The organism is Pseudomonas sp. GW821-FHT05H12, from assembly GCF_059419385.1.
Genome location: NZ_JBWKRS010000008.1, coordinates 1 through 114818, shown reverse-complemented (window position 1 = coordinate 114818; position 114818 = coordinate 1). Strand labels below are relative to the sequence as shown.

At 61.2% G+C, this 114818-nt stretch carries 112 protein-coding genes and 1 tRNA gene (1 of these 113 running past the window's edge); 58 read left to right on the top strand and 55 right to left on the bottom strand.

Going from position 1 to position 114818, the window contains the following annotated elements:
* Positions 1-1119, bottom strand: partial view of a TonB-dependent receptor family protein gene (locus AC07SU_RS09535; RefSeq protein ID WP_494996893.1) — the 5' portion only. 999 nt of this gene lie to the left of the window's left edge; only the first 1119 of its 2118 coding nucleotides appear in the window; the start codon lies at positions 1117-1119; the stop codon falls past the left edge of the window.
* 223 nt (positions 1120-1342) lie between these two features.
* Here AC07SU_RS09535 and AC07SU_RS09530 point away from each other — a divergent pair, with 223 nt between their 5' ends.
* A complete protein-coding gene (locus AC07SU_RS09530; protein ID WP_176995579.1) occupies positions 1343-1501 on the top strand; it encodes a hypothetical protein in 159 nt (52 codons plus the stop codon).
* A gap of 5 nt (positions 1502-1506) precedes the next feature.
* Positions 1507-2133: a helix-turn-helix domain-containing protein gene (locus AC07SU_RS09525; RefSeq protein ID WP_176995578.1), complete on the top strand. Its 627-nt coding sequence runs from the start codon at positions 1507-1509 to the stop codon at positions 2131-2133.
* Between the two features lie 56 nt (positions 2134-2189).
* On the opposite strand, the gene AC07SU_RS09520 is transcribed toward AC07SU_RS09525, so the two are convergent.
* From AC07SU_RS09520 to AC07SU_RS09505, 4 genes are all read right to left on the bottom strand, one after another.
* A complete protein-coding gene (locus tag AC07SU_RS09520; RefSeq protein ID WP_256349823.1) occupies positions 2190-2717 on the bottom strand; it encodes a hypothetical protein in 528 nt (175 codons plus the stop codon).
* A gap of 291 nt (positions 2718-3008) precedes the next feature.
* A complete protein-coding gene (locus AC07SU_RS09515; RefSeq protein WP_176995577.1) occupies positions 3009-3263 on the bottom strand; it encodes a hypothetical protein in 255 nt (84 codons plus the stop codon).
* 157 nt (positions 3264-3420) lie between these two features.
* The gene (locus tag AC07SU_RS09510) at positions 3421-4170 is read right to left on the bottom strand and encodes a hypothetical protein (protein ID WP_494996892.1); all 750 of its coding nucleotides are present in this window, start codon (positions 4168-4170) and stop codon (positions 3421-3423) included.
* Positions 4171-4341: 171 nt separating this feature from the next.
* A complete protein-coding gene (locus AC07SU_RS09505; RefSeq protein ID WP_176995575.1) occupies positions 4342-4641 on the bottom strand; it encodes a GNAT family N-acetyltransferase in 300 nt (99 codons plus the stop codon).
* A gap of 118 nt (positions 4642-4759) precedes the next feature.
* Between AC07SU_RS09505 and AC07SU_RS09500 the strand changes: the two genes are divergently transcribed.
* The gene (locus AC07SU_RS09500; protein WP_494996891.1) at positions 4760-5734 is read left to right on the top strand and encodes a fimbrial protein; all 975 of its coding nucleotides are present in this window, start codon (positions 4760-4762) and stop codon (positions 5732-5734) included.
* A gap of 176 nt (positions 5735-5910) precedes the next feature.
* Here the strand turns inward: AC07SU_RS09500 and AC07SU_RS09495 are convergent, their stop codons facing one another.
* Positions 5911-6474: a YuaE family lipoprotein gene (locus AC07SU_RS09495; RefSeq protein WP_494996890.1), complete on the bottom strand. Its 564-nt coding sequence runs from the start codon at positions 6472-6474 to the stop codon at positions 5911-5913.
* Positions 6475-6651: 177 nt separating this feature from the next.
* Between AC07SU_RS09495 and AC07SU_RS09490 the strand changes: the two genes are divergently transcribed.
* Entirely contained in the window at positions 6652-7344 is a 693-nt protein-coding gene (locus AC07SU_RS09490) for a YoaK family protein (protein WP_494996889.1), read from the top strand.
* 113 nt (positions 7345-7457) lie between these two features.
* On the opposite strand, the gene AC07SU_RS09485 is transcribed toward AC07SU_RS09490, so the two are convergent.
* Positions 7458-7548 (bottom strand) — tRNA-Ser (locus AC07SU_RS09485).
* A gap of 152 nt (positions 7549-7700) precedes the next feature.
* Between AC07SU_RS09485 and AC07SU_RS09480 the strand changes: the two genes are divergently transcribed.
* Positions 7701-8372: a Bax inhibitor-1/YccA family protein gene (locus tag AC07SU_RS09480; RefSeq protein WP_003192030.1), complete on the top strand. Its 672-nt coding sequence runs from the start codon at positions 7701-7703 to the stop codon at positions 8370-8372.
* 62 nt (positions 8373-8434) lie between these two features.
* Here the strand turns inward: AC07SU_RS09480 and murB are convergent, their stop codons facing one another.
* The 8 genes from murB to AC07SU_RS09440 all read right to left on the bottom strand — a co-directional run bounded on the left by murB (position 8435) and on the right by AC07SU_RS09440 (position 15290).
* Entirely contained in the window at positions 8435-9454 is a 1020-nt protein-coding gene (gene murB, locus AC07SU_RS09475; RefSeq protein WP_494996888.1) for a UDP-N-acetylmuramate dehydrogenase, read from the bottom strand.
* Positions 9451-9915 carry a low molecular weight protein-tyrosine-phosphatase gene (locus AC07SU_RS09470; protein WP_494996887.1) on the bottom strand — a complete coding sequence of 155 codons (465 nt, stop codon included), beginning with the start codon at positions 9913-9915 and terminating at the stop codon, positions 9451-9453. The genes murB and AC07SU_RS09470 overlap by 4 nt, the downstream gene beginning before the upstream one ends.
* Complete coding sequence (gene kdsB / locus AC07SU_RS09465; protein WP_176995517.1) at positions 9915-10679, bottom strand: 3-deoxy-manno-octulosonate cytidylyltransferase; 765 nt, start codon at positions 10677-10679, stop codon at positions 9915-9917. Before kdsB ends, AC07SU_RS09470 begins: the two co-directional genes overlap by 1 nt.
* Positions 10676-10861 carry a Trm112 family protein gene (locus tag AC07SU_RS09460; protein ID WP_003174668.1) on the bottom strand — a complete coding sequence of 62 codons (186 nt, stop codon included), beginning with the start codon at positions 10859-10861 and terminating at the stop codon, positions 10676-10678. Before AC07SU_RS09460 ends, kdsB begins: the two co-directional genes overlap by 4 nt.
* A 23-nt stretch (positions 10862-10884) precedes the next feature.
* Positions 10885-11895, bottom strand: coding sequence for a tetraacyldisaccharide 4'-kinase (gene lpxK / locus AC07SU_RS09455; protein WP_494996886.1), 1011 nt, complete (start codon positions 11893-11895; stop codon positions 10885-10887).
* Positions 11895-12323 (bottom strand): ExbD/TolR family protein, encoded by a 429-nt coding sequence (locus AC07SU_RS09450; RefSeq protein WP_176995515.1) that lies wholly within the window; start codon positions 12321-12323, stop codon positions 11895-11897. The genes lpxK and AC07SU_RS09450 overlap by 1 nt, the downstream gene beginning before the upstream one ends.
* Entirely contained in the window at positions 12320-12955 is a 636-nt protein-coding gene (locus AC07SU_RS09445; RefSeq protein WP_176995514.1) for a MotA/TolQ/ExbB proton channel family protein, read from the bottom strand. The genes AC07SU_RS09450 and AC07SU_RS09445 overlap by 4 nt, the downstream gene beginning before the upstream one ends.
* Before the next feature lie 109 nt (positions 12956-13064).
* A complete protein-coding gene (locus AC07SU_RS09440; RefSeq protein WP_494996885.1) occupies positions 13065-15290 on the bottom strand; it encodes a DNA internalization-related competence protein ComEC/Rec2 in 2226 nt (741 codons plus the stop codon).
* A gap of 135 nt (positions 15291-15425) precedes the next feature.
* On the opposite strand from AC07SU_RS09440, the gene AC07SU_RS09435 reads away from it, so the two are divergent.
* Complete coding sequence (locus tag AC07SU_RS09435) at positions 15426-15941, top strand: DUF2062 domain-containing protein (protein ID WP_176995512.1); 516 nt, start codon at positions 15426-15428, stop codon at positions 15939-15941.
* Positions 15942-15945: 4 nt separating this feature from the next.
* Here AC07SU_RS09435 and AC07SU_RS09430 read toward each other — a convergent pair whose 3' ends face one another.
* Both AC07SU_RS09430 and AC07SU_RS09425 read right to left on the bottom strand, forming a co-directional pair.
* Positions 15946-17316: a sensor histidine kinase gene (locus AC07SU_RS09430; RefSeq protein ID WP_494996884.1), complete on the bottom strand. Its 1371-nt coding sequence runs from the start codon at positions 17314-17316 to the stop codon at positions 15946-15948.
* Positions 17303-18031, bottom strand: coding sequence for a response regulator transcription factor (locus AC07SU_RS09425; protein WP_176995510.1), 729 nt, complete (start codon positions 18029-18031; stop codon positions 17303-17305). The genes AC07SU_RS09430 and AC07SU_RS09425 overlap by 14 nt, the downstream gene beginning before the upstream one ends.
* Positions 18032-18236: 205 nt before the next feature.
* Here AC07SU_RS09425 and AC07SU_RS09420 point away from each other — a divergent pair, with 205 nt between their 5' ends.
* The 4 genes from AC07SU_RS09420 to AC07SU_RS09405 all read left to right on the top strand — a co-directional run bounded on the left by AC07SU_RS09420 (position 18237) and on the right by AC07SU_RS09405 (position 23046).
* The gene (locus AC07SU_RS09420) at positions 18237-20990 is read left to right on the top strand and encodes a response regulator (protein ID WP_176995509.1); all 2754 of its coding nucleotides are present in this window, start codon (positions 18237-18239) and stop codon (positions 20988-20990) included.
* A 153-nt stretch (positions 20991-21143) separates the two neighbouring features.
* Entirely contained in the window at positions 21144-22133 is a 990-nt protein-coding gene (locus AC07SU_RS09415) for a 2-hydroxyacid dehydrogenase (RefSeq protein WP_494996883.1), read from the top strand.
* Between the two features lie 71 nt (positions 22134-22204).
* A complete protein-coding gene (locus AC07SU_RS09410) occupies positions 22205-22645 on the top strand; it encodes a hypothetical protein (protein ID WP_176995507.1) in 441 nt (146 codons plus the stop codon).
* Positions 22642-23046 (top strand): META domain-containing protein, encoded by a 405-nt coding sequence (locus tag AC07SU_RS09405; RefSeq protein WP_176995506.1) that lies wholly within the window; start codon positions 22642-22644, stop codon positions 23044-23046. Before AC07SU_RS09410 ends, AC07SU_RS09405 begins: the two co-directional genes overlap by 4 nt.
* Before the next feature lie 133 nt (positions 23047-23179).
* Here the strand turns inward: AC07SU_RS09405 and AC07SU_RS09400 are convergent, their stop codons facing one another.
* Complete coding sequence (locus AC07SU_RS09400) at positions 23180-23641, bottom strand: TlpA disulfide reductase family protein (protein ID WP_176995505.1); 462 nt, start codon at positions 23639-23641, stop codon at positions 23180-23182.
* Between the two features lie 115 nt (positions 23642-23756).
* On the opposite strand from AC07SU_RS09400, the gene arsC reads away from it, so the two are divergent.
* From arsC to AC07SU_RS09385, 3 genes are read left to right on the top strand one after another with little or no spacing between them, the layout of a single operon-like run.
* Positions 23757-24110 carry an arsenate reductase (glutaredoxin) gene (gene arsC, locus AC07SU_RS09395; protein ID WP_176995504.1) on the top strand — a complete coding sequence of 118 codons (354 nt, stop codon included), beginning with the start codon at positions 23757-23759 and terminating at the stop codon, positions 24108-24110.
* On the top strand, positions 24107-24721 hold the full coding sequence (wrbA, locus tag AC07SU_RS09390) for an NAD(P)H:quinone oxidoreductase (protein WP_494996882.1): 615 nt from the start codon (positions 24107-24109) through the stop codon (positions 24719-24721). Before arsC ends, wrbA begins: the two co-directional genes overlap by 4 nt.
* Positions 24705-25121: a DUF2069 domain-containing protein gene (locus AC07SU_RS09385; RefSeq protein WP_494996881.1), complete on the top strand. Its 417-nt coding sequence runs from the start codon at positions 24705-24707 to the stop codon at positions 25119-25121. The genes wrbA and AC07SU_RS09385 overlap by 17 nt, the downstream gene beginning before the upstream one ends.
* 88 nt (positions 25122-25209) lie before the next feature.
* Here AC07SU_RS09385 and AC07SU_RS09380 read toward each other — a convergent pair whose 3' ends face one another.
* On the bottom strand, positions 25210-25881 hold the full coding sequence (locus AC07SU_RS09380) for a DNA-3-methyladenine glycosylase I (protein WP_176995501.1): 672 nt from the start codon (positions 25879-25881) through the stop codon (positions 25210-25212).
* Positions 25882-25948: 67 nt separating this feature from the next.
* On the bottom strand, positions 25949-26773 hold the full coding sequence (ttcA, locus tag AC07SU_RS09375; protein WP_135291985.1) for a tRNA 2-thiocytidine(32) synthetase TtcA: 825 nt from the start codon (positions 26771-26773) through the stop codon (positions 25949-25951).
* 371 nt (positions 26774-27144) lie between these two features.
* Between ttcA and AC07SU_RS09370 the strand changes: the two genes are divergently transcribed.
* A complete protein-coding gene (locus tag AC07SU_RS09370; RefSeq protein WP_494996880.1) occupies positions 27145-27747 on the top strand; it encodes a Yip1 family protein in 603 nt (200 codons plus the stop codon).
* Between the two features lie 129 nt (positions 27748-27876).
* Positions 27877-28371 carry a SprT family zinc-dependent metalloprotease gene (locus AC07SU_RS09365; protein WP_176995498.1) on the top strand — a complete coding sequence of 165 codons (495 nt, stop codon included), beginning with the start codon at positions 27877-27879 and terminating at the stop codon, positions 28369-28371.
* A gap of 92 nt (positions 28372-28463) precedes the next feature.
* On the opposite strand, the gene AC07SU_RS09360 is transcribed toward AC07SU_RS09365, so the two are convergent.
* On the bottom strand, positions 28464-29627 hold the full coding sequence (locus tag AC07SU_RS09360; protein ID WP_494996879.1) for a CaiB/BaiF CoA transferase family protein: 1164 nt from the start codon (positions 29625-29627) through the stop codon (positions 28464-28466).
* Between the two features lie 157 nt (positions 29628-29784).
* Here AC07SU_RS09360 and tusD point away from each other — a divergent pair, with 157 nt between their 5' ends.
* The 6 genes from tusD (at position 29785) to AC07SU_RS09330 (ending at position 33221) form a co-directional block, all read left to right on the top strand.
* A complete protein-coding gene (tusD, locus tag AC07SU_RS09355; RefSeq protein WP_494996878.1) occupies positions 29785-30177 on the top strand; it encodes a sulfurtransferase complex subunit TusD in 393 nt (130 codons plus the stop codon).
* Between the two features lies 1 nt (position 30178).
* Complete coding sequence (tusC, locus tag AC07SU_RS09350) at positions 30179-30529, top strand: sulfurtransferase complex subunit TusC (RefSeq protein WP_178918781.1); 351 nt, start codon at positions 30179-30181, stop codon at positions 30527-30529.
* Positions 30529-30807 (top strand): sulfurtransferase complex subunit TusB, encoded by a 279-nt coding sequence (gene tusB / locus AC07SU_RS09345; protein WP_494996877.1) that lies wholly within the window; start codon positions 30529-30531, stop codon positions 30805-30807. The genes tusC and tusB overlap by 1 nt, the downstream gene beginning before the upstream one ends.
* Positions 30804-31139, top strand: coding sequence for a TusE/DsrC/DsvC family sulfur relay protein (locus tag AC07SU_RS09340; protein WP_494996876.1), 336 nt, complete (start codon positions 30804-30806; stop codon positions 31137-31139). The genes tusB and AC07SU_RS09340 overlap by 4 nt, the downstream gene beginning before the upstream one ends.
* A complete protein-coding gene (locus tag AC07SU_RS09335; protein WP_494996875.1) occupies positions 31136-32137 on the top strand; it encodes a glycosyl transferase family protein in 1002 nt (333 codons plus the stop codon). The genes AC07SU_RS09340 and AC07SU_RS09335 overlap by 4 nt, the downstream gene beginning before the upstream one ends.
* A gap of 88 nt (positions 32138-32225) precedes the next feature.
* Positions 32226-33221, top strand: coding sequence for a glutathione S-transferase family protein (locus AC07SU_RS09330; protein WP_494996874.1), 996 nt, complete (start codon positions 32226-32228; stop codon positions 33219-33221).
* 105 nt (positions 33222-33326) lie between these two features.
* Here AC07SU_RS09330 and cysG read toward each other — a convergent pair whose 3' ends face one another.
* Genes cysG through AC07SU_RS09300 form a run of 6 tightly spaced genes read right to left on the bottom strand, consistent with a single transcriptional unit; the run spans position 33327 to position 40829 of the window.
* Positions 33327-34721 carry a siroheme synthase CysG gene (gene cysG, locus AC07SU_RS09325; RefSeq protein WP_176995490.1) on the bottom strand — a complete coding sequence of 465 codons (1395 nt, stop codon included), beginning with the start codon at positions 34719-34721 and terminating at the stop codon, positions 33327-33329.
* The gene (serS, locus tag AC07SU_RS09320; RefSeq protein ID WP_176995489.1) at positions 34722-36002 is read right to left on the bottom strand and encodes a serine--tRNA ligase; all 1281 of its coding nucleotides are present in this window, start codon (positions 36000-36002) and stop codon (positions 34722-34724) included.
* A 16-nt stretch (positions 36003-36018) separates the two neighbouring features.
* Complete coding sequence (gene crcB, locus AC07SU_RS09315) at positions 36019-36393, bottom strand: fluoride efflux transporter CrcB (protein ID WP_124417846.1); 375 nt, start codon at positions 36391-36393, stop codon at positions 36019-36021.
* The gene (locus tag AC07SU_RS09310; protein ID WP_494996873.1) at positions 36393-37715 is read right to left on the bottom strand and encodes a replication-associated recombination protein A; all 1323 of its coding nucleotides are present in this window, start codon (positions 37713-37715) and stop codon (positions 36393-36395) included. Before AC07SU_RS09310 ends, crcB begins: the two co-directional genes overlap by 1 nt.
* Before the next feature lie 27 nt (positions 37716-37742).
* Entirely contained in the window at positions 37743-38366 is a 624-nt protein-coding gene (lolA, locus tag AC07SU_RS09305) for an outer membrane lipoprotein periplasmic chaperone LolA (RefSeq protein WP_176995486.1), read from the bottom strand.
* A 54-nt stretch (positions 38367-38420) separates the two neighbouring features.
* The gene (locus AC07SU_RS09300) at positions 38421-40829 is read right to left on the bottom strand and encodes a DNA translocase FtsK (RefSeq protein WP_176995485.1); all 2409 of its coding nucleotides are present in this window, start codon (positions 40827-40829) and stop codon (positions 38421-38423) included.
* Positions 40830-41327: 498 nt separating this feature from the next.
* Between AC07SU_RS09300 and aat the strand changes: the two genes are divergently transcribed.
* The 3 genes from aat to infA all read left to right on the top strand — a co-directional run bounded on the left by aat (position 41328) and on the right by infA (position 43091).
* Positions 41328-42008, top strand: a complete 681-nt coding sequence (gene aat, locus AC07SU_RS09295) for a leucyl/phenylalanyl-tRNA--protein transferase (RefSeq protein WP_494996872.1) — start codon at positions 41328-41330, stop codon at positions 42006-42008.
* 56 nt (positions 42009-42064) lie between these two features.
* Complete coding sequence (locus AC07SU_RS09290; RefSeq protein ID WP_176995483.1) at positions 42065-42772, top strand: arginyltransferase; 708 nt, start codon at positions 42065-42067, stop codon at positions 42770-42772.
* 100 nt (positions 42773-42872) lie between these two features.
* Positions 42873-43091, top strand: coding sequence for a translation initiation factor IF-1 (gene infA, locus AC07SU_RS09285; protein ID WP_002553999.1), 219 nt, complete (start codon positions 42873-42875; stop codon positions 43089-43091).
* Between the two features lie 257 nt (positions 43092-43348).
* Here infA and clpA read toward each other — a convergent pair whose 3' ends face one another.
* Together clpA and clpS are read right to left on the bottom strand one after the other, a co-directional pair.
* The gene (clpA, locus tag AC07SU_RS09280; protein ID WP_176995482.1) at positions 43349-45619 is read right to left on the bottom strand and encodes an ATP-dependent Clp protease ATP-binding subunit ClpA; all 2271 of its coding nucleotides are present in this window, start codon (positions 45617-45619) and stop codon (positions 43349-43351) included.
* Between the two features lie 29 nt (positions 45620-45648).
* Positions 45649-46017, bottom strand: a complete 369-nt coding sequence (gene clpS, locus AC07SU_RS09275; protein WP_494996871.1) for an ATP-dependent Clp protease adapter ClpS — start codon at positions 46015-46017, stop codon at positions 45649-45651.
* A 224-nt stretch (positions 46018-46241) separates the two neighbouring features.
* Here clpS and cspD point away from each other — a divergent pair, with 224 nt between their 5' ends.
* On the top strand, positions 46242-46514 hold the full coding sequence (gene cspD, locus AC07SU_RS09270; protein ID WP_494996953.1) for a cold shock domain-containing protein CspD: 273 nt from the start codon (positions 46242-46244) through the stop codon (positions 46512-46514).
* 67 nt (positions 46515-46581) lie between these two features.
* Here the strand turns inward: cspD and icd are convergent, their stop codons facing one another.
* Complete coding sequence (gene icd, locus AC07SU_RS09265) at positions 46582-47838, bottom strand: NADP-dependent isocitrate dehydrogenase (protein ID WP_494996870.1); 1257 nt, start codon at positions 47836-47838, stop codon at positions 46582-46584.
* A gap of 493 nt (positions 47839-48331) precedes the next feature.
* Here icd and AC07SU_RS09260 point away from each other — a divergent pair, with 493 nt between their 5' ends.
* The 23 genes from AC07SU_RS09260 to AC07SU_RS09150 all read left to right on the top strand — a co-directional run bounded on the left by AC07SU_RS09260 (position 48332) and on the right by AC07SU_RS09150 (position 75070).
* Positions 48332-50557 carry an NADP-dependent isocitrate dehydrogenase gene (locus AC07SU_RS09260; protein WP_494996869.1) on the top strand — a complete coding sequence of 742 codons (2226 nt, stop codon included), beginning with the start codon at positions 48332-48334 and terminating at the stop codon, positions 50555-50557.
* Between the two features lie 187 nt (positions 50558-50744).
* Positions 50745-51191: an NUDIX hydrolase gene (locus AC07SU_RS09255; RefSeq protein ID WP_494996868.1), complete on the top strand. Its 447-nt coding sequence runs from the start codon at positions 50745-50747 to the stop codon at positions 51189-51191.
* A gap of 59 nt (positions 51192-51250) precedes the next feature.
* A complete protein-coding gene (gene mnmA, locus AC07SU_RS09250) occupies positions 51251-52375 on the top strand; it encodes a tRNA 2-thiouridine(34) synthase MnmA (protein WP_494996867.1) in 1125 nt (374 codons plus the stop codon).
* Positions 52372-52995, top strand: coding sequence for a high frequency lysogenization protein HflD (hflD, locus tag AC07SU_RS09245; RefSeq protein WP_016969254.1), 624 nt, complete (start codon positions 52372-52374; stop codon positions 52993-52995). The genes mnmA and hflD overlap by 4 nt, the downstream gene beginning before the upstream one ends.
* A 124-nt stretch (positions 52996-53119) precedes the next feature.
* Complete coding sequence (purB, locus tag AC07SU_RS09240; protein WP_016975540.1) at positions 53120-54490, top strand: adenylosuccinate lyase; 1371 nt, start codon at positions 53120-53122, stop codon at positions 54488-54490.
* An 84-nt stretch (positions 54491-54574) separates the two neighbouring features.
* On the top strand, positions 54575-55741 hold the full coding sequence (locus AC07SU_RS09235; RefSeq protein ID WP_176995476.1) for a ribosomal protein uL16 3-hydroxylase: 1167 nt from the start codon (positions 54575-54577) through the stop codon (positions 55739-55741).
* Positions 55734-56156, top strand: a complete 423-nt coding sequence (locus AC07SU_RS09230; protein ID WP_494996866.1) for a GNAT family N-acetyltransferase — start codon at positions 55734-55736, stop codon at positions 56154-56156. Before AC07SU_RS09235 ends, AC07SU_RS09230 begins: the two co-directional genes overlap by 8 nt.
* A gap of 231 nt (positions 56157-56387) precedes the next feature.
* Positions 56388-57125 (top strand): secretin N-terminal domain-containing protein, encoded by a 738-nt coding sequence (locus AC07SU_RS09225; protein ID WP_494996865.1) that lies wholly within the window; start codon positions 56388-56390, stop codon positions 57123-57125.
* Positions 57126-57611: 486 nt separating this feature from the next.
* Complete coding sequence (gene aceA, locus AC07SU_RS09220) at positions 57612-58937, top strand: isocitrate lyase (protein WP_016969250.1); 1326 nt, start codon at positions 57612-57614, stop codon at positions 58935-58937.
* 645 nt (positions 58938-59582) lie between these two features.
* A complete protein-coding gene (locus tag AC07SU_RS09215; RefSeq protein WP_003219575.1) occupies positions 59583-59996 on the top strand; it encodes an NADH-quinone oxidoreductase subunit A in 414 nt (137 codons plus the stop codon).
* Between the two features lie 10 nt (positions 59997-60006).
* Positions 60007-60681 (top strand): NuoB/complex I 20 kDa subunit family protein, encoded by a 675-nt coding sequence (locus AC07SU_RS09210; RefSeq protein WP_016969249.1) that lies wholly within the window; start codon positions 60007-60009, stop codon positions 60679-60681.
* Positions 60682-60753: 72 nt separating this feature from the next.
* A complete protein-coding gene (gene nuoC, locus AC07SU_RS09205) occupies positions 60754-62538 on the top strand; it encodes an NADH-quinone oxidoreductase subunit C/D (protein ID WP_176995473.1) in 1785 nt (594 codons plus the stop codon).
* 2 nt (positions 62539-62540) lie between these two features.
* On the top strand, positions 62541-63038 hold the full coding sequence (gene nuoE / locus AC07SU_RS09200) for an NADH-quinone oxidoreductase subunit NuoE (protein WP_003174721.1): 498 nt from the start codon (positions 62541-62543) through the stop codon (positions 63036-63038).
* Positions 63035-64390 carry an NADH-quinone oxidoreductase subunit NuoF gene (nuoF, locus tag AC07SU_RS09195; protein WP_105698604.1) on the top strand — a complete coding sequence of 452 codons (1356 nt, stop codon included), beginning with the start codon at positions 63035-63037 and terminating at the stop codon, positions 64388-64390. The genes nuoE and nuoF overlap by 4 nt, the downstream gene beginning before the upstream one ends.
* Before the next feature lie 135 nt (positions 64391-64525).
* Complete coding sequence (gene nuoG / locus AC07SU_RS09190; RefSeq protein ID WP_494996864.1) at positions 64526-67240, top strand: NADH-quinone oxidoreductase subunit NuoG; 2715 nt, start codon at positions 64526-64528, stop codon at positions 67238-67240.
* Positions 67237-68244, top strand: a complete 1008-nt coding sequence (nuoH, locus tag AC07SU_RS09185) for an NADH-quinone oxidoreductase subunit NuoH (protein ID WP_060755669.1) — start codon at positions 67237-67239, stop codon at positions 68242-68244. The genes nuoG and nuoH overlap by 4 nt, the downstream gene beginning before the upstream one ends.
* An 11-nt stretch (positions 68245-68255) precedes the next feature.
* On the top strand, positions 68256-68804 hold the full coding sequence (gene nuoI / locus AC07SU_RS09180; RefSeq protein ID WP_003174725.1) for an NADH-quinone oxidoreductase subunit NuoI: 549 nt from the start codon (positions 68256-68258) through the stop codon (positions 68802-68804).
* A 9-nt stretch (positions 68805-68813) separates the two neighbouring features.
* Complete coding sequence (gene nuoJ, locus AC07SU_RS09175) at positions 68814-69317, top strand: NADH-quinone oxidoreductase subunit J (protein WP_016974048.1); 504 nt, start codon at positions 68814-68816, stop codon at positions 69315-69317.
* 2 nt (positions 69318-69319) lie between these two features.
* Positions 69320-69628, top strand: a complete 309-nt coding sequence (gene nuoK / locus AC07SU_RS09170; protein WP_003174727.1) for an NADH-quinone oxidoreductase subunit NuoK — start codon at positions 69320-69322, stop codon at positions 69626-69628.
* A complete protein-coding gene (gene nuoL / locus AC07SU_RS09165) occupies positions 69625-71478 on the top strand; it encodes an NADH-quinone oxidoreductase subunit L (protein WP_017255329.1) in 1854 nt (617 codons plus the stop codon). The genes nuoK and nuoL overlap by 4 nt, the downstream gene beginning before the upstream one ends.
* 49 nt (positions 71479-71527) lie before the next feature.
* Positions 71528-73060 (top strand): NADH-quinone oxidoreductase subunit M, encoded by a 1533-nt coding sequence (nuoM, locus tag AC07SU_RS09160; protein ID WP_016974046.1) that lies wholly within the window; start codon positions 71528-71530, stop codon positions 73058-73060.
* 7 nt (positions 73061-73067) lie between these two features.
* On the top strand, positions 73068-74531 hold the full coding sequence (gene nuoN, locus AC07SU_RS09155) for an NADH-quinone oxidoreductase subunit NuoN (protein WP_012724956.1): 1464 nt from the start codon (positions 73068-73070) through the stop codon (positions 74529-74531).
* A 224-nt stretch (positions 74532-74755) separates the two neighbouring features.
* Positions 74756-75070 carry a helix-turn-helix domain-containing protein gene (locus AC07SU_RS09150; protein ID WP_494996863.1) on the top strand — a complete coding sequence of 105 codons (315 nt, stop codon included), beginning with the start codon at positions 74756-74758 and terminating at the stop codon, positions 75068-75070.
* A gap of 124 nt (positions 75071-75194) precedes the next feature.
* On the opposite strand, the gene tagF is transcribed toward AC07SU_RS09150, so the two are convergent.
* From tagF to AC07SU_RS09070, 16 genes are all read right to left on the bottom strand, one after another.
* Positions 75195-75854: a type VI secretion system-associated protein TagF gene (tagF, locus tag AC07SU_RS09145; protein ID WP_494996862.1), complete on the bottom strand. Its 660-nt coding sequence runs from the start codon at positions 75852-75854 to the stop codon at positions 75195-75197.
* A 9-nt stretch (positions 75855-75863) separates the two neighbouring features.
* Entirely contained in the window at positions 75864-79427 is a 3564-nt protein-coding gene (gene tssM, locus AC07SU_RS09140) for a type VI secretion system membrane subunit TssM (protein WP_494996861.1), read from the bottom strand.
* 2 nt (positions 79428-79429) lie between these two features.
* Positions 79430-80716, bottom strand: coding sequence for a type IVB secretion system protein IcmH/DotU (gene icmH / locus AC07SU_RS09135; protein WP_494996860.1), 1287 nt, complete (start codon positions 80714-80716; stop codon positions 79430-79432).
* Positions 80717-80731: 15 nt separating this feature from the next.
* Complete coding sequence (gene tssK, locus AC07SU_RS09130; protein ID WP_494996859.1) at positions 80732-82063, bottom strand: type VI secretion system baseplate subunit TssK; 1332 nt, start codon at positions 82061-82063, stop codon at positions 80732-80734.
* A gap of 91 nt (positions 82064-82154) precedes the next feature.
* On the bottom strand, positions 82155-83546 hold the full coding sequence (tagH, locus tag AC07SU_RS09125; protein ID WP_494996858.1) for a type VI secretion system-associated FHA domain protein TagH: 1392 nt from the start codon (positions 83544-83546) through the stop codon (positions 82155-82157).
* Between the two features lie 18 nt (positions 83547-83564).
* Entirely contained in the window at positions 83565-85526 is a 1962-nt protein-coding gene (locus AC07SU_RS09120; RefSeq protein WP_494996857.1) for a type VI secretion system Vgr family protein, read from the bottom strand.
* 6 nt (positions 85527-85532) lie between these two features.
* Positions 85533-88169, bottom strand: coding sequence for a type VI secretion system ATPase TssH (tssH, locus tag AC07SU_RS09115; RefSeq protein ID WP_494996856.1), 2637 nt, complete (start codon positions 88167-88169; stop codon positions 85533-85535).
* On the bottom strand, positions 88162-89175 hold the full coding sequence (tssG, locus tag AC07SU_RS09110) for a type VI secretion system baseplate subunit TssG (RefSeq protein ID WP_218172596.1): 1014 nt from the start codon (positions 89173-89175) through the stop codon (positions 88162-88164). The genes tssH and tssG overlap by 8 nt, the downstream gene beginning before the upstream one ends.
* Positions 89160-91037, bottom strand: coding sequence for a type VI secretion system baseplate subunit TssF (tssF, locus tag AC07SU_RS09105; protein WP_494996855.1), 1878 nt, complete (start codon positions 91035-91037; stop codon positions 89160-89162). The genes tssG and tssF overlap by 16 nt, the downstream gene beginning before the upstream one ends.
* Positions 91034-91552 carry a type VI secretion system baseplate subunit TssE gene (gene tssE / locus AC07SU_RS09100; protein ID WP_176995462.1) on the bottom strand — a complete coding sequence of 173 codons (519 nt, stop codon included), beginning with the start codon at positions 91550-91552 and terminating at the stop codon, positions 91034-91036. Before tssE ends, tssF begins: the two co-directional genes overlap by 4 nt.
* Before the next feature lie 169 nt (positions 91553-91721).
* Positions 91722-92204 carry an Hcp family type VI secretion system effector gene (locus AC07SU_RS09095; protein ID WP_176995461.1) on the bottom strand — a complete coding sequence of 161 codons (483 nt, stop codon included), beginning with the start codon at positions 92202-92204 and terminating at the stop codon, positions 91722-91724.
* Positions 92205-92225: 21 nt separating this feature from the next.
* On the bottom strand, positions 92226-93725 hold the full coding sequence (gene tssC, locus AC07SU_RS09090; RefSeq protein ID WP_494996854.1) for a type VI secretion system contractile sheath large subunit: 1500 nt from the start codon (positions 93723-93725) through the stop codon (positions 92226-92228).
* 78 nt (positions 93726-93803) lie between these two features.
* Entirely contained in the window at positions 93804-94304 is a 501-nt protein-coding gene (gene tssB / locus AC07SU_RS09085; protein WP_176995459.1) for a type VI secretion system contractile sheath small subunit, read from the bottom strand.
* A gap of 40 nt (positions 94305-94344) precedes the next feature.
* Positions 94345-95382 carry a type VI secretion system protein TssA gene (gene tssA, locus AC07SU_RS09080; protein ID WP_494996853.1) on the bottom strand — a complete coding sequence of 346 codons (1038 nt, stop codon included), beginning with the start codon at positions 95380-95382 and terminating at the stop codon, positions 94345-94347.
* A gap of 78 nt (positions 95383-95460) precedes the next feature.
* Positions 95461-96495, bottom strand: a complete 1035-nt coding sequence (locus AC07SU_RS09075; RefSeq protein ID WP_494996852.1) for a catalase family peroxidase — start codon at positions 96493-96495, stop codon at positions 95461-95463.
* A gap of 51 nt (positions 96496-96546) precedes the next feature.
* Positions 96547-97482: an anti-sigma factor family protein gene (locus AC07SU_RS09070; protein ID WP_494996851.1), complete on the bottom strand. Its 936-nt coding sequence runs from the start codon at positions 97480-97482 to the stop codon at positions 96547-96549.
* Between the two features lie 487 nt (positions 97483-97969).
* Between AC07SU_RS09070 and AC07SU_RS09065 the strand changes: the two genes are divergently transcribed.
* Positions 97970-98521, top strand: a complete 552-nt coding sequence (locus AC07SU_RS09065; protein ID WP_176995456.1) for an RNA polymerase sigma factor — start codon at positions 97970-97972, stop codon at positions 98519-98521.
* A gap of 42 nt (positions 98522-98563) precedes the next feature.
* Here the strand turns inward: AC07SU_RS09065 and AC07SU_RS09060 are convergent, their stop codons facing one another.
* On the bottom strand, positions 98564-99601 hold the full coding sequence (locus AC07SU_RS09060) for an AraC family transcriptional regulator (RefSeq protein ID WP_176995455.1): 1038 nt from the start codon (positions 99599-99601) through the stop codon (positions 98564-98566).
* 203 nt (positions 99602-99804) lie between these two features.
* Between AC07SU_RS09060 and AC07SU_RS09055 the strand changes: the two genes are divergently transcribed.
* Positions 99805-100746 (top strand): SphA family protein, encoded by a 942-nt coding sequence (locus tag AC07SU_RS09055; RefSeq protein WP_494996850.1) that lies wholly within the window; start codon positions 99805-99807, stop codon positions 100744-100746.
* 104 nt (positions 100747-100850) lie between these two features.
* On the opposite strand, the gene AC07SU_RS09050 is transcribed toward AC07SU_RS09055, so the two are convergent.
* The 4 genes from AC07SU_RS09050 to AC07SU_RS09035 form a co-directional block, all read right to left on the bottom strand.
* Complete coding sequence (locus tag AC07SU_RS09050) at positions 100851-102059, bottom strand: DSD1 family PLP-dependent enzyme (RefSeq protein ID WP_494996952.1); 1209 nt, start codon at positions 102057-102059, stop codon at positions 100851-100853.
* 59 nt (positions 102060-102118) lie between these two features.
* Complete coding sequence (locus AC07SU_RS09045; protein WP_494996951.1) at positions 102119-103447, bottom strand: D-arabinono-1,4-lactone oxidase; 1329 nt, start codon at positions 103445-103447, stop codon at positions 102119-102121.
* 73 nt (positions 103448-103520) lie between these two features.
* Positions 103521-103877, bottom strand: a complete 357-nt coding sequence (locus tag AC07SU_RS09040) for a c-type cytochrome (protein ID WP_494996849.1) — start codon at positions 103875-103877, stop codon at positions 103521-103523.
* Between the two features lie 128 nt (positions 103878-104005).
* Entirely contained in the window at positions 104006-104824 is an 819-nt protein-coding gene (locus AC07SU_RS09035; protein ID WP_494996848.1) for an arylamine N-acetyltransferase family protein, read from the bottom strand.
* Positions 104825-104944: 120 nt separating this feature from the next.
* On the opposite strand from AC07SU_RS09035, the gene AC07SU_RS09030 reads away from it, so the two are divergent.
* The gene (locus AC07SU_RS09030) at positions 104945-105181 is read left to right on the top strand and encodes a DUF6555 family protein (protein ID WP_178918825.1); all 237 of its coding nucleotides are present in this window, start codon (positions 104945-104947) and stop codon (positions 105179-105181) included.
* Positions 105182-105217: 36 nt separating this feature from the next.
* Here AC07SU_RS09030 and AC07SU_RS09025 read toward each other — a convergent pair whose 3' ends face one another.
* Positions 105218-105349 (bottom strand): hypothetical protein, encoded by a 132-nt coding sequence (locus AC07SU_RS09025; RefSeq protein ID WP_494996847.1) that lies wholly within the window; start codon positions 105347-105349, stop codon positions 105218-105220.
* Between the two features lie 319 nt (positions 105350-105668).
* On the opposite strand from AC07SU_RS09025, the gene AC07SU_RS09020 reads away from it, so the two are divergent.
* The 3 genes from AC07SU_RS09020 to AC07SU_RS09010 all read left to right on the top strand — a co-directional run bounded on the left by AC07SU_RS09020 (position 105669) and on the right by AC07SU_RS09010 (position 107669).
* The gene (locus AC07SU_RS09020) at positions 105669-106061 is read left to right on the top strand and encodes a hypothetical protein (RefSeq protein ID WP_494996846.1); all 393 of its coding nucleotides are present in this window, start codon (positions 105669-105671) and stop codon (positions 106059-106061) included.
* A 41-nt stretch (positions 106062-106102) separates the two neighbouring features.
* Positions 106103-107110, top strand: coding sequence for an AraC family transcriptional regulator (locus AC07SU_RS09015; RefSeq protein WP_494996845.1), 1008 nt, complete (start codon positions 106103-106105; stop codon positions 107108-107110).
* A gap of 130 nt (positions 107111-107240) precedes the next feature.
* The gene (locus tag AC07SU_RS09010; RefSeq protein ID WP_494996844.1) at positions 107241-107669 is read left to right on the top strand and encodes a hypothetical protein; all 429 of its coding nucleotides are present in this window, start codon (positions 107241-107243) and stop codon (positions 107667-107669) included.
* Here the strand turns inward: AC07SU_RS09010 and AC07SU_RS09005 are convergent.
* Genes AC07SU_RS09005 through AC07SU_RS08995 form a run of 3 tightly spaced genes read right to left on the bottom strand, consistent with a single transcriptional unit; the run spans position 107612 to position 110605 of the window.
* Positions 107612-109498 (bottom strand): FUSC family protein, encoded by a 1887-nt coding sequence (locus tag AC07SU_RS09005; RefSeq protein WP_494996843.1) that lies wholly within the window; start codon positions 109496-109498, stop codon positions 107612-107614. The genes AC07SU_RS09010 and AC07SU_RS09005 overlap by 58 nt on opposite strands.
* Complete coding sequence (locus AC07SU_RS09000) at positions 109498-110406, bottom strand: efflux RND transporter periplasmic adaptor subunit (protein WP_494996842.1); 909 nt, start codon at positions 110404-110406, stop codon at positions 109498-109500. Before AC07SU_RS09000 ends, AC07SU_RS09005 begins: the two co-directional genes overlap by 1 nt.
* A gap of 10 nt (positions 110407-110416) precedes the next feature.
* Entirely contained in the window at positions 110417-110605 is a 189-nt protein-coding gene (locus tag AC07SU_RS08995; protein WP_176995445.1) for a DUF1656 domain-containing protein, read from the bottom strand.
* Positions 110606-110730: 125 nt separating this feature from the next.
* Between AC07SU_RS08995 and AC07SU_RS08990 the strand changes: the two genes are divergently transcribed.
* From AC07SU_RS08990 to AC07SU_RS08975, 4 genes are all read left to right on the top strand, one after another.
* Positions 110731-111555, top strand: a complete 825-nt coding sequence (locus AC07SU_RS08990; RefSeq protein WP_494996841.1) for an AraC family transcriptional regulator — start codon at positions 110731-110733, stop codon at positions 111553-111555.
* 160 nt (positions 111556-111715) lie between these two features.
* On the top strand, positions 111716-112318 hold the full coding sequence (locus AC07SU_RS08985; protein ID WP_494996840.1) for a hypothetical protein: 603 nt from the start codon (positions 111716-111718) through the stop codon (positions 112316-112318).
* Positions 112319-112448: 130 nt separating this feature from the next.
* Positions 112449-113831, top strand: a complete 1383-nt coding sequence (locus AC07SU_RS08980; protein WP_494996839.1) for a KAP family P-loop NTPase fold protein — start codon at positions 112449-112451, stop codon at positions 113829-113831.
* 234 nt (positions 113832-114065) lie between these two features.
* Positions 114066-114503: a T6SS immunity protein Tdi1 domain-containing protein gene (locus AC07SU_RS08975; RefSeq protein WP_494996838.1), complete on the top strand. Its 438-nt coding sequence runs from the start codon at positions 114066-114068 to the stop codon at positions 114501-114503.
* The last annotated feature ends 315 nt before the right edge of the window (positions 114504-114818 follow it).

The following is a 114818-nucleotide window of genomic DNA, read 5'->3' as shown; positions in this document are numbered from 1 at the left end:
GGGGGCATAAATTGCGGTATTGCCGGCCGGCGTGCGCACGTACTCCGACGCGCCGTTATTCGGCATCGCCTGGGTGGTGCGCAGGCCGATCGTGGTTGTACTGGCGTGGCCAAACAGCGTGTCCTGGCGGATGTAGTTGAGGGTGCTGCTGATGTCGGTGTAGGCGACTTTCAGGCGGTTGGTGCCTTCGCGCAGGTCCATCGGGTAGTCATGGTACGCCAGCCCGACTTCGACGCGGGAGCTGTCGTCCAGCTGCAAGGTGGTCTTGTTGGCGATCCAGGTGGAGCCCGGTTGCAGGCGCTTGGAGTCACGTGCGGCGTTGAGGCTGTTGGCGGCCGTGGGGTCATGGCTGATCTGGTAGCGCATCAGTTTGCCGGGGCTGTCGTTGGTGGTTTCGCGGTAACGGAAATAGAAGCGTGTTTCCAGATCCGGGTTGAAGCGGTAGCCGAAGTTGGCCGCGATACCTTTACCCGTGCCGGCGCTCTGGTGCTGGTAGCCGTCGGACTGCGAGTCGGTAAGGCTGATGTAGTAATCGGCATCGCCCAGCACCTGGCCCGAGCTGATTTCACGTTGGGCAAACCCACGGCTGCCCGCTTCATAGCGCACTTGCAGCTTAGGCGCATCGTAGCCGGTGTGGGTGACGTAGTTGACCGAGCCGCCGAGGGCCAGCGCGCCCTGATCGAACCCGTTGGCGCCGCGCAGCACTTCGACGCGGCTTTGCCACAGCGGGTCCTTGAGTTCGTAAGGGGTGCCGCCCGGGCCGGTCAGCGGCAGGCCATCGAGCATTTCATACAAGCCCGACGCATGAGCACCCGGGCTGCGGTTGAGGCCCGAGCCGCGAATCGACAGCTTCACGCCTTCATTGTTCGCCGCCTTGGCGTACACCCCTGCCTGGTACTTGAATACATCTTCATTGGTGCTCACCCGGCCCTGCTGCACGCCTCCCATGTCGATGTAATTGGTACCGCCGGGCACGCTTCTGAGCTGCGCCTGGGCCACCTCGCCAGCGCTGGCTTCGCTGCTGGTGACTTCGACCGGGGCCAATTGCAGGTCTTCGGCGTGTACCAGCGAGCTGAATGTCAGGGCGGTCAATAGGGGCAAAGGGTGGCGCAACAGCATCAGGCAGGTCCTTGGGAATCGGGGGCAAAGAGGTGGGATGGCAGGCGCGCCCGCCAGGTCACGCTTAATTAACGGACCAGAGCCTTCCCACAACAGCGTCGGACCTGATTTATTTTCTAAGTCCAAAATCGAATTAACACATGCAAACTCAGTATTTAAAGAAATAACACGCACGCATTACTGTGAAGCCATCGAGTCACCCACGCCCCCTGAGAACGCCCCCATGCAAACATCGGCCACCGTCATCGACTTCACGCTCCACCGTAAACGCCGCCAGGCGCGTGCTGCAGCCGAGTTGATGTGGGCGATGTACGCCGCACGTGCCGGGCTTGCGGTGTTCACCGCCCAGGCAGCGCCCTCCAGCGATACTCGCCGGGCGTAAGGCCGATGAATTTCCTGCACGTGCTGCCCGAACCACCCGAACCCCTGCCCAAACCGAATACCGACGACGATGTGATCAGCCTGTGCGTGGCGCACAACCTGCAACGCCTGCGGAGCAAGCGCCATTTGTCACTGGATGGGTTGGCGCGGGCCTGCGGGGTCAGCCGGGCGATGCTGGCGCAGATCGAGTCGGGCCGCAGCGTGCCGTCGATCAAAGTGCTATGCAAGATTGCCAAGGGTTTGAAGGTGTCGGTGGCAGCGTTCCTGGAAGACCGCGCCTTTGAAGGTGTTGAGGTCTTGCCAGCCCAACAGAGCAAGCGCCTGGTGAGTGCCGATGGCGCGTTTATCAGCCGTGCGCTGTTCCCCTACGATACGGCGCGCCAGTCTGAGTTTTACGAGATCCGCTTGCGCGCGCTGGGCGAAGAAGTATCCGAAGGGCATGGCCCAGGCATCCAGGAAAACCTGGTGGTGGCTCAGGGCGTGCTGGAAGTCAGCGTCAACGACGAGCGTTATCTGTTATCAACCGGCGATTCGATCCTGTTCTACGCCGACCAGCCCCACCGCTACCGCAACCCGGCCGACAGTGAAGCCGTGGCGTTCCTGGTGATTACCTATCCAGAGCGATTGGACTGACCCTGAATGCAAAAACGCCCCGAATGATCGGGGCGTTTTTTATTGCGCGGGACCTGTCAGCAGGTGCAGCACATCATCGGCATGCCGTTGCAGCTCATCATCATGGGCATAGCGCAGTCGTTCATCATTTTGTTCATGAGCATGCAGCAGTTTTTCATCATGTCCATGCTCATGCCGGGCATCGGCATCATTTTGCACATCATGCTGTCGGCCATCATGGTGCACTCCATCATGCACGTCATCATCGGCATCGACATGCCCATGGACATCATCGGCATCATCGGCATCATCGGCATCATCGGCATGTTCATGCCGGTCATCATTTTCATGGCGTCGGCCGACATGCCCATCATCGACATATTGGCGCACTGCATCATCATCGGCATGCCGCAGTTCATCATCATCGCCATCATTTCGGCGTTGGTCTTGAACTGAGCCATGTCCATACCGGCTGCTGGCTTCATGGTGCACATCATGGCGTCAGCGGCCATCTCGCACTTCATGGTGGCCATCATCATCGGCATGCCCATCATCGGCATCATGGGCATGGCGGTGTTCATCGGCATCTGCATTGCATTCATCATGTTCGAAACTCCGTAATCGACAGGAAATGGCTAAGTTCTGGCGCCGATTCTAGAGCCGCCAGACAGCGGCGCAAGACGACGGCAGAGCAGCGGCAAAGGCTGTTCGGGGGCAAGCTTAGTTGACCGAAACAGCCGTGCACGACGCGATAACATTTCTATCGACGCAATAACGAACGCAATCGCCGCTGAGTGCGCCTAAACGACGTTTTAGATATTCGAAACAGGTATTGCATCAGACCGGAAGGAAATAAACGATCTAACTGCCGCATAAAAAAACAATCAAACCTTGGATCAGAGCGTCTGCATCAACTCATCGGCCTCTGAACCTTGTGGAAACCTGAAGCCGTACATCTCATCACACGCCAGAATATCGGCCAAGGCTTCGCGAAGCTGCACTTCTGTTTGCGGATCACGCAGCAGCTTAGTGGCCGATAGCAAGACCTCTGCAGGAGCACCCTGGGCGCTCGCGGCCTCGATCACCGCAAACAGGATAAATCGCAGGCGAATTTCGCGATCAGTGGGCCAAACGGTTTTTTGCTTACCCAAGGTAGGCACTCATTTTTAAGGAAAGTCCGAGGCTATGGCCCACCGATGGGTGTTTCAAGCCAGTGGATACAAGATAGGCCGCCTCCTACAAATGAAAGGGAAACGGCGCACTGGATGTCACATCATTAAACGTCCAGACCCGATGTATCACCCGCCACTACTGCACTGGCAGGAAATTCATCAGCAACAGGCTTTGCGCGTAGTTAAGGCCGATGCGTCGGTAGCGCTCATCGAGCATTTGGGTCAGCAGGTCGAGGCGCGCAACGATCTTGCCGAATTCCACCGCAAAACTGAGGTTGCTGCCCTCCTCCGAGATCTCGTTGGAGAACAGCAACAGCGCGCCGTTGGCATCCTGGCGCTGGCTGAGCAACCAGGTGGCTTTCTCGATATTGCGCGCAGCGTTGCTGACAAATTGTGGGTTAATCGAATCGGTCATGTAGAACTCGGTCCGCCCACCGTGGGCGGTCACCAGCATGCTGCCGATCGCGTAGATAAACGCGCCGACCCGGTCGCCATGAAACTCGGGGCTCAGGGAATAGCTCAGTGCCGCCAAGTCGCGACGGTCGCCCAGTGCGGGCAATGGCCGGCGGTTCTCGATGGCCAGGCGAATTTCCCGCGCGGCGCTCACCGCATCCGGGTAACCCGACTGCCGCCACTGGCTGGGGTTGCGCAGGTAGAGCTTGTTCATCAGCAGGTAGAGGCTTTGCAGGTTGTCACGCATGCCCAAGGTGGCCATGCGGTCGACGCTGGTCTGGAAGAATTCATCGGGCTTGCCATTGCTGAACTGCTTGGCGATATCGCGGCTTTGTTGCTGGGTACAGCCGCTGCCACACAGCATGAGCAGGCTCGCCAATAGCAATGGCCAGTGCATACGTCGACGTGTAAAAAGCGTTAATGTTCGATCCATCGGCACCCGATCTGATTCTTCTCGCCACACACGGAATGAGCGTGGCCGGGACAGAGATAGAGCCGAAGAATGTAAAAAAGTGCGATGAGGGAGCCGATTGCTGAAGAATCTCACATGCATCGCAGCCATTGCCCAGCCTTCGCAACGAGTGCGAGGCCTTGGCGCTGGGAATCATGCGTCGACCACCGAACACCGCCCCTCAAAGCGGGCCCGCTCAATTTTGTAGAAGCAGTTCTCCTGCGTGCCATTCGCCAGTTGCTTGATTGAGGTGTGCGAAAACTGCCCGCCGATTGTCTCCATGGCCCGCTGTAAACGGATGTTCTGCCCCGCGACGTGAAACCAGACGGTATCGACCCATTGGAATGCATGCCTGAGCATTAATCGCTTGAGTTCGCCATTGGTGCCACCGCCCCATTCGGCAGACGGTGGAAACAGGTCCGCCTTCGGATTGGACGCTTTTGTCCGACCCAACTTCCTGCAGCCCCCACCCAATGCCAGAAGGCAATCAACGCAGCACCCAATCTAAGAATTGCCTGATTTTTTCAGGTGTACGCGATCAATACGATAGGCGTCCACCCTGATACCCATCATGGCAATAAACCACATGTGCTTTTTTAAAAAACAACGCTGGCTGCGCTCTGTGCTGACTGTCGCAGCCACCCTCATCTTTGCCAATTCAACGAGTGCATACGCTGCGGATTGTTATTTCACGCAAGGGCAGGCGTTCACCGCTAACTACGCCAGCGCCCCGGTTGCCTTGACCGTGCCCCGCGATGCTCCCGTAGGCACCGTGATTTACGAGGAATCAATCACCGCTCCGTCGCAGGGTTTTAATTGCCCTAGGTCGTCCCCCTTTATTTTCGCCCTGGCTCCCAAGTTTGGCAGCGTTACGACAGGCAATGTCTTTCCCCTGGGTAAAACAGGGCTGTCACTCAAAGTAAAAAACTCAGTGAATGGTTACTTAAACGTTGATAGGTTGCTTAATGGCTCTTATTTGGATGTCGCGAGAAGCTACACGATAGAGATTATTAAATCGAGTGAGCTCTCGTCGCAAAATGAGGTTCCCGCAGGAAACCTGGGGGCGCACCGCTATGGAGATCTTGACCTGGTTAAAATCAACCTGGTCAACCCCATTATCCTGAACGCGGCTTCCTGCCAGACCCCTGATGTATCCGTTCAAATGGGGGACGATTATTACCTGCATGAGTTCAGCAATGCCGGTGACGCACCTCACACGGTGAAATTCAACATCGGCCTTAGCCAATGCCAGTCAGGCATTCAAAAAGTCACCTACTCCCTCAAAGCCAATACTCAAGTCATTGATCAGCAGCAGGGCGTCGTGGCGTTGAACGCCAGCTCAACGGCAAAAGGCATCGGCTTGAAACTGATGGACGACGCCGGTCAACCAATTGCACTGGGCACCACCTACCCGTTCAATGGCTTCAATACCACGGGTACAAGCTTCAACATTCCTCTATCAGCGGCTTATTACCGTCTGGCGGGAAGCGAGCTGAGCGCCGGAACGGCGAACACTTCAGTCACTTTTATAATGAGTTACCTGTAAACGGTGGGAACGTAAGAGGCCCCACGCCCCTTACCCGGGGATGATCACGCATAAAAAATCCCGCAGGCCTTGGGCTTGCGGGATTTTTTTTAATGTTTAGCGGGCCCCCAAGGAGTCGAGCCCACTTGCCGAACATCGCGTCATGCGGGCAGAAGACGCACGCTAACGTGGAGTCATTATTTGGCTTGACGAAGCACCAGCTCCGACAGGCGGGTCTTAACCCGGAAGCAGAACTCACGAATCTGAAATTGATAAGCAGGCATAACCATGTAGTTCAAGTCGGCACCGATGGAGTCTTTGATTTCCATGTATTTAGCCGTCTTGGCAGCAATGGCCTGGTATTGCGCCTCGTACTTATCGTAAGACGCCTTGCTGTAAATCTTTAAGACGTCCAGCTCTTTACGGCATTGTTCAGCGCGACTTTGATTCAGGTTTGTGTCTGCTTCTTCCTGAGCGGCTTCCGGAGAGACGGGGGCATGGGAGCTAACAGTAAGAGGCGCAGGTGCGGCTTCATAGCGCACAGTGTAATCGTGGGGTGTCGACGGTGCGGCTTCAGGCGGCGCTGCCTGGACGACGGCAGGTGGTGGAGCCACTTTAGGTTGTTCTGGAGTTTTCGTAGCGCAACCCGAGAGGGCAAGTCCGACCACTACTGCGATGCCACACATTTTATCCATCGGTTCCACCAAAAAGTAATTACGGTTGGCTGAGTCGTTAGGTTCTAGGTAAAAGTAGTCGCTCACTCAATGATCGAGTGTAATTTTTTCTACCAGCCTCAAGGCGCTCAGCCTCTCTTCCTTGAGCGCACAGATGACGGATAATAGTAAAAAAACAAGGAGATGACGAGTAAAAGCTCATCAGAAAAGTCACAAGCCTCGTAGGACATTTACCGTGAGCCCGGCCGATGCAAGGAGTGAAAATTGCTTCCTGAACTGAACCTCTACACGGTGCGCGCCAAACGCATCGCTAAGATACGTGCAAAAGTAGGCCTTTACTTCGTTGCGGCGCTGTCCTTTCTCGCCGGCATGACAGACGCTATTGGCTTCACGGCCACGGGTGATTTTGTTTCTTTCATGAGCGGAAATACCACTCGACTCGCCGTTTCAATCGGGGCGCATGATGACTCCACTGCGCTCGGCATCACGGCTTTGATCCTGACCTTCATCCTCGGCAACGCACTGGGCGCAATCGTCGCCCGCATCGTTGGCCGGCGTTCCTGGCCATTGCTGTTTTGCGTAGGCGCCCTGCTCTGCCTGGCCACGGTCATGCCGACGCCATTTCTCGCGCTTGTGTGCGCGGTGCTGTCCATGGGCATGATCAATGCCGTGGTCGAGGAGATAAATGGACTTCCAATCGGGCTGACCTACGTCACCGGCGCGCTATCACGCTTTGGACGCGGCCTTGGGCGTTGGTTGCTGGGTGAACGCAAGCACGGGTGGAGGGTTCAGCTTATACCGTGGGCCGGCATGCTGATGGGGGCAGTGGCGGGTGCGTTGCTTGAGCGTGAACTGGGCTTGTTTGCGTTCACCGTCGATGGTGCGTTGGCGATTGGCCTGGCGTGTGCTTCGGTCATGATTCCTCCGCGCTGGCAGAGGGCTTATATGCCCGGGTAGTCCTGAAAGGCGTATGAGCGAGAGGGAGTTGTTCGTGAAACCGACCTTCTGACATGGAGGCCAACCCCCAAAAACACAAAAGCCCCGCATTCGCGGGGCTTTCGTTTGAATCTTGGCGGGAAACCAGGGATTCGAACCCTGGAGACGCTATTAACGTCCGCCGGTTTTCAAGACCGGTGCATTCAACCACTCTGCCAATTTCCCTTGTACATCACAGGATTATAGTAGCCTATCCCGTCTCAGCGGGCGCCATAATACCCGAATGAAACACACTGTCAAACTCTCGCCATAGCTTGTTACAGAGCGTCTGTTATGATCTTTGCGACTGAACGTTTCAAAACTGAAGGAGTGTCGCCATGCGCGAACAGAATTACGCAGTGAATGGTAACGCGCAGGCTGAGCAGCTTGAAGTCAGCCGCGTGTTGCGCAATACGTACGGCTTGCTCGCCCTTACCCTCGCATTCAGCGGCGTGATGGCGTATGTGGCGCAGCAGATGCGCGTCGGCTACCCGAATATCTTTGTCGTGCTGATCGGTTTCTACGGCCTGTTCTTCCTCACCAACAAGCTGCGTGACTCGGCCTGGGGCCTGGTGTCGGCGTTTGCCCTGACCGGCTTCATGGGCTTCATCCTCGGCCCGATCCTCAACCGCTACCTCGGCATGGCCGGCGGCGCGGAAGTGGTCAGCTCGGCGTTCGCCATGACCGCTCTGGTGTTTGGCGGTCTGTCGGCCTACGTGCTGATCAGCCGCAAGGACATGAGCTTCCTGGGTGGCTTCATCACTGCGGGCTTCTTCGTGTTGCTGGCGGCCGTGGTGGCCAGCATGTTCTTCCAGATCAGCGGCCTGCAGTTGGCGATCAGCGCCGGTTTCGTGCTGTTCTCCTCCGTGTGCATCCTGTTCCAGACCAGCGCCATCATCCACGGCGGTGAGCGCAACTACATCATGGCGACCATCAGCCTGTATGTATCGATCTACAACCTGTTCATCAGCCTGTTGCAAATCTTCGGCATCATGAGCCGCGATGACTGATTGCTAGCGACATAAAAAAAGCCCCGCATCGAGAGATGCGGGGCTTTTTTATTGCCCAGGGATCAGTACTGGTTAGGCTCCATTTCCAGCTCGACCTTGAAGCGCTCAGCGATATCCCGCTGGATACGCTGCGCCAGGTTGGCAATGTCATGCCCGGTGGCCGCGCCGTAGTTGACCAGCACCAGCGCCTGCATCTTATGCACGCCGGCATCACCCTCGCGAAAGCCCTTCCAGCCGGCCTTGTCGATCAGCCAACCGGCCGCGAGCTTCATCTGCCCATCCGCCTGGGGGTACGCCACCAGGTCGGGGTACAGGGTTTGCAACTCGGCCGCCAGCACCTGGGACACCAGCGGGTTCTTGAAGAAGCTCCCCGCATTGCCCAGCTCGGCAGGATCCGGCAGCTTTTCGCGGCGGATGCTGCAGATGGCACGACTGACATCACTCGGCGTCGCGTCGGTGATCCCCTGCCCCGCCAGGCGCTGCTGAACCGGGCCGTAGTCGAGCTTGAGGTGGCTGGCGCGGCTCAGGGCAAAACGCACCCGCAGGATCAACCAGCGCCCGACCTCATGCTTGAACAGGCTGTCGCGATAGGCAAACTTGCACTCTTGCAGACTGAAGTCGCGCAGCTCACCCGTCTGGCGATCCAGTGCGGTCAGGCCGGCGAATACGTCCTTGATCTCCACACCGTAGGCGCCGATGTTTTGCATCGGTGCAGCGCCGACGGTACCGGGGATCAGGCTGAGGTTTTCCAGGCCGCAAAAACCATGCTCCAGGGTCCACAGCACAAACGGGTGCCAAGCCTCGCCCGCTTCGGCCTCGACGACCACATGGATACCGTCGTCGTGCAGCACGCGGATTCCCTCGCTGGCCATGCGCAGCACCAACGCGGGAATATCCTGGGTGAGCAGCAGGTTACTGCCACCGCCGATCACCAGCAGCGGCAACGCGTGGGCAGCGGCATACGCCAGGGCTTCACGCACATCGGCGTCGCTGCGAGCTTCGGCGAACAACTGCGCACGCACATCGATGCCAAAGCTGTTGAACGGTTTGAGCGACACCTGCGCCCGCACCTGCAAGGTCATAACCGCCCCTTCAATTCGATGACCAATGAATCACAGGCCTGTTCGATCAAGTCCAGGACCCGCTCAAACCCTTGCTCACCTTCGTAGTAAGGGTCTGGCACTTCATCCACTTCGCCTTCATAGCGACGCAGGAACAGATCCAGCTCGGCCTTGCCCTGCCCCGGCTGCAATGCCTTGAGGTTGCGCAAGTTGCTGTTGTCCATCGCCAGGATCAAGTCGTAACGCGCAAAGTCGGCGCGGGAAACCTGCTGTGCACGTTGAGCTGACAAGTCATAACCCCGCATCAGCGCCGCACGCTGGCTGCGCTGGTCCGGTGGGTTGCCGACGTGCCAGTCACCGGTACCAGCCGACGCCACGTCGACCTGCCCTGCCAAACCCGCCTCGCGCAATTTGTGGCGCAACACGCCCTCGGCTGTCGGTGAGCGGCAGATGTTGCCCAGGCAGACAAACAAAACGTCCATCAGGCCCCCAGCAGGCGACGGACGCGCTCTAGGTCTTCCGGGGTGTCGACACCGGCGGGCGGCGCTTCCAGTGCATCGCCCACGTGGATACGCACGCCATGCCACAGGGCACGCAGTTGTTCCAAAGACTCGGTGTTTTCCAGCCAGCACGGGCCCCAGCTGACGAAGTCATGCAGGAAACCAGCGCGATAGGCGTAGATACCGATGTGGCGACGATACGGCACGCCTTCGGGCAGCACGTCGCGGTTCCTGGCGAACGCATCGCGTGCCCACGGCAGCGTCGAGCGGCTGAAGGTCAGCGCCAGGCCGTTGATGTCGCTGACCACTTTCACCACGTTCGGGTTGAACAGGGTGTCGATGTCTTCGATGGGTTCGGCCAGGGTCGCCATGCGTGCTTCGCCATGGGCAGCCAGGTTGGCGGCCACCTGGTCGATCACGCTTGGCGGAATCAACGGCTCATCGCCTTGCACGTTGACCACGATCGCATCCGGCGCGAGGCCCAGTTGCGTGGCCACTTCGGCCAGGCGGTCGGTACCGGAATTGTGGTCTTCGCGGGTCAGCACGGCTTCGGCACCAAAACTTTTGCAGGCCTCGATGATGCGCGGGTCATCGGTAGCCACCACCACGCGTTCAGCGCTGCTTTTGCAGGCCTGTTCCCACACCAACTGGATCATCGGCTTGCTGCCGATCAATTGCAGCGGCTTGCCCGGCAAACGGGTGGAGGCAAAGCGAGACGGAATGACAACGGTAAAGGCGGTGGTCATTTATCCAGACGCTCATCGGTGGTCAGGGTACGGGCTTCGCTCTCCAGCATGACCGGGATGCCATCACGGATCGGGTACGCCAGGCCGGCGCCTTTGCTGATCAGCTCGGTTTTATCGGCGCTGAGCTTGAGCGGGCCTTTGCAGATCGGGCAAGCGAGGATGTCGAGCAGTTTGGTGTCCATGAGTGTTTCCTGGAAAGAAGCGTTTAAGGCAAAAGACGGGCGGGCAGCAGGCGCATCAGCTGCGTGTCGAACCAGGCGACAAACGCCGGCGACGGCAGCGCGTCCACTGCAAGGTACCACCAGTCGGGCCTGGCAAAGGCGCGGCACTTCACCGCGTCCTTTTCGGTCATGACCAGCGGCAATGACGGTGAAAAATTCAAGACCTCGGCGCTATACACCGCGTGGTCGGCGAACGCATGGGGTATCGGCCGCCAGTGTAGCGTTTCAAGGGTATTGAAGAAACGTTGCGGGTTGCCGATGCCCGCCACCGCGTGCACCTGCTGGCCGGCATCAAAATGGTCGACCGGCTGGCGCTCGCCGGTTTTGACGTTGATCAGTGCCGTGGGCACCAGGCGAAAGGCAAAACCATCGTCACGGTCAGCGCCAGCGCCGTTGTAGAGCAGCGCATCGACGCTTTGCAGGCGCTCCACCGGTTCGCGCAGCGGCCCGGCCGGCAGGCAGCGGCGGTTGCCCAGGCCACGGGCGGCGTCGATCAGCACCAGTTCAAGGTCGCGAGCCAAGCGGTAGTGCTGCAGGCCATCGTCGGAGAGAATCAGGTCCAGGGGCTCACTGGCCAGCAGCGCACGGACGGCGCGGCTGCGGTCGGGGTCGATCATCAGCGGCACGCCGCTGCGCTGCACGATCAACAAAGGCTCGTCGCCCGCCACCTCGGCGCTGTGGCTGGCCTCAACCCGCCACGGCAAGTGCGGCGGCTTGGCGCCATAACCCCGGCTGACCACACCCACGCGCAAACCGCTGCGCTGGCAGTGTTCGATCAACCACAGGATCAGCGGCGTCTTGCCGGTGCCGCCCACGGTGATATTGCCCACCACCACCACCGGCACCGGTGACTGGTAGATCTGCCCCTCGCCCGCCAGGAAGCGCGCACGCTTGCGCTGCACTACGTGGCGATAGAGGGATTCCAGCGGCCGCAGCAGCGCGAGCGTCGGATGACCTTCGTACCAGGCCTTGAGCAAACGATCGGACATGGCCATCAGGGTTGGCTCGCCGCCTCGACGGTGGTCATGCGCAAATGGCTGAAGCCGAGCTTGCCGGCCGCGTCCATTGCCGTGATCACTGCTTGATGCTGGGTCTTGCCGTCGGCACTGATCGACAGTGGCATCTTGGTATCGCCGCCGGATTCTTTCTGCAAGGCGTCCATCAGGCTGGCGAGGTCATTCTTCTCCAGCAGGTGGTTATTGACCGAATACACGCCGTCGGCGCTGATGGCGATGTCCAGCTGCTTGACCTCCTGGTCCTCGGCCGGCGAGCCGCTCACCGCTTCCGGCAGGTCGACCCGCAGTTCGGTTTGTCGGGTAAAGGTGGTGGTGACGACAAAGAACAGCAGCAGGATAAACACCACGTCGATCAGCGACGCGAGGTTGATATCAACGTTTTCCCGTTGCTTGCGGCGAAATTTCACGCTTTGCCCTCGACCAGGTCCACATCACGGTCGCCCTGCACCACTTCAACCAGCTTGATGGCTTCTTGCTCCATGCCCACCACCAGTTCATCGATGCGTCGCTGCAGGAAGCGGTGGAAGAACACCGACGGGATACCCACCATCAGGCCCGCAGCCGTCGTGATCAGCGCCTTGGAGATACCACCGGCGAGCACCGCCGCGTTGGTGGTCATGCCCGAGCCCATGAACGAACTGAAGATGTCGATCATGCCCAGCACCGTGCCCAGCAAGCCCAGCAACGGCGCCATGGCCGCAATGGTGCCGAGCGCATTGATGTAGCGCTCCAGCTCATGGATGACCCGGGCAGCGGCCTCTTCGATGCACTCTTTCATGATCTCGCGACCGTGCTTGGAGTTGGCCAGGCCCGCGGCGAGGATTTCCCCCAGGGGCGAATTGGCACGCAGTTCCTTGAGTTTGTCCTTGTCCAGCTGCTTGTTCTTGATCCAGGCCCAGACCTGCCCCAGCAAATGCTCGGGGGTGACGCGACTGGCGCGCAGGGTCCACAGGCGTTCGGCGACGATGCCGAGTGCGGCGATGGAGCTCAAGATGATCGGCAACATCATCCAGCCGCCGGATTTGACCAATTCCCACACAGTGAATGTCCCCTCGAAAAAGTGCGCCACTTTACCATATAGGTTCGCTGGCTGGGTTTGTCGGCCGCAGGCCCGCCCGTCGCGGGGCCTGGCCTTGGGCAATGCACCACTAGGGTAAGGGTTCGCGCCAGAAGCGACGTTGACTGCGCGCAACAACCGGTGGCTGGAAAGCGCCCAATTGCAGGCGCACCGCGCCCTGTTCCGCACTGTCATAGCGCTGGCTGCCCAGCGCCCGGTAACGTTCGATGACTTGGGCGTGAGGATGGCCGAACGCATTGCCACGGCCCCGTGAAATCAACACTGACTTGGGAGCCAGCCGTTGCACGAAAGGCCAGGAGGAAGAGCTGTGGCTACCATGGTGCGGCGCCTGTAACCAATCGACAGGCGCCGCCAAGGGTGAGCCAAGCAAGACCCGCTCAGCAGCGCGATCGATATCCCCCGTGAGCAACAGACGCTCGCCACTGGCCTCGATCAACAATACGCAGGACTTGGCATTGCCAGAAATCGCGTCGGGCCACTGCCATAACTCGAACGACACCCCATCCCATGTCCATTGCTCACCGCTGATACAGGGTTGCGTATGGAGAAACGCCGGCAAACCTGTGGTCTCCCCGCCCACCACTCGCTGGACGGGCAGCCCTCGCGCAACCGCTGCCGCGCCGCCGGCATGATCGGCGTCGGCATGGCTAATCAGCATCAGGTCCAACTGCCCTACCCCAAATTTTTTCAGCGAAGGCAGCACGACACGAGCGCCCAGATCGGAATCTCCCACCCGGGGCCCCGTGTCGTAAATCATGGTGTGATTGCGCGTGCGCAGGATCAACGCCTGCCCCTGGCCGACATCCAGTTGCACCACGTCCACTTGACCGTGGGGCACCAATGTTCTCGGTGGAAATACTGCCAGCATCAGCATCGGCCACCCCAGCAGCCGAAACGGAACACCCTTGGGCAACAGCAGCAACACAGCACCTGCCACACTTACCAGCCAATAGCCCAAAGGCACTTCGGCCGGCACCCAGGCCGGCACGTGCCCGGCGAGCAAGGCCAACCCGCGAAACAGCCCATCCAACGCCCCGCCTGCCAACCAAAGTAGCCCTTCCCCCGCCCACGGCACGGCCAACAAGGCCGTTCCCAGAAGCGCCAACGGCAACACCACCAGGCTGATCCACGGCACGGCTAATAAATTGGCCACGGGGGCACTGAGGCTGATGGGCAGCCCAAGCACCAGCAGCAAGGGAAACAGACCGATGGCAATCAACCATTGCGGGCGGGTCCACAGCTGCCAGGCACTCCAACGCCCCAAACGCCCGCCGAAGCTCAGGGCCAACACCGCAATCGCCGCAAACGACAACCAGAACCCCGGCTGCAAGCTCGCCAACGGTTCAAGCAGCAGCACGCTGTCGAATGCCAGCAACAGCGGCCACCAGATCCCCAGATGCCGGAAGCGCAAACGCCATAGCAAGACCAGGCCCACCATTACGCACGCCCGCTGTACCGGTACGCCAAACCCCGCCAGCAAGCCATAACCCAGCGCTGCGGCAAACGCCAGGCCACAGGCCCAAGGCAGCCACGGCACCGTTCGCGGCCAGGCGCCATAACGCGCCAGACCGGCCACCAGGCCATAGATCAAACCCGCCAACAAGCCGATATGCTGACCGGAAATCACCAGCAGATGCACGGTGCCGGTGTCTTGCAGCACCCGCCAGTCTTCGGCCTTCAGCCCGGAACCGTCCCCCAGCACCAGCGCCGCCAGGCCCGCTTCACGACCTTGGGCGTCCACCGCCATCAGTTGCTGACGCAGCGAATCGCGCCAGGCATTGCGCGCCGACGTGAGGCGCTCGCCATCCTTGACCGAGCCGGTGGCACCGATGCGCTGGGCCAGTAGCCAGGCCTCGTAATCAAAACCGTGAAAATTGAGCAACCCCGCGGGCCGCTTGAGCTTAATTGCCAAGCGCCACCGCTCGCCGCTTTTAACCGGCGGGCCACCATGCCAGGACACCCGGATACGTTTGGGCAAGCGAGCATTGCGCGACCGACTGTCGGCCAGTTCGAAACGCACCCCGGTGGCCGTCTGTTGCGGCAACCCGACCACACGCCCCTCCACCCAACGTGTCTGCCCGTCCAGAGTCGGCTTGAGACGATCATCCAATGCCCACTGCGCGCTGATGCACGCCCAGCTCAACCCCAGCAGGAAGAACGCCAGCGGGTAGGTCCGAAACGGCAGCAGCATCAAGGCCAGCACCGGCATGGCCAGCAAGCCTGCAGTCGGGGGCAGTGCCGGTAGAAATCGCAAGGCCAGCAAGCCAAGCGCGAGGGCGAACATCCCGGTTCTCATGGAGCTTCCTTTTCAAAAGTTCCAATCAGTCTTAGCCGGGCCCTCAGGGCGACCTATGATGTTTTGTCACAAAGTCTGAATTTTCTGTTTATAGAATGCGGGCATACTTGCCCCTCGAACTGACCTGGACCCCTTATGCCCCGGCGCTTATTCAAACGGTACATGCCCGATCCCAGCAGTATCAGGGAACACAAGTCATTACAGTTTCTCGGCACGTTGCTGCATGACCCCAACCTCTGGCACCTGAATCGCCATTCCGTAGCGCGGGCCATGGCCGTGGGCCTGTTCGCGGCGTTCATCCCGATTCCCTTGCAGATGCTGCTGGCGGCCGTGCTGTCGATTGTCGTACGCGCCAACATGCCGATTGCCGTCAGCCTGGTCTGGCTGACCAACCCGATCACCATGCCGTTGGTGTTTATCTGCACCTACCTCACCGGCGCCTGGCTGATGAATGTGCCGCCACGCAGCCTGCCCGACAACCTCACCTGGGAGTGGATCAGCAGCCAACTGAGCACCCTCTGGCAGCCTTTCCTGCTGGGTTCCGTGGTACTGGGGTTGGTGCTGGGAGCGTTGGCCTATTGCCTGACCATGATCTATTGGCGCTGGTGGGTTGCCCACCAGTGGAAAAAGCGCAAACAGCGTCGCGCCTGAAACCTCAACGGGCCAGCAAGCGCAGGTGTACCCGCAGGCCCTTCCCGGTATTTTCCGCCCACAAGCGACCACCCTGACGCTGCACGGCGTTGCGCGCGATGCTCAAGCCCAGGCCGAAGCCACCGTCGCCAGGCCGTGAACCTTCCAGGCGGGTAAAGGGCGCAAAAATTCGCTCAAGGTCCTGCTCTGCGATGCCCCCGCCCTGATCCTCCAGCCACAGGTGCCAGTAGTCACCCTCACGGCACCCGTCCAGCTTCACCAGACCGTGGGCGGGAGAATGGCGGATGGCATTGCGCAACACGTTTTCCAGGGCCTGGGCCAGTGCATTCAGGTTGCCGCGCACCCAGCAATCGGCCGGCAACAGGCAAGGCATGCGCGACGCCGGCCAGTCACTCTCGTAACAGGCGTTTTCGCGCAACATGTCCCACAACGCCTGCAACTGGATATCCTCGTTAGGCAGCGGCGCCCTGTCACTGTCCAGCCACGCCAGTTGCAGGCTGTCTTCCACCAGGCGCTGCATCGCGTCCACTTCACGTGCCAGCCGCTCGCGCAACTGCGCAAGGTCTTGCTCACTGTCACAGGCCACCCTCAGACGGCTCAAGGGGGTGCGCAATTCATGGGACATGTCGCGCAGTAACTGTTGTTGCAGCACCACGGTGCCCTGCAAACGCTCGGACATATGGTCAAACGCCCGACCCAGCTCGCCCAGTTCATCCTGGCGGCTGATGGCCTCGCGGGACATCCGGGTATTGAGTTGATCGGCACGCCAGGCGTTAGCCTGCTCGCGCAACTGATTGAGGGGCATGATCAGCAGCCGATAAAGTCCAATGCACAGCAGCAAGGTAAACAGGCCCGGGATCACGCCATTGGTGACCACTCGCCAGAACAATTGGTAGCGCCCTGGCATAAAACGCTTGGGCAATTCGATGACCAGCGAGCCAGCACCGGGGTCCATCGGGAACGGGATTTTCACCCACGGCAGGCCTTTGACGTGCCGGCTCACCGGCCACTCCAGCCCGCGCAAGAAGGTCAGCCGCTGGCTTTCCTTGTCACTCAAGGGTGCACTGCTGAGGGATTGCAGGTCGTTGCCAATCACGCCGATCCAGGTCGATTCACGCTGGGCCATGACGTGCAGCCAGGCATCCACACCGGCATTGCCTTGGGTGTTCCACGCCAGTTCGGCGCCGGCGGCATAGCCCTTGAGGATCTCGCGCGACTCATCGGCCAGGTAGGCATTCTGCTCTTCCATGTAACGGCCCCAGGACCAACTGAGCCAGATCATCAGCAAGCAGAAGGCAATCAACAGGCAGGCCAGCTTCCAGAATAACGAGTGCTTGCCGGGCAGTTGTTTCAGCGCGCGTTCAAAGCCCTTCATCGTGACCGCTCAGCACATAGCCCTTGCCCCACACCGTGCGCACCTCGCGCTCGCTGTAGCCGATGGCCTTGAGCTTGCGGCGGATCTGGCTGATGTGCATGTCGAGGCTGCGGTCATGGGGGGCATAACCGCGTTGCAACACATGCTGATAAAGGAAGGCTTTGCTGAGCACTTCGTCCGCACTGCGGTGCAGGGTTTCCAGCAGGCGGTATTCGCTGCGGGTCAAACCGGCCCAGTGCTCCTGATAGAAGATGTCGCACAGCTCGTCGTCAAAACGCAGGGAACGCGCGTCATCACGCGGCGCCAAGGGTGTCGGCAACGGGCGACGGTCCAGCGCCACGCGACGCAGGATGGCCTCGATGCGCACGCGCAGCTCGATCATGCTGAACGGCTTGGGCAGATAGTCATCCGCCCCCAGGCGAAAACCGCTGATACGATCCGCCTCGGCGCCCAGGGCCGACATCAGGATCACCGGGATCGCGTGGCTCTGGCGCAGGTGGGTGAGAATCGACAACCCATCGAGACCTGGCAACAGGATATCCATCAACACCACATCAAACGCCTGGTCCCGGGCCATCTGCAGGCCTTGCTGGCCATTCTGGCACCAGGTCACCTGGAAGCCACAGCGGCCCAGGTGCTCGTGGACATAAGCGCCCAGCACAGGGTCATCTTCGATGGTCAGGATACTGGGTAGGCCAACTGCTGCGGGATTCATTAGCGTCTGCAATTCATTCTCAATGGCCGATTATTCAAGATTAAACCGTCACAGGCAATCGCCACCGGGCACCGAATGGCCCGAAGATTGCCACCCGTCAATAATTTGCGAGATTCCAGCCCGCGCAAATGGCTACACTGCGCAGGTGGTGCGGGCCGGATGCCTGCGCGGATAATCGAAAACACTGTGGTAGCAGGAGAGTGGCGTGCTAAGAAGAATGGGGATAAAAGGCCGCGTACTGTTGCTGACCTTATTACCGACCAGCCTGATGGCCCTGTTGTTGGGGGGCTATTTCACCTGGATGCAGCTTTCGGAGTTGCAGACCCAGTTGCTGCAGCGCGGTGAAATGATCGCCGAACAGTTGGCGCCGCTGGTGGCACCGGCCCTGAGTGCCCGCAACACCGACCTGCTGGAGCGCATCGCCACCCAATCCCTGGAACAGCCGGACGTACGCGCCGTATCGTTCCTCAGCCCCGACCGCTCGCCCCTGGCCCACGCGGGCCCGACCATGCTCAACCAGCCGCCCGTCGGCAACAGCTCGCACCTGTTGCAGCGCACCGGCAACGACGCCACGCGCTACCTGCTGCCAGTATTTGGCCGCCATCGAAACCTGGCGGGCGACTTGATTCCCGACGAAGCCGACCGTTTGCTGGGCTGGGTCGAAGTAGAACTGTCCCACAACGGTATGCTGCTGCGCGGCTATCGCAGCCTGTTCGCCAGCCTGCTGTTGATTGCCATCGGCTTGATCTGCACGGCCGCCCTGGCGCTGCGGATCAGCCGCACCATCAATTCGCCCATCGGCCAGATCAAGCAAGCCGTTGCACAGTTAAAGGACGGCAACCTGGAAACTCGCCTGCCACCGCTGGGCAGCCAGGAACTCGACCAACTGGCCTCGGGCATCAACCGCATGGCCGAAACCCTGCAAAATGCCCAGGAAGAACTACAGCACAGCATCGACCAGGCCACCGAAGACGTGCGCCAGAACCTGGAAACCATCGAAATCCAGAACATCGAGCTGGACCTGGCGCGCAAGGAGGCCCTGGAGGCCAGCCGCATCAAGTCAGAGTTCCTGGCCAACATGAGCCATGAGATCCGCACCCCGCTCAATGGCATCCTTGGTTTTACCCACCTGCTGCAAAAAAGCGAACTGTCGCCACGCCAGCTCGATTACCTGGGCACCATCGAAAAGTCCGCCGACAACCTGCTGGGCATCATCAATGAAATCCTCGATTTCTCGAAGATCGAAGCCGGCAAACTGGTGCTCGACAGCGTACCGTTCAACCTGCGCGACCTGCTGCAAGACACCCTGACCATCCTCGCCCCCGCCGCCCATGCCAAGCAGCTCGAACTGGTCAGCCTGGTGTACCGCGACACGCCGCTGGCGCTGGTGGGCGACCCGCTGCGACTCAAGCAGATCCTCACCAACCTGATCAGCAACGCGATCAAGTTCACCCGCGAAGGCACCATCGTTGCCCGGGCGATGATCGAAGACGAACAGGAAGACAGCGTACAGCTGCGCATCAGCGTGCAGGACACCGGCATCGGCCTGTCCAACCAGGACGTGCGCGCACTGTTCCAGGCGTTCAGCCAGGCCGACAACTCGCTGTCGCGTCAACCGGGCGGTACGGGCCTGGGGCTAGTCATTTCCAAGCGATTGATTGAGCAGATGGGCGGCGAAATCGGCGTGGACAGCACCCCGGGCGAAGGCTCGGAATTCTGGATCAGCCTGAGCCTGCCCAAGACCCGCGACGACGTTGACGACCTGCCCTCCCCGCCGCTGCTCGGCCGGCGCGTGGCGGTGTTGGAAAACCACGAACTGGCGCGCCAGGCCTTGCAGCACCAACTGGAAGACTGCGGCCTGGAAGTCACCCCGTTCAACACCCTGGAAAGCCTGACCAATGGCATCACCAGCGCCCATCAAACCGAGCAGGCCATTGACCTGGCCGTGCTGGGCGTGACCGCCAATGACATCCCGCCCGAGCGCCTCAACCAGCATCTGTGGGACCTCGAACACTTGGGCTGCAAGGTGCTGGTGCTGTGCCCGACCACCGAGCAGATGCTGTTCAACCAGTCGGTGCCCAACCCCAACAGCCAATTGCAGGCCAAGCCGGCCTGTACGCGAAAGCTGCGCCGCGCCCTGGCCGACCTGATCAGCCCGCGCCCTGCGCGCAGCGAACCGGGCGAACCGCTGTCGAGCCGCGCACCGCGGGTATTGTGTGTGGACGACAACCCGGCCAACCTGCTGCTGGTGCAAACCTTGCTCGAAGACATGGGGGCCAAGGTCCAGGCGGTGGAAAGCGGTTACGCGGCCATCGACGCGGTCAAACAGGAAACCTTCGACTTGGTGCTGATGGACGTGCAGATGCCCGGCATGGACGGCCGCCAGAGCACCGAGGCGATTCGCCAGTGGGAGAGCGAACGCCATGGCACGCCGCTGCCGGTGGTGGCCCTCACCGCCCATGCCATGGCCAACGAAAAACGTGCCCTGCTGCAAAGCGGCATGGACGACTACCTGACCAAGCCCATCAGTGAGCGGCAATTGGCCCAGGTGGTGCTGAAGTGGACCGGCCTGGCCCTGCGCAACCAAGGGCCGGAGCGTTCGAACGACGGCTTGGGCCCTGGCCTGCAATTGCTGGTGCTCGACCACGAAGAAGGCCTGCGCCTGGCCGCCAACAAGTCCGACTTGGCCGCTGATATGCTCGCCATGCTGTTGGCCTCCCTGGAAGCCGACCGCCTGGCCATCACCGTTGCCCGTGAAGCCAACGACAACAATGCGCTGATCGAACGCGTCCACCGCCTGCACGGCGCCACCCGTTACTGCGGCGTGCCGCAACTGCGCGCCGCCTGCCAGCGTGCCGAAACCCTGCTCAAGCAGGACGACGCCAAGGCCATGGCAGCGCTGGACGAGTTGGACATGGCGATTGCCCGACTGGCCAGTGAGGCGCGGGTCAGCGCCTGACCCGCGCCTAATGGGATCTGCCTTAGGTGGGAGGGGGCTTGCCCCCGATGGCGGTGTATCAGTTAACGATGCTGCAACAGATACATCGCTATCGCGGGCAAGCCCGCTCCCACAGGGTTATGTGTTTATTGTGTGAGTGCAGGGAGCTTTTTAATGCGCGTGATTCTTTTCAGCAGCCAAACCTACGACCGCGACAGCTTTCTCGGCGAGCCATTGTCTGCTGGCGTTGAGCTGCAATTCCAGCCCGCCCGGCTCAACCTCGACACCGTGGCCCTGGCCGAAAAACACGAAGTGGTCTGCGCCTTCATCAACGATGACCTCAGTGCGCCGGTGCTGGAGCAGTTGGCCAAGGGCGGCACGCGCCTGATCGCCTTGCGTTCGGCCGGTTACAACCATGTCGACCTGGCCGTCGCCAAACGCCTGGGCCTGACCGTCGTGCGTGTACCCGCCTACTCGCCCCATGCGGTCGCCGAGCACGCCGTCGCGCTGATCCTGGCCCTCAACCGACGCCTGCACCGCGCCTATAACCGTACCCGCGACGGCGACTTCAGCCTGCACGGCCTGACCGGGTTCGACCTGGTCGGCAAGACCGTCGGCGTGGTCGGCACCGGGCAGATCGGCGCCACGTTTGCCAAAATCATGGCCGGTTTCGGCTGCCAGTTGCTCGCCTACGACCCCTTCCCCAATCCACAGGTCCAGGCCCTGGGCGCCCGCTATGTGAGCCTGCCCGAGCTGCTGGCCGAGGCGCAGATCATCAGCCTGCACTGCCCGCTGACCGCCGAGAGCAAACACTTGATCAATGCCAGCTCCCTGGCGCACATGCAGCCGGGCGCGATGCTGATCAACACCGGTCGTGGCGGCCTGGTGGACACTCCGGCGCTGATCGAAGCGCTGAAAGACGGCCAACTCGGCTACCTGGGGCTGGACGTGTACGAGGAAGAGGCGCAGCTGTTCTTCGAGGACCGCTCCGACCTGCCCCTGCAAGATGACGTACTGGCGCGCCTGCTGACCTTCCCCAACGTGATCATCACCGCCCACCAGGCGTTTCTCACCCGCGAGGCCCTGGCCGCCATCGCCGGCACCACACTGGCCAACATCAGCGCATGGGCCAATGGCCAGCCGCAGAACGTCGTGCACGGATGATCAGCGGTCACATACCAGGCTCATGATGGGCGGGCACCCGTGATAGGATGCCGCGCCTATTTGGAGGATCCATGGCCGAACACGATTTCCGCTTCAGCTTGCTGAGCCCGCAACACACCCTGATCGAATGCCGCGCCCTGGTGCCGGGCCGTTACCAAGTCACCGGCAACGGTGGCGCGATCAAGAACGGCGACGTTCTGATCGTCACCCTGCGCGGCAGTAAAACCCTGTCGATGCGCCTTACCGTCGAAGGTGACGCGCGCTACTCCATCCGCCCGGCGGGTCAATGGGTCGCCATGGCCCAGGGGCCGAAATTCGGCGAACTGGAAATTCACACCTGGAAGGTCAACTGCGACAGCTGCGACAGCGTGCTGGAGTTTGAATTCGCAGTGGAAACCAAGCTGACCAAAGAACCGCTGCAACCGGCGGCCAATGCACGCATCAAGGAATTGGGCTGGGCCAGCGAAGGCGACAAGCACCGCTGCCCGAAATGCCAGCAGGCCGCGCAATGAAAGGCCTGCTTCTGCTCGCCGCCCTCGGTGCAGGCCTTGCCGGCTGTGCCGGGGATGCGGTCAAGCTCAAGCAGGACCACAGCTACGTGGTGGAATGGATCGGTGAGCGGCCGCTGATGGACTACGCGCACCTGACCGTCACCCTGGGCGCCGATGGTCGCGCCTACGGCAACGGCGGCTGCAACCACTGGTTCGCACCCTACACCGTCGATGGCGATAAGCTCAGCTTCGGCAAGATCGGCAGCACCCGCAAGCTCTGCGCCGAGGCCCTGATGGAGCAGGAACACCGCTTCTTCCAGGCCTTGCAAGGTGTGCAGCGCTGGGACATTTCGCCGATCGAGCAGACACGTTTCTGGCCGGCCGATGGCCTGCCGATCCGCCTGTGGCTCGAAGAAGGCTGACCCAACCTCCGATTCGACTGGCTTCTCTGTGGGAGCTGGCTTGCCTGCGATGACATCGCTGCGGCGCACCTGATACACCGCGCCGCCCGTATCGCAGGCAAGCCAGCTCCCACACCAGCCGGCTCCCCGCTGTTTATCCGCGCAGCGCCTTGAGCTTGGCCAGCACCCCTTCCGCCGTCTGCTCACCCATCAATTGCTCGCGCACCTTGCCCTTGTCATCGATGATGTAGGTCACCGGCAACGCCTCGCTGCGCGGGATATCGAAAATCTCTTCCGGGTTCTGCGCCAGCACGGTGAACTTGATCCCCAGCTTCTCGCTGGCGGCCTTGAGTTCTTCACCCTGCACATTGTCGAAGTTGACCCCGAACACCCCCACCTTCTGCGCTTTCAGTTGCTCGGCCAGGGCATTGAGCTCCGGGATTTCCGTGCGGCACGGGCCACACCATTCGGCCCAGTAGTTGACCACCACCCATTGCTTGTCCAGGCGCTCGGCCGCCACTTTCTTGCCATATTGGTCAACGCCGTAATCGTTACCGCAGCCGCTGAGCAGCAGGGTTGTGATGATCGCCAATGCACCGATCAGTCGCCTTGTCATGGGGTAATCCTTCGCAAAAATGAACGTTGGCTGCGACCTATCGCCTCTTACGGTTTAAGGACGGGGCGCAGCCCGGGTAGAATACCCGCCACCTTACGCAAGATGCGACCCGCACATGACCGATCTGACGCTTTATCACAACCCGCGCTGCTCGAAATCCCGCGGTGCGCTGGAACTGCTGGAAGCCCGTGGCCTCACCCCGACCGTGGTGCGCTACCTGGAAACCCCACTGGACGCGGCGCAGTTGAAGGCCCTGCTGGCCAAGCTCGGCCTCAGCGCCCGCCAACTGCTGCGCACCGGCGAAGACGAATACAAAACCCTCAACCTGGCCGACGCCAGCCTCAGCGAGGCGCAACTGATCGCCGCCATCGCCGAGCACCCCAAGTTGATGGAACGCCCGATCCTGGAAACCGCCGATAAAGCCATCATTGGCCGCCCGCCGGAAAACGTGCTGGAGATCCTGCCGTGACGACGCCGTATGTGCTGGTGTTGTATTACAGCCGCAATGGCTCGGTGAGCGAAATGGCCCGCCAGATTGCCCGGGGCATCGAGCAGGCCGGGCTGGAAGCGCGCCTGCGCACCGTGCCAGCGATTTCCGCCGAGTGCGAGGCCGTGGCCCCCAGCATTCCAGACGAAGGCGCGCTGTATGCCAGCCTGGATGACTTGAAAAATTGCTCGGGCCTGGCCCTGGGCAGCCCGACCCGCTTCGGCAATATGGCGGCGCCGCTCAAGTACTTCCTCGACGGCACCAGCAACCTGTGGCTCACCGGCGCCCTTGTCGGCAAGCCGGCCGGGGTGTTCACCTCCACCGCCAGCCTGCACGGCGGCCAGGAAACCACCTTGATGTCGATGCTGCTGCCGCTGCTGCACCACGGCATGTTGATCACCGGCCTGCCCTACAGCGAGCAAGCCTTGCTCGACACCCAGGGCGGCGGCACGCCGTATGGCGCCAGCCACCACTCGGGGCCGGACGGCAAGCGCATGCTCGACCCGCATGAAATCACCCTGTGCCGCGCCCTGGGCCTGCGCCTGGCGAAAACCGCGATCCTGCTGGAGAACGGCCGTGGCCAGGAAGCCTAAGGTCCTGCCGCCCCAGGCGTGGCTGGAGCCACGGGTCAAGGTTGCTCGCGTACTGAGCCTGCTGGCGTTCCTGGGCCTGGTGGGGTTGTTATGCGTGTATTACCTGTTCATCGCCGACCTGCATGGCGCGCGGCCGTGGGTGATCCTGGTGATCGAACTGGTGCCGCTGCTGATCCTCGCACCGGGGATGTTGCTCGGTAGCGCACGCGGGTATTCGTGGATGTGCTTTGTGGTGAATCTGTATTTCATCAAGGGCGCGCTGGCGGCTTATGACCCGAACCGGCAGTGGTTCGGGGTGCTGGAGATGTTGGCGAGCCTGGCGGTGTTTTGTACGGCGTTGTTGTATGTGCGGTGGCGGCATCAGCTCAATCGGCGGCTTGCTGAGCCTGTGGTGGCCTGAAGACCGCTATCGCCGGCAAGCCGGCTCCTACAGGGAAACGCACATTCCGTGTAGGAGCCGGCTTGCCGGCGATAGCCTCACCATGGCCTCAATGATTCACTGTGTAGGCCAGCATCATCGACAACTGGCACATCGGCCGCCCACTCTCGGCATGCCACTGGTTGAACGCCCCCTGCACCGTCGCCAGATCCCGCAAGCTGGTCGGCACCTTGTCGATGATCTTCTGCGCGTTCAACGCCGCCACCACGTCATAACTGGGCACAAAGGTGTCCTTGCCCACCATGCGCAAGAAGCGTGGCGCCGACAACCCGCCCAACTGATGCCCGTGCTTGCTCAGGTACTTCCACAGCCCGACGATATCCGTCACCGGCCAGTCGGCGATAAAGGCACCGAAGCTGCCCTTCTCCTGCTGGATGTCGAGGATCATCTGCGCATTGCGCGGCACGCTCTTGAGCTTGCCCAGGTGGCGGATGATGCTGGTGTCCTGCATCAGTCGCTCCAAATGTTCGGCGCCCATCAACACGACTTTTTCCGGGTCGAAGCCGAAAAACACCTTTTCGAACGCCGGCCACTTGGCATCCACCACGCTGTGCTTGAGCCCCGCGCGAAACACACGCAGCGCCAGTGTGGACAGGTAGCGGTCATCGCTGATCTTGCGCAGTTGCGCCGGGGTGTGGGGTACAGGCAGATGGGCTTCCAGCTCGGCCGCCGAACCAAAACGGTTCAGACAATATTCGTGCAGCCACTTGTAATCGCGCATGCCCTCTCCTGGCAATGGAATTGAAAACGGCGCCCGCGAGCGCCGTGTGTCAGAGCGTTGATTGGGCTCAGAGGTTCACAACATTGACGAAGCGCGAAGCGGCGCTTTCATCAATTTTCAGGCTGGTGAAATCGAACAGGTTGCGGTCAGCCAACTGTGACGGCTGTACGTTCTGCAGGCTGCGGAAAATGCTCTCGGTACGGCCCGGGGTCTTGCGTTCCCAGTCCACCAGCATCTCCTTGACCACCTGGCGCTGCAGGTTCTCCTGGGAGCCGCACAGGTTGCACGGGATGATCGGGAACTGCTTGAGGTCGGAGTAGGCCTGGATGTCCTTCTCGTTGCAATACGCCAGCGGGCGAATCACCACGTTGCGCCCGTCGTCGGCACGCAGCTTGGGCGGCATGGCCTTGAGGGAGCCGTTGAAGAACATATTGAGGAAGAAGGTCTCGACGATGTCGTCGCGGTGATGCCCCAAAGCCATCTTGGTTGCGCCGATTTCGTCGGCGAAGGTGTAGAGCGTGCCACGGCGCAGGCGCGAGCACAGCGAGCAGGTGGTCTTGCCTTCCGGGATCAGTTCCTTGACCACCGAATAGGTGTCTTTCTCGACGATGTGGTACTCCACGCCCAGCTCTTTGAGGTAGGCCGGCAGCACGTGCTCGGGAAAGCCGGGTTGTTTCTGGTCCATGTTGACGGCCACGATCTCGAACTTGATCGGTGCGACCTTCTGCAGGTGCAACAGCACGTCGAGCATGGTGTAGCTGTCTTTGCCGCCGGAGAGGCAGACCATGACCTTGTCGCCGTCCTCGATCATATTGAAATCGGCGACCGCTTCACCGGCCAGGCGACGCAGGCGTTTTTGCAGTTTGTTCTGGTTGACCGTAAGAGTGCCCATGGCGCTTGGATCCGCTAGAGGTGTGTGACGAAAAGCGCAGCATTTTACGCAAAAATACTTCAATGGGCGACGACGATCCAATGTGGGAGCTGGCTTGCCTGCGAAAGCAGTGGGTCAGCCAACTCATCTGTTGCTGACCCGCCGCTTTCGCAGGCAAGCCAGCTCCCACATCGACCGTAGCAATTTAGACAGACCTCACCGCGATTAAGCCCCCTGTTTACAGCGCGATTTGCTCTAAAGCCCTACAGTTTTTCCGGTCATCACTTCCTATACTGCGACTTGAGGTCGCACATATATCCAGACCTTTGTGGCCATTTGGCCCGTGGGCGCTCCGATGGGGGGCGATGGTAATAACGACAGGAGTGACTGGCATGATCCATCACGTCGTGGGGCTTTTTACCCATCCCGACCAGGAATGGCGGGAAATCCGTGGCGATAAAGAAGAAAGCATCAGCCACATGTACCTCACTCACACCCTGATTCTCGCGGCGATCCCCGCCGTATCAGCCTTTATCGGTACCACCCAGGTCGGTTGGGTCATCGGCAGCCGGGCGCCGGTGATGTTGACCCAGGAAAGCGCGTTGTGGATGACCATCATGTCCTACGCGGCCATGCTCGGCGGCGTGGCGGTGATGGGTGCGTTCATCCATTGGATGGCGCGCACCTACGACGCCAACCCCAGCATGGCGCGCTGCGTCGCATTTGCCACCTACACCGCCACGCCCCTGTTCATCGGTGGGCTGGCCGCGCTCTACCCGCATATGTGGCTGGGCATGATCGTGGGCACGGCGGCGATCTGCTACACGGTGTACCTCTTATATGTGGGGCTGCCCACCTTCATGAACATCGACCCGGATGAGGGCTTCCTGTTTTCCAGCTCGGTACTGGCCGTGGGCCTGGTGGTGCTGGTGGCGATCATGGCGTTTACCGTGATCGTGTGGGGCCTGGGCGTGGGGCCGATCTACACCAACTAAGCGCTTTCAAACCGTGAGCAAGGCCACCGTAAGGTGGCTTTGTGCGTTATGCATGACCATTCGGCGCCTGACAGATTCGGAAACACCCAGCTTTGCGGCATACTGGAGGTCTCTGGAGATATGTACAGCATGCCCGAGCAACTCAATACCCGCGTCGAAGATTGTTTCCTGCAAGCCGAATCCTTTTTCAAACGAAGTTTCAAACGCCCCCAGGTCAGCCTCAAGCTGCGGGGCCAGAAGGCCGGTGTCGCGCATTTGCACGAGAACCTGCTGCGTTTCAACCCACAGTTGTACCGTGAAAACACCCAGCACTTCCTCAAGCAGACCGTGGCCCACGAAGTGGCGCACCTGATCGCTCACCAATTGTTTGGCGAGCGCATCCAGCCCCATGGCGAGGAATGGCAATTGATCATGCGCGGGGTCTACGAGCTGCCGCCTGATCGTTGCCACACCTATGAAGTGAAGCGCCGCCAGGTGACCCGCTATATCTACCGCTGCCCGTGTGCGGACAGTGATTTTCCGTTTTCCTCGCAGCGCCATGGTCTGGTGGCCCAGGGGCGGCGGTATTTGTGTCGGCGGTGTCGGCAGACCTTGGTGTTTACCGGGGAAACCCGGGTGGAATAAAGGGCCTCATCGCGGGCAAGCCCGCTCCCACATTTTGACCGCGTCGCCGATCAACTGTGGGAGCTGGCTTGCCTGCGATAGCGCCCGTACAGTCACCCTACAACTTTGGCCTGCCGCAACTCGGCTATCCGCTGAACACTGAACCCTAACTGCGCCAGCACTTCATCGGTGTGCGCTCCCACCACAGCACCGATATGCCGTGGCGGCGGCAAACCCTCGGAAAATTTCAACGGACAGGCCAATTGCGCCTGGGTCGACCCATCCCCCCTCGGCACCTGGCTCACCAGTTGCCGCGCCTTAAGCTGTGGATGCTCCACGGCCTCGCTCAAGCTCAGCACCGGCTCCACGCACGCATCCACCCCGGCGAACAGCTCGCACAGCTCATCAAAGCTGCGCTTCTCAAATTCAACCTGCAGGGTTGCCTTGAGTTTGGGCGACAAGCCCAGCGCCGCCAACTCCGGCCGCCCCAGCGCCTCGCAGAGCTGCTGCATGAACGCCGGTTCCAGGCTGCCCACCGACATCCAGCGCCCATCCCGCGAGCGGTAATAATCGTAAAAACTGCCGCCATTGAGCACATGGCTTTCCCGCGCCGGCTCCACTCCGCACGCCAGGTAGCCCGCGCCGGCCATGGCGTTCAGGCTGAACGAGCAATCAGTCATGCTCACATCCAGGTACTGACCCACCCCGCTCTGTTGCCGGGCGACGACCGCCGCCAGCAACCCCACCACCGCATGCAACGAGCCCCCGCCCACATCCGCCAGCTGCACGCCCAGCGGCACCGGCCCGCTGTCCTCGCGCCCTGTATAGCTGGCCACCCCCGCCAGCGCCAGGTAATTGATATCGTGCCCGGCGCGGTCCTTGTAGGGGCCGGTCTGGCCATAACCGGTGATCGACACATAAATCAGCCCGGGGTTGATCGCCTTCAGCGCCTCATACCCCAGGCCCAGGCGCTCCATCACCCCGGGCCGGAACTGTTCCAAAACAATGTCGTAGTCCTTGACCAGCTCACGCACAATCTCCAACGCCTCGGCCTGCTTGAGGTCCAGCGCCAGGCTGCGTTTGTTGCGATTGAGGTAGGCGTGGCTCGCCGAAGTGCCGAGGTCGTGGGGCGGCAATATCCGCAGCAAGTCCGGGCGTGTCGGCGATTCGATACGCAGCACCTCGGCACCCATGTCCGCCAGCATCAACGACGCAAACGGGCCGGGCAGCAAGGTGGAAAAATCCAGCACTTTGAGGGACGCCAAGGGACCTGACATGGGCACTCCAATTCCGTTTCGGGTGCCCACAGACTAGGCAGCCTTTGGCGCGGCGGCAATCGCCGGAACGGTCAGCGACAGTGACCGTTTTGATCACGACGGGCTTTTTCGTGGCAGCGGCTTTATCATTGGCCCACGTTTGCTGGCAGAGTGTTCCATGAAGTTTGCAATTGCCCTGTTTTCCGCCGCCCATGCGCCCTCCTCGCGCCGCGCCTTGCTGTTTGCCAAGGCCGCGCTGGCGGGCGGGCACGAGATTGTTCGGCTGTTTTTCTATCAGGATGGCGTCTACAGCGCCTCCAATAACATCGTCGCCCCCCAGGATGAGCAAGACATCGCCCGCCAATGGCGCGAATTTGTCAGCGAGCATGGGCTTGATGGTGTGGTGTGCATCGCCGCCGCCCTGCGCCGTGGCGTGCTCAACCAGGAGGAAGCCACGCGTTATCAACGCAGCGCGGTGAACCTGGAAGCGCCCTGGGCGCTCTCCGGCCTGGGGCAGTTGCACGATGCTGCGCAGTCCGCCGACCGCCTGATCTGCTTTGGAGGGCCGTGAGATGTCCAAATCCTTATTGGTGATCAGCCGCCAGGCGCCCTGGTCCGGCCCGAGTGCGCGGGAAGCCCTGGACATCGTGCTGGCCGGTGGCGCCTTCGATCTGCCCATCGGCCTGCTGTTCATGGATGACGGCGTGTTCCAGCTGGCACCGCACCAGAATGCCAAGGCCGTGCAACAGAAGGACCTCAGCGCCAATCTGCAGGCATTGGGGCTGTTCGGCATCGACGATGTATTTGTTTGCCGTCACAGCATGGCCGTGCGGGGCTTGACGCCACCCACCGAGGCGCAACCGTTGAGCAACGAAGCCATTTCCGAATTGATTGACCGTTACGACCAGGTGATTACCCTCTGATGTCGACTCTACACGTGGTGTCTCACTCGCCGTTTTCCGATAGCCGCCTCGACAGCTGCCTGCGTATCTGCGGCGCTGAGGACGCAATCCTGCTGTGCGGCGACGGCGCCTACGGGCTCCATGCCCCCGCCCTGCACACCAAGGGCGTGAAGGTGTTTGTGCTGGCCGAAGATATGCAGGCACGTAACCTGCCCCTGCCGGACTGGGCCGACAGCGTCGACTACCCGGGTTTCGTACAACTGTCGCTCGACTACGACAAGGTCAACACTTGGCTATGAACACCCTGACCGTAGGCGAACGCAGCCTTGAGCTGGACAAGGACGGCTACCTCGTCGACCTCAACCAATGGTCTGCCGACGTGGCCAACGCTCTCGCTGCCATTGAAGCGCTGGAGCTGACCCCGGCCCACTGGGAAATCCTCGAATTGCTGCGCGGTTTCTATGCCGAGTTCCAGCTGTCCCCGGCCACGCGCCCACTGATTAAGTACACCGCCTTGAAGCTCGGTGCGGAAAAGGGCAACAGCCTGCACCTCAACAAACTCTTCAACGGCACTCCCGCCAAACTCGCCGCCAAGCTGGCGGGCCTGCCCAGGCCGACGAATTGCTTATGACCGACTTTGCCCCGCTGACCCTCCAAACTCCTGCCGAACACCCGTTTGCGCAGTTCGTGCGCATCCTGGGCAAAGGCAAGCGCGGCGCGCGCAACCTCACCCGCGAGGAAGCCCGCGAAGCCATGGGCATGCTGCTCGACGAAAAAGTCGAAGACACCCAGCTCGGCGCCTTCCTGATGCTGCTGCGCCACAAGGAAGAAAGCCCGGAAGAACTCGCCGGCTTCACCGAAGCCGTGCGCGAACGGCTCGACGCCCCGGCGTTGAACGTGGATGTCGACTGGCCGACCTACGCTGGCAAGAAGCGCCACCTGCCGTGGTACCTGCTGGCGGCCAAGTGCCTGGCACAGAACGGCGTGCGCATCCTCATGCACGGCGGCGGCGCCCACACGGCCGGTCGGCTGTATACCGAACAATTGCTGGAAGGTTTACAGATCCCGCTGTGCCGCAACTGGCAGCAGGTCGAGGCCGCCTATGCGCAAGGCAACCTGGCGTTTATTCCGCTGGGCGACTGGGCGCCGCAACTGCAACGCATGATTGACCTGCGCAACACCCTGGGCCTGCGCTCGCCGATCCACTCCCTGGCGCGCCTGCTCAACCCGCTGAATGCGCGCCTGGGCCTGCAAAGCATCTTCCACCCGGGCTATCAGGGCGTGCACCGCGATGCCAGCGGCTTGCTGGGCGATAACGTGATTGTGGTGAAAGGTGATGGCGGCGAGATCGAGATCAACCCCGACTCCGCCAGCCACCTGTACGGCACCACCGACGGCGAAAGCTGGGACGAGGAATGGCCTGCCCTCTCCGCCCAGCGCCACGTCAAACCTGCCACGCTGGAACCCGAACACCTCAAGGCCCTGTGGCGTGGCGATGTCGAAGACAGCTACCCGCAACTGGCGCTGATCGCCACCATGGCCCTGGCCTTGCGCGGCCTCGGCCACACGCGGGAACAGGCGTTCGTGCTGGCCCAGCAGTACTGGGACGCGCGGGACAAATCGATTTAATCGATTATTCACGCCCGGTCTTTGCGCTTTTAAATCGAACTTAGCCCTTTAGACTGGCCTCCAACGCTTATTAGCCGAGGAGCCAGTCATGGGCTTGCTGATCGAAGGACACTGGAAAGACCAGTGGTACGAAAGTAGCGCCGATGGCGCATTCCAACGGGAACAGGCACAACGCCGGAGCTGGGTCACTGCCGACGGCGCGCCCGGCCCGAGCGGCGAAGGTGGCTTCAAGGCCGAGGCCGGCCGCTATCACCTGTATGTGTCCCTGGCCTGCCCCTGGGCCCATCGCACCCTGATCCTGCGCAAGCTCAAGGGCCTGGAAGACTTGATCGACGTGTCGGTGGTCAGTTGGTTGATGCTGGAGAATGGCTGGACCTTCGACAAGGCCCACGGCTCCACCGGCGACAGGCTGGATGGTTTCGACTTCATGCACCAACGCTACACCGCCGATACCGCCGACTACACCGGCCGCGTCACCGTGCCCGTGCTGTGGGACAAGAAGCTTAAGCGCATCGTGAGCAATGAGTCAGCGGAGATCATCCGCATGTTCAACAGCGCCTTCAACGGGCTGACCGGCAACACCCTCGACTTCTACCCCGAGGCCCTGCGCCCGACCATCGACGCCCTGAACGAGCGCATCTATCCCGCTGTGAACAACGGCGTGTACCGCGCAGGCTTCGCCACGTCGCAGCAGGCGTACGAAAGTGCGTTTGATGATGTGTTTGCCGAGCTGGATTATCTGGAGCAACACCTGAGCGATCATCGCTACCTGGCCGGTGAATACCTGACCGAAGCCGATGTGCGCCTGTTCACCACGCTGATTCGCTTTGATGCGGTGTACTACGGGCACTTCAAATGCAACCTGCGCAGGATTGCAGATTATCCGAACCTGTCGAACTGGCTAAGGGAAATGTATCAGTGGCCGGGGGTGGCCGAGACGGTGGATTTTGCGCACATCAAGGGGCATTACTACGCGAGCCATCGCACGATCAATCCGACGGGGATTGTGCCCAAGGGCCCGTTGCAATCGTTCGATACCCAGCACAACCGCGAACGATTGATTGCCAAAGGCGTGCGGAGCTGATCCGGAATTTTGGATGGCTTTGACGGCCTCATCGCGGGCAAGCCCGCTCCCACATTGGAATGCGATCCCCTGTGGGAGCGGGCTTGCCCGCGATGCGTTTACGCCTTAGATTTGAGACTGAGCGCCTTCGAACCATTTGAGCTTTTCGCGAAGCACCACCACCTCGCCGACGATCACCAGTGTCGGGGCATGCACTTCATGCTCCGCCACCATGCGCGGCAAGTCGGCCAGGGTGCCGGTGAACACGCGCTGGTTGGACGTGGTGCCCTGCTGGATCAACGCCGCAGGCGTATCCGCCGCGCGACCATGCTTGATCAGCTGTTCACAGATGATCGGCAGACCGATCAGGCCCATGTAGAACACCAGGGTCTGCGAGGGGCCGACAAGGTCATGCCAAGGCAGATCCGACGTACCGTCCTTCAAATGCCCGGTGATGAACCGCACCGACTGCGCATAATCGCGATGGGTCAGCGGGATCCCGGCATACGCCGCGCAACCGCTGGCCGCCGTGATCCCCGGCACCACCTGGAACGGGATGCCATGGGCGGCCAATTCCTCGATTTCTTCGCCACCACGCCCAAAGATGAACGGATCGCCGCCCTTGAGGCGCAGTACGCGCTTGCCTTGCTTGGCCAGGTCGACCAATTGCTGGTTGATCTGGTCTTGCGGCACAGCGTGATCGGCGCGGCGCTTGCCGACGTACACACGTTCAGCGTCGCGGCGGCACAGTTCAAGAATCGCCGGAGCGACCAGGCGGTCGTACAGCACCACGTCAGCCTGCTGCATCAGGCGCAAGGCGCGGAAGGTCAGCAGGTCCGGGTCGCCGGGGCCAGCGCCCACCAAGTAGACCTCACCTGGCGCGTCTGGCGGTGCGCCATTGACCTTCTCGATCAACAGGCGCTCGGCCTCGGCGCCCTGCCCGGCGAGCTGGCGGTCGGCAATCGGGCCCTGGAAGACGTCTTCCCAGAATGCGCGACGTTGCTGCACATCCGGGTACAAACTCTTTACCTGGGCACGAAAACGCGCCGCCAACCCGGCCAGTTGGCCATAGGTGGACGGAATCCAGGTTTCCAGCTTGGCGCGGATCAAGCGTGCCAGCACCGGCGCATCGCCGCCGCTGGACACCGCTATCACCAAGGGTGAACGGTCGACAATTGCCGGGAAGATCACGCTGCACAAGGCTGGCGCGTCCACCACATTGACCGGCACGCAACGACGCTTGGCATCACTGGACACTTGCGCGTTCAGTGGCTCATCGTCGGTGGCGGCGATGATCAGGGTGCACCCGTTGAGGTCGGCCTCCTGATAACCGCGCAAAATCAGTTCCCCGCCACTGCCCAGCACCAGCTCGTTGAGCTGGCTTTCGATCTGGGGAGCAACCACCCGCAGCAACGCACCGGCGTCGGCCAGCAGCCGGGATTTGCGCAAGGCAATCTCCCCGCCACCGACGACCAACACACGACTGCCGCGCAGGTTATGAAACAGCGGCAGAAATTCCATTTAGCGGATGACCTCGACGCCCGCCATGTACGGCTTGAGCACGTCCGGTACGCGGATCGAGCCGTCAGCCTGCTGGTAGTTTTCCAACACGGCTACCAGCGTACGGCCTACGGCCAGGCCGGAACCGTTGAGGGTGTGCACCAGCTCCGGCTTGCCGGTTTCCGGGTTACGGAAACGCGCCTGCATACGACGCGCCTGGAAATCACCGCAGTTGGAGCACGACGAAATCTCGCGGTACTTGTCCTGGCTCGGCACCCACACCTCGAGGTCGTAGGTCTTCACGGCGCTGAAACCCATGTCGCCGGTGCACAGTGCGAGCACGCGGTACGGCAGCTCCAGCAGTTGCAGGACGCGTTCGGCGTTGGCGGTCAGGCCTTCCAGGGCTTCCATCGACTTCGACGGCTCGACCACTTGCACCATCTCGACCTTGTCGAACTGGTGCTGGCGGATCATGCCGCGGGTGTCACGGCCCGAGGCACCGGCTTCGCTGCGGAAGCATGGGCTGTGCGCCACAAATTTCAGAGGCAGTTGCTTGGCGTCGAGAATCTCGCCGGACACGATGTTGGTCAGCGACACTTCGGCCGTCGGGATCAGGTACAGGTCGGCTTCGCCGTCGCGACTGATCTTGAACAGGTCTTCTTCGAATTTCGGCAACTGGCTGGTGCCCACCAGCGCCGGCGCCTGCACCAGGTAAGGGGTGTAGGCCTCTTCGTAACCGTGTTCGGCGGTGTGCAGGTTGATCATGAACTGCGCCAGGGCACGGTGCATGCGGGCGATCGGGCCACGCAGCAAGGCAAAGCGTGCGCCGGACATTTTCGCAGCGGTTTCAAAGTCCAGGCCGCCGGTCAATTCGCCCAGGGCAACGTGGTCCTTGATCTCAAAATCAAAGGCTTTTGGCGTGCCCCAACGGCGCACTTCGACGTTGCCGTCTTCGTCTTCGCCAATCGGCACGGATTCGTGGGGCACGTTGGGAATGCCCAGCAGGATCGAGTCCAGCTCGGTCTGGATCTTGTCCAGCTCGACCTTGCCTTCGGACAGCTCGGTGCCCATGCGCTCGACATCCGCCATCAACGGCGCGATGTCTTCGCCGCGCTGCTTGGCCTGACCGATGGATTTGGAACGCGCATTACGCTCAGCCTGCAGTGCTTCGGTGCGGGTCTGGACGGTCTTGCGCTGTTCTTCCAGCGCTTCGATGCGCGCGACATCCAAGGCAAAGCCACGGGATGCCAGGCGGTCCGCTACGTCCTGAAGGTTGCTACGTAACAGTTTGGAATCGAGCATGTCGGTCTCTCGTTTATCAAAGTTTGGTCAAGGACAGGCCGGCCCAGGTGGCGAGCAGCCCGCCGAACACGCTGATGCCCAGGTAACCGAAGGCTACCAGGGCCTGCCCGCTTTCCAGCAGGCGCAGCGTATCCAGTGAAAAGGATGAAAAGGTCGTCAGACCGCCTACAAAGCCGACAATCAAGCCGGCGCGAATTTCAATCGGTACTTCCGGGCGCAACAGGAACCAGCCGTACAACAGCCCGATGATCAGGCAGCCCACCAGGTTGACCGCCAGGGTCGCCGCATAAAAATGCTTCGGCCAATTGGCGCTGACCCAAGTGCCAGCGGCGAAACGCAATAATGTACCAGCGATGCCGGCTACGGACACGGCAAGAATCGTCTTGAGCACTACTTTCTCCGCTGCCGGGGGCTGAGTCGATCCAGTTGCGCGAGGTGATTGAGCTTTTCGCCGATCTTCAGCTCCAGGCCACGGGGCACCGGCTGATAGAGCGCCAGCGGCTCAAGCTCATCGGGGAAGTAGTCTTCACCGGCCGCATAGGCGTCCGGCTCATCGTGGGCATAGCGGTATTCATCGCCATAACCCAGTTGTTTCATCAGCTTGGTCGGCGCATTGCGCAGGTGCATCGGCACCTCAAGGGAGCCGTATTCAGCGGCAGCGCGCAACGCCGACTTGAAGCCCAAGTACACCGCGTTGCTTTTTGGCGCGCAGGCCAGGTAGGTAATGGCCTGGGCCACCGCCAGCTCGCCTTCCGGACTGCCGAGGCGCTCCTGCACATCCCACGCGGCGAGGCACAGGCTCAGCGCACGCGGGTCGGCATTGCCGATGTCTTCGCTGGCCATGCGCACTACACGGCGCGCCAGGTAGAGCGGGTCGCAGCCACCGTCGATCATGCGCGCAAACCAGTACAGCGCACCGTCGGGGTTGGAGCCACGCACGGATTTGTGCAGCGCCGAAATCTGATCGTAGAAGGCTTCGCCGCCCTTGTCGAAACGACGACGGGTATCACCGAGCAGGCTTTGCAGCAGGTCGACCCCAATCTCACTGCCGTCTTCTGCCAGGTCGGAAGCATTCTCCACCAGGTTGAGAAAGCGGCGGCCGTCACCATCGGCGGCGGTGAGCAATATCTTGAAGCCCTCTTCGCTCACGCTGAGCTGGCGCTTGCCCAGCCCCTTGTCTTCGCTCAATGCGCGATGCAGCAGCTTTCGCATCGCCGCCTCGTCCAGGCTTTTGAGTACGTAGACCCGCGCCCGCGAGAGCAAGGCGTTGTTCAATTCGAACGAAGGGTTTTCGGTGGTCGCGCCGATGAAGATCAGCGTGCCGTCTTCAACGTAAGGCAGGAACGCATCCTGCTGCGACTTGTTGAAGCGATGCACTTCGTCGACGAACAGGATGGTGCGCTTGCCGTACTGCCCGGCCTGTTGCTTGGCCACATCCACCGCCTGGCGGATCTCCTTGACCCCGGCGAGCACCGCCGAGACCGTTTCGAAGTGCGCATCCGAGACCTTTGCCAGCAGCCGCGCCAGGGTGGTTTTACCCACGCCTGGCGGCCCCCAGAAAATCATCGAGTGCAGCGCACCCTGCTCCAGGGCTTCGCGCAATGGCTTGCCACGGGCGAGCAGGTGTTCCTGGCCGACGTACTCATCCAGGTTGGTCGAGCGCAGGCGCGCGGCCAAAGGTTGAGCAATCGGGTCACTTCGAAACAAATCCATGGGCAGCGTTTGAAACCTCTGGGCAGATTATTCCTGGATCACGTCGGCACCCTTGGGGATGTCGAACTTGAACTTGGACGCCGGCACCGGCTCGTTGGCCTTGACCCCGGAGAACAGGATATCGGTGCGCTGGCCGACGCTGTCGATCAGGCGCATGTTGTTGATCACACCGTTACCAAATGACAGGTTCAGGCTGTCGAACAGCGTGTCCTTGGACTTGGGCTTGAGAGTGAACTCGATCACGTTGCTGGTTTGCTTGGAGGTGATCTCGAAGCTGTCGTTGATCTTCGACACATCACCGGACAACAGCAAGGCCGGGGTCTGGTTCAGGCGCGGGTCGAGCTTCTTGATAGTCGCCTGTTCCAGGTCCGGGTCCCACAGGGTGACTTTCTGGCCGTCGGAGACGATGGTCTGCTCGGACTTGCCCTCGGTGTGCCAGTAGAACAGCCCTGGGCGCTGCACGGCCATTTCGCCTTCGGTCTGCTGCAGCTGGGTGCCGCCGGCATCCAGGGTCAGCTGCGAAAAACGCGCGGTCAGGGTCTTGGATTTGTCCAACAGGTTGGTCAGGCTGGCGACGGAAGCCGGGTCGGCATGGGCCGAAACAGCGGTCAGGGCCAGGGCCGGCAACAACAGCATGCGGATAAGACGCATGGGAGTCCTCATTGAATGGTCAGGGCGCGCCGCGTGCTGCCACGCGGCGCGGGATCAGTCGCGCATCTGCCCGGGGGCAATGACTTCGCGCGAGCCGTTGGTGTTCATTGCGGTGACGACGCCGGCCATTTCCATGGCTTCGATCATGCGGGCGGCGCGGTTGTAGCCGATCTTCAGTTTGCGCTGTACCGCAGAGATCGAGGCACGACGGCTTTCCAGCACAAACGCCACGGCTTCGTCATACAGGGCATCGGTTTCGGCATCGTCTTCACCGCCACCGCCGCCGTTTTCAAAGCCGCTGCCGGCCTCTTCGACGCCGTTGAGGATGTCGTCGTTGTATTCCGGCGCGCCACGCAGCTTCCAGGCTTCCACCACGCGGTGTACTTCATCGTCGGACACGAACGCGCCGTGAACCCGAATCGGCAGGCTGGTGCCGGGCGGCATGTAGAGCATGTCACCGTGGCCCAGCAATTGTTCGGCGCCACCCTGGTCGATGATGGTCCGCGAGTCGATCTTGCTCGACACCTGGAACGCCATGCGCGTCGGGATGTTGGCCTTGATCAGGCCGGTGATCACGTCCACCGATGGCCGCTGGGTGGCGAGAATCAGGTGGATACCGGCCGCACGGGCCTTCTGGGCGATACGTGCGATGAGCTCTTCAACCTTCTTGCCGACGATCATCATCATGTCGGCAAATTCGTCGACCACCACCACGATGGTCGGCAGCTTGGTCAGTTTCGGCGCTTCGTCGTGGATGCTTTCACGCTTGTACAACGGGTCATCGATGGTCTCGCCGCGCTCGTGGGCTTCCTTGATCTTGGCGTTGAAGCCCGACAGGTTACGCACGCCCATCTTCGCCATCAGCTTGTAGCGACGCTCCATCTCGGCGACGCTCCAACGCAGGGCGTTGGCGGCGTCCTTCATGTCGGTGACCACCGGGCACAGCAGGTGCGGAATGCCTTCGTAGATCGACAGTTCCAGCATCTTCGGGTCGATCATGATCAGCTTGGCGTCTTCCGGGCCGGACTTGAACAGGATCGACAGGATCATCGCGTTCACACCCACCGACTTACCGGAACCGGTGGTACCGGCCACCAGCAGGTGAGGCATTTTCGCCAGGTCAGTGATCACCGGCTTGCCGCCGATGTCGTGGCCCAGGGCCAGGGTGACCGGCGACTTGAAGTTGTCGTATTCAGGCGTCGAGAGCACTTCGGAGAAGCGCACGATCTGGCGGTCTTCGTTGGGAATCTCGATACCCACGGTGGTCTTGCCGGGAATCACTTCCACCACACGCACGCTGGTCACGGCCAGGGAGCGAGCCAAGTCCTTTGCCAGGTTGGCGATACGGCTGACCTTCACGCCAGCGGCAGGCTGGATTTCGTAGCGGGTAATCACGGGGCCGGGATGGATCGAGTCCACCGACACTTCGACGCCAAACTCCTTGAGCTTGATTTCCAGCAGGTGGCCGACAGCCGCCAGGGATTCCGGGGAATAGTTGAGTTGTTTCTTTTCGGCCGGGTCGAGGATCGAGATCGGCGGCAAGGTGCCTTCGACGGCGCTGTCGACGAACAACGGCGCCTGCTTCTCTTTCTGCACGCGATGGCTCGGCTCGGGGGCCTTGGGCGGCGCAGGGGCGATAACGGGCGGTACCTGTTTCTCGCGGTCCGACATGTGCTTGCTCAGGGCCTGCTCGCGCTCGATAAGGCGCTCCTTGACCTTGGCCTGCTCGCGACGGTCCGGCGTGCTCGGGGCGACGACCTCGTTGACGCGGGTGTCGACCTCACGCAGCTGGGCCACCATGCGCTTGCGGTCTACCCGGGCGGCCCACCAGCGATTGGCGGCGCCCTGGAACAGCTCCAGCAGGTCGAGGGTGATCTTGCCGGTCACGTCCATCACCTTGAACCATGACAGGTCGGTGAACACCGTGAGGCCGAACAGGAACAGCGCGATGAACATCAGGGTGCTGCCCTGGATATTCAGGGTCCTGCGCGCCAGGTCGCCGAGGCTTTCGCCCAGCGCACCGCCAGCGCCCGCCGGCAGGCCGGTGGGTGCATGAAAATGGATATGGGCCAGCGCCGCGCCGGACAGCACCAGGAACACCAGGCCGATCAGGCGCCAGGAGAACAGCCAGCCGCTCCACTGCCACGGCTCATGGCGCTGACGGAAGATCTGCCAGGTCTTGATCGCCAGCAACAAGGGGAAGATGTACGCAAAGTAACCCAGCACCATGAACAGGATATCGGCGCTGTAGGAACCGGCAGGCCCGCCGAAGTTCTGCACGTCTTCGATCTTGCTGTTGTGGCTCCAGCCCGGATCGTCCTTGCCATAGGTGAGCAAGGCCATCATCAGGAACAGGCACAGCGCGCCGATTGCGATCAGCGCACCTTCCTTGAGTCGATAATGCAGGTGCTGGCGCCAGGCCGGCACGACTGCTGCTTTGGGTGTTGCGGCGGATTTCTTCAAAACGGGTCTATTCCTGCGCCATTAGCGCGTCCATCTGTTGAATGACTGCACATGACTGCCCAATCCGAGCAGCTGAAAAATGAACGAATGTCGTTGAATCTACTTTTAACACCGGATAACGGCTAGGTGAAATGGCGATAACGCCACAATGGCCGCATTGTACGGGTTTGTGCCACCGATGCCACGCCCTTGCCCCCTACCCATCAGCATAGACAATTGAGTTGTCATAACGCGGTCAATTTGAGCATGCATTGTCTTTGCTGACAAAGGCTTATGAGCTGTTTTTGCCAATCCGGAGCAGCTTGGCAAATGGCCTGCATGGCCCAGACCCGATTACGACCGCGACAGCGACCCAGAGTTGCAGAAACACCCGCTCACGCTAATCCGTGCCGACACCCGATTCGGGCTGGCCCCACAGCGCTGCGTCGACAATAATCAGCACTCGTGCGGCAGGTGCCCTACCTGCCACTCCCCTCCCCTTCCGTAAGCCTGGATGCCATGCTGACCTGGTTGCAACGCGACTCCCTGACTTTCCCGCCGCTGGCCAAGGCCATGCGCGAACCCAATGGCCTGCTGGCCGCCGGTGGCGACCTGTCGGCCGAGCGACTGATCCAGGCCTACCGGCATGGCTGCTTTCCGTGGTTTTCGGAGGGCCAGCCGATCCTCTGGTGGTCGCCAGACCCGCGCACCGTGATCTTCCCCGACGAGTTGCACGTCTCGCGCAGCCTTGCAAAATTGCTGCGCCAGCAGCGCTATACCGTGACCTTCGACCAGGACTTCGCCGCTGTCATCCAGGCCTGCGCCGCCCCCCGCGCCTACGCTGACAGCACGTGGATCACTGAAGGTATCCAGAGCGCCTACCTGGAGCTGCACCACCGTGGCTACGCGCATTCCGTGGAAGTGTGGGATGCGGGCCAACTGGTGGGCGGCCTGTACGGCCTGGCGATGGGGCAACTGTTCTTTGGCGAATCCATGTTCAGTCGCGCCGACAACGCCTCGAAGTTCGGCTTTGCCACGCTCACCCGGCAACTGCAGGCCTGGGGTTTCGTCCTGATCGACTGCCAGATGCCCAATGATCACCTGCACAGCCTCGGCGCCCGGGCCATACCGCGTGACGTATTTGCCGGCTTCCTGCGCGACCACCTGGACCAAACCAGCTCTGGACCGTGGGTTTCCTAGGCGACTTGCGCGCACCTGGCTTACACTTATTTCAAAGCTTATCCCGAGGGTTGATCATGACCGAGCTGGCGCGGTTGAAGTTCTATGCCACTCAAGCCCACTCTTGCAGCTATCTGCCCGACGAGCAGGCCACGACGCTGTTCCTCGACCCCAGCCAGCCGATGGACGTGCATGTGTATGCCGACCTTTCCGAGATGGGCTTCCGGCGCAGCGGCGACCACCTGTACCGCCCGCACTGCCAGAACTGCAACGCTTGCGTGCCGGCGCGCATTCCGGTGGCGCAGTTCCTGCCGGACCGCAATCAGAAGCGCATCCTCAAGCGCAACGCCGACCTGACGGTGACGGCCACCAAGCCACGGTTCAGCGAAGAATATTTCGACCTTTACCAGCGCTACATCGAACAGCGCCATGCCGACGGCGATATGTTTCCACCGAGCCGCGACCAGTTTTCGACGTTCCTGGTGCGCGACCTGCCGTTTTCGAGATTTTATGAGTTTCGACTCGATGGCCGCCTGCTGGCCGTCGCGGTCACCGATTTGCTGCCCAACGGCCTTTCGGCGGTTTATACCTTCTACGAACCCGCCGAAGAGCGCCGCAGCCTCGGGCGCTTTGCCATCCTGTGGCAAATCGGCGAAGCCCTGCGCCTGGAACTGGAAGCGGTGTACCTCGGCTACTGGATCAAAAACTGCAAAAAGATGAACTACAAGACCCAATATCGGCCTATTGAACTGCTGATTAATCAAAGATGGGTCGTGCTTAACTAGAACCCCTTGGCTTAAACACCCTTTTTCGGGCACAATGCACGCCGCTTTTGCCTGGCGCAGTTGCACCGGGCCATTCACTGGATACCGAGGGCTTTACTGCATGTCGAAAGAAGACAGCTTCGAAATGGAAGGCACTGTCGTCGACACCCTGCCCAACACCATGTTTCGTGTGGAGTTGGAAAATGGGCACGTCGTAACCGCGCATATCTCCGGCAAGATGCGCAAGAACTACATTCGTATTCTTACCGGTGACAAAGTGCGCGTCGAGCTGACGCCCTATGACTTGAGCAAAGGGCGCATCACTTACCGCGCTCGCTAAGCAAGTCAATACAAAACGCCCGGTTATGCCGGGCGTTTTTGTGTGTGCGCTATTTAACCATCACCACAACTCCCCTGTGGGAGCTGGCTTGCCTGCGATGGCGGTGTATCAGCCACACATGGGCAGGCTGAACCACCGCCATCGCAGGCAAGCCAGCTCCCACAGTGGATCTTCAGTGATCATGTGATAGTGGCCAACCTCATTACACACAGCAAAAAGGCGCCTTTCGGCGCCTTTTGCTTTATTGCAGTCAGCTATCAGGCCATTTCGGCCGTGGTTTCGAACTCGAAGGTCAGCTCGCCGTCCTTCAGGTCGATGTGCACCACGCCACCATGGTCGGACAACTCGCCGAACAGGATCTCTTCGGCCAATGGCCGTTTGATCTTGTCCTGGATCAGACGCGCCATTGGGCGAGCGCCCATTGCCGCATCGTAACCGCCTTCGGCCAGCCAACTGCGTGCCGCATCTGTCACTTCCAACTGCACGCGCTTGTCTTCCAACTGCGCCTGGAGCTCGGTAAGGAACTTGTCCACCACACTTTTGATGACCTCATGGCTGAGGCGACCAAACTGGATAATGGTGTCCAGACGGTTGCGGAACTCCGGCGTGAAGCTCTTCTTGATCACTTCCATGGCATCGGACGAGTGATCCTGATGACTGAAGCCGATCGAAGCCCGGGCGGCCGTTTCGGCACCGGCGTTGGTGGTCATGATCACGATCACGTTGCGGAAGTCCGCCTTGCGCCCGTTGTTGTCGGTCAGGGTCCCGTGGTCCATCACCTGCAGCAGCAGGTTGAAGACTTCCGGGTGGGCCTTCTCGATTTCATCGAGCAGCAACACGCAATGCGGCTGCTTGGTGATGGCCTCGGTCAACAGGCCGCCCTGGTCGAAACCGACATAGCCCGGAGGCGCACCGATCAGGCGCGACACGGTGTGACGCTCCATGTATTCGGACATGTCGAAACGCACCAGCTCGATACCCATGGCCTTGGCCAACTGCCGCGCCGCTTCGGTCTTGCCGACGCCGGTCGGGCCTGCGAACAGGAACGAACCCACGGGCTTGTCCGGCGACTTGAGGCCCGCACGGGACAGCTTGATGGCGGTGGACAGCGAATCGATCGCGGCATCCTGGCCGAACACGGTCAGTTTCAGGTCGCGCTCGAGGTTACGCAGCAGCTCCTTGTCGGAACTGGTGACGTGTTTTGGCGGAATCCGCGCAATCTTCGCCACGATGTCCTCGACTTGAGGCACGTCGATACGCTTCACACGTTTCTCGACTGGCTGCAGGCGCTGGTAGGCGCCCGCCTCGTCGATCACGTCGATAGCCTTGTCCGGCATGTGCCGGTCGTTGATGTAGCGCGACGCCAGCTCTGCCGCCGAACGCAGGGCTTCATCGGTGTACTCGATGCCGTGGTGCGCTTCGAAGCGCCCCTTCAGGCCGCGCAGGATGCCAATGGTGTCTTCAACCGAAGGCTCGGACACGTCGACTTTCTGGAAGCGGCGCGCCAGGGCACGGTCTTTTTCGAAGATGCCGCGGAATTCCTGGAACGTGGTCGAGCCGATGCAGCGGATATCACCCGACGACAGCAGCGGCTTGAGCAGGTTGGAGGCGTCCATCACCCCACCGGATGCCGCACCGGCACCAATGATGGTGTGGATCTCATCAATGAACAGAATGGCCTGCGGACGTTTTTTGAGCTCACCGAGCAGCGCCTTGAAGCGCTTCTCGAAATCGCCACGGTACTTGGTCCCGGCGAGCAACGCGCCCAGGTCCAGGGAGTAGACGACACTATTGGCCAGCAGGTCCGGCACCTGGTTGTCGACGATGCGCTTGGCCAGGCCTTCGGCAATCGCGGTTTTACCCACGCCCGCCTCACCCACCAGCAACGGGTTGTTCTTGCGACGACGCGCGAGGATCTGCGCTACACGCTCAACCTCATTCTCACGCCCCACCAGCGGATCGATCCGCCCCTGGCGCGCCAGTTCATTGAGGTTGCTGGCATAGGCATCCAGTGGATTGCCCGAAGAAGAAGACTCACCGCCCTCGTCGTCCTGCATATCCTGCTCACCCTCGGAATGATCGCCGTGCCCAGGCACCTTGGAGATACCGTGGGCGATGTAGTTGACGACATCGATACGGGCAACGCTCTGCTGCTTGAGCAGGAACACTGCCTGGCTTTCCTGTTCGCTGAAGATCGCCACAAGCACGTTGGCGCCTGTGACTTCTCGCTTGCCGGAGCTCTGCACATGGAACACGGCACGCTGAAGCACCCGCTGGAAGCCCAGGGTCGGCTGGGTTTCACGGTCTTCATCGTGAACGGGGATCAGTGGTGTAGTGGAGTCGATAAACTCCTGCAGGTCATGCTTGAGTTTGTCGAGGTTGGCGCCGCACGCACGCAAAACGGTGGCGGCAGCTTCGTTATCCAAAAGTGCCAACAGCAGGTGTTCGACGGTCATGAATTCATGACGTTTCGAACGAGCCTCCTTGAAGGCAAGATTGAGGGTGACTTCGAGCTCGCGGTTTAACATAGCTTCACCTCATACCCAAGTGGTCGGCGTTAACCGTCCTTCTCGATTTCACAGAGTAGCGGATGCTGGCTTTCCCTGGCGTACTGGTTGACCTGCACGGCCTTTGTCTCGGCGATGTCGCGGGTAAACACTCCACATACTGCCCGTCCTTCTGTGTGAACGGCCAGCATTACCTTGGTCGCCAACTCGCGGTTCAGGTTAAAAAACACCTCGAGCACTTCGACGACGAAATCCATCGGTGTGTAGTCATCATTGAACAAAACCACCTTGTACATCGGCGGCGCCTGCAGGGCGGGCTTGGCCTCCTGAACAGCAATGCCTGCAGAACCGTCGTCGTCATGTTCCTGATCCGGGCGATCCTGATTGAATGTTAGTCGAATCTGGCTGTTTGCATGCATGGAAAGAAAGGTTCGTCAGTGGTTCAAATACAGTGGTGGGGGCGACCTGTCAGAATTTCAACTCTGACCGACTGGTCGCCTTGACTATCGGTGAAACGGTGTTACAACCAATAGAACCCACAGTGGGTAAAAAAGGTCCGCGCAGTCAACCTTATTTATTCGGGTTAGGACGGATAAACTGGATGATACTCCAGCGATGGAGTCTGGTGCAGAGGGATATGGGCATGGCTAGCGGTAAGGTCAAGTGGTTCAACAATGCCAAGGGTTACGGCTTCATTATTGAAGACGGCAAGGACGAAGACCTTTTTGCGCATTACTCAGCGATAAAAATGGACGGTTATAAAACACTGAAGGCGGGGCAGCCGGTCGACTTTGAAATTATTCAGGGACCCAAAGGCATGCACGCGGTAAATATCAGTGCGCCAGTCACCATCGGCACAGCAACAAACGGCAATGCTCAAAAACCAAAAGAGAAATTGGCCTGCGTCGGCCACTGAGCAAATGACCAATAAAAAGCCGGCCATTCCGCCTCGACGGTATGGCCGGCTTTTTATGTCCAGCCGATTACATGTGCGAAATCAGCGCATCGCCAAAGCCCGACGATGACACCAGCTTGGCGCCCTCCATCAAGCGCTCGAAGTCATAAGTCACCGTCTTGGCCGAAATCGCGCCATTGGTGCCCTTGATGATCAGGTCGGCCGCTTCGGTCCAGCCCATATGGCGCAGCATCATTTCCGCCGACAGGATCAGCGAGCCCGGGTTCACCTGGTCCTTGCCCGCGTACTTGGGCGCCGTACCGTGGGTGGCCTCGAACATGGCCACGGTGTCGGAGAGGTTGGCTCCCGGCGCAATACCGATACCGCCCACCTCCGCCGCCAGGGCGTCAGACAGGTAGTCGCCATTCAGGTTAAGGGTCGCGATCACGTCATACTCTGCCGGACGCAGCAGGATCTGCTGAAGCATCGCATCGGCAATCGCATCCTTGACCACCACGTTCTTGCCGGTCTTCGGGTTCTTGAACTGCATCCAAGGGCCGCCGTCGAGCAGCGTCGCACCAAATTCCTCAGCCGCCACTTCGTAGGCCCACTCTTTGAAGGCCCCCTCGGTGAACTTCATGATGTTGCCTTTGTGCACGATGGTCAGCGAGTCGCGGTCGTTATCCACTACATATTGCAGGGCTTTGCGCGCCAGACGCTTGGTGCCTTCCTTCGAGACCGGCTTTACGCCAATCCCGCAATCCTGATCGAAACGGATCTTGGTCACGCCCATTTCTTCCTTAAGAAACTTGATGACTTTGATCGCTTCCGGCGAGCCGGCCTTCCACTCGATGCCGGCGTAAATGTCTTCGGAGTTTTCACGAAAGATGGTCATATCGACATCGCCAGGCTTCTTGACCGGGCTCGGTACACCTTCAAACCAACGCACCGGGCGCAGGCACACGTACAGGTCGAGCTGTTGGCGCAAGGCCACGTTCAGCGAACGGATGCCACCTCCGACCGGCGTGGTCAGTGGGCCCTTGATGGACACCACGTAATCCTTCACAGCATCCAGGGTTTCCTGGGGCAGCCAGGTGTCCTGGTCGTAGACTTGAGTGGCCTTTTCGCCGGCATACACCTCCATCCAGGAGATTTTGCGCTTGCCGCCGTAGGCCTTTTCAACAGCTGCATCGACCACCTTGATCATCACCGGGCTGATGTCGACGCCAATACCGTCGCCTTCTATATAAGGGATGATCGGTTTGTCAGGAACATTGAGAGAATGGTCTGCATTGACGGTGATTTTGTCGCCGACTGCCGGAACCTGAATCTTCTTGTATCCCATGCTGAACTCCATCTATGGATTGAACATCTGGCTGCGTTCGAGCCTACTCCAGATAAATGGCGACTGAAACCTCGCGCCATGCTCATTTGCATCGAAAACAGCACACTTGGCGGCCTACAAGCCTGAAAGAAACGGGAAAAGCGCCAATGTTGAGCACATTGTGCGACTTCCGACGCCATCCGTCCCCTGCGACCTTTAGACCAATGGACGACACACCTTTTGTATGAAGGCTCGGCGTAAGCATAGCGACCTATGTATAATGCCGCCGCTGACCAAAGAGTCACGACGGCCGACCGCTCTATAACAGTGCCCTCCGCCAGAAAAGCCGGACTAAACAATAGTCCACCCGCTTGACGCTCGACTGATGCAACCCAACATCACCGCGAAGAAACCTCGACATTTCGCTCATGGATGACTTTGAACGAACGCGCTCCACCCGGCGCATCTCGAGTTTCTGCGCACGCTTTCAGCAAAGAAGAGAGTTAATCCGAATATGCCCACCCGCTCGAAGATCATCTACACCTTCACCGACGAAGCCCCAGCCCTCGCCACCTATTCACTGCTGCCTATCGTAGAGGCCTTCACCGCTTCAGCTGATATTGCTGTGGAAACCCGCGACATCTCCCTTGCCGGGCGCATCCTCTCAAGCTTCCCCGAGCAACTGGGCGCCAAGGCTATCCCGGACCACCTCGCTGAACTCGGCGACCTGGCCGTTACGCCTGAAGCCAACATCATCAAGCTGCCTAACATCAGTGCCTCGACCCCACAGCTGCAAGCTGCGATCAAGGAACTGCAGGCCCTGGGCTACGCCCTGCCGGACTACCCGGAAACCGTAACCACCGACGCGGAAAAAGAAACCCGCGCACGTTACGACAAGGTCAAGGGCAGCGCCGTGAACCCGGTCCTGCGCGAAGGCAACTCTGACCGCCGCGCACCGCTGTCGGTCAAGAACTACGCACGCAAGCACCCGCACAAGATGGGCGCCTGGGCCGCTGACTCCAAGTCGCACATCGCGCACATGAACAACGGCGACTTCTACGGCAGCGAAAAAGCCGTACAGATCGAAGCCGCTGACGCTGTCAAAATCGAGCTGATCGCTCAAGACGGCACCGCGACCGTCCTGAAAGAAAAGACCTCGGTACAAGCTGGCGAAATCATCGACACCGCCGTGCTGAGCAAGAAAGCCCTGCGCAGCTTCATCGCCGCCGAAATCGAAGACGCCAAGAAACAAGGCGTTCTGCTGTCGGTTCACCTGAAAGCCACCATGATGAAGGTCTCCGACCCGATCATGTTCGGCCAGATCGTTGCCGAGTTCTACAAAGACGCCCTGACCAAGCACGCTGTCGTGCTGGAGCAGATCGGCTTCAACCTGAACAACGGCATCGGCGACCTGTACGCTCGCATCAAGGCCCTGCCGGCTGACCAGCAAGCGCAGATCGAAGCTGACATCCAGGCGGTCTACGCCGCTCGCCCTTCCCTGGCGATGGTCAACTCCGACAAAGGCATCACCAACCTGCACGTGCCGAGCGACGTCATCGTCGACGCCTCGATGCCAGCCATGATCCGTGACTCCGGCAAGATGTGGGGCACCGACGGCCAGCTGCACGACACCAAGGCCGTGATCCCGGATCGCTGCTACGCCACCATTTACCAGGCGGTCATCGAAGACTGCAAGGCCAATGGCGCCTTCGACCCAACCACCATGGGCAGCGTGCCAAACGTTGGCCTGATGGCGAAGAAAGCCGAAGAGTACGGCTCCCACGACAAGACCTTCCAGATCAAGGCTGACGGCGTTGTCCGCGTCACCGACAGCAAGGGCACCCTGCTGATGGAACAGGCTGTTGAAGCCGGCGACATCTTCCGCATGTGCCAGACCAAAGACGCACCGATCCAGGACTGGGTCAAACTGGCCGTCAACCGTGCCCGCGCCAGCAACACCCCGGCCATCTTCTGGCTGGACCCCAAGCGTGCACACGACGGCGTCGTGGTCGAGAAAGTTCAGGCCTACCTGAAAGACCACAACACCGAAGGCCTGGACATCCGCATCATGTCGCCAGTCGACGCGATGAAGTTCACCCTGGAGCGCACCCGCAAGGGCCTGGACACCATCTCGGTGACCGGCAACGTGCTGCGTGACTACCTGACCGACCTGTTCCCGATCATGGAACTGGGCACCAGCGCCAAGATGCTGTCCATCGTGCCGTTGATGAACGGCGGTGGCCTGTTCGAAACCGGCGCCGGCGGTTCGGCTCCGAAACACGTGCAGCAACTGGTGGAAGAGAACTTCCTGCGCTGGGATTCCCTGGGCGAGTTCCTGGCCCTGGCGGCGTCCCTCGAGCATTTGGGTGTGAACTACAACAACCCGAAAGCCCTGGTTCTGTCCAAGACCCTGGACCAGGCGACTGGCCTGTTCCTGGACAACAACAAGTCGCCATCGCGTAAAGTCGGCAACATCGACAACCGCGGCAGCCACTTCTACCTGGCGCTGTACTGGGCACAAGCCCTGGCTGCCCAGACCGAAGACACTGCACTGCAAGCGCAGTTCGGCGAACTGGCCAAGACCCTGACCGAGAACGAAGCAACCATCGTTGCCGAACTCAACGCCGTACAGGGCAAGCCAGTGGACATCGGCGGCTATTACGCGCCGAACCCGGAGCTGACCAGCAAAGCCATGCGCCCAAGCAACACCCTCAACGCGGCCATTGCCAAGTTGAAGTAAGGTTGTAAGGATGCAAAGAAGCCCCGGCCCCGTGCCGGGGTTTCTGTTTGTACTGCTCGACTGAAAACAAATACCCCTGTAGGAGCCGGCTTGCCGGCGATGGCGACCTCAAGGCTTGCGCAAAGCTTGAGGGCCTCATCGCCGGCAAGCCAGCTCCTGCAATGACCGTGCAAACACGAGGTATTGAATGACCTGGCAACCCCACATCACCGTCGCCACCATTGTCGAAGACAACGGCCGCTTCCTGATGGTCGAAGAACTCAAGGGCGGCCGCGCCGTGCTCAACCAGCCCGCCGGCCACCTCGACCCGCATGAAACCCTCACCGAAGCCGCCGTGCGCGAAACCCTCGAAGAAACCGGCTGGGACGTCGAAGCCACCGGCATCGTCGGCATCTACCTGTACACGGCCCCGAGCAATGGCGTGACCTACCAACGGGTCTGCTTCATCGCCAAGGCGCTGAAACACCACCCGGATTATCAACTCGACGAAGGCATCCTGCGAGCCCGCTGGCTGACCCGTGACGAGCTGCTGGCCGTGCGCGACGACTGGCGCAGCGAGCTGATCATCCGCTGCATCGACGATTATCTGGCCGGGCAGCGCCACAGTCTCGAATTGATCCGCCCTTCTCTTTAGCCTTGAAGGCCTGAGCCTGATAGAATCGCGTCCTTTTTCAAGACACCCGTTGAAACCCTATGCGTGATCCAGCCCCTTCTGACACACAAAAGAAGCGCGTCATCGTCGGCATGTCCGGCGGCGTGGACTCTTCCGTTTCCGCCGTCCTGCTCATGGAGCAGGGTTATGAGGTGGAAGGCCTGTTCATGAAGAACTGGGAAGAAGACGATGGAACGGAATATTGCACTGCCATGGACGACCTGGCGGACGCCCAGGCCGTGTGCGACAAGATTGGCATCAAGCTCCACACCGCCAACTTCGCCGCCGAGTACTGGGACAACGTGTTCGAGCACTTCCTGGCCGAATACAAGGCCGGCCGCACGCCGAACCCGGACATACTGTGTAACCGTGAAATCAAGTTCAAGGCGTTCCTCGACTACGCCATGACGCTCGGCGCCGACCTGATTGCCACTGGCCACTATGTGCGCCGCCGCGACATCGATGGCCGCACCGAACTGCTCAAGGGCCTGGACCCGAACAAGGACCAGAGCTATTTCCTGCACGCCGTCGGCGGCGAACAGATCGCCAAGACCCTGTTCCCGGTGGGCGAGCTGGAAAAACCCGAAGTGCGCAAGATCGCCGAGAAACACGGCCTGGCCACCGCCAAGAAGAAGGATTCCACCGGGATCTGCTTTATCGGCGAGCGCCGTTTCAGCGACTTCCTCAAGCAGTACCTGCCGGCACAACCGGGCGAAATCAAGACCACCGAAGGCGAAGTCATCGGCCGTCACCACGGCCTGATGTACCACACCATCGGCCAGCGCCAGGGCCTGGGCATCGGCGGCTTGAAAGACGCCGGTGAAGAGCCGTGGTACGTGCTGATCAAGGACCTGGAGCACAACGAGCTGATCGTCGGCCAGGGCAACGAACACCCGCTGCTGTTCTCGGGCGCCCTGCTCGCCTCGGAGATCTATTGGGTCAACCCGATCGACCTGAGCACCCCGCGCCGCCTGACCGCCAAGGTGCGTTATCGCCAGAGCGACCAGCCTTGCACCCTGGAAAAAACCGCGACCGGTTACCGCGCCACTTTCGATGACCCGCAGCGCGCAGTGACGCCGGGCCAGTCCGTGGTGTTCTACGACGGCGAAATCTGTCTGGGCGGCGGCGTGATTGAAGTGGCCGAAGCCTGGAGCCAGAAGGCATGAGCCCGACCCAGGAGCAATTGACGGCATTGGGCGGGGTGTTCCTCGCCGCGGTGCTGGTGGACAAGATTGCCAAGACCGGCCAGGTCACCGAAGCCGGCCTGACCTGCATGCTCGGCAGCCTGCTGATCCGCGACCCCAAGGACACCCTGGAGGTCTACGGTGGTGATGACCTGGCACTGCGCGAAGGCTACCGCGCGCTGATCGGCGCCCTGGAGCGCGACCCGAGCACCCTGCAGCGCGAGCCTTTGCGCTACGCACTGTCGATGCTCGGCCTCGAACGCCAACTGGCCAAGCGCGAGGACATGCTCGAAACCATCGGCAAACGCCTGCCGCAGATCCAGTCCCAGGTGGAACACTTCGGCCCCGCCCACGAAAACGTGATCGCGGCCTGTGGCGCGCTGTACCAGGACACCTTGAGCACCTTGCGCCAGCGCATCCAGGTGCACGGCGACATGCGCAACCTGCAGCAACCGAACAACGCCTCGAAGATCCGCGCCCTGCTCCTGGCCGGCATTCGTTCGGCGCGGCTGTGGCGCCAGTTGGGCGGTCATCGTTGGCAGCTGGTCATCAGCCGCCGCAAATTGCTCAAAGAGCTTTACCCGTTGATGCGCAACGAATAAGTCGCAGCGACCCGTTTTTTTATAGCCTCACGCGTAATACGCCGGTCAGTTGGCGACGGACCGGCGGATTTTTTCATGTATGATACGCGCCCCATTTCGTTGCCCGACTGTCCGAGAACACCCCATGCAGCTCTCTTCGCTCACTGCGGTTTCCCCTGTTGACGGCCGCTACGCCGGCAAAACCCAGGCCCTGCGCCCTATTTTCAGCGAATACGGCTTGATCCGTGCTCGTGTTCTGGTTGAAGTGCGCTGGCTCCAGCGCCTGGCCGCTCACCCCGCCATCAGCGAAGTGCCGGCGTTCTCCGCGCAAGCCAACGCTGTGCTCAACACCCTGGCGGAAAACTTCTCCCTGGAGCACGCCGAGCGTGTGAAAGAGATCGAGCGCACCACCAACCACGACGTAAAAGCCATCGAATACCTGCTCAAAGAGCAAGCGGCCAAGCTGCCGGAACTGGCCCAGGTCAGCGAGTTCATCCACTTTGCCTGCACCAGCGAGGACATCAACAACCTGTCCCACGCCCTGATGCTGCGTGAAGGCCGTGATGACGTGATGCTGCCGCTGATGCGCCAGACCGCCAACGCCATCCGCGAACTGGCCATCCGTTTCGCCGACGTGCCAATGCTGTCGCGCACCCACGGCCAGCCGGCCTCGCCGACCACCCTGGGCAAAGAACTGGCCAACGTGGTGTACCGCCTGGAGCGTCAGATCGCTCAAGTCGCGGCCGTGCCACTGCTGGGCAAGATCAACGGCGCCGTAGGCAACTACAACGCCCACCTGTCGGCCTACCCCGAGATCGACTGGGAAGCCAACGCCCGCGCCTTCATCGAAGACGAGCTGGGCCTGGGCTTCAACCCGTACACCACGCAGATCGAGCCGCACGACTACATTGCCGAGCTGTTCGACGCCATTGCGCGCTTCAACACCATCCTGATCGACTTCGATCGCGATATCTGGGGCTACATCTCCCTGGGCTACTTCAAGCAGCGCACCATCGCCGGTGAAATCGGTTCGTCGACCATGCCGCACAAGGTCAACCCGATCGACTTCGAAAACTCCGAAGGCAACCTCGGCATCGCCAACGCGCTGTTCCAGCACCTGGCCAGCAAGTTGCCGATCTCCCGCTGGCAGCGCGATCTGACCGACTCCACCGTACTGCGCAACCTCGGCGTGGGCTTCGCGCACAGCGTGATCGCCTACGAAGCCAGCCTCAAAGGTATCAGCAAGCTCGAGCTCAATGAGCAGAAGATCGCCGCTGACCTGGATGCGTGCTGGGAAGTCCTGGCTGAGCCGATCCAGACCGTGATGCGCCGTTACAACATCGAAAACCCGTACGAGAAACTGAAAGAATTGACGCGCGGCAAGGGCATCAGCCCTGAAGCGCTGCAAACTTTCATCGATGGCCTGGACATGCCAGCTGCGGCCAAGGCCGAGCTGAAACTGCTCACCCCGGCCAACTACATCGGCAACGCTGTAGAGCAAGCCAAGCGCATCTGATCTTCGCAAGACCCTTTGAGACGCCCGGCCGCGCCGGGCGTTTTTATTCCAGTCTGAAAAGTGCTTTCTTTCAATAGGTTACACATGAATCCTGATATCCCTCTTCAACTTCTGGGCGGCATCACGGCACGGGAATTCCTGCGCGACTACTGGCAGAAAAAACCGCTGCTGATCCGCCAGGCCATTCCTGATTTCGAAAGCCCGATCGACGCCGACGAACTGGCCGGCCTGGCCCTGGAAGAAGAAGTCGAATCGCGCCTGGTGATCGAGCACGGCGAGCGCCCGTGGGAACTGCGTCGCGGCCCGTTCGCTGAAGACGCGTTCAGCACCCTGCCCGAGCGTGAGTGGACCCTGCTGGTGCAGGCCGTCGACCAGTTCGTGCCGGAAGTGGCCGAGCTGCTGGAGCAGTTCCGCTTCCTGCCAAGCTGGCGTATCGACGATGTGATGATCAGCTTTGCCGCACCCGGCGGCAGTGTTGGCCCGCACTTCGACAACTACGACGTGTTCCTGCTGCAAGCCCAGGGCAAGCGCAACTGGAAGATCGGCCAGATGTGCAACTCCGAAAGCCCGCTGTTGCAGCACGCTGACCTGCGCATCCTCGCCGAATTCGAAGAAAGCGCCGAATGGGTGCTGGAACCGGGCGACATGCTGTACCTGCCGCCACGCCTGGCGCATTTCGGCATTGCCGAAGATGACTGCATGACTTACTCCGTCGGCTTCCGTGCACCGAGCGCGGCCGAAGTGCTGACCCACTTCACCGACTTCCTCAGCCAGTACCTGACGGACGAAGAGCGCTACACCGACGCCGACGCCCAGCCGGTCAGCGATCCGCACCAGATCCAGACCGACGCCCTGGACCGCCTGAAAAGCCTGCTGGCCGAGCACATGAGCGACGAGCGCATGCTGCTGACCTGGTTCGGCCAGTTCATGACCGAACCGCGCTATCCTGAATTGGTGGCCGGCGAAGAGCTGGGCGAAGAAGACTTCATCAACGCCCTGCAAGATGGCGCGATCCTGGTGCGCAACCCAAGTGCACGCATGGCCTGGTCGGAAGTGGACGACGACGTACTGCTGTTCGCCAGCGGCCAGAGCCGTTACCTGCCGGGCAAGCTGCGCGAGTTGCTGAAACTGATCTGCGCCGCCGACGCCCTGCATGCCGAGAACCTCGGTGCGTGGCTGGCGGACGAAGACGGTCGTGACCTGCTGTGCGAACTGGTCAAGCAAGGAAGCCTGGGATTTGCCGATGAATAAGATTCACGTAAGTGTCGCGGACTGGCAAAAGGATATCGCCGAGATACGGCGCATTCGTGAAGCGGTGTTTATCGCTGAGCAATCGGTTCCACCGGAGCTGGAGTGGGATGCGGAAGACGCAGGCGCGGTGCATTTCCTCGCGTTTGAAGGCGACTTTCCTATCGGCACTGCGCGCCTGCTGCCTACGGGCGAGATTGGTCGTGTATCGGTCCTCAAGGACTGGCGCGGCCTGAATGTGGGCGACAAACTGATGGATGCTGTGATTGGCGTGGCCGAGAAACGCGGCCAGACCAAGCAGTTCCTCAGTGCGCAGATGTATGCGGCGCCGTTTTATGAGCGGTTGGGCTTCAAGGTCGTCAGTGACGAGTTTCTTGAGGTCGGGATTCCGCATGTGGATATGGTGCGCGGCAACTGATCCGCGACCGCGTCGCCTGCATCGCAGGCAAGCCAGCTCCCACAGTTGATCGCATTCCAAGGGATGCACGCGGTCAAGTGTGGGAGCCGGCTTGCCGGCGATGGCTATCTCAGCAACACCCCAAAATGCCCTGCCATGCCAGGGCATTTTGCCGTCTACGATTCAATTTGCGACCCACCAGGCCGACAAACTGGCACTATCCCGCCTAAATGACTCGCAGAGATAACGGACATGTCCCTACGCACCCTGCTCACCGCCCTCCTCCTGACCGCCAGCTTCTCCGCCGTGGCCGACACCGAAGTCGTCAACCTGAGCAACCGCACCAGTGCCGACCTGCTCCCGGTGGCGCAGAACTTCATCGGCAAGGACGGCACCGTCAGCGCCTACGGCAACCAGCTGATCGTCAACGCCGACCCAGGCAAGATCCAGGACCTGCGCGCCCTGCTCGCCCAACTGGACACACCGGCCAAGCGCCTGCTGATCACTGTCGACACCAACGAGAACAACCAGCAGAACACCGGTGATAGCCAGACCCGCATCATCAGCTATGGCACTGCCAGCCGTGACGGTGGTATCCAGCAGATCCAGGCCAGCGAAGGCGTACCTGCGCTGATCCAGGTTGGCCAAAGCGTGCCACTCACCACCACTCAGCCGGACGCCTACGGCCGCCCGCAGAACCAGACCCAGTATCGCAACGTCACCCAGGGTTTCTACGTGACGGCAAGCGTCACCGGCGAGACCGTTCACCTGGCCATCAGTACCAACCGTGACCGCATGAGCCAGGAACGTCCCGATGTAGTGAACGTACAAAGTACCGACACAACTGTCAGCGGTCGCTTGGGCGAATGGATCCCCCTGGCCGGCATCAATCGCGAGACCCAGGCCGACAAATCCTCTACAACCCGCAGCTACTCTACTCAGGGTCGTGATGACCTGACTTTACGGGTCAAGGTCGACACCCTGAACTGAAGCACCAAAAACTGACCAATGAGTCGCCTTAGACTAAAGATGTAGTGCTTGAAAAAAAGCACTACAAAACATTTGACGATACAAAAAAGCCTGTGCATGATGGCCTCGCTCCCGCTAATCAGGGGCCCTGGCAAGGGCCTTCGGATCGCCGCTCCAAGCTACCCACCCGAGCCGATTCGTGTCTGTACCGCCCACAAGGTGTGTTTGACTTTGGTTGCGACTGGAACGAAGTTGTCCCGAGGGACGGAAGCTAACCAGGTAACCCGGCTACACACTGATGGAACGCACAAAGGCCCACGACGCCCGAAGACTGTCCGCAGTTTGCCCTTACCTGCTCAACTCCCCCTTGAGCACCACGTTCATCCCGTCGCCTTCCCCGTCAAACCCGACATGACCGCCTAAGCTTCTGGTCAGCGAGCAGCCCTGCCCACGCATTGAATGCACGGCTGGAAAACGGATCTTCTAAACGCGACGAGGTTTATCTCCATGGCACTGACACGCGAACAGCAAATTGCAGCCCTTGAAAAAGACTGGGCTGAAAACCCACGCTGGAAAGGCGTGACCCGCGCTTATTCCGCTGCTGACGTCGTCCGCCTGCGTGGCTCGGTTCAACCTGAGCACACCTTTGCAAAACTCGGCGCCGAGAAGCTGTGGAACCTGGTCACCCAAGGTGCCAAGCCTTCCTTCCGTCCCGACAAAGATTTCGTCAACTGCATGGGCGCCCTTACTGGCGGCCAGGCAGTGCAACAGGTGAAAGCCGGTATCCAGGCGATCTACCTGTCCGGCTGGCAAGTGGCAGCGGACAACAACTCCGCTGAATCCATGTACCCCGACCAATCGCTGTACCCGGTGGACTCGGTGCCGACCGTGGTCAAGCGCATCAACAACTCTTTCCGTCGTGCCGACCAGATCCAGTGGAAAGCCGGCAAGAACCCGGGCGACGAAGGCTACATCGACTACTTCGCACCCATCGTGGCCGACGCTGAAGCCGGTTTCGGCGGCGTGCTGAACGCCTACGAACTGATGAAGAGCATGATCGAGGCGGGCGCTGCCGGCGTGCACTTCGAAGACCAGCTGGCTTCCGTGAAAAAATGCGGCCACATGGGCGGCAAGGTACTGGTACCCACCCAGGAAGCCGTACAGAAGTTGACCGCTGCCCGCCTGGCCGCTGACGTTGCCGGTACACCGACCATCATCCTGGCCCGTACCGACGCCAACGCAGCAGACCTGCTGACCTCGGACTGCGACCCGTATGACAAGCCGTTCGTGACCGGCGAGCGTACCCAGGAAGGCTTCTACAAAGTACGCGCCGGCCTGGACCAGGCGATTGCCCGCGGCCTGGCCTACGCACCGTACGCCGACCTGATCTGGTGCGAAACCGCCAAGCCAGACCTGGACGAAGCCCGTCGCTTTGCCGAAGCAATCAAGAAGGAATACCCGGACCAACTGCTGTCCTACAACTGCTCGCCTTCTTTCAACTGGAAGAAGAACCTGGACGACGCGACCATCGCCAAGTTCCAGCGCGAATTGTCCGCCATGGGCTACAAGCACCAGTTCATCACCCTGGCCGGCATTCACAACATGTGGCACAGCATGTTCAACCTGGCGCACGACTACGCCCGCAACGACATGACCGCCTACGTGAAACTGCAGGAGCAGGAATTCGCTGACGCCGCCAAGGGCTACACCTTCGTGGCGCACCAGCAGGAAGTGGGCACTGGCTACTTCGACGACATGACCACCGTGATCCAGGGCGGCACCTCGTCCGTGACCGCGTTGACCGGTTCGACCGAAGAAGAGCAGTTCCACTAAGCAGCAGCGAGTACACGGCCACTGCGGCCCCACGGAAGACCTAACCGCAGTGCCGCGCAGCAATCACGCCCCGACTGGTTCGGGGCGTTTTTTTTGTTTCGAGTACACCGAAAATCAAATGTGGGAGCTGGCTTGCCTGCGATGGCGGCGGCCCAGACGCCACATTCATATCTGACGCACCGCCATCGCGGGCAAGCCCGGCTCCCACAGGGACGCTGTCGAGGCGAAGATTTTGCGCAAAACATTGATCCAGAGCGGTATTCCCAAGGACCGGATCGGTTAAAAGATCCGTTCCAGCAACTAAGCGACAATCAAGCAAGTAACGGCAACTTCCCTCGCCACACGAGAAACATTCGCTTAAACCCCACGCAAACAATATTCATTATCATTTAGAGAATGAAAGCTTCGTTACCAGACAAACAAAACTTAATTGTTCAAAAGCCCGCTAATGCCCACCGCACAAGGGCTGCAGCCCTACAAAGGTGCACTATGTCCTTATTCCATCGAATAATTTCGCTATAGGAATTTTACTTGCCCGGTGTTTAGCCATAAAATCACCGCGATTGATTGCAGTGCGACATATCGTCACTGCATCGTTACTTTTTCGAGCTCAGAGACCTTTGCTCTCTGTTAAGGATTTCCAGCATGACCGAAGCGACAGGACTCATGGCCCACAACTGGGGCTTTGCCATTTTCCTCCTCGGTGTTGTCGGCCTCTGTGCCTTCATGCTCGGTGTCTCCAGCCTCCTCGGGTCAAAAGCCTGGGGCCGCAGCAAAAATGAACCGTTCGAGTCCGGCATGCTGCCTACAGGTGGCGCCCGCTTACGGCTCTCAGCCAAATTCTATCTGGTCGCGATGCTGTTCGTGATCTTCGATATCGAAGCCCTCTTTCTCTTTGCCTGGTCTGTGTCCGTCCGCGAAAGCGGCTGGACCGGATTCGTCGAAGCTCTCGTTTTCATAGCAATTCTGTTGGCAGGCCTTGTCTACCTATTCCGAGTGGGCGCCCTTGACTGGGCTCCGGAAGCTCGTCGTAAGCGGCAAGCGAAGCTGAAACAATGAGGCTTTGGCGATGCAATACAATCTCACCAGGATCGACCCGGATGCTCCTAACGAGCAGTACCCCATCGGCGAACGGGAAACCGTTTCCGACCCGTTAGAAGACCAAGTCCACAAAAACATCTACATGGGCAAGCTCGAAGACGTGCTGAGTGGCGCGGTCAACTGGGGGCGTAAAAACTCCCTGTGGCCGTACAACTTTGGTCTGTCGTGCTGCTACGTGGAAATGACCACCGCCTTCACGGCGCCCCACGACATCGCGCGCTTTGGCGCCGAAGTTATCCGGGCCTCGCCGCGCCAGGCGGATTTCATGGTTATCGCCGGAACCTGCTTCATCAAGATGGCGCCGATCATTCAGCGTCTCTACGAGCAAATGCTCGAGCCGAAGTGGGTTATCTCCATGGGTTCGTGCGCCAACTCCGGTGGCATGTACGACATCTACTCCGTCGTTCAAGGGGTGGACAAGTTCCTGCCCGTGGACGTCTACGTGCCTGGCTGCCCGCCTCGCCCTGAAGCGTTCCTGCAAGGCTTGATGCTGCTGCAGGAATCGATTGGCAAGGAGCGTCGCCCGCTTTCCTGGGTCGTTGGTGATCAAGGCGTATATCGCGCCGAGATGCCTTCGCAAAAGGAAGAGCGCCGCGAACAGCGAATCGCAGTCACCAACCTGCGCAGCCCTGACGAAGTCTGATCCAGCCCGCTTCTTTTATAGAACGAACACCTGGCTTCATTCTTTACGTTGACCGAAAGCGATAAAAAAACCATGACTACAGGCAGTGCTCTGTACATCCCGCCTTATAAGGCAGACGACCAGGATGTGGTCGTCGAACTCAATAACCGTTTTGGCCCTGACGCCTTCACCGCCCAGGCCACACGCACCGGTATGCCGGTGCTGTGGGTGGCGCGTGCCAAGCTCGTCGAAGTCCTGACCTTCCTGCGCAACCTGCCCAAGCCGTACGTCATGCTCTATGACCTGCATGGCGTGGACGAGCGTCTGCGCACCAAACGCCAGGGCCTGCCGAGCGGCGCCGACTTCACCGTGTTCTACCACCTGATGTCGCTGGAACGTAACAGCGACGTGATGATCAAGGTCGCCCTGTCTGAGAGCGACTTGAGCATCCCGACCGTGACCGGTATCTGGCCGAACGCCAGCTGGTACGAGCGTGAAGTGTGGGACATGTTCGGCATCGACTTCCCGGGCCACCCGCACCTGACGCGCATCATGATGCCGCCGACGTGGGAAGGTCACCCGCTGCGCAAGGACTTCCCTGCCCGCGCCACCGAATTCGACCCGTTCAGCCTCAACCTCGCCAAGCAGCAGCTTGAAGAGGAAGCGGCGCGTTTCCGTCCGGAAGACTGGGGCATGAAACGCTCCGGCACCAACGAGGACTACATGTTCCTCAACTTGGGCCCGAACCACCCTTCGGCTCACGGTGCCTTCCGTATCATCCTGCAACTGGACGGCGAAGAAATCGTCGACTGCGTGCCGGACATCGGCTACCACCACCGTGGTGCCGAGAAGATGGCCGAGCGTCAGTCGTGGCACAGCTTCATCCCGTACACCGACCGTATCGACTACCTCGGCGGCGTGATGAACAACCTGCCGTACGTGCTCTCGGTCGAGAAGCTGGCCGGCATCAAGGTGCCAGACCGCGTCGACACCATCCGCATCATGATGGCCGAGTTCTTCCGGATCACCAGCCACTTGCTGTTCCTGGGTACCTATATCCAGGACGTCGGCGCCATGACCCCGGTGTTCTTCACCTTCACCGACCGTCAGCGCGCCTACAAGGTTATCGAAGCCATCACCGGTTTCCGCCTGCACCCGGCCTGGTACCGTATCGGCGGCGTCGCCCACGACCTGCCAAATGGCTGGGAGCGCCTGGTCAAGGAGTTCGTCGAGTGGATGCCCAAGCGTCTGGACGAATACCAAAAGGCCGCGCTGGATAACAGCATCCTTAAAGGCCGTACCATCGGCGTCGCCCAGTACAACACCAAAGAGGCCCTGGAATGGGGCGTCACCGGTGCTGGCCTGCGTTCCACCGGCTGCGATTTCGACCTGCGTAAAGCGCGCCCGTACTCCGGCTACGAGAACTTCGAATTCGAAGTACCGCTGGCGGCCAATGGCGATGCCTACGACCGTTGCATCGTGCGCGTCGAAGAAATGCGCCAGAGCCTGAAGATCATCGAGCAGTGCATGCGCAACATGCCGGCCGGCCCGTACAAGGCGGACCACCCGCTGACCACGCCGCCGCCGAAAGAACGCACGCTGCAGCACATCGAAACCCTGATCACGCACTTCCTGCAAGTTTCGTGGGGCCCGGTCATGCCGGCCAACGAATCCTTCCAGATGATCGAAGCGACCAAGGGTATCAACAGTTATTACCTGACGAGCGATGGCGGCACCATGAGCTACCGCACCCGGATCCGTACCCCAAGCTTCGCCCACTTGCAGCAGATCCCTTCGGTGATCAAAGGCGAGATGGTCGCGGACTTGATTGCGTACCTGGGTAGTATCGATTTCGTTATGGCCGACGTGGACCGCTAAGCATGAACAGCACGCTTATCCAGACAGACCGTTTCACCTTGAGTGAAACCGAGCGCTCGGCCATCGAGCACGAGCTGCATCACTACGAAGACCCGCGCGCGGCGTCGATCGAAGCCTTGAAGATCGTCCAGAAGGAACGTGGCTGGGTGCCGGATGGCGCCCTCTACGCCATCGGCGAAATCCTCGGCATCCCTGCCAGCGACGTTGAAGGTGTGGCCACGTTCTACAGCCAGATCTTCCGTCAGCCGGTGGGCCGCCACATCATTCGCGTGTGCGACAGCATGGTCTGCTACATCGGTGGCCACGAGTCCGTGGTCAGCGAGATCCAGAACAAGCTGGGCATTGGCCTGGGCCAAACCACCCCGGACGGCCGCTTCACGCTGCTGCCGGTGTGCTGCCTGGGCAACTGCGACAAGGCGCCGGCGTTGATGATCGACGACGACACATTCGGTGACGTACAGCCTGCTGGCGTGACCCAATTGCTCGAGGGCTACCCATGACCCTTACATCTTTCGGCCCGGCCAACCTGATCAAGCGTTCGCCTGAGACCCACCCGCTGACCTGGCGCCTGCGTGACGACGCCGAGCCGGTATGGCTCGACGAATACCAGGCCAAGAACGGTTACGCGGCGGCGCGCAAAGCCTTCGCCGACATGGCCCAGGACGATATCGTCCAGACCGTGAAAGACGCCGGCCTCAAAGGTCGCGGCGGTGCAGGCTTCCCCACGGGTGTTAAGTGGGGCCTGATGCCCAAAGACGAATCCATCAACATCCGCTACCTGCTGTGCAACGCGGATGAAATGGAGCCCAACACCTGGAAAGACCGCATGCTGATGGAGCAACTGCCCCATCTGCTGATCGAAGGCATGCTGATCAGCGCCCGCGCGCTGAAAACCTACCGTGGCTACATCTTCCTGCGTGGCGAGTACACCACCGCCGCCAAGCACCTCAACCGTGCCGTGGAAGAAGCCAAGGCCGCAGGTCTTTTGGGCAAGAACATCCTCGGTTCCGGTTTTGACTTCGAGCTGTTCGTGCACACCGGCGCCGGGCGTTACATCTGCGGTGAAGAAACCGCACTGATCAACTCCCTCGAAGGCCGCCGCGCCAACCCGCGCTCCAAGCCGCCCTTCCCTGCCGCCGTAGGTGTGTGGGGCAAGCCGACCTGCGTGAACAACGTTGAGACCCTGTGCAACGTGCCGGCGATCATCGCCGACGGCGTGGACTGGTACAAATCGTTGGCCCGCGAAGGCAGCGAAGACATGGGCACCAAGCTCATGGGCTTCTCCGGCAAGGTCAAGAACCCTGGCCTGTGGGAGCTGCCGTTCGGCGTGACCGCACGCGAGCTGTTCGAGGACTACGCCGGCGGCATGCGCGACGGCTACACCTTGAAAGCCTGGCAGCCAGGCGGCGCCGGCACCGGCTTCCTGCTCCCTGAGCACCTCGACGCACAGATGTACGCCGGCGGCATCGGCAAGGTCGGCACCCGGATGGGTACGGGCCTGGCGATGGCGGTGGACAACACCGTGAACATGGTCTCGCTGCTGCGCAACATGGAGCAGTTCTTTGCCCGTGAATCGTGCGGTTTCTGCACCCCATGCCGCGACGGTTTGCCGTGGAGCGTGAAGCTGCTGATGGCCCTGGAAAAAGGCGAAGGCCGCGAGGGTGACATCGAGACCCTGCTGGGACTGGTCGGTTTCCTCGGCCCAGGCAAGACCTTCTGTGCTCACGCACCGGGCGCCGTGGAGCCATTGGGCAGCGCCATCAAATACTTCCGCTCGGAGTTCGAAGCCGGCATCGCGCCTACCAGCGCCGCCGTCCCGCCTCTGGCAAGGCCGATCGTAGTCGGCGCGTAACGCTTAAACAGGCGAAGGGCCCGTGCCCTTCAACTGCTCATGTGCTGACGCCTTAACGGCTGTGTAGATGCACATGAATAACAAGATTCCATTAGCCACGCCCGCTGACAACGGGCCAACGAAGAACTTTGAACCATGGCCACTATCCACGTAGACGGCAAAGCGCTCGAAGTCGATGGGGCGGACAACCTGTTACAGGCGTGTCTGTCACTCGGCCTCGATATCCCGTATTTCTGCTGGCACCCCGCACTCGGTAGCGTCGGTGCCTGTCGCCAGTGTGCGGTCAAGCAATACACCGACGAGAACGACACCCGTGGTCGTATCGTCATGTCGTGCATGACCCCCGCCACCGACAACACCTGGATCTCCATCGACGATGAAGAATCCAAGGCGTTCCGCGCCAGTGTCGTCGAATGGCTGATGACCAACCACCCCCACGACTGCCCGGTCTGTGAGGAAGGCGGTCACTGCCACCTGCAAGACATGACCGTGATGACCGGCCACAACGAGCGCCGTTATCGCTTCACCAAGCGTACCCACCAGAACCAGGACCTCGGCCCCTTCATTTCCCACGAAATGAACCGCTGCATCGCCTGCTACCGTTGCGTGCGCTTCTATAAAGACTACGCCGGCGGCACCGACCTGGGCGTATTCGGCGCCCACGACAACGTGTACTTCGGTCGCGTTGAAGACGGCGTCCTGGAAAGCGAGTTCTCCGGCAACCTCACCGAGGTCTGCCCGACCGGTGTGTTCACCGACAAGACTCACTCCGAGCGCTACAACCGTAAGTGGGACATGCAGTTCTCGCCGAGCATCTGCCATGGCTGCTCCAGCGGTTGCAACATCTCCCCGGGCGAGCGCTACGGCGAACTGCGTCGCATCGAAAACCGCTTCAACGGTTCGGTCAACCAGTACTTCCTGTGCGACCGTGGCCGTTTCGGCTACGGCTACGTCAACCGCAAGGACCGCCCGCGTCAGCCACTGCTGGCCAATGGCGGCAAGCTGAGCCTGGACGACGCGCTGGATAAAGCCGCCGACCTGCTGCGCGGCCGCAACATCGTCGGTATCGGTTCGCCCCGCGCCAGCCTCGAAAGCAACTACGCGTTGCGCGAACTGGTGGGTGCCGAGCACTTCTACTCCGGTATCGAAGCCGGTGAGCTGGAGCGCATCCGCCTGGTCCTGCAAGTGCTGAACGACAGCCCGCTGCCGGTGCCGAACATGCGTGACATCGAAGATCACGACGCTATCTTCGTGCTCGGTGAAGACCTGACCCAGACCGCTGCCCGCATCGCCCTGTCGCTGCGCCAGTCGGTCAAGGGCAAAGCCGAAGACATGGCCGACGCGATGCGCGTACAGCCGTGGCTCGACGCTGCCGTGAAAAACATCGGCCAGCACGCGCTGAACCCGCTGTTTATCGCCAGCCTGGCTGAGACCAAGCTCGACGACATCGCCGAAGAATGCGTCCACGCCGCCCCAGACGACCTGGCCCGCATCGGTTTCGCCGTGGCCCACGCCCTGGACGCCAGCGCGCCTGCCGTCGAAGGCCTGGACACTGAAGCCGTTGAACTGGCCCAGCGCATCGCCGACGCCCTGCTGGCCGCCAAGCGTCCATTGATCATTGCCGGTACCTCGCTGGGTTCCAAGGCGCTGATCGAAGCCGCTGCCAACATCGCCAAGGCCTTGAAGCTGCGCGACAAGAACGGTTCCATCAGCCTGGTCGTGCCGGAAGCCAACAGCCTTGGCCTGGCCATGCTCGGTGGCGAGTCCCTGGACGCCGCGCTGCAAGCAGTAACGGATGGCAAAGCCGACGCTATCGTCGTGCTGGAAAACGACCTGTACACCCGCACCGATGCCGCCAAGGTTGACGCTGCGCTCAATGCCGCCAAGGTGCTGATCGTTGCCGACCACCAGAAGACCGCCACCAGCGACCGTGCCGACCTGGTCCTGCCAGCCGCCACCTTCGCCGAAGGCGACGGTACCCTGGTCAGCCAGGAAGGCCGCGCCCAGCGCTTCTTCCAGGTGTTCGATCCGAAGTACATGGACGCCAGCATCCTGGTACACGAAGGCTGGCGCTGGCTACATGCCCTGCGCGCCACCCTGCTGAACCAGCCGATCGACTGGACCCAACTCGACCACGTAACCGCCGCCGCCGCCTCCAGCGCGCCGCAGCTGGCCCGTATCGTCGACGCTGCACCGTCCGCCGCGTTCCGCATCAAGGGCATGAAACTGGCCCGTGAACCGCTGCGTTACTCCGGTCGTACCGCCATGCGCGCCAACATCAGCGTGCACGAACCGCGTACCCCACAAGACCAGGACACCGCGTTTGCCTTCTCCATGGAAGGTTACTCGGGTTCGGTCGAGCCGCGTCAGCAGGTACCATTCGCCTGGTCGCCGGGCTGGAACTCGCCACAGGCCTGGAACAAGTTCCAGGACGAAGTCGGTGGTCACATCCGCGCTGGCGACCCGGGCACCCGCCTGATCGAAAGCACCGGTGACTCGCTGAACTGGTTCGCCGCCGTACCGCGTCCGTTCAACCCGGCCCAGGGCACCTGGCAGGTTGTGCCGTTCTTCCACCTGTTCGGCAGCGAAGAGAACTCTTCCAAGGCCGCGCCGGTTCAAGAGCGCATCCCTACCGCCTACGTTTCCCTGGCCAAGTCCGAAGCCGACCGCCTGGGCGTCAACGACGGTGCACTGCTCAGCCTGAACGTGGCCGGCCAGACCCTGCGTCTGCCGCTGCGCATCAACGAAGAGTTGGGCGCTGGCCTGGTAGCACTGCCGAAAGGTTTCGCCGGCATCCCAGCGGCCATCTTTGGCAAAACCGTTGACGGTCTGCAGGAGGCAGCGCAATGACCTGGTTCACCCCTGAAGTGATCGACGTGATCATTGCGGTCCTCAAGGCTGTCGTGATCCTGTTGGCCGTGGTCGTCGCGGGCGCCCTGCTCAGCTTCGTCGAACGTCGCCTGCTGGGCTGGTGGCAGGACCGTTACGGTCCGAACCGCGTTGGCCCGTTCGGCATGTTCCAGATCGCTGCCGACATGCTCAAAATGTTCTTCAAGGAAGACTGGACCCCGCCGTTTGCCGACAAGGTGATCTTCACCCTGGCACCGGTCGTGGCCATGAGCGCTTTGCTGATCGCCTTCGCGATCATCCCGATCACCCCGACCTGGGGCGTGGCGGACCTGAACATCGGCTTGCTGTTCTTCTTCGCCATGGCCGGTCTGTCGGTCTACGCGGTGCTGTTCGCCGGTTGGTCGAGTAACAACAAGTTCGCCCTCCTGGGCAGCTTGCGGGCTTCGGCCCAGACCGTGTCCTACGAAGTGTTCATGGGCCTCGCGCTGATGGGCATCGTGGTGCAGGTCGGCTCGTTCAACATGCGCGACATCGTCGAGTACCAGGCGCAGAACCTGTGGTTCATCATTCCGCAGTTCTTCGGCTTCTGTACCTTCTTCATCGCTGGCGTCGCCGTGACTCACCGTCACCCGTTCGACCAGCCGGAAGCAGAACAGGAACTGGCCGACGGTTACCACATCGAATACGCCGGCATGAAATGGGGCATGTTCTTCGTTGGCGAATACATCGGCATCATCTTGATCTCGGCCCTGCTGGTGACGCTGTTCTTCGGCGGCTGGCACGGTCCGTTCGGCATTCTGCCGCAGTTGGCGTTCTTCTGGTTCTTCCTCAAGACCGCGTTCTTCATCATGTTGTTTATCCTGCTGCGCGCTTCCATTCCGCGTCCACGATACGACCAGGTGATGGATTTCAGCTGGCGCTTCTGCCTGCCGCTGACCCTGATCAATTTGCTGGTGACGGCTGCCGTTGTGTTGTTGAACACGCCCGCCGGCGCGGTTCAGTGAGGATTTGACCCATGTTCAAATATATTGGCGACATCGTTAAGGGTACCGGTACCCAGTTGCGAAGCCTGGTGATGGTTTTCGGCCATGGCTTTCGCAAGCGCGACACCCTGCAATACCCGGAAGAAGCGGTGTACCTGCCGCCACGCTATCGCGGCCGCATCGTGCTCACCCGCGACCCCGATGGCGAAGAGCGTTGCGTAGCCTGCAACCTGTGCGCCGTGGCGTGCCCGGTAGGTTGTATCTCCCTGCAGAAAGCTGAAACCGAAGACGGTCGCTGGTACCCGGACTTCTTCCGCATCAACTTCTCGCGCTGCATTTTCTGCGGCCTCTGCGAGGAAGCTTGCCCGACCACCGCCATCCAGCTCACGCCGGATTTCGAGATGGCCGAGTTCAAACGTCAGGACCTGGTGTACGAGAAAGAAGATCTGCTGATCTCTGGTCCCGGTAAAAACCCTGATTACAACTTCTATCGTGTTGCAGGTATGGCCGTTGCCGGTAAGCCAAAAGGCGCCGCACAAAACGAAGCCGAGCCGATCAACGTGAAGAGCTTGCTGCCTTAAGGAAGAAAGATGGAATTCGCTTTCTATTTCGCGTCCGGTATTGCAGTGGTGTCCACGCTTCGCGTGATCACCAACACCAACCCCGTGCACGCCCTGCTCTACCTGATCATTTCGTTGATCGCCGTGGCCATGACCTTCTTCAGCCTCGGCGCACCGTTCGCCGGTGTGCTGGAAGTGATCGCCTACGCCGGCGCCATCATGGTGCTGTTCGTGTTTGTGGTGATGATGCTCAACCTGGGGCCGGCTTCGGTCGCCCAGGAGCGCGTCTGGCTCAAGCCCGGCATCTGGCTCGGCCCGGTCGTCCTGGCAGCCCTGCTGCTGGGTGAACTGCTGTATGTACTGTTCGCTCACCAGAGCGGCCAGGCCATCGGCCACACCACCGTAGACGCGAAGGCCGTGGGCATCAGCCTGTTCGGCCCGTACCTGCTGGTGGTCGAACTGGCGTCGATGCTGCTGCTCGCTGCAGCCGTCACCGCCTTCCACTTGGGCCGCAACGAAGCCAAGGAGCAATGACGATGCCTGCTATCCCTTTGGAGCATGGTCTGGCGGTCGCCGGCATCCTGTTCTGCCTTGGCCTGGTCGGCCTGATGGTTCGCCGTAACATTCTGTTCGTGTTGATGAGCCTGGAAATCATGATGAACGCCGCCGCACTGGCCTTCATCGTTGCAGGTGCACGTTGGGGCCAGCCGGATGGACAAGTCATGTTCATCCTGGTGATCAGCCTGGCAGCCGCCGAGGCCAGTATCGGCCTGGCGATCCTGCTGCAACTGTATCGTCGCTTCCACACGCTTGATATCGACGCTGCCAGTGAGATGCGCGGATGAACATGATCTTTCTGACTTTCGTATTCCCCCTGATCGGTTTCCTGCTGCTGTCCTTCTCTCGCGGGCGCTGGTCGGAAAACCTCTCGGCCCTGGTGGGCGTAGGTTCCATTGGCCTGTCGGCCATCGTGGCCGCCTACGTCATCTGGCAATTCAACGTGGCGCCGCCGGAAGGCGGCCACTACACCCTGGTGCTGTGGCAGTGGATGTCGGTGGAAGGCTTCAAGCCTAACTTCGCCCTCTACATCGACGGCCTGTCGATCACCATGCTCGGCGTGGTGGTGGGTGTGGGCTTCCTGATCCACCTGTTCGCGTCCTGGTACATGCGCGGTGAAGCGGGCTACTCGCGCTTCTTCTCGTACACCAACCTGTTTATCGCCAGCATGCTGTTCCTGGTGCTGGGCGATAACCTGTTGTTCCTGTACTTCGGTTGGGAAGGCGTGGGCCTGTGCTCGTACCTGTTGATCGGTTTCTACTACAGCAACCGCAACAACGGTAACGCCGCCCTCAAAGCCTTCATCGTGACCCGTATCGGTGACGTGTTCATGGCCATCGGCCTGTTCATCCTGTTCCAACAGGTGGGCACGCTGAACATCCAGGAACTGCTGGTGCTGGCGCCGCAGAAATTCCAGGTTGGCGACTTCTGGATCACCCTGGCCACCCTGATGCTGCTGGGCGGCGCTGTCGGTAAATCCGCGCAACTGCCGCTGCAAACCTGGCTGGCGGATGCGATGGCCGGTCCTACCCCTGTTTCCGCACTGATCCACGCGGCAACGATGGTAACTGCAGGTGTCTACCTGATCGCACGTACCCACGGCCTGTTCACCCTGGCGCCGGAAATCCTGCACCTGGTGGGCCTGGTAGGCGGCGTGACCCTGGTACTGGCCGGCTTCGCCGCGCTGGTGCAGACCGACATCAAGCGTATCCTCGCCTACTCGACCATGAGCCAGATCGGCTACATGTTTCTGGCCCTGGGCGTTGGCGCCTGGGACGCGGCGATCTTCCACCTGATGACCCACGCCTTCTTCAAGGCCCTGCTGTTCCTCGCTTCCGGTGCGGTGATCGTTGCCTGCCACCACGAGCAGAACATCTTCAAGATGGGCGGCCTGTGGAAGAAACTGCCACTGGCCTACGCCAGCTTCATCGTCGGTGGTGCCGCCCTGGCCGCCCTGCCGCTGGTGACCGCAGGTTTCTACTCGAAAGACGAAATCCTCTGGGAAGCCTTTGCCAGCGGTAACCAGAACCTGCTGTACGCAGGCCTGGTGGGTGCATTCATGACCTCGCTGTACACCTTCCGCCTGATCTTCATCACCTTCCACGGTGAAGCCAAGACTGAAGCACACGCAGGCCACGGCATTTCGCACTGGCTGCCTTTGTCGGTACTGATCGTGCTGTCGACCTTCGTCGGCGCCCTGATCACCCCGCCACTGGCTGGCGTGCTGCCAGAAAGCGCCGGCCATGCCGGTGGCGCTGCCAAGCACAGCCTGGAAATCGCCTCGGGCGCTATCGCTATCGCCGGTATCCTGCTGGCGGCCCTGCTGTTCCTGGGCAAGCGTCGCTTCGTGACGGCGGTTGCCAACAGTGGCATTGGCCGCTTCCTGTCAGCCTGGTGGTTCGCTGCCTGGGGCTTCGACTGGATCTACGACAAACTGTTCGTCAAGCCTTACCTGGCCATCAGCCATGTACTGCGCAAAGACCCGCTCGACCAGACCATCGGTTTGATCCCGCGCGCCGCCAAGGCCGGTCACACCGCCCTGAGCCGCAGCGAGACTGGCCAACTGCGCTGGTATGCAGCCTCCATGGCGGCCGGTGCCGTGCTGGTGATTGGCGCCATCGTGGTGGTAGCGGTCTGATTATGAACATTGCCAACTTTGCGAACTTGCGAAAGGAAACGAGCCTGTCATGATTCTGCCCTGGCTAATCCTGATCCCCTTCATCGGCGGCCTGCTCTGCTGGATGGGTGAACGCTTCGGCGCCACCCTCCCCCGCTGGATTGCGTTGCTGACCATGTCCCTGGAACTCGCACTCGGCCTCTGGCTGTGGGCCCATGGCGACTATTCATTTGCTCCGGCACCGGGTGTCGATCCAACCTTCGCGCTTGAATTCAAGCACGTGTGGATCCAGCGGTTCGGCATCAACGTGCACCTGGCCCTCGACGGCCTGTCGCTGTTGATGATCCTGCTGACCGGCCTGCTGGGTATTCTCTCGGTACTCTGCTCCTGGAAAGAGATCCAGCGTCACGTGGGCTTCTTCCACCTGAACCTGATGTGGATCCTGGGCGGCGTTGTCGGCGTGTTCCTCGCCCTCGACCTGTTCATGTTCTTCTTCTTCTGGGAAATGATGCTGGTGCCGATGTACTTCCTCATCGCGCTCTGGGGTCACAGTTCTTCGGACGGCAAGAAAACCCGGATCTACGCGGCAACCAAGTTCTTCATCTTCACCCAGGCTTCCGGCCTGATCATGTTGGTGGCGATCCTGGGCCTGGTACTGGTCAACTTCAACAACACCGGCGTGATTACCTTCAACTACGCCGACCTGTTGAAGACCAAGATGTCCCTGACCACCGAGTACATCCTGATGCTGGGCTTCTTCATCGCCTTCGCGGTGAAGCTGCCGGTGGTGCCGTTCCACTCCTGGCTGCCTGACGCTCACGCCCAGGCGCCGACCGCAGGCTCCGTGGACCTGGCCGGTATCCTGTTGAAGACCGCTGCGTATGGTCTGCTGCGTTTCGCCCTGCCGCTGTTCCCGAATGCCTCGGCCGAGTTCGCGCCGATCGCGATGACCCTGGGTCTGATCGGGATCTTCTACGGTGCGTTCCTGGCGTTCGCACAAACCGACATCAAGCGTCTGATTGCCTTCTCGTCCGTTTCCCACATGGGCTTCGTGCTGATCGGCATCTACTCCGGCAGCCAGCTGGCGCTGCAAGGCGCGGTGATCCAGATGTTGGCCCACGGTGTTTCGGCCGCTGCCCTCTTTATCCTGAGTGGCCAGCTGTACGAGCGCCTGCACACCCGTGACATGCGTGAAATGGGTGGGGTGTGGTCGCGCATCGCCTACCTGCCGGCGATCAGCCTGTTCTTCGCCGCCGCGTCCCTGGGCTTGCCGGGCACCGGTAACTTCATCGGCGAATTCCTGATCCTGATGGGCTCGTTTGTACAGACCCCATGGATCAGCGCCATCGCCACGTCCGGCCTGGTGTTCGGTTCGGTCTACTCGCTGATCATGATCCACCGCGCCTACTTCGGCCCGGCCAAGTCCGACACCGTCCTGCAAGGGATGGATGCTCGCGAACTGATCATGGTGCTCGGCCTTGCGGTGCTGCTGATCTACATCGGCGTGTACCCGCAACCGTTCCTGGACACTTCTGCCGCAACGATGCATGGCGTGCAGCAGTGGTTCGGCACCGCCTTCTCTCAACTCGCTTCGGCCCGGTAAGAGCGCTATGGAATTCACGATCCAACACTTTATCGCGCTTGCGCCGCTGCTGATTACCAGCCTCACCATCGTGGTGGTGATGCTGGCCATCGCCTGGCGCCGCAATCACTCGCAAACGTTCCTGCTGTCCTGTGCCGGTCTGAACCTGGCCCTGCTGTCGATCATCCCGGCCCTCAAGGTCGCGCCACTGGCGGTCACGCCTTTGATGATGGTCGATGACTTCGCCCTGCTGTACATCGCGCTGATCCTGGTGGCCACGCTGGCCTGCGTCACCCTCGCCCACGCCTACCTCGGCGAAGGCGGCACCGGCTACCCAGGCAACCGCGAAGAGCTGTACCTGCTGATCCTGCTGGCTGCGGCCGGTGGTATCGTGCTGGTCAGCGCACAGCACCTGGCGGGCCTGTTCATCGGCCTGGAACTGCTGTCGATCCCGACCTACGGCCTGGTGGCCTATGCGTTCTTCAACAAGCGCTCCCTGGAAGCCGGCATCAAGTACATGGTGCTGTCGGCGGCCGGTTCCGCGTTCCTGTTGTTCGGTATGGCCCTGCTCTATGCCGAAGCCGGCAACCTGAGCTTCACCGGTATCGGCCACGCCCTGGCCGCCACCAGCATGCCTGCGCCGATTGCCCAACTGGGCCTGGCCATGATGCTGATCGGCCTGGCGTTCAAGCTCTCCCTGGTGCCGTTCCACCTGTGGACCCCGGACGTGTACGAAGGCGCCCCGGCGCCGGTGGCTGCGTTCCTGGCCACTGCGTCGAAGGTGGCTGTGTTTGCGGTGATGGTGCGTCTGTTCCAGATCTCCCCTGCCGCCAATACCGGCGTGCTGAGCACCGTGCTGACCGTGATTGCCATTGCGTCGATCCTGTTCGGTAACCTGCTGGCCCTGACCCAGAACAACCTCAAGCGTCTGCTGGGTTATTCGTCCATCGCGCACTTCGGCTACCTGCTGATCGCCCTGGTGGCGAGCAAAGGCCTGGCCGTGGAAGCCATGGGCGTGTACCTGGTCACCTACGTGATCACCAGCCTGGGTGCATTCGGCGTGATCACGCTGATGTCCTCGCCGTTCAAAGGCCGTGACGCTGACGCCCTGTACGAATACCGCGGCCTGTTCTGGCGCCGTCCGTACCTGACCGCCGTACTGACCGTGATGATGCTGTCCCTGGCCGGTATCCCACTGACTGCCGGCTTCATCGGCAAGTTCTACATCGTCGCTACCGGTGTTGAAGCCCACGAATGGTGGTTGGTCGCGTCCCTGGTACTGGGCAGCGCCATCGGCGTGTTCTATTACCTGCGCGTGATGGTCACCCTGTACCTGATCGAGCCAAACCTGCGCCGCGTGGACGCCGAGCTGCACTGGGAACAAAAGGCAGGCGGCGTGATGCTGCTGGCCATCGCCCTGCTCGCGTTCTTCCTGGGCGTATACCCACAACCGCTGCTCACCCTGGTGCAGCACGCGGTACTGGGCGTTTGATCGCTTAGTTGGATGCAGCAAACAAAACGGCGCCTTCGGGCGCCGTTTTTTATGGGTGGATATTTAGAGCTGCAGTGCGACACCTAACGCCTTCGACTTGCCCGCGATAGGGTTGGACAAACGCAACAGAATCATCTGACGCGACACACAGCACGGCCTGACATCACGCCCTCTACCCCATTCGTAAAGTGGACACCTCATACGCAATCTACGTAGGGACCACGATGAAACGGCATACCGCCTCAGAGTTAATCGAAGGCTTCGACGCCCTGGCAGACGAACGCCAAGGCAAAATCACCCTGCGTACCCACAAGGTTCACCTCAACAAGCTGGAACCACTCACCGCCGAGGAAGTGGTCGCCGTGCGCCAGCAACTCAACCTCTCCCGCTCGGTGTTCGCCATGTACCTGCGTACCAACAAACGCACGCTGGAAAACTGGGAGCAAGGCCGCGCCAAGCCCAATGCCCAGGCGGTCACTTTGATTCGGCTGGTGGCGCGCTTTCCAGAAACAGTCGCACAACTTGCAGCCTTGAACTGAAAAATAAACGGGTGAACGCATGTAGTGAGCGGGTTTACCCCGCGCGGCGGTATATCAGGTGGCGCGGTGCGTCAGGTAGATCGCGGCGCGGGGTAAACCCGCTCACTACAGGGATCATCAGGCTCTACCGTCCACCCAGCATATCGGCGAAGGTCTCGTCATCCGGCAACCCCTCCCCCACCCAGATCGACGGCGCAACGTGGGGCGAGCCTTCGGTCCAGAACAGTGAGTGCCGCGCGAGGCCTGAAGGATCGATCTGCGCGCTTAGTTGCAGCATGCCTTCGCCGATCCGCTCCGGGTCGGGCAAGTCGAGCCATTGTGCGGGTACCCAGGCTGTATCGGCGTGGCTTACCGGTGCCCAGCAGCCGGCCAATGGCAGCGCCTGCAACACCTCGTCGAACGATTCCAGGGCAAACCCTTCGCTCAACGCCGACAACGCCAGGCGCTCCAACTGGCTGTACCACAACCCATCCCGTTCCAACCGCGCCAGCAACGGCACGTCCTCCCCTGCACTGGCGAGGGTCAGCGGAAAATAACGCCCCACCCGATCCACGCTGGGAATCATCACCCCCGCCCAACCGCTATCACCGCACACCCCCGCCGCCAACGCAAAACGCCAGATCGGGCTGCACAAGTACACCTCCAGCCATTGCTCACCCAGGCGTTCACGACTGCACTGCAAACCGGCCTGCAGCCAACTGTCCCAGGTGTTCAAAAACGCCGGCGGCAAACGCCGGCTGACAAAATCCCCATGGCTTGCGACCTTGCCGAAAAATCCATTCATGACGGGTCCTTAAAAACTGCTGGGGCAATGGAACGACTCTGAACCGTCGCGGCGGAACGGGTTGATCACACTGCTGGCGCGCAACTGGTACGCCACGCGGTGGCCCTCCACGGTGAAGGTCAATTGCAATTGCTCGCCCTGGGCGCTGACCGCCGCCTTGTCCATCATGCGCAGCCAACCCCACGGGCCGTCACTGCGCAACGGGTTGACCAGCGCCGGCGTGGTGTCCAGGCGCACCAACCCGCCAGACTTGCCGCTGGGCAGGGAGATGCTGGTGAAGTCCGGCGAAGTGCCGGTGTCGTACACCACCGGCTGGCCATCGATGTCCAGGGTCACTTTGGTCAACGCCGGATCAGCCCCCAGGGCCTTGAGATCAAAACGCATCGACGGCTGGCGCGCCCCCGCCACGAAGAACATGTCGCGCAGCTTGGCGCCACGCTGGAACTGGTTGAGCACATCCTGGGAGATATTCAGCGGCGTCACTCCGCTGGAGCGCCAGCGCCACTGGCTGCCGCTCATGTCGACATAAGCCGCCAGGTTCTTGCTGAAAAAGTCATCCATCAAGCCACCGGGGCCGAAGAACTTGCCAAAGTCATCGGCAGTGGCATCACGCCCGGAACTGCGCACCAGCGGGTAGCGCCCCTCAATCGCCACGCGGCAGAACGGCGCGCCCGTGGCCTCCCACAGCGCGTTCAAGCGGGCCTTTTCATTGCCCAGGGTGAGCGCGGTGCCACCGGCCTCCACATCGCGCAGCAAGGTCGACAAAGGCGCCGGCTGGGTGTCGCCCGAACGCTTCAAGCGCCCCAGCACTTCGTTGGACGGTGCCGGCGCAGCACTGCGGCGGGCCGCATCGGCGCTGTCGAAAAACTGCCCGGCGTCTTTCAGCGAGGCCAGCACGTCATCCAATGGCTGCGGCCCGGTGCCGGTTCCGACCAAACGATGCAACGCGGCAAAATGCTGGTCCACCGGGTTGGCCGAAGCGTCCGCGACCGGTGCCTGGCTGTCGCCGCCCAACGCCGATTGCAGTTTCTGGGTAGCCGCCGCGATCTTGTCACGCACGCGCTGGTCGGTGTCCTTGGCGGTGGCCGAAGTCAGGGCGCCTTCCAGGGTGGTTTCCCTGGACACGGCCTGCAGCAACGCACGCAGCGGCGAGTCGCTGGCAGACAGCGCGTTGCTGACCTGGGACGCCTGGCCGAGGCCGGTCAACGGCACCAGGTGCACATCCGCGAGAAAGGTGTCCCACTGGCGGATGTAGTCGGCGTAATACAACTCCAGCACCGCCGCCTGCATCGCCGGGTTGCCGCCGGCGATCTGCGCCGACTCCTGACGGTCCAGCACCCAGCTGTCCTTGGCCATGTCAGCCACGGCTTGTGGGGTCTTGTCGGTCAGCTCACGGTAACCGGCGATCCGGTACACGCCGCTGACCCCACGAGACAACGGCTCACCACTGGCGCGGGTAAACAGCGACGATACGTCCCGCCCCACCGCGCTGTTGACGCTCAACTCCGGCAGATGCTGCTGATCCACCTGGCGCTTGACCCGGTTATAGATGCGCTGGGACAACGGCATGCTCGCCAGCGCCAGGCGCACCTTGGCGATCAATGCACTGTCGAGCTGCACCGGTTCGGCTTCGTCATCGGCCTCCAGCAACGCCGCCACGTGATCCGACAGTTGCTGCAACTGCGCGGGTGTGGCCTGGGGCAGTTCGCGGCGCCAGTCCACATCGACCCAGGCCTGCACCGACGGCGCATCGAAGAACTGCCGCTCGCCCAGCATCAGGTAGGCGCGCAGGGTTTCATACAGAAACTCCTGGTTGCTCGCATCGCCCCGGCGCAACGCGTTTTCCATGTTGGCGACGATGTGCGGCAGCAACGTACTGCGCAGCAGGCGGCGGTACAGGGTGATCGCCCCTGCGCCCAGCTTGTTGCCCTGATACAGGCCCATGCGGCTGAGCAGCGGCACGCTGTTGTCGGCGTCGCCGTAGCCACTGGGTAAATTGCGCGCGGCATTGAGCAACGGCAACGTCACCAGCACATCGCCCTCGGCCGGTAATGCAGCGGCCAATTGCGCGACGTTGTTGGCGGCGCCAGACGCATCGGCGATCAATTGCAGGTTGCGGTTGTAGCTGATGGTCATCGCCGCCAGCAGCAACACGAACACTGCCGCCGCCGTGATACGCCCGGCGCGGCCAAGCAAGCGCCGACGCCGCTCCTCTTGATGATTGACCCCGGCAAGCCCGGCCTCCTTGAAGATCACCTCGCGCAGCAACCGCGTGATGAAATAGCTGCGCCCGCTGGCCACATTCGGCGCCAGCACCTTGCGGCCCAGGCCGAACGAGGCCGCCAGCGAAGTCAGCACGCGGTCAATCGGGCTGCCTTCCTGGGTGCCGCTGGTGAAGTACACCCCACGCAGCAGCGCCGGCTCCTGGTAGCGGTTGGTTTCAAACACCGTGTTGAGAAAGCGCGTCAGGCCATCGCCCAGGCTGGCAAATTGTTGCGGGAAGCTATAGAGCAAGGCACGTCGCGACAGGTCGCGCTCCTGCTGCAACCGCTCCAGTACCCGCCGCTGCAACTGACGTTCCAACGCATCGAACTCGCCCGGGAACGACGCCAACCCGGTGTCGGGCTGCGGTGGCTGGGGCAAGGGAAAGGTCACCCCCCACACCTGTGCACGCTCGTCGCGGCCGAAGGTTTCGAAAAACTCCGAGAAGCCCGCCAGCAAATCGCACTTGGTGATGATCACGTACACCGGAAACCGCAGGCCCAGGCGCTCATACAGCTCGTTGATGCGCGCGCGGATCGCCACGGCCTGGGCCTGACGCTGGGCGTCGGTCTGTTGCAGCAAGTCGCTGACACTCAAGGCCACGATCACACCGTTGACCGGGCGCTGGCGACGGTACTTTTTCAGCAGGTCGAGAAAGCCGCCCCAGGCCGCCTTGTCCACCTCGGTGTAGCTGTCCTGGGTGGTGTAGCGCCCGGCGGTGTCGAGCAACACGGCTTCGTCGGTGAACCACCAGTCGCAATGCCGCGTACCGCCCACGCCGCCGATGGCGCCACTGCCCATGGCTTCGCGCAGGGGAAACTGCAGGCCGGAGTGGGTCAGCGCGGTGGTCTTGCCGCTGCCCGGCGCGCCGACAAACATGTACCACGGCAGTTGGTACAGGTACTGCCCGCTCATCTTCCAGCCCGGGTTGGCCTTGCGCAGCACCGCCATGGCCGAGCGCATGCGCTCGCCCAGCTCAGCCACTTCGGCCTGGGTTTCACGCACACCGGGCGCCACCACCGGCGCCTCGGCCACGCCGGCCATCAGGCCACGATTGGCCCGCCAGGCACGCCACAGGCGCCAGGCAAAGTAACCCAGCCAAATCAGCACAAACAGCGCGATCAACCCCCAACGACGTGACTCCGGCGCCAGCGGCTCGCTGCCGTTGAACGCCAGCAACGGGCCTTCGTACCACACCAGCAAGGACAGCAGCGCCACGCCGATCAGCGACAGCAACCACGGCTTGAGCAGCCACAGAATAAAGCGCTCCACCGGGGACCATAACAATGAGAAAAACGAAGAAAAATTCATGGTTATTGCGCCTGGGAAGGGATCAACACGGTGATATCGACGCGGCGGTTACGCGCACGGTTGGCCGCCGAATCATTGGGCACCAGCGGCTCGGTTTCGCCACGGCCCTCGCTGCGGTAACGCTCGGCTGGCCCGGCACGCTGGGCGAGCAAACGCGCCACGGTCTTGGCCCGCGCCTGGGACAGGTCGAAGTTCGACCCCAACCGCGACGTCGCCGAAGGCCGCACGTTGTCGGTATGCCCAACCACCACCACATCCCCCGGCACCGTGGCCAGGGCGTCGCCAATGCGTGCGAGCAGCCCGTCGAAGTTGCTCGACACTTCGGCACTGCCGGAGGCAAACACACCGTCGCCGCGCAAGGTGATGACCGAGCGATCGGCACTGTCTTTCACCGCCACCAGCCCTTGGGCCACTTCCGGCGCGAGGAACCCGGCCAGGCGCACCGGCGCTGGCGCCACGGGTACCGCCACTTTCAGCGGCGAAGCCACACGAATCGAACCCAACTGGGCAAACACCGGGTCGGACGCACGGTTGAGCAACCAGCTGTAGGTCAACTGCACACTCAACAACAGCACGGCCGCCACCGACGCCAGCACCCACAACGGCACACGACGCAGCATTGATGCCTGCGGGGCCTCGGCGCCACGCCAGCGCGGTGACAGGTCCTGTTCCTGCTGGCCGCGTTGCTGATTGATCAGTTGCAACAGGCGCTCGCGCAACAGGCCCAACTGATCCAGGCCACGCTCCAGCACCCGGTAGCGCCCCTCCAGGCCCAGGGCCATGCACAGGTACATCAACTCCAGCACATCAATATGAGTGCGCGGGTCCTGGCTGAGGCGCTGCAGAATCATGAAGAATTTCTCGCCACCCCACGCCTCATTGTGGAACGTCACCAACAGGCTGCGGCTGCCCCACACCCCCGCGCCCCAGGGCGTACTGGCGATGGTCTCATCCACCAACGTGCACAACGCATAACGCGCAGCGGCCACGGTTTCCACATCCACCTGGCTCGCACGGGCCTGGGCTTCAAAAGCCTGAACCGCCTGGATCAGGCGCTGGCGCAGGCTTTCCATGTCCGGCATCGCCGTCAGGGTGCGCAACGGCACCACCAGGTCCAGCAGCGGGTTGGCCGCACGCACCAGTGGGTTGAGGCCCTGGCCGTGCAGCACAGGCGCGGCGCGTTGCACCGGCGCGGCCGTGGTTGGCGACGGTGTGGCCCGGCGCCCGCCGGGGGTAGGGATCAGCAAGGTGCGGTCCGGGTCCTGGCCGCCTTCAAAAGTGTCGTTCACGTCAGTCACCTTGCCTTAGTTGCGGATGGCCCAGAACTGCATCTCCAGCCCCGGGAACACCCCGGCGATGTGCATGGCAAAACCCGCCGACTGGCTGAGCAATTGCCAATATTCGCTGCTGCGATCGAGTTCGAAATAGGTGAAGCCGGCGTGGAACGGCAGCTGTCGTGGCGCCACCGGCAAGGGGCGCAGGCCGATGCCCGGCAGTTGCAGGTTGACCAGGTCGCGGATCTTTTCCACCGAGCCGATCTTCACCTGCGGCGGGAAACCGTTGCGCACGCTTTCGGCCGACATCTGCGCCTGCACCGTCAGGATGAAGGTCGCCGAGCGCAGCAGTTCCTGATCGGGCAGCACCGCCACGCGAATCCCGTACTGCCGTTCTTCCAGCGGGATCGCGATGGCGCGCACATCCATCACCGCTGACAGCGCGCGGCGCAGGTCGAGCATCACCGGGGCGAAGGTTTCCGCCAGGGCGCCATGGCGATACACCGGGTAACTGGCGGCACGCTTGTCATCGCGGGTAAAGGTCGCCAACTCACCGGCCAGGGATGCCAAGTCGCGGTACAGCTGTTCGGGGTGCAACCCCGTCATCGCCGACAGGTGCCGCACCAGGGGCACGCTGCGGTTGAGCACCTGCAACAGCAGGAAGTCGGCGATTTCCGCCGCGCCGCTGCCGTCCGGGCGGGTCAGGCGCGACGCCAGGGCTTCGACCCGTTGCTGCACCAGGCCCAGCAACTCATCGTTGAACGCGCGCAGGCGTTCGGCGGCACGAATATCCAGGCACGGCGGGCAATAATCGCGGTCGAGCAGCACACTTTTGTCGGCGCGCTTTTCCACCACATGGGCGATGCCCAACACACTATGGGTGTCGGCCACATCGCCTTCGAACGCCAAACGCAGGCGCAGCTTGCCGATGCTCATCAGCGCGCTGCTGTCCAGGCCATTGCTGTCCCAGGCCTCGTATTCGCTGCTGCGATGGCGGGCGAAATTTTCAAAGCTGGGGTTGTCGTCGACCTCCGACACGCCCGGGCGCAGGCTCGGCAAAGCCAGCACCACTTTAAGGTCACGGGCGTCGTCGGGGATCTCCAGGGGCAGCGGCATTTCATCGTCAAACGGCAGGCCCACGGGTGTGCCGTCGGGCAATACACCGCTGTACGAGAGCAACGACAGCTTGCCCATCGCCAACTGCTGCGGGTCGATTTCCAGTTTGGAAAAACCCCAGCCGTAGGCGCGCAAGGTGGCGACCCGGGCTTCGAGTTGGGTTTGCAGAAAACGGTCATGCTGCTGCAGGTGCTGAGGCTGCAGGAGCATGCCTTCGGACCAGACGACTTTGTTGTTCCAGGACATACATTCTTCTCATCGCGGAGCGAGCATGCTGCATCGCGTTATCGTTAACGATTTTCGCCGGCAAGCCGGCTCCTACAGGGGCCGGGTGTTTTCAGGAGCGCATGCGGGCGACTTGTTCTTCGTAGGCCTTGGAAAACAGCTCGCCGAACAGGCGTTGCAGGTCTTCGTCGGCGTCCCGCGCCAGGTCTTCGTAGCGTTCCACCAGGCGGTCCCACAGAAGCGCCTTGCGCCGCGCCGGCATCCACTTGTCGAGCGCGCCGTGGGTGGTGCGCCGCTGCTCGACCCGGGCCGGGTCGAAGCGCTGCACCACCGCGCCCAGCGCCGCACGCATGCCGGCGATTACCGCCAGCTCGTGGGCCTTGAGGTCGTCGAACGAGGCATTCAGCGCCTTGACCGGGCGCATGTAGGCCGGTGAATCGCTGTTGAGCATCTGCGTCAGCGCGCTGTCGGCGTCGGGAAAGAACTTGAGCGGGTTGTTGGAATAGGCGCCGATCATGGTCATGTCGATGTGGCTTTCGCGCTTGGTCAACGCACGCGCCATCAGCACATCCATGGTGCCGCCCGTGGCGGCGCGCAGCATTTCACCCACCAGTTGGGCGAGTTCCGTGGGCGTACGGGTGGTGTGCAGGTCGGGAAGACCCAAACCCAAAAGCAGTGCCTCAAGGATTGCACTGTCCCCTGTAGGAGCCGGCTTGCCGGCGATGGTCTCAGGGGCAACGATTTGCTCAGGCATTACTTCCTGTTCAGAGACCGCCATCGCCGGCAAGCCGGCTCCTACAGGGGGGGATGTGGAGAGGCCGAATAGAGGGTCGTAATCCTCCGGGATCACCTGGGGCTCGGCCTGCCAGATTGGCGGGTTGAACGCCTGCAGTTGCGGCGCCACATGGTCGCTCTCGGTGCCGCGAAACACCGGGGTCAGCGATGGGTTCAAACCCAGCGGGTCCGACAGCGGCATCGCCCCGTCGAACAGCGAGTGGCCTTCCAAAATCCGCGCACCCGCCAGGTCATCGTGCAACAGCACCGGCACCACCACCTCCGGGTCGCGCACCAGCGCCTGCGGCACTTCCAACGGCGGCAATTCGACGGCCACAGGCGGCTGTGGCGGCACGAACAGCGGCGGCAGGATGCGCGTGGCCAGGGCGTCGTCTTCGGGTTCCGGCGCCTGGGGTTGCTCCAGCCGCACGAGCAACGCGTAGTCACCGATCACCAACCGATCACCCTCCTCCAGCACACGCTCGCGGCCATTGCCCAGCGGCCGTTCGTTGACCAGGCTCGGGTTGCTGCCGGTGTCGGTGAGGTAGAACTGCTCGCCGCGCAGGTCGATGCGCGCATGCACCCGGGAGATGTATTTGCCCGGGTCATCCAGGGTCAGGTCGTTGTCCGGCCCACGGCCAATGGCGCCGCCCACTTCGGTGAAACGGCAGATCACGTCGCCGGGCATGGGTTGGTCGCGGTAGCTTTTAACCAGCAGGATCAGGTTCATAGCGGGCTCCAGAGTGAGTTACTTGCCATCGTCGGCCTCCTTGGGCGGCAACGGCACGCCAGCCGGTCCGGTGGCGGCCGTGAGGGCCAGGGCTTGCGCCGCCGAGGCGGCTTCGGGCAGTGGCAGCGGGATGGTCGAGGCGACGATCATTGCCGGCGTGAGGGTCAGGAAGGTCGAGCCGACCTTGAGCGTGATGGTCGCCCCGGCCTCGATCACCACGTTCATGCCGCCCTTGATGTAGGTGTCCATGCCAGCGGTGATGCCGGTCTTCATGCCACCGTTGATGATCATGTTGGCGCCAGCCGCCATCGACACGTCGCCCGTGGCTTTCTCATTGCGATGGCCGCCCACCGACGAATGCCGGTCGCCGCCGACCTTCTCGCGCAGGTCCTGGTCGATCCTGGAATGGCGGTCGCCGCCGACCCAGTCCAGGGAGTCCTTGAGCACGCGCTGGTCGAGGTTTTTCTGCGCGTGCAGGAACACTTGTTCCGAACCCTTTTTGTCTTCGAAACGCAGCTCGTTGTAGCCCCCGCCGCCCTTGGACGAGTTGCTCTTGAGGGTCGAACGCGTGGCGTTTTCCGGCAGTGAATACGGCGGCATCGTGTCGGCGTTGTAGACGCTGCCCGTGACCAGCGGCTGGTCGGGATCACCTTCCAGAAAACTCACCACCACTTCCTGGCCGATGCGCGGCGTGTACAGCGCGCCCCAGCGCTTGCCCGCCCAGCTCTGCGCCACGCGAATCCAGCACGAGCTGTTTTCGTCGCGCTTGCCTTCGCGGTCCCAGTGGAACTGCACCTTGATGCGCCCGTACTTGTCGGTCCAGATTTCTTCACCCTGCTTGCCCACCACCATGGCGGTCTGCGGGCCGTGCATCAGCGGCTTGCGCGACATACAGGGCGCACGGAACTGCTGTTGGCGTGACAGCGCGACAAACTCACAGCTCAGCACTGGCGCGGGGTCGGCGGGTGGGGTGGGCTCGTAGGTGTCCGACGACAGCGCATAGCGTGCTTCCAGCAACAGGAACTGCGCGTTCTGTTCGCTGCGCGGGTGTTCGGTCAGGGTCAGCAGAGCGCCGGGAAACAGGCCACGGGCACGGGTCGCGCCGGTCACGCGCTGGGTGCCGGTGTGAAGCGACTCAATCAAGGTGCGCGCATAGGTTTCACCCTGTTTGCGCTCGGTGTACTTGCCCGGGTAGTCATAGCGCTCGTGGCGCGACTGCGGGTAACTGCCGGCCAGGGTGGACTTGGCCAGCAGGTTGGCGCTGGGCTTTTCGAAGTCGAAGTCTTGCAGCGTATAGCCGCCCGGCTCTACGTCGCCGCCCATGCGCCAGTCGTAGATCACTTCGCTTTCGCGCATGGCGTGGTCTTCGGCGGGCATGAAGCGGATCTGCGCGTACCCCGGCGCCGGTGAGTGCGCGCCATAGGAGTCCGCCAGCACCAGGGTGTGACGCCCCGCCGCGCTCTTGAAGTAGTAGTAGATGCCCTCCTGTTCCATCAGGCGGCTGACGAAGTTGAAATCGCTTTCGCGGTACTGCACGCAATAAGTCAGCGGCTTGTAGCTGCCGCTGAGGCCCGAGGTGTCGACGTCGGCAATGCTGTAGGGCGCGAACACCTGCTTGAGGATGTCCGGCACGCTCAGTTCCTGGAAGATCCGGCAGTCGCTGGTCAGCGTCAGGAACCACAACCACGGGCGCAACACCGCCTTGTAGGTGGCGTAGCGGCCCTGGCGCGTGCTGAACGAGAAGTGGCTGACATGCCCGCTGAAATAGCGGCTGCCGCCCTTGGGCAGGTCCACGGCGACGGTCATCTGGGTGGCCAGCAGGTCGTCGATGTTCAGGTCGGCGCGCTCGCTGTACAGCTCCACGTGGTATTCGCTGAGCCGGGACAAGCCTTCGCTCGCCTGCATGCGCCGAAACAGCAGCACGTCGGGGCCGAGGACGCTGGTCACCTGGATCTCGCGATGGGTCTGGGTCGTTGCCATCGGGGCTTACCTCGCGGCCTCGGCCGTAAAGGCATAGGCAAACTCGCCCGCCTCCACGCTGACCTGCACGTGGGTCGCCGGTGTACCCAGCAGCAGGCGGTTGAGGAATTCGGTGCTGATCGCCGGCAGCATCGAGTTGGTGAGGATCGCGTCGATCATGCGCCCGCCGCTTTCCAGCTCAGTGCAGCGGCTGGCGATCAGGTGCACCACGTCGTCGCTGTAGGTGAACGGGATCTTGTGGTTGTCGGCGATGCGTTTTTCGATGCGCCCCAATTGCAGACGGATGATGCTACCGAGCAAGGCGTCGCTCAGCGGGTAATACGGAATCACCACCAAGCGGCCGAGCAAGGCCGGTGGGAACACTTCCAGCAACGGCTCGCGCAGGGCCTTGGCGATGTCATCCGGCGCGGGCATGGTCTTCGGATCGCGACACAGGCGGCTGATCAACTGAGTGCCGGCGTTGGTGGTGAGCAGGATCAGGGTGTTCTTGAAGTCGATGATCCGGCCCTCCCCGTCCTCCATCCAGCCCTTGTCGAACACCTGGAAAAACAGCTCATGCACGTCCGGGTGAGCCTTCTCCACTTCGTCCAGCAGCACCACGCTGTAAGGCTTGCGCCGCACCGCTTCGGTCAGTACGCCGCCCTCGCCATAGCCCACGTAGCCGGGTGGCGCGCCCTTCAAGGTGGAGACGGTGTGGGCTTCCTGGTACTCGCTCATGTTGATGGTGATCACGTTCTGCTCGCCGCCATACAGCGACTCGGCCAGGGCCAGGGCGGTCTCGGTCTTGCCCACGCCGGAAGTGCCGGCGAGCATGAACACACCCACCGGCTTGCCCGGGTTATCGAGGCCAGCGCGGGAGGTCTGGATACGCCGTGCGATCATCTCCAGTGCATGGCTCTGGCCGATGATGCGTTGGCCCAGGCGCTCGGCCAGGCGCAGCACGTTGTCGATTTCGTTCTTGACCATGCGGCCCACGGGGATGCCGGTCCAGTCCTGCACCACCGACGCCACGGCCTGTTCGTCGACGCTGATCAGCACCAGCGGGTGTTCGCCCTGTTGCGCGACCAATTCGTCCTGCAACTGGCGCAACTCGATCAAGCCGGTTTCACGATCGGCGGCATCGACCAACTGGCTGCGCAGGCGCTGGATCTGCTCCACCAGCGCCAGTTCGTTATCCCAGCGCCCTTCCACCTCATCCAGGCGTTCACGTTCGCTGGCCAGCAAGGCCTCGACCGAGGCGCGACGGCTGGCGGTTTCCACGCCAATCGCGGTTTCACGCTCGATAATTGCCAGTTCGGTTTCCAGGGATTCAATGCGCCGACGGCTGTCGTCCACCTCGGCGGGCGTGGCGTGCAGGCTGATGGCCACGCGGGCACAGGCGGTGTCGATCAGGCTGACGGCCTTGTCCGGCAACTGGCGTGCCGGGATATAGCGGTTGGACAAGCGCACCGCGGCTTCCAGCGCCGAGTCCAGGATGTGCACCTGGTGGTGGTTCTGCATGGTTTCGGCAATGCCGCGCAGCATCAGCAAGGCACGGGCTTCATCGGGTTCGTCAACCTGCACGGTCTGGAAACGCCGGGTCAGCGCCGGGTCTTTTTCGATGTGCTTCTTGTACTCGGCAAAGGTGGTCGCGCCGACGGTGCGCAAGGTGCCACGGGCCAGCGCCGGCTTGAGCAGGTTAGCCGCATCACCGGTGCCGGCCGCACCACCCGCGCCCACCAGGGTGTGGGTTTCATCGATAAACAGCACGATGGGTTTGACGCTGGCCTGCACTTCGTCGATCACCGAGCGCAGGCGCTGTTCGAACTCGCCTTTCATGCTTGCGCCGGCTTGCAACAGGCCCACGTCCAGGGCGAGCAACTGCACGTCCTTGAGGCTAGGCGGTACGTCACCCCGGGCAATACGCTGGGCAAAACCTTCGACCACGGCGGTCTTGCCGACCCCGGCCTCGCCAACGAGGATCGGGTTGTTCTGGCGACGGCGCATGAGGATGTCGATGACCTGGCGAATCTCTTCGTCCCGTCCGACGATGGGGTCCATCTTGCTGCTGCGCGCCTGTTCGGTGAGGTCGACGGTAAAACGCTGCAAGGCTTCCCGCTTGCTGGGCGCCACGGCGCCGAGGTCTTCACCCGGCAGCTGATAACCGTCGCTGGCAGCCATCTGCGCTTCGGGTGAGTCGTTGAGCAACGCGCCAAACTGTTCGCTCAAATCATCAATGCCAACCTTATTGAACTCCCGGGACACGCCATACAACCCATTACGCAGGCTCGGGGTTTTCAGCAGCGCCAGCAGCAAATGCCCGGAACGCACCTGGGACTCGCCGAGCATCAGGGTCGCGTAGACCCAGGCGCGTTCGACCGCCTCTTCCACCTGGGAAGACAGGTCGGTGACCGAGGTCGAGCCACGGGGCAGACGGTCCAGCGCGGCGGTCAGGTCGCGGGCCAATACCGCCGGGTCGATGCCGTAATGGCGCACCAGCCGGAGCAAGTCCGAATCGGTGAGTTGCAGGATCTGCTGCAACCAGTGCACCAGCTCCACATAGGGGTTGCCGCGCATCTTGCAGAACACGGTGCTGCTTTCGATGGCCCGGTAGCACAGGCTGTTGAGTTTGCCGAAAAGCGCGACGCGACTGATATCAGCCATGGGCAGGTCCTTGAGAAGAAATGCGAGGGTTGATCAGCAATTGCCGATCATCGTGTTGGGGGGCTTTGCTGCTCAGCCAACTGGTCCAGCCCAGGGGCGCAGACCCCAGGCGCAGGCCCGGCAGCTGTTCTTTCTTGACGATCAGGTTGACGTCCCAGTCCATCGCCAGGCCGACGTACTGGCGCACCCAGTCCTGCACGCGCTGCAGGCTGTCGCCACCGGGCAGCAGGCGACGGGTTTGCGCGAGGTCCAGCGGGCCGATCAGCAGGCGGAATTTGTGCTGGGTGTTCCAGACTTTCTTGCCCATCACCGTGGTCTGGCCGAGCACGGCGGCGTCGGGGCCGCTGCGCAGCGCGCACAGCCCGTCGGCGGGCAAGGTCATCCAGTGGCCGACAAACTGCTCGACCTGCACCGGCACACCCAGGTAATCGCTGAGCAACGCCGCCAAGCCCTCGGCGTTGCGCGTCTGCGGCCCGAGGCGCCCGGCAAAATGCAGCTTGGCCACGTCCGGCACGGCATTGCGGTTAAGCAACGACGCCTGGCCGATGCCGATCAATGAACCCAGGTACTGGGCGAAACGGTCCGCCCCCGGACGGTCCAGGCTCACCGCCGGCTGGGCACTGGCCCAGGCGCGGTAGAACAGGCTGATCATGCGGTGGTGGAACACGTCGCAGAACGCGGCCAGGGTCGGGTCATTCAGGTTGCGCTGGCGGTCGCGGATGTATTCGGTGAGGTGGATCGGCAACGGGCCGTTGGCGCCCATCAGGCCGAAAAAATTCAGCAGCAACTTGGGTGTAACGCCCGGCTTGAGCGCGGCGATCATCGCCGGTTCGAACGCCAGCGACGGTTGCTGGCCGAAGCGCACGGGCTCATCCGCCGGGCGCGCAGCCTGGCCAATACGCGGCAATTGCGGGAACGCGCATTCGAGTTGGCGCAGCGCGCCGTAGAAGTCAAAGCGCCCAGGGTGCGCCTCAAGGGCGCTGAGCAGGCTCAAAGGATCTCGCATCTGCCCACCCGCGCCGGCCACTGCATGATCACGCCGCGTGCCGTGCTCTTGATCACCGTTTCAGTGAACGAATTGAGTGATACGTACTTGGCGAAAAACTGCTCCAGCACCGAGCCCAGCACAAACACCCCGGCGCCTTCGAAGGCCGACTCATCCAGGGTCACACCTATTTGCAGGCCGCGCCCGTAGGTGATCGGCCCCGGCAGTGGCAGACGCCGCACGATGCTCTCGGCGGTGACGGAACGCAGGCCTTCGATCTGTTTGTGCGCGGCTTCATCGTCGATGCGGCAATACAGGCGCAGCAGGTCACGCAAGGCGGTGGCGCCCTGCTCCTTGTCCTGGTCCAGCAGCGACAAATAGTTGAGGGACAAATGGCTGACCAACCGCCACGCGGTTTCCCCTTCGGCAAACGACGCCGCCGGCACCGTCGGCCCGGCCACGCAACGCACCGACTGCACCGGCGCGCCACTCTCGACCGTGAAGTCGGTACGGCCGCTGCCCACCGGCATGCTCAACACCAGGTCGCGGTTGCTGCACAGGGTGTCGATGCCCAATTGGCGCAGGTCGCTGCGGTGCGGCGCTTCCTGGGCGTCCACCAACGACAGGAACAACTCACTGCCGATGTAGCTGGAGCGCGGTCCCTGGCGCCGTTGCTGCTCGGACAGCACCCGGGTGTCGCGGCGCACCTGGTAAAAGGCCTTCGGTGGCGTGCGCGCGTGCAGGTCGTTGGCACGGTAGAACGATTCGAACGTCTGGCTGGCCTCGGCGCCGCTGCCGTAACCGGTGACGCCTTCGATCTGGTAGATCTCGTAATCCATCGGCCGCGTGCGGTCCGGGATCACGTGGTATTCCGACTGTTGGTCCGACAGGTGCACACGCTCGGTGCGCATCGGGAACAGGTTGATTGCCGGCGTGCAGTACAGGCCGAAATTGGCCGCGCTGAGGCTCTGTTCCAGCACCGGGTCGAGCTTCTTGAACAGCACGATCACGTCCAGCTGTTCCGCCGCGCAACGGCTCACGCTGTTGGCCAGCCCGACGATGTCGGCAAACATGAAGCGCTGAGGCATGGCGAAGTATTCCTGCAGCAGCCGATAGCCCTGGAACGAGCGCGGGCCCGTGGGCAGCAAGGCTTCGCTGTCGCTGTAGCCTTTGCTGCGAATCGCGCTTTTGGGCAGGAACTGGTGCCAGTCCACATGCTCCTGCACCGGCATCACCAGCACTCCCGCCGCCTGGGCCAGCAGGTGTTCGAGGATGCGCGAGGGCATGGCTTCGCCGCCACGAATGTGCAGCGCCAGGTCGTCCAGGGCCAGGTCGCTGAAGGTCAGCCCGGCGCCCACGCGCAAACGCAGACGCAGCGCCGCCTTGACCCCGCCGAGGCGCGACAGGTCGACCCCGGCCACTTGCACGCCGCAGGCAAAGTAGCGCGCCTCGACCAGTTCGACCGGCCACAGGGTCACGTCATGGGCAGTGCGGAATTCGCAGGCGGTCTGGTCGCCCTTGCCCAACTGGCTGTGCAACGCACTGTCACGCGGCACCGTGAACCCGGCGGCGAGGCTGCCTTCGCTCATGTCCGGCTGCAGCTGCACCACGGCCATCGACGGCGTGGGCGCCAGGTATTGCGGATACACCAGCTCCAGCAGGTGGTTGGTAAAGCGTGGGAATTCGGCGTCGATCTTTAACTGCACCCGGGCCGCGAGGAAGCTGAAGCCCTCCAGCAAGCGTTCCACATAGGGGTCGGCGCAGGCGTAGGTTTCCAGCCCGAGGCGGCCGGCGACCTTGGGGTAGTCGCGAGCGAATTCACCGCCGACTTCCCGCAGGTGGGCCAGTTCACGTTCGTAATAGCGCAGCAGTTTGGCGTTCACCGCACGTCCCTTGTCTCGATATCGAAGACCCGGGCCTCGCCTGCTTCCAGGTCGAGTTCGGTCTTCAGGTACAGGCGCTCGGGCAACGGTTGGCCCCACAACTCGCCATGAATTTCAAAGGCCATCTGGTTAGGACTGGCCGCCGCCCCCGAGGGCGCCACCGGCACCACGCGGACGCTGTCACGTAAAATCCGCGGTTCGAAATCCCAGATCGCCTGGCGGATGCGCCGCCCCAGCTCTTCCCGGTCCAAACCTGCGGCGGTCTTGCCGGCAAGGTCCGGCAAACCAAAATTGATCACCGACTGAACCGCCAGCGGGTGTGCGCTGAGGTCGCGGAAACTGCCCAGGCTGGTGCTGTTGAGCAGCCACCCCAGGTCACGCAACACCGCCTTGCGCAGGCCGCGCATGGACAGCACACGCTTGTCACGCGGCTCCACGGCATGCTCGGTGTCGTCGTCGCTCAAGCGATCGAGCAACGACGGTTGCAAACGTTCACGACTGGTCAGCTCTGCCATGGAATTACGTTTCCTGTAGTGAGCGGGCTCGCCCCGCGCCAGCGCCAACACCGTACCAATCAAGGACGCCGTGGCGTTTCAGACAGACCGAAGCGAATGGGTTTGGGGCGGCTTCGCCACCCAGCGCGGGGCAAGCCCGCTCACTACAGAGCCTTTTCCAGAGCCTGAGTCAGATCTTCTGGTTCTTCTCCAGGTCCCACTTCTTCGGCGTGCCGGTGATCACGGTGTCGCCGGTGAAGGAGTCGTACTCGTAGCTGATGGTGGTGAAGTTGATGGAGAAGGTTTCGCTCGGGCGTTCGCCATTACTGCTGGCGGAGTAGGAGCTGATGATGGCCTGGCCGAGGATCAGCTTGAGGAACACCTGTTGCTTCTTGTCCGGGCCGCCGGTCTGGATGAAGTGGATCTCGGCATCGCCCAGGCTTTTGCCGCACACCGCCTGCATGAACAGGTCGGCCGAGGCCAGGTCGGTGGCCTTGGTCAGGGAGATTTCCGAGAACGACGGGTTGCTGGTGTCACGGTCGGTGCCGCCGCCGCTGATGGAGATCGCACGGCCCACGCCCATCTGGATGGCGTCGATGGTGATCCAGTCCTTGTGCGCGTCGACGGTGGAAGTGCCCTTGATTTGGGTGCCTTTGAAGTTGAGCAGGATCATGTTGGTTACCTTTCAGGTTGATCAGTTGGATTTGGTGGACGGCAGCTTGGAGACCAGGCGCAAGGACACGGTCAGGCCTTCGAGCTGGTAGTGCGGGCGCAGGAAGAACTTGGCGCCGTAGTAGCCGGGGTTGCCTTCGATTTCTTCCACCACCACTTCGGCGCCGGCCAGGGGTTTGCGGGCCTTGTCGGCGTCGGTGGCGGTGGCCGGGTTGTGCTCCACGTAGCGGCCGATCCAGTTGTTGAGCCACACCTGCATGTCGTCGCGTTCCTTGAACGAGCCGATCTTGTCGCGCACGATGCACTTCAAGTAATGGGCGAACCGGCAGGTGGCGAACAGGTACGGCAGGCGCGCGGCCAGGTTGGCGTTGGCGGTGGCGTCCGGGTCGTCGTATTCGGCGGGTTTGTGCATCGATTGCGCGCCGATGAAGGCAGCCAGGTCGCTGTTCTTCTTGTGCACCAGCGGCATGAAACCGTTCTTGGCCAGCTCGGCTTCGCGGCGGTCGCTGATGGCGATTTCGGTCGGGCAGGTCATGTCGACGCCACCGTCATCGGTCGGGAAGGTGTGCACCGGCAGCCCTTCCACCACCCCGCCGGATTCGATGCCACGGATCTGCGAGCACCAGCCGTAGTGCTTGAACGAACGGTTGATGTTCACCGCCATGGCATACGCGGCGTTGGCCCAGGTGAAGTCCTTGGCGCCGGCGCTGTCGGTGGTCTCTTCGAAATCGAAGGCTTCCACCGGGTTGGTCTTGGCACCGTAGGGCGCACGGGACAGGAAGCGCGGCATGGCCAGGCCCACGTAACGCGAGTCTTCACTGGCGCGGAAGCTGCGCCAGGCGGCGTGCTCGGGGGTCTGGAAGATCTTGGTCAGATCCCGTGGGTTGGCCAGTTCCTGCCACGATTCCATCAGCATCACGCTGGGGTCGGCCGCCGTGATCAACGGGCAGTGGGCCGCCGCGCTGACGCGGGCCATCTGGGTCAGCAGTTCCACGTCCGGCGCGCTGTTGTTGAAGTAGTAGTCGGCGACAAATGCACCGTACGGCTCGCCGCCGAACTGGCCGTATTCCTCTTCGTACAGCTTCTTGAAGATCGGGCTCTGGTCCCAGGCCACACCCTTGAACTTGCGCAGGGTCTTGTGCACTTCGTTCTTGGAAATGTTCATCACCCGGATCTTCAGGGTCTCGTCGGTCTCGGTGTTGTTGACCAGGTAATGCAGGCCGCGCCAGGCGCTTTCCACGCCCTGGAATTCCTCGTGGTGCAGGATGTGATTGACCTGTTCGGTGAGCTTCTGGTCGAGGGCGGCGATCAGGCCTTCGATGGTGCCGAGCACGTCGTTGGGCATCAGCTGCGTGCCTTGCAACGCCTGTTCAGCCAGGGTGCGCACGGCGGTTTCCACCGCTTCCTTGGCCTTGTCGGTCTTGGGCTTGAACTCTTTTTGCAGCAGGCTGGCGAAGTCGCCGGCGTCGAACGCCGTGGTGGGGGCAAGCTGCCCTGGCTGTTCAGATTGGGTCGTGGACATGAAGGCATCCTCAAATTTTGGGCAAAGCGTCCCCGTACCGGGGCAAACAGGGCACCGGCGGCGTTAACGTTTTTTCAGTTATTCAGGTTGTTTGGGTGCACTGCTCAAGGCTTGCATCACGGTCGGATCGCTGAGCAGCTTGGCCAGCAATTCCTCGGCGCCCACCTTGCCGTCCATGTAGGTCAACAGGTTCGACAGTTGGCTGCGGGCCGTCAGCAATTGGTTGAGGCTCGGCACCTTGCTGGCGATGGCGGCCGGGGTGAAGTCGTCCATCGATTCGAAGGTGATCTCCACCGGCAGGTTGCCTTCACCGGTCAGGGTGTTGGGCACCTGGAACGCCACGCGCGGCTTCATGGACTTGAGGCGCTCGTCGAAGTTGTCGATGTCGACTTCCAGGAACTTGCGCTCGGCCACCGGTGGCAGGGGCTCTGCCGGTTTGCCGGAGAGGTCCGAGAACACGCCCATGACGAAGGGCAACTGCACGGTCTTTTCCGCCCCGTAGATCTCCACGTCGTATTCGATCTGCACACGTGGCGCCCGGTTGCGAGCGATGAACTTCTGACTGCTTTCTTTGGCCACAGGAATAGCTCCGGTGAGTGGGGGGTGAGTACTAAAAGGGTCAGTCGTCGCTGTTGCGAATACCGCTGACCAGCGCCAGTTGCGCGAGACCATCAGGTGCGAGGTCTTGCAGCAATTCCATGAAATTCTTGTCGATCAGCTTCTTGGCCCGTTGCAGCAGAATCGGCACCGGGCTCGCGGGTTCAAAGGTCTGGAAATAGGTGCACAGGCGGTCGATGGTCTGGCGTGCGTCTTCGCGGCTGTTGATCTCACCGCGCACGGCTTGCGGCGCAGCGACAGCGATGGGCGCCGTGGCAGTGACGACCGGTGCGGCTTCGATGGGGGCAACACCGGGCAGACGGCGACGGATCACCTCGCCGGCGCGCCGCAACAGCGTCGCCAGGCCACTCAGGTCGATGGCACGGCCCACGCCGACCTTCTCGGTGAGCAGCTGCTCGATCTGCACGCTGTGCTTCAAGGCTTGCGCCAGGGCCGCCTCAGTGGCGCTCAGGTTCTGGGGGTCGGCTTCGGCAAACGCGCCGTCGATGATCGCCAGGTTGGCGTTCTCGCCGTCACTTTGCTCACCGGTGGCGGCCTCCACCTGCCGCAGGCTCACGCTGCCCAGGCTGCGGGCGCTGACCAGCGGCGCATCCAGCACGTCGCGCAGCAGGCCGGTGGGCTCGCACAGGAACGCAAGAATGTTGATGCGCAGCAGCGGGTCGTTGTCGTCGTCGGGATCGAGCTGTGGATGCAGGCCGTCCCAGCAGTTTTCCAGCAGGGCCTGCACCAGCGCCAGGCCTGCGGCGAGGCCGACAATACCGTTGAGGTTGAGTTGGGCGCGGGTCAGCCAGATGGCCAGGCGCAAGTCGCGGCTGCGCTCCATCAGCGGCAGCGCGAGGGCCATCACCCGTTTCCAGCTCGGCTCGATGGCCTGGGTGATGGTGTCGCCGTACTGCACTTCGGGCTTGCCGAGGGCTTCTTCTTCCAGCTCGAGAAACTGGGGGTCGTATTCGAAGTTCTGGCCACAGGCGTCGGCCTCGCTCAATGGCAAGGCCAGCGCGGTGAAATCCAGTGGTTGAGCTTCGGTGGGCAGGCCCATCGTACTTCCCTCGTTCAAGTTGTTCTGGGAATAGAACAAGCGAGGGAAATGATTTATTCCGCGCGGCGAGAAAAATTCTTAATGCGCGCTTTCTTCCTCGACGCGCCGCCGGTGGGACTCGGCATACGCGGCTTCGCGGGCCGTCAGCAGCGGGTCATCCGAAGGGCCGATGCCGGCCGGTAGTTCCAGCGGGTTGAAGTCCACATCGCGGCAGGCGCCCTCCACCTGGGACTGCTGGCGGTCGATGACGAGGGTGCCGGCATTGATCTGGCGGCGCCCTTCCGGCCAGCGCACGGTGGCGTCGGTGGTCACATCGCCGGGGTTGGCCAGGGTGATGATCAGGTGCCAGCGCACCGGGCCTTGCTCCAGCCGGGTGGCGAAACCGAAGGCGAGGAAGTCCGGGTCGCGGGACTGCCCGGCTGTCATGGGCGTGTAAGGCGTCTCTGGCACCATGCTCCAGCGCACGAAGTGCACCCGGCCGCTGGCGTCGGTCATGCGAAAGGCATTGACACTGTAGAACGTGGAGTTATCAAACCCCGACGCCTCCGGGTGGGAGGCCAGCCAGTTTTCGAACGGGCGGATTTCGGGGTGGCTGTTTTTGAAGGCCTGCATCTTTTGCGGGTCGGGGCCGCTGCCGCCGTACTCCGGCATCGAGGCGCGCAGCTGTTCGTAGAGGCCTTCGGGGGTATTCACCGGGAACACCGGCACGGAGTTCATCGCCATGTACCACGCCTCGCCTTCCGCGTCGGCCAGGCGCAGGGCCATGCTGCGGATCATGCCGTGCACGTCGGCCTGGGCCGGGTCGCCCCCGGCCGCCGACAAGCGGCCGATCAACGGGAAGCTGCCACGTTGTAACAAGGACGCGCTGGAAATCTCTACCGCATTACCGCTACTTTCAAAATGGCCGCTGATGCACTGGCCCTTGGCATGGTTGCGACGAAACCCGGGGTGGGTGCCGCCCGCCACGGCTTCCATCTCATCGACGATTTGCACGGCTGTGGGGGACGCAGGATGGAACGACGGCAGCAGCCAGGCGACGAGGCCTGTGACCACCACGGCAGCAAGGGCGAGGGGCAGGTAATGACGTTTTTGCAGCGAGAAGGTTGTTTTCATCTAGCTATCTGGGATCGCAGCATTGGGAACCCATGCCCGACCCCAGAGCGGTTATTTCTGGATAGCGGCGATCCACATCGGTGCAGGCACAGCAGCAAACAGCTGGGCCGCACTTCGGTCGGCGACAAGTCGGGCAACGGCGTTGAGGTCTACACCTTGTTCGGGCTCGCCGATCAGCGCGTAGCCCAGTTCAGACTGGCGCCAGGTTACTACGTTCATCTGCGCGACGCTTTGCTGGGTGATGGACTGGTCCGGTTTGGGCTCCTTCATCACGCACAACGCCACCGGCGCGCCATTGGCCGGCAGGTACACCAGCTGGATCAAGGCCTTGTTGTTGAAGCGCAGGCGTTGCACGCGCTTGAAGGTCAGTCCGGCGGAACTCAGGTCGGGCACGCGCAGGGCCAGGCCGTCGATGTCACGGATATCGGCGAGGGTCTTGGTGACCACATCCGAGGGCTGTGCGCCGTAGGCGACGGTTTCGCGGGTGTAGAGATGCTGGTAGGCGGCGGCCTGCTGAACCCAGGGAGAGGTCTGGGCAACGGCCGGCGCGCTTGCATCAAAACCGGGCTTGAGGGCACCGTTGAATGCACCAACCTGGAGCACCAGGGCATAGCAGGCAGCACCGGCAACGAATGTCAGGGCCGGCCACGCAAATTTAGGTTGGAGGAACGCGAACAGGCGCGAGAAAACGCTGTCTGCTTTACCGGACGGATGGGCTGCCGCGCGTTGGGCAGGCGCCACCTCGGGTTCGGCCGCCGTCGAATGCTGGGCAGCCAGGGCCGCGATACTGAGCTTGAGGCTCTCGGGCACAGGCGGCAGGTTCTGGCGGGCGAAGGCTTCTTCATAAGGCAGGCACGAAGCCATCAACCGAGAGACGCGCTCAGCCAGGTCCGGCGACGCATCGATCAGCCGCTCAAGCTCCTGGTTCTGCTGCGACGAAAGCTCGCCGTCAACATAGGCCATTAGCAAGGCATCATCCGCTACCATGGGGTTATCTCTCCGTTTGTCATCATCAGTTTCTGCTAGGTGGTTCTCGGCCTTATGGGCCGAAGCGGCGAGTCAGCGGGTAGCGACAAGCCATCATATTGACATCAATCCTGCCCTGGCAACAGGCCAGAACACTTTCTAAAAGCAGCCGCAAAAACACTCGGCGACACGTACAAAGACATTAAGAAAACACCCTGGAACTGAAAATATTCCCAGGGCCGAATAAATCTTATATGTTTCACCATGTGTAGGGGTATTTTTCCTGACACGATTGTCAGAATGTTTGGCCTGGTACCTGCATAAGCTGTCAATAACCTTTCAATACCCTGCCAAACTGATACATTTTGTTAACGACTTGATACAATTCGCCGTCATCAAAGGAGCCCCAGCACCGCAAAAAGGACGCCGCGACACAGGCATCCGCTACGGTATCGACCTCGTAGCCTGACCGCACCATTTTAGGCATCAAGAAATAAAAAGAGGAAATATGTCGATCACCGGTGCTGACTTACCCGCACTGCTTCCAGAACTGCTGCCACGCCTGTGGGCATTCGCGTTGCGCATTTCCGGCGACAAGCACGATGCCGAAGACCTGGTTCAGCTCGCCTGCGTGCGTGCGCTGGAACGCTCCCATCAGCTGCAGCCCGACACTTCGGTACTGAGCTGGATGTTTTCGATTGTCCACTCCACCTGGATCAACGAACTGCGTTCACGCAAGGTGCGCAGCCGTTCGCGCATGGACTGGAACGACGAATTCCTCGAAACCGTCAGTGACCCCGAGGCGCCCAACCCGGAGTCGGACCTGATGCACCGGCAGATCATCGAAGCCGTAGAAAAACTCCCCGACGGCCAGCGCGAAGTCATGCTGCTGGTGGGCGTGGAGCGCTTCAGCTACAAGGAGGCTGCCGAGATGCTCGACCTGCCGATCGGTACAGTGATGAGCCGGCTGTCGCGGGCGCGTCAAGCGATCGGCGCGCTTTTTGATTCGCCAAAAAGCAAACCTTTGCGCGCTCGGCCCGCCAATTCGTCAACCTCCTGAAACCGCTCTAGGCCGGCGTCCGCAACGGGACCACCCGAAGGACTACGCCAGCCCTCCTCCCTCCCCGCGAAATGCACTGGGGCTCACCCCCGTCCAGCGCTTGAACGCCCGTCGAAAGCTGCGCACATCGCTGTAGCCGACCTCTTCGGTGATCCGCTCGATCGACAACCCCGGGTTGCCCAGCAAGCCCATGGTGCGCGCACGCCGCACCTGTTCCAGCAGGCCCTCGAAGGTCAGCCCGTGCTCGGTGAGGCGTCGGCGCAGGGTGCGGCCGCTCATGTTGAGGTCGCTGGCGACCTTCTCCAACTGGCTGCCTTGCAGGTCGCGGGAGATGGCGCGTTCCACCGCCTGGATGAGGTCCATCTTCTGGTGCAACTGCGCGCTTTCCAGCTCAAGTAATTCCAAGGCCTGGCGCAACGCCAGGGCATGGTGATTGGGCAAACGCACGTCCATCCAATGGGGCGCCAGCACCATGCGGTTGTGCAGGCAGCCGAACCGCACGTCATCGCCGAACAGGCGCTGGTACTCCGCTGCATAGGGCGGCGCCGCGTGCATGAATTCGACCCGCAGCGGCATAAAGTCCGCCCCTACCAACGCGCGGCCATACACCATGATGCTGGCGAAGAACTCTTCAGCGGCAAACACCTGCACCTCGGCGTAAGGCAGCAGGCATTCGACGTCGATAAACACTTCATGGGCGCTTTCATGGGTGCGGGTGGTGGCGATGCCGCCGGAGGTGTGCTGGTGGCGCTCGCCGATGGCGAAGGCGTCGCGCAGGGTCTTGCACAGGGAAATCACATGGCCGAGCAAGCCCAGGGTGCCCAACACGTTCTGGTGTCCCACACACAGGCCCAGGCCCTGGTCGGGCAGCACCTTGAGCGCGCGCTGGATCATCGCGACCGCTTGGCGATAGGAAATGCGTTGGGCCGGGTCATCCAGGTCGGCCAGGGTGAACCCCAAGCCACGGCACAGGGCTTCAGCACTGGCGCCCTTTTGCGCCACCACCTGCCCAAGGGTCTGCAACAGGAACGGCGACACGAGCGCCAGCTCGAATTGAGGATCAACGGCTTTCCTTTGCATGGATCACGGGTTCCTGACTGAGTGCTTCAGTTCTTGTTTTAGAAACATTCTGACAATCATAGGCGCTTGCAAGAGTCGTTGCATACTGAGTGAAACCTGTCCGGCAAAGTCCCCCTATCTGTCCTCCAAAACCCTGCCTCGCTGCGCGCCGAGGGCTTATTTCTATGGCCTGCGGTGACCTAACAATAATAAAGAGGCCAGACATGAACCCCACCCGTGCGTTTCACCCCCTGCATTTTGCGCTGTTGAGCCTGATCAGCCTGCCGGCCCTGGCCACCGAAGGCGGCGTCGACAACATCGGCCCCGGCACCGATGGTTTCTACATCCTGCCCCTGGACGTGAACAACCTGCCGGACCATATGTTCGCCTTCAACCTGTATTACAACCACTACGAGGCGCGCAAACTGGACATCAGCTCCCTGGGCGGCAAGGTGCCGGACGTGCGCATCAAGTCCGACGCCATCATCCCGCGCCTGGACTACCTGAGCCCGGTGCGCATCTTTGGCGGACGGCTGGGCGGCTACATCGCGCAACCCTACCTCAAGCAGCAGGTGTCGTTGTTCGGTATGGCTGACACCCGCGAAAGCATGGGTGACACCACCGTCGCGCCGATCATCCTGTGGGACATGGGCAAGGACCTGACCCTGGCCGCCGCCGTGGAAATCACCCTGCCCACCGGCGAATACGACGCCACGCGGTTGGCCAACACCAGCAACAACTTCTACACCTACAAGCCATTGGTCTCGGCCACCTGGATGCCCAACGCGCGCACGGAACTGTCGATCAAGACCACCTACAGCTTCAACGAAGAGAACCACGACACCGACTACCGTTCCGGGCAGATCTTCCACTTCGATTATTCGGCCAGCTACAAAGTGACCGACAACCTGAGCCTGGGGGTCAACGGCTACTACCTCAAGCAGACCACCGACGATAAGCAGTACGGGCGCACGGTGGTCAACATCTTCGGCGAGGACGTGAACGACGGCGTGCGCGGGCAGGTGTTTGCGATCGGTCCTGCGGTGTATTTCACCTTTCTCAAGTACGCCAGTGCGGAGATCCGTTGGGCCAAGGAATTCGACGTGAAGAACCGCCCGGAAGGCGACATGTTGTGGGCGAAGCTGAGCATTCCGTTTGCCCTATAAATGTGGGAGCTGGCTTGCCTGCGATGGCATCACCGAGGTGTGACTGACACACCGAGGTGCCTGCATCGCGGGCAAGCCAGCTCCCACATTTTTACCTCGGGGTGTCAGGTGTAGACGGGCCAGGTGTCGACGATCTTGCCGCCACGTACCGCGAGTAAATCACCGAACTGCAGGAGCACGAACTCACTCTGGGTGGGCCGCAGGAACACCTGGTCCTCAACATTCAAACCCACCGACGGCGAGCCGTTGACCATCTCCTGGTTCGAACTGCGCCCATACAGGTCATTGCTTTGCAGCCCCTGGGGCGATTCGAATTCGGCCATCCAGTTGCCGCCATAGATAAAAAACGTGCTGCGCTGGTTCGGGTCCCACCACGAGAACACCCGCGATTTGCCGTCCAGTGCCGGGATGTTCACCGGCCCGGTGCTTTTTAATACCGGCGTGGCAATAAACGCGGCGGGCACATGCTCGCTGAGGGACGCCAGGTCGTAATGGGTAGGCTTGAGCAACGCCGTGCCCACCGACACTTCCGTGCTCAAGCGTTCTTGCTCATGAATGCGATAGCTCGGGCTGCCGGCGGTGTTCAAGGTCAGCCCTTCCCTCCACAGCCCGGCCACGTGCTGGCGGGTGAAGTCGACATAGCCGTTGTAGCGTTGCATCACCTGCTCGAACAATGCCTGGGGCGAACCGAGAATCCCCGGCACGCCCATGCCCACGAACGGGTCGTAGCCCATGAAACCGGCGAACGCCAGGTGCTGCGGGTGGGCGCCGATCAGTGTGAGCATCTGCCCCAGCATGGCGTTGTCGCTGATGCCGCCACGGTGCAACCCCACGTCCAACTCGATATTGACCTGCAAGCGCGTGCCCCGGCCCTGCGCCAACTCCAGGTATTGCTGCAGACGCTGCGGCGTATCCAGCAACCACTGCAATTGCCGCGCAGGGTCGAACGTGCCCCTGTGGGTTTGATAAAACAGCTCGGCCGACCGCACCGGCAGCGGCTTGCCGATCAGGATATCGGCCTCGGGAAACACCTGGGCGTCATGGTTCAAGAACGGCTGATGAAACGACATCAAGCGCTGCGTCCCCGCGCGCTTGGCGATGTACGCCAACAGCCCTGGCGACGGCAAAGACTTCTCCACCAGCCGCAGATGCTTGCCGCCGCGCTTCACCGACTGCATCACCACGTCGATGTTGTGGTCCAGGCGGTCGAGGTCGATCAGCATCACCGGGCGCATCGGCCCGTGGGCCTTGAGTTCGGCATTGAGGGTGCGGAAATACTCGCTGTAGGGGCCGCCGCGATCACTCGGGCGCAGCAGCCAGGCACCGGCCGCCAGCACGGCGGCGCTGCCCAGTACGAAATGTCGGCGGTTCATCAGGCCACTCCCAGGATGGATGACAGGTGTGCATTGAGGAATTTGCCGCTGGGGTCCAACTCGCGGCGTACCCGGGTAAATTCGTCCCAGCGTGGGTACAGCGGCTGCAAGGTGCGGGCGTTGAGGGTGTGCAACTTGCCCCAGTGCGGGCGCCCGGCGTACTTCCAGAAAATCGGCTCCACGGCGGCAAAGAAGTTGTGATGGTCCATCGCGTAGTGCTGGTGCACGGAGATCGAGCAACTGTCGCGGCCTTCGAACATGCTCAAGGGGATATTGTCGGCCTTGACGTAGCGGTACTCGATGGGAAACCAGGTGCGCAGGTCCTTGTCGTTGATCAGCTTGAGGATTTCCCGCAGGCACGCCGGGCCATGCTCGGCGGGCACCGAGTACTCCATCTCGTTGAAACGCACATTGCGCACATTGGCGTACACCAGGAACGACTCGGCCACCCGGTCCTGGAAACTGGCAAAAAACCGCAGGCTGTTGAGCAAGGTGCGGCGCGTGTCGGGGAAGTCACTGGCGTACTTGTCGAGCTTCTCGATGATCGTCACGAACTCATTGCCACCCGCCTCGGCCGGGTCGATGGGTGGGGTCTCGGGGTCGGTGGTTTCGTTGAGCGCGATGGACAAGGCGTAGTCGGAATGGGTGACCACCAGCATCTCCCAGTGCTGGTTTTCCCGGGTGTTCTTGTCGACGTCTTCCAGCAGTTCTTCGGTCTTGGCGATCCACTGGCGCTCCCGCAAACGGTACGGCGCGCGGTTCTGCGAGCGGATCCGGGTGGCCACGCCCAAGGCGCCGAGGGACACCCGGGCCGCACTGAATACCTCGGGGTGATGCTCGGCGTCGCAATCAAGCACTTCGCCCTGGGCCGTCACCAGTTGCATGCCGGTGACGCAGCCTGAATACGAGGTGAAGCCCACGCCTGTGCCATGGGTGGAGGTGGAAATCGCCCCGGCCAGGGTCTGGTAATCGATATCGGCCATGTTCGGCAGCGCCTGCCCCACCGCCTTGAGCGCCGGCCCCATGCGCGACATCGGCGTACCGGCTGCGAAAGTAGCCTGCAACGTGGCGGGGTCATGCTCGAGCAGACCGTTGAAATAGCTCAGGGACAACAGCGTGCCGTCGGTTGGCACCAGCGCGCTGAACGAATGGGCCGATCCCACTGGCCGAATGGTGCCCGGCGCCTGGCGTATCACCTGCACCAGTTCATCCAGGTCCTTCGGCGCCAGGCGCGCCAAGGGCAGGCAGGTCTGCGCCCCCGACCAGTTGCGCCACGGAATCAGGCGTGGCGCACGCGCCAATTGGGCCAGCACCGGGTTGCTGGTCAGCGCCAGAAAGGCGCCGGCAGCCGCCGAACGTTGCAAGAGTTGCCGCCGTGAAAGCGTCATCCACCACCCCTTCTTATTGTTGGATTTGAGTACCGGACATAAAGCTGATCAACGCCAGGAACTGCTCTTCGGAACACTGCATGCACAGGCCCATCGGTGGCATGCCGTTGTAGCCGTTGATGCTGTGATCCAGCAGGGTGTCCGCGCCCTGGGCCACACGCGGGTTCCAGGCGCTGCGGTCGCCAGTCAGCGGCGCGCCGGACGCCGGGTTGGCGTGGCACAGCTTGCAACTGGTGTCGTAGACCTGGGCCAGCGCCGGGTCGGCGGGCATGGCGGTGGCAGCGGAGGCGCTTTCGGGGCGGGGTTTGGGTTTATCGTCACAGGCCGTCAGCAGGCCGAGCAGAGCCAACAGTAACGCGATGCGGCGCATGGCCACCCTCTCTTCTTATACGGTGGAAAGTGCAGTCCACACTAAGGCAGCCGTCTCGCGGCGTTGAGGGTTTTGGGGGACACAAAGGGGGGCTTGGGCGGCCAGCCACCCTGCCCCGCATTGGGCGGTCAGGCCTGCAGCAGGCCTTCGAGGGCGGTGCGCAGCGCAGGCAGTTGCGCCACACGCAGGCCAAAGGTGCTGCCGAGCAACGCCAGCAATTCATCGGCACTGTCGAGGGTGCGCTTTTCGCTGGGCTGGTCAAGGGAGTGGACCGCGTAGTTCGTGTTGTTCAAGGTATAGCGCTTGCCCGGCGCCAGCAGCGCGGCCTTCAACTGGCCCACGAACGTCGAGCCCGGGTGCGTGGAGACGTACCAGTTGCCGATTTCATAGTCGATAGCCACCTGTTCTTGCAGGTCGAACACATACAGGCCACGCCATTCTTCGGCGACCTGGGCCCACAGCGTGTACTGCCCCTCATGGTGCGTCAGGCGATAGGGTTCGTGGGCGGTGGCTTGCGGCGCTTCGGTGTCCAGGCGCAGCGGGCTGCTGGGCACCATGCCGCCAAAGCCGACGTCGGTGATATAGCGCACCCCGTCCAGGGTCACCAGGCTCAGGCGATGGGTACGCCCGGTGCGCACGTCCGGCGGCCCGCCCATCACCACCCAGCCGGTAATGCCCCGCGCCTCGAAGCCCAGTTCCTGCAATAGCGCCAGGAACATCTGGTTCAGCTCATAGCAATAGCCGCCGCGCCCATCAAACAACACTTTCTGCTCGACGCTGGCCAGGTCGATCGGCACCGGCAGGTGCATCAAGGTCGACAGGCTCTCGAACGCAAAGGTACACACGTGACGCAGTTGCAGCTCTTGCAAGGTCTGCAGGGTCGGCGGTGGCGGCGCGTCATAACCCAGGCGCTGCAGGTAGCGCTGGCTGTGGGTCAGGTGGGGCATGGCACATTCCTTGGGCACGTGGCAGAGGCGTCACTATGCCGCGCCAGTGTGCACCTTGTCATTTTGAGTGAACCTTTTTGAACGCCAACCTATCCATTCATAACAAGACAGGGAGGCAACATGAGTACCGCAAAAATCTACACCATCCATTACCAGCTGCACGGTCAACCGAAATCCTTTGTAGTGCGCGCCGAAATCATGAACAACGCCGAGGCCTGGCACTGGGCAGCGGTGGATGCCGACATCGCCCACGTCAGCCGCGTCGGGCGTGTGGGGCATGAGCAGGTCAAGAAAACCACACGGCCCTGGGCGGAGAAGTTTGGGATTACTGAGGTGACGTGGGTTGCGCCGAAGTAAAAAAAAGCCCCGCGGTGCAACGCGGGGCTTTACAGATCAATCTCCTTTTTTGTGCTTATGCTCTTCCAGAGTTGGGTGTTTGGGTTTGTTCTCGGGAGTGACATGACGACGTTGATCTTCTTTGCCAGTCGATTTGGCGATGGGCTTAGGCCCTGGCTTGATGCTCATATGGCTACCTCCTTGATTTGATGGGTACATGCCGTTGTAAACCATGGTTGTAGCCGGGATATTCGACTACAAGCACAGCTGACACTGTAGCTTGCAAAGCCTGACTGTCAGGGAGCCCGTTGTTAGACTTAAGTCTTACTGACCTCATACTTGTAGCCGGACTAGTGGACTCGTGTCGAAAACACGCTTGTAACTGGCAGCTATCCGTCTGATCCTGCGTGAACTACCCTGGGCAGGTTGCAAACGATGCCCTCCCCTGTATGAAACTTGATCGCAAAATGCCTTAGCTGGGCGTCGAAAACATTACAAGGAAAGGCACATGGCAGGAGGAAACATCAGTTGCGGTACGTTCCAAAGTGGCGACAAGTCAGGGTCGGCCTTGGAGGCCGTGTTAGATGCGCTCCCACCGCAGGCTCGCGAACTGGTCGACAGTGTTAAACAGCAACTCGACACAGAAGAGTTTGTAGTCATTGAGGTCGATCAAGCGAAAACCTTGCTGCCATTTTTACAGGCCTACCAAACGCAACTGATCGCAGAGATCGGGCACGACGATTGGGTCCGGGCAATACAAGAGGAGGAATCTTCGCTTGGCCCTGTTGCTGCCAAGTGGGGGGCTGGAAAAGGATGGAAACTTTACTGCGTACGAGATTTGGTAGGGGCCTGTGAAAATGCACAGGTGGAAGTGGAGCCCGTTTGCATAATGTTTGATTAACGCATGCCGACTGGTCTGACTATCAACAGCATATCTGCAAGATGAACACTGACTTTCAGCCCCCCACCATGCCCACCAAACCCTCCGCCCAAGCCTCCCGTGCCGAGTACACACGCCGCATAAACCGTGTACTCAACCACATCGACGCGCACCTCGATCAATCGTTGGACGGCGCGCAGCTGGCCGACATCGCCAATTTCTCGCGCTTCCATTTTCATCGGATCTTCGCCGCCTGGATGGGCGAAACCCTGGGCAGCTATGCGCAGCGTCGGCGGCTGGAGAAAGCCGCCTTTCGGTTGTCTTGCGGCACTCCGGAAACCGTACTGGAAACCGCATTGGCCACCGGCTTCCAATCCGGTGAAGCCTTTGCGCGGGCCTTCAAGCTCAAGTTCGGCTGCACGCCCTCCGCCTGGCGCGCCACCACGCTTGAGCGGCTCAAAGCCCAGGCCGCCGCGATTGGGCAGTCGCCCGGCAGCCAGGAGAGCAATCCTGATCAGGTCTTCGGCAATCCACATCAGGCGGGCGAGCGCGAGTTCGGCGAATCTGACGGCTCTTATCAGCCAGCGGAAGCCTTTGCCATGGATGTACGCATGATCGATTTACCCAAAGCACGTGTCGCGTACCAACGTTTGATCGGCCCCTACGGGCCAGCCATCGGCGAGTTCTGGCGCGGGGTCATGGCGCCATGGATGCATTCCCATGGCCTCAGCGATCAAACCTGCTACGGCATAGGCTATGACGACCCGTCGCTCACCCCCGCGAACAAGTGCCGCTATGACGCGTGCGTCGAAGTACCGGCGCAGTTTGTCGCCAGCGGCCAGGCCGATATCCAGACGCTGCCGGGCGGTCGGTACGCCGTGGCGCGCTTCAAGGGCAAACCGGAACAGATCGCCAACGCCTGGATGTGGCTGACGCGAGAATGGATGCCGTCCAGCGGGCTGCAATGCGACGACCGCCCGTGCTTCGAGATGTTTTCGGCGCCTACGGTGATTGATCCTCAGACCGGGGAATTCAACTGCGAGATTTGCATTCCGGTGCGGGCGTTGTAGTGGTAACCCACCGTTGAAGTACCGCCAGGTGCGGGATAGGATCTGGACGTCCGCCTGGGGCTGAGCGTTGCCATCGAACATAGGCAAGTCAGGCCCGATCCACACCCGTCTACACACTGAGAACAGCCACATGGGCGCCCCCATCATCATCGGTGACAGCTACAACCTTTGGATCAGCAATGCCCTGAAGGATGCTTTTTGCGACGTGCTGACCCGCGTCGCAGCACTGGAAGGCCACGACATCATGGCCATTTACGAGGACGCGCCAGGGGTGGCGGGCACCTATGGCGTGAGCGGTGTGGGTATTTATCTCGATGAATTTTATCGCTACCTCGGCGGATTCTCGGGCGTACGGCACCACATCGATATTTGCCGGGCGCGGTTGCACGAGGTCGCCGAGGCCTGCAAATTGACGCCGTCGGGGACGAAGCGGATGGCGCACATACTGGCGTGGGTGGCTTACCACATGGATGGCAACCCGGTCTCTGAAGGCTGCTTTGTCTATGAAGATTGGCCGCCGGACGCCGCATACGCCCCCAGCAATTGCGCCACCTCCTGATAACTCCGCGCCAACGCCCCTGCCCCCAGCAACCGCAACCCCTGTGCCGTGCGTCGAGCCTGAACCGCGTTCATTCCAGGCTCAAACGCATGCCTGGAGAGCCGACGAATACCCCGCTGCGCACACCGCGCAACCGGTGTGCCCGGCGCCAGCGCCCGTGTCCTGGCATACACCCGGCCCAAGCTGCGGCTCAGTTGCAACGACAACGCGCCCACCGCGTCACGCTCGCCCCCCGGCAAGGCCTGCAACGACACCATCCGATGCTGTTGCCTGGCCTGCCATTTCAACAGGTCCATCCGCGCACCACCGCGCAGTAACCGCCCGGTGCTTGTGTGCAACGCCCGTTTCAGCGCACGCACCTGGGCGGCGGGGTTTCTTGGCAGGATCTGGAAAGCCAGCATGCAGATCGCCAGCGCCACCGGCCAGGCGAGGGCCTGGTTGGCGAAGTCGGTAAAGTCGTAGTGGGCGGTGCCACCGGTGCCGACCAGCGTGTTGAAGGCGATCAGGTAGGCAATGGCCTGCAAGGCATGACGCGGCTGAGTCGTGGCCTGTATTCCCCACACCCAGAAGGCGATCAGCACCATCGCCAGCAACGCAAAGCCGCTGATGTGCGGCAGCAGCAGAAACTTGCACGCGGCCGCCGCCACGATGCCGTAAATCGTGCCCCTGAACAGACCGGCAAGGCCCTGAGTAGGCGTGGGACTGGTCGCCAGCAAGGTGCAGGACGGGCCCAGCACCGCAAGCAACGTTGGCCCCTGGTCCCACGCCGTGAAGTACCAGACGGCAGCGGTTGCCAGAGTCGCGACCAGGGCGCGCAGGCCGTTGAGCAAGGCGTCGCCGTAGTGCCGGTGGAAGCCGACCGCACGGGCCGGCGCCGGAGTGTCGTGTTCGAGGCAGGCGAAGTTCTGCAAGGCATTGGAAAGGTCCGCCAGCGGATCGCTCAGCTGTATCGACTCTTCATCAAGGCCCTCTTGCAACGCCCTGACCCGCGCGACGGTCGTGGAAAAATCCGCATCGGTTTCAGCCAGCTTTTGCAGGGCCTCAGCCACGCCCACGACCGGCTGGCTGACCGACAGGTGTTGCAGGGCCACGGCCTGCAGATACGCCAACCCCGCCTGCAGCGTCGACAACCGGGAACGGATCAACACGGATTCGCCTCGACCGATCCCCAGCAGGTCATCCACCTTGGCGATGTCGAGGGCGAGTTGGCGCCGTTCGGCAGCGGCTACACCCTCCCCCTTGAACTGGCTCGCCAGCAACCGCAGTGCTCGCGAAGAAACGTCCTTGAGCATAGGGCCCAGACGCCGCTCGACCGTCTTACGCCCAAACAAGGAAGCCACCAGGCTCAGGCTCAACACGCCCAGCACCACCGCCGTGCCCCGCGTGACCAGGTGATCAAAGCCTTGCTGCGGCGCGACGATGGCCGGGCCCAGCGCCAGGCACACCGTGTACCCCGCCACCACCGCCGCCGTGGCGTGGTAGTGCCGCAGCAGGGTCATGCCAGCGACACACAGCCCCAACCACACGCCAATCCCAAGGATGAACAGCAGCATTTTCTGCGCGAACAACCCCAGCAAAATCACCGCCACCAGGAGCCCCAGCGCAGTCCCCACCACCCGCATGAAGCCTTTGCCGATCACCGCGCCCTGGAGCGGATGGATCAGCAACAACACCGTCGACGCCGCCGAGAACGGCGAGTCCAGGTGCAATTGAAAACCCAGCCACAACGCCAACGTCGCCGCCATCACACTGCGCGCCACGTAGCCCCAGGTGGCCTGGGTCCACGGCCGAGGCAGTGCGGCCCATAGCCGCCCCACGTACCCGGCCATCACATGAACGCCTGCAGCCAGCGCGACAGCCGCCAATGCGGCGCGCTCCCGGGCTCGGTCACTTCGATACTGGCCGTCATCCCGGCCGCCAGCTCCACGCCCTCGGGCACCGCGTCCAACTCAATGCGCACCGGCACGCGTTGCGCCAAGCGTATCCAACTGAACGTCGGCGCCACCTGGGGCAAGCCGCTGTCGCTGCGCAACTCGTTACCGTCGGCGATGCCCCGGCCGATGCTCGCCACATGCCCTTCCAGCAACGGCGCAAAGCCCATCAGCTTGATCGAGGCCGGCGCACCCACCCACACGCCCGGCAGCTTGGTCTCTTCGAAGTACCCGGTGACCCAGAAACTGTGGCCGTCAACCACATAGATGTTGGTGCTGCCCGCCACCGCGTAATCCCCCGGTTGCAGGCGAAGTTGCGTGACGTAGCCGTCCACCGGCGAACGAATCGTCGTGCGCGCCAGGTCCAGTTCGGCCTGGGCCAACTGGCTCTGCGCCGCGTCCATCCGCGCCTTGGCCACGGCCAGGTCTTGGGCAGCGTTGTCGGTTTCTTCCCGCGCAATCGCATCGCCCAACTGAGTGCGACGCCGGAACTGCGCCGTGCGCTGCGCCAACACACTGCGCGCCTCGGCCAGCTCGGCCATGCGCTGCTGCTGGGCCAACAGGTAGGCACGCTGATCGATCTGATACAGCAACGCGCCCTTGGTCACCCACTGGTTGTCGCCCACCAGCAACCGCTCGACCTGACCGGACACCTCGGGCGCGATCCGCAATACCTGCGCGCTGACCCGCCCGTCCCGCGTCCAGGGCGCCAGCACATAGGCACGCCACAACTGCGTGCAAAACAGCAAGGCCACCAGCCCCAGCACCAGCGTCACCAGGATTTTCAGGGTGTTATTGAGCCTCATGTCGTCGCCCTCACAGCTTCAGCACTAGGGTGGAAAGCACAATCAGCGAGACAAAAAACCGCGTGAGGCTGGGGTGCCAGGTCCAGTCCAGCCACCGGCGCATCAGCCGCTCCAGCACCGCATACATCAAAGCCGCAGCGCCCACATAAAGCAGAAACGGCGGCAGGTAGAGATTGGCAAACGTGATTTCGCTGAGCATTGCAGAAGTCTCACCATCAGCCTTCACCTTGAAGGCCCTGCTGCCATGGTAGGCAGTGCCCGGGCGTGCCGATATTGAGTATGCTGCCAACTTATAATCAAATTCAGACACCTGAGTGCCGCGCAATGGACGAGACCACCCTCTACACCGTGGGCCAGTTTGAACTCGATGATTTCACGCAACCCGCCGTCGCGGTGATGCTCGGCACCCAGCGCAACAACGCCGAATACGCCGTACACACCCACCGCAAAGGCCAACTGGTAGTGGCCTGCCACGGCGGCATCGTATGCACCGTGGAAGACGGCGTCTGGATGGTGCCCACCGGTTTCGGCGTATGGATCCCCGCTGGCGTCGCCCACAGCAACCGCATCACCGCCAACGGCAAAGTCGGCTTCCTGTTCATCGAACCCGGCGCCGCCGCCCTCCCGGAAAAATGCTGCACCCTGGTGCTATCCCCCCTCATCCTCGAACTGATCCTGCACCTCAGCACCCTGCCCCAGGACTACCCCCCCGAAAGCCCCACCGCCCGCCTGGCGGGTGTGCTGATTGAACAAATGGAACAAGCGCCTTCGGAACACCTGTACCTGCCCCTACCCGCCTCGACTCAGTTGCGCGCCATTGCCCGCCAACTGGCCCAGACGCCCGACAATCGCAGCACCATGGCCGAGTGGGCGAAGCAAGTGGCGATGAGCGAACGGTCACTGGCGCGGTTGGTGAAGCGCGAAACGGGGCTGACGTTTGGGCAGTGGCGCAAGCAGTGGCAGATTATCGTGGCGTTGCAGAGCCTGGCCGAGGGGGAGTCGGTGCAGCGGACGGCGGAGGCGTTGGGGTATGAGTCGGTGAGTTCGTTTATCAGTATGTTTCGGAAGACGTTGGGGGCTTCGCCGGGGAGGTATGTGCGGGGGGTTGGGGGGATTAATCTGGGTGAGCGGTTTGGTGGGGACAGGTAGGTGGGGGGAGTTGAGAGTGCGCGGGGTGAATGACTGCTTTCGGCCAGAAGCGGCCGTTCCCGATCACTACAAAAATTTGCAGATCCAGCCCTCAGTAAGTCGTGCTGGTAATATGGCTCGGAATCGGGTGTGATAAACAGAGTGCAGACGGAGCTGATAGATGGACGTAAAAGACTTAATTACCTTGGCTTTTTCGGGCGGGGCATTACTCGTTTCATTTGCAGCGTTGTACTTCTCACAAATACACAATCCTTCCCGCGCGACGTTAATTCTTCTCGAAAGAACATTCACACCTGAGTCTATTTTATTGCAGTTTGGGGACAATAATCATGACATCCCTAAAGATCGTATTGTTAGCCCTGCGATACGACACCTGAGATACACCTTAAGCAATAACGGAAAACAGACACTATATATAAAGTCGGTAGAGATTCTCAGAGGACCTGACAAACGTGGCCATATGCAATCACCCCATTCATTTACAGTTCTATACGATACAGAGATGGCTTCCTGCTTACTTGATCCCGGGCAGATCCTACCAATTTATATAAATCACCCTATTGAATTCAATCTTCCTAGTAATTTCGACTTTAATTTTAATGCTTATGAGCTAGTTAGCGTTGAGTTAGTTTCAGCTGATGGTGCTCGATATCAAATTTGCCATGACATCTCTAATCTTGGAGTCAGCGGACCTGAATTTCAAAACTCAATATGGGACGGTGTTGCTCTCGGGGCTCCTGTAAGAGACTCGGGCTTTATGTAAATAGCGCCTTATTCGCCAATAATGATGGAAATGTTGCTTGGGTTTGCATATATCCTCACTTCGCTTTGCGCGGCCTAATTGAGAAGTAAGCTTAAATCACCGTGATAACAGGCTTAATACGAGGTAAATTATGAATGGAATTGCTTGGAGTGACGATCTACTGGATCGTAAAGTAAGGGCGGATTTTTTATCAAATTATTTGGATGAAGACATCTGTCGCGTACTAAATCTAGACTCTCCTTGGGGCGCCGGGAAAACGTACTTTCTAACAAACTGGAGACTTCAGCTTTTAAGCGAACAATCGCGATCTGTAGTTTATTTCAATGCTTGGGAAAATGATTTTTTGGGTGACCCTCTTTTGTCCCTTGTATCTGTAATCCGCGATCAGCTTTCCATGCAGGGTGGAAAACCGAGTTTAGTTAAAAAGAAAGTTAAGGATTTCACTAAGAGGGCAGGAGAATTAGCTGTCGCGATAGCGCCATCGGTTATTAAGGCAGCAGCAAAAAAACACCTTGGCGAAGACTTTCTAGATGTTTTAGATGGTGAGGCCACGTCCGAGGTGGCCGAGAAGTTTGTAGAGAGAATTTTAAACAAAAATCAAGAGGCTATAAGTGCGGTTGAGCACTTTAAAAAATCACTTGGGGAGTTGTTTTCAACAGTCAGCAATAGCAATGGCGGGAAACCGGTTTATATTTTTATCGATGAGCTGGATCGTTGCCGTCCTACATATGCTATCGAACTACTCGAGCGTGTGAAGCATTTTTTTGTTATTGAAGGGTGTAGATTTGTCATCGCAACAGATACCAACCAGCTAGCACATTCTATTTGCGCTGTTTACGGAAATGGGTTTGCATCAAAGCGCTATCTTAAAAGATTTTTTGACTCGACTTTTAAATTAGACAATACACAGCTTGACAGCTGGATTGTAACGCATGTGAAAAATGAAATTTGCCCTCCCTTTAATAATTATAAGATTTATGGAAGGCATATTGAAAAACCTTCGTATGGGTTTAATGATTTCGTTGAGCCAATTTCCACATCGCTTTTCAGCGACAAACTAAATTCGCATCAGATTGTATTTAAAGCGTTGGTACTAGCCTTTGATTTTCAAATACGAGATTTGGAGGCAATTCTCAAGAGAATTTACACATTCAATGGGTATTTTAATGAGGGAAAATGGGATTTTTTCTTTTGTGTCTATTTGTTGTTTTTGGTTCATTCGGATGCATCGATTGTCCAGTCGTACAGCACTGTCTATGGAGATGAAGATCTTTGGGAGGAGTTGAACTCAAAATATCCAGCGAACGAAAAATTATATACTGGAGTGGCCAATGTGTCAGTCCATGAGCTAGCTAGGGCCTACTTCAGATCGTTAAGTTTGAAAGGCCGGAGCCTAACAGATTTGGCAAATGGACGCGGTATAGATTCTCCGATCGCGCTCGATATAATGCGAAATGCGGAACTCTACATTAAATATTTTGATGTAGCTAAGCTTTCTGCCCAATTAACTTAAGGCAATGACTTTCAGCCTTTATTTAGGTTAACCGTCATGTTTGGTAAGTCTCCGATAACTCGCCGGCTCACCACGGGTTCCGCAGCACTTAAATTGTCCGCTTTTGCGGTAGCTCCCTTTCGTAGTCGTCTGCTACCGGCCAGAAGCAGTCACCCAAAAATGACGTAATCTACCTAGAAGATGCACAAAAAAGAACAATGACAGCCGTATTGGAATACATTAGGACAGGTGTCCATGGACTTGATTGAAGAAATTGAAAAAGCGTGGAGCTGGGTAGGAATCAAGCCCGTAGAAGTGGTAGGTGACAATGATTTTGGCAACCTCATTATCAAAGACACCGAAGGTAGCTATTGGCGGCTGTGTCCTGAAGAACTCTATTGCAATAGAGTCGCAAATGATCGCATGGAACTGGATGCCCTCTCTCAAAACCAGGATTTTCTGTACGACTGGTACATGGAGGCATTGGTAAAACAAGCAAGAGATAAACTCGGCCTGCTTCGTCCTGGGTACAAGTACTGCCTGAAAATTCCTGCCGTGTTAGGTGGCCAGTATGAAGAGAGCAACCTAGCGACGATTTCACTTCACGAACAGGTGGCAATTTCAGGACACCTGGCCAAGGAACTCGGCGAGTTGCCAGATGGCGCAAAAATCCGTCTTGATATATCAAAATAGAGCCCCTCTCATAGCACTTCATCCATGTCCCTTCTCAAGACATATTGGGGCGCAGGAAATTGGTCGTCTGCTATTGGCCGAAATCCGCCCACCGTGAGTGGAGCCTTCAGCCAATAACAGCCTCCCGCAGAGCAATAATTCAATCAACCACTAATCTCCTTCCCCCAAACACCTCCCCCCGTCCAACCCAAACAACCATCCCCCCCAACACCAACACCCCCAACACCACCCACGGAACCCCCCCCGCCCCCCACGTCGCCAACATCACCCCACCCACCACCCCACTCCCCGCAAACGCCAGGTTAAAAACCGTCA

Coding starts and splice junctions, on each gene's coding strand:
- AC07SU_RS09530 (WP_176995579.1), top strand. CDS start 1,343: ATGCAAACATCGGCCACCGTCATCGACTTCACGCTCCACCGTAAACGC.
- AC07SU_RS09525 (WP_176995578.1), top strand. CDS start 1,507: ATGAATTTCCTGCACGTGCTGCCCGAACCACCCGAACCCCTGCCCAAA.
- AC07SU_RS09520 (WP_256349823.1), bottom strand. CDS start 2,717: ATGATGAATGCAATGCAGATGCCGATGAACACCGCCATGCCCATGATG.
- AC07SU_RS09510 (WP_494996892.1), bottom strand. CDS start 4,170: ATGGATCGAACATTAACGCTTTTTACACGTCGACGTATGCACTGGCCA.
- AC07SU_RS09500 (WP_494996891.1), top strand. CDS start 4,760: ATGGCAATAAACCACATGTGCTTTTTTAAAAAACAACGCTGGCTGCGC.
- AC07SU_RS09480 (WP_003192030.1), top strand. CDS start 7,701: ATGCGCGAACAGAATTACGCAGTGAATGGTAACGCGCAGGCTGAGCAG.
- murB (WP_494996888.1), bottom strand. CDS start 9,454: ATGACCTTGCAGGTGCGGGCGCAGGTGTCGCTCAAACCGTTCAACAGC.
- AC07SU_RS09470 (WP_494996887.1), bottom strand. CDS start 9,915: ATGGACGTTTTGTTTGTCTGCCTGGGCAACATCTGCCGCTCACCGACA.
- kdsB (WP_176995517.1), bottom strand. CDS start 10,679: ATGACCACCGCCTTTACCGTTGTCATTCCGTCTCGCTTTGCCTCCACC.
- AC07SU_RS09460 (WP_003174668.1), bottom strand. CDS start 10,861: ATGGACACCAAACTGCTCGACATCCTCGCTTGCCCGATCTGCAAAGGC.
- lpxK (WP_494996886.1), bottom strand. CDS start 11,895: ATGGCCATGTCCGATCGTTTGCTCAAGGCCTGGTACGAAGGTCATCCG.
- AC07SU_RS09440 (WP_494996885.1), bottom strand. CDS start 15,290: ATGAGAACCGGGATGTTCGCCCTCGCGCTTGGCTTGCTGGCCTTGCGA.
- AC07SU_RS09435 (WP_176995512.1), top strand. CDS start 15,426: ATGCCCCGGCGCTTATTCAAACGGTACATGCCCGATCCCAGCAGTATC.
- AC07SU_RS09430 (WP_494996884.1), bottom strand. CDS start 17,316: ATGAAGGGCTTTGAACGCGCGCTGAAACAACTGCCCGGCAAGCACTCG.
- AC07SU_RS09425 (WP_176995510.1), bottom strand. CDS start 18,031: ATGAATCCCGCAGCAGTTGGCCTACCCAGTATCCTGACCATCGAAGAT.
- AC07SU_RS09415 (WP_494996883.1), top strand. CDS start 21,144: ATGCGCGTGATTCTTTTCAGCAGCCAAACCTACGACCGCGACAGCTTT.
- AC07SU_RS09410 (WP_176995507.1), top strand. CDS start 22,205: ATGGCCGAACACGATTTCCGCTTCAGCTTGCTGAGCCCGCAACACACC.
- AC07SU_RS09405 (WP_176995506.1), top strand. CDS start 22,642: ATGAAAGGCCTGCTTCTGCTCGCCGCCCTCGGTGCAGGCCTTGCCGGC.
- AC07SU_RS09400 (WP_176995505.1), bottom strand. CDS start 23,641: ATGACAAGGCGACTGATCGGTGCATTGGCGATCATCACAACCCTGCTG.
- arsC (WP_176995504.1), top strand. CDS start 23,757: ATGACCGATCTGACGCTTTATCACAACCCGCGCTGCTCGAAATCCCGC.
- AC07SU_RS09380 (WP_176995501.1), bottom strand. CDS start 25,881: ATGCGCGATTACAAGTGGCTGCACGAATATTGTCTGAACCGTTTTGGT.
- ttcA (WP_135291985.1), bottom strand. CDS start 26,773: ATGGGCACTCTTACGGTCAACCAGAACAAACTGCAAAAACGCCTGCGT.
- AC07SU_RS09370 (WP_494996880.1), top strand. CDS start 27,145: ATGATCCATCACGTCGTGGGGCTTTTTACCCATCCCGACCAGGAATGG.
- AC07SU_RS09365 (WP_176995498.1), top strand. CDS start 27,877: ATGCCCGAGCAACTCAATACCCGCGTCGAAGATTGTTTCCTGCAAGCC.
- AC07SU_RS09360 (WP_494996879.1), bottom strand. CDS start 29,627: ATGTCAGGTCCCTTGGCGTCCCTCAAAGTGCTGGATTTTTCCACCTTG.
- tusD (WP_494996878.1), top strand. CDS start 29,785: ATGAAGTTTGCAATTGCCCTGTTTTCCGCCGCCCATGCGCCCTCCTCG.
- tusC (WP_178918781.1), top strand. CDS start 30,179: ATGTCCAAATCCTTATTGGTGATCAGCCGCCAGGCGCCCTGGTCCGGC.
- tusB (WP_494996877.1), top strand. CDS start 30,529: ATGTCGACTCTACACGTGGTGTCTCACTCGCCGTTTTCCGATAGCCGC.
- AC07SU_RS09340 (WP_494996876.1), top strand. CDS start 30,804: ATGAACACCCTGACCGTAGGCGAACGCAGCCTTGAGCTGGACAAGGAC.
- AC07SU_RS09335 (WP_494996875.1), top strand. CDS start 31,136: ATGACCGACTTTGCCCCGCTGACCCTCCAAACTCCTGCCGAACACCCG.
- AC07SU_RS09330 (WP_494996874.1), top strand. CDS start 32,226: ATGGGCTTGCTGATCGAAGGACACTGGAAAGACCAGTGGTACGAAAGT.
- cysG (WP_176995490.1), bottom strand. CDS start 34,721: ATGGAATTTCTGCCGCTGTTTCATAACCTGCGCGGCAGTCGTGTGTTG.
- serS (WP_176995489.1), bottom strand. CDS start 36,002: ATGCTCGATTCCAAACTGTTACGTAGCAACCTTCAGGACGTAGCGGAC.
- AC07SU_RS09310 (WP_494996873.1), bottom strand. CDS start 37,715: ATGGATTTGTTTCGAAGTGACCCGATTGCTCAACCTTTGGCCGCGCGC.
- lolA (WP_176995486.1), bottom strand. CDS start 38,366: ATGCGTCTTATCCGCATGCTGTTGTTGCCGGCCCTGGCCCTGACCGCT.
- aat (WP_494996872.1), top strand. CDS start 41,328: ATGCTGACCTGGTTGCAACGCGACTCCCTGACTTTCCCGCCGCTGGCC.
- AC07SU_RS09290 (WP_176995483.1), top strand. CDS start 42,065: ATGACCGAGCTGGCGCGGTTGAAGTTCTATGCCACTCAAGCCCACTCT.
- infA (WP_002553999.1), top strand. CDS start 42,873: ATGTCGAAAGAAGACAGCTTCGAAATGGAAGGCACTGTCGTCGACACC.
- clpA (WP_176995482.1), bottom strand. CDS start 45,619: ATGTTAAACCGCGAGCTCGAAGTCACCCTCAATCTTGCCTTCAAGGAG.
- clpS (WP_494996871.1), bottom strand. CDS start 46,017: ATGCATGCAAACAGCCAGATTCGACTAACATTCAATCAGGATCGCCCG.
- cspD (WP_494996953.1), top strand. CDS start 46,242: ATGGCTAGCGGTAAGGTCAAGTGGTTCAACAATGCCAAGGGTTACGGC.
- icd (WP_494996870.1), bottom strand. CDS start 47,838: ATGGGATACAAGAAGATTCAGGTTCCGGCAGTCGGCGACAAAATCACC.
- AC07SU_RS09260 (WP_494996869.1), top strand. CDS start 48,332: ATGCCCACCCGCTCGAAGATCATCTACACCTTCACCGACGAAGCCCCA.
- AC07SU_RS09255 (WP_494996868.1), top strand. CDS start 50,745: ATGACCTGGCAACCCCACATCACCGTCGCCACCATTGTCGAAGACAAC.
- mnmA (WP_494996867.1), top strand. CDS start 51,251: ATGCGTGATCCAGCCCCTTCTGACACACAAAAGAAGCGCGTCATCGTC.
- hflD (WP_016969254.1), top strand. CDS start 52,372: ATGAGCCCGACCCAGGAGCAATTGACGGCATTGGGCGGGGTGTTCCTC.
- purB (WP_016975540.1), top strand. CDS start 53,120: ATGCAGCTCTCTTCGCTCACTGCGGTTTCCCCTGTTGACGGCCGCTAC.
- AC07SU_RS09235 (WP_176995476.1), top strand. CDS start 54,575: ATGAATCCTGATATCCCTCTTCAACTTCTGGGCGGCATCACGGCACGG.
- AC07SU_RS09230 (WP_494996866.1), top strand. CDS start 55,734: ATGAATAAGATTCACGTAAGTGTCGCGGACTGGCAAAAGGATATCGCC.
- AC07SU_RS09225 (WP_494996865.1), top strand. CDS start 56,388: ATGTCCCTACGCACCCTGCTCACCGCCCTCCTCCTGACCGCCAGCTTC.
- aceA (WP_016969250.1), top strand. CDS start 57,612: ATGGCACTGACACGCGAACAGCAAATTGCAGCCCTTGAAAAAGACTGG.
- AC07SU_RS09215 (WP_003219575.1), top strand. CDS start 59,583: ATGACCGAAGCGACAGGACTCATGGCCCACAACTGGGGCTTTGCCATT.
- AC07SU_RS09210 (WP_016969249.1), top strand. CDS start 60,007: ATGCAATACAATCTCACCAGGATCGACCCGGATGCTCCTAACGAGCAG.
- nuoC (WP_176995473.1), top strand. CDS start 60,754: ATGACTACAGGCAGTGCTCTGTACATCCCGCCTTATAAGGCAGACGAC.
- nuoE (WP_003174721.1), top strand. CDS start 62,541: ATGAACAGCACGCTTATCCAGACAGACCGTTTCACCTTGAGTGAAACC.
- nuoF (WP_105698604.1), top strand. CDS start 63,035: ATGACCCTTACATCTTTCGGCCCGGCCAACCTGATCAAGCGTTCGCCT.
- nuoG (WP_494996864.1), top strand. CDS start 64,526: ATGGCCACTATCCACGTAGACGGCAAAGCGCTCGAAGTCGATGGGGCG.
- nuoH (WP_060755669.1), top strand. CDS start 67,237: ATGACCTGGTTCACCCCTGAAGTGATCGACGTGATCATTGCGGTCCTC.
- nuoI (WP_003174725.1), top strand. CDS start 68,256: ATGTTCAAATATATTGGCGACATCGTTAAGGGTACCGGTACCCAGTTG.
- nuoJ (WP_016974048.1), top strand. CDS start 68,814: ATGGAATTCGCTTTCTATTTCGCGTCCGGTATTGCAGTGGTGTCCACG.
- nuoK (WP_003174727.1), top strand. CDS start 69,320: ATGCCTGCTATCCCTTTGGAGCATGGTCTGGCGGTCGCCGGCATCCTG.
- nuoL (WP_017255329.1), top strand. CDS start 69,625: ATGAACATGATCTTTCTGACTTTCGTATTCCCCCTGATCGGTTTCCTG.
- nuoM (WP_016974046.1), top strand. CDS start 71,528: ATGATTCTGCCCTGGCTAATCCTGATCCCCTTCATCGGCGGCCTGCTC.
- nuoN (WP_012724956.1), top strand. CDS start 73,068: ATGGAATTCACGATCCAACACTTTATCGCGCTTGCGCCGCTGCTGATT.
- AC07SU_RS09150 (WP_494996863.1), top strand. CDS start 74,756: ATGAAACGGCATACCGCCTCAGAGTTAATCGAAGGCTTCGACGCCCTG.
- tagF (WP_494996862.1), bottom strand. CDS start 75,854: ATGAATGGATTTTTCGGCAAGGTCGCAAGCCATGGGGATTTTGTCAGC.
- tssM (WP_494996861.1), bottom strand. CDS start 79,427: ATGAATTTTTCTTCGTTTTTCTCATTGTTATGGTCCCCGGTGGAGCGC.
- tssK (WP_494996859.1), bottom strand. CDS start 82,063: ATGTCCTGGAACAACAAAGTCGTCTGGTCCGAAGGCATGCTCCTGCAG.
- tagH (WP_494996858.1), bottom strand. CDS start 83,546: ATGAACCTGATCCTGCTGGTTAAAAGCTACCGCGACCAACCCATGCCC.
- AC07SU_RS09120 (WP_494996857.1), bottom strand. CDS start 85,526: ATGGCAACGACCCAGACCCATCGCGAGATCCAGGTGACCAGCGTCCTC.
- tssH (WP_494996856.1), bottom strand. CDS start 88,169: ATGGCTGATATCAGTCGCGTCGCGCTTTTCGGCAAACTCAACAGCCTG.
- tssG (WP_218172596.1), bottom strand. CDS start 89,175: ATGCGAGATCCTTTGAGCCTGCTCAGCGCCCTTGAGGCGCACCCTGGG.
- tssE (WP_176995462.1), bottom strand. CDS start 91,552: ATGGCAGAGCTGACCAGTCGTGAACGTTTGCAACCGTCGTTGCTCGAT.
- AC07SU_RS09095 (WP_176995461.1), bottom strand. CDS start 92,204: ATGATCCTGCTCAACTTCAAAGGCACCCAAATCAAGGGCACTTCCACC.
- tssC (WP_494996854.1), bottom strand. CDS start 93,725: ATGTCCACGACCCAATCTGAACAGCCAGGGCAGCTTGCCCCCACCACG.
- tssA (WP_494996853.1), bottom strand. CDS start 95,382: ATGGGCCTGCCCACCGAAGCTCAACCACTGGATTTCACCGCGCTGGCC.
- AC07SU_RS09075 (WP_494996852.1), bottom strand. CDS start 96,495: ATGAAAACAACCTTCTCGCTGCAAAAACGTCATTACCTGCCCCTCGCC.
- AC07SU_RS09070 (WP_494996851.1), bottom strand. CDS start 97,482: ATGGTAGCGGATGATGCCTTGCTAATGGCCTATGTTGACGGCGAGCTT.
- AC07SU_RS09065 (WP_176995456.1), top strand. CDS start 97,970: ATGTCGATCACCGGTGCTGACTTACCCGCACTGCTTCCAGAACTGCTG.
- AC07SU_RS09060 (WP_176995455.1), bottom strand. CDS start 99,601: ATGCAAAGGAAAGCCGTTGATCCTCAATTCGAGCTGGCGCTCGTGTCG.
- AC07SU_RS09055 (WP_494996850.1), top strand. CDS start 99,805: ATGAACCCCACCCGTGCGTTTCACCCCCTGCATTTTGCGCTGTTGAGC.
- AC07SU_RS09040 (WP_494996849.1), bottom strand. CDS start 103,877: ATGCGCCGCATCGCGTTACTGTTGGCTCTGCTCGGCCTGCTGACGGCC.
- AC07SU_RS09035 (WP_494996848.1), bottom strand. CDS start 104,824: ATGCCCCACCTGACCCACAGCCAGCGCTACCTGCAGCGCCTGGGTTAT.
- AC07SU_RS09030 (WP_178918825.1), top strand. CDS start 104,945: ATGAGTACCGCAAAAATCTACACCATCCATTACCAGCTGCACGGTCAA.
- AC07SU_RS09025 (WP_494996847.1), bottom strand. CDS start 105,349: ATGAGCATCAAGCCAGGGCCTAAGCCCATCGCCAAATCGACTGGCAAA.
- AC07SU_RS09020 (WP_494996846.1), top strand. CDS start 105,669: ATGGCAGGAGGAAACATCAGTTGCGGTACGTTCCAAAGTGGCGACAAG.
- AC07SU_RS09015 (WP_494996845.1), top strand. CDS start 106,103: ATGAACACTGACTTTCAGCCCCCCACCATGCCCACCAAACCCTCCGCC.
- AC07SU_RS09010 (WP_494996844.1), top strand. CDS start 107,241: ATGGGCGCCCCCATCATCATCGGTGACAGCTACAACCTTTGGATCAGC.
- AC07SU_RS09005 (WP_494996843.1), bottom strand. CDS start 109,498: ATGGCCGGGTACGTGGGGCGGCTATGGGCCGCACTGCCTCGGCCGTGG.
- AC07SU_RS09000 (WP_494996842.1), bottom strand. CDS start 110,406: ATGAGGCTCAATAACACCCTGAAAATCCTGGTGACGCTGGTGCTGGGG.
- AC07SU_RS08995 (WP_176995445.1), bottom strand. CDS start 110,605: ATGCTCAGCGAAATCACGTTTGCCAATCTCTACCTGCCGCCGTTTCTG.
- AC07SU_RS08990 (WP_494996841.1), top strand. CDS start 110,731: ATGGACGAGACCACCCTCTACACCGTGGGCCAGTTTGAACTCGATGAT.
- AC07SU_RS08985 (WP_494996840.1), top strand. CDS start 111,716: ATGGACGTAAAAGACTTAATTACCTTGGCTTTTTCGGGCGGGGCATTA.
- AC07SU_RS08980 (WP_494996839.1), top strand. CDS start 112,449: ATGAATGGAATTGCTTGGAGTGACGATCTACTGGATCGTAAAGTAAGG.
- AC07SU_RS08975 (WP_494996838.1), top strand. CDS start 114,066: ATGGACTTGATTGAAGAAATTGAAAAAGCGTGGAGCTGGGTAGGAATC.